The sequence below is a fragment of the Thalassospira sp. SN3W genome (genome assembly GCF_038070535.1).
In the GTDB taxonomy this organism is placed as follows: domain Bacteria; phylum Pseudomonadota; class Alphaproteobacteria; order Rhodospirillales; family Thalassospiraceae; genus Thalassospira; species Thalassospira xiamenensis.
Window position 1 is genome coordinate 2,815,996 of sequence record NZ_CP121124.1, and the last position, 115,343, is coordinate 2,931,338.

At 55.4% G+C, this 115,343-nt stretch carries 105 protein-coding genes and 1 riboswitch (2 of these 106 only partly in view); of the genes, 47 read left to right on the forward strand and 58 right to left on the reverse strand.

From position 1 onward, the window contains the following. From phnE (P8T57_RS12665) to phnD, 4 genes are all read right to left on the reverse strand, one after another. Positions 1–77: the 5' portion of a phosphonate ABC transporter, permease protein PhnE gene (phnE, locus tag P8T57_RS12665; protein ID WP_097051097.1), read on the reverse strand. 748 nt of this gene lie to the left of the window's left edge; 77 of the gene's 825 nt are visible here — the first part of the coding sequence; it begins with the start codon at positions 75–77; the stop codon falls past the left edge of the window. Next, positions 71–883 (reverse strand): phosphonate ABC transporter, permease protein PhnE, encoded by an 813-nt coding sequence (gene phnE / locus P8T57_RS12670; RefSeq protein ID WP_063093293.1) that lies wholly within the window; start codon positions 881–883, stop codon positions 71–73. Before phnE (P8T57_RS12670) ends, phnE (P8T57_RS12665) begins: the two co-directional genes overlap by 7 nt. After that, the gene (gene phnC, locus P8T57_RS12675) at positions 880–1,677 is read right to left on the reverse strand and encodes a phosphonate ABC transporter ATP-binding protein (RefSeq protein ID WP_341363299.1); all 798 of its coding nucleotides are present in this window, start codon (positions 1,675–1,677) and stop codon (positions 880–882) included. The genes phnE (P8T57_RS12670) and phnC overlap by 4 nt, the downstream gene beginning before the upstream one ends. Positions 1,678–1,746: 69 nt before the next feature. Further along, positions 1,747–2,727, reverse strand: coding sequence for a phosphate/phosphite/phosphonate ABC transporter substrate-binding protein (gene phnD / locus P8T57_RS12680; protein WP_231886882.1), 981 nt, complete (start codon positions 2,725–2,727; stop codon positions 1,747–1,749). A 226-nt stretch (positions 2,728–2,953) separates the two neighbouring features. Between phnD and P8T57_RS12685 the strand changes: the two genes are divergently transcribed. Continuing rightward, complete coding sequence (locus P8T57_RS12685) at positions 2,954–3,766, forward strand: DeoR/GlpR family DNA-binding transcription regulator (RefSeq protein WP_341363300.1); 813 nt, start codon at positions 2,954–2,956, stop codon at positions 3,764–3,766. Between the two features lie 151 nt (positions 3,767–3,917). Continuing rightward, entirely contained in the window at positions 3,918–5,309 is a 1,392-nt protein-coding gene (gene fumC, locus P8T57_RS12690; protein WP_341363301.1) for a class II fumarate hydratase, read from the forward strand. A gap of 48 nt (positions 5,310–5,357) precedes the next feature. Here fumC and P8T57_RS12695 read toward each other — a convergent pair whose 3' ends face one another. Further along, positions 5,358–5,831, reverse strand: coding sequence for a DUF2867 domain-containing protein (locus P8T57_RS12695; RefSeq protein ID WP_341363302.1), 474 nt, complete (start codon positions 5,829–5,831; stop codon positions 5,358–5,360). A gap of 120 nt (positions 5,832–5,951) precedes the next feature. Between P8T57_RS12695 and P8T57_RS12700 the strand changes: the two genes are divergently transcribed. From P8T57_RS12700 to P8T57_RS12720, 5 genes are all read left to right on the forward strand, one after another. Next, complete coding sequence (locus P8T57_RS12700) at positions 5,952–6,425, forward strand: DUF2946 family protein (RefSeq protein ID WP_341363303.1); 474 nt, start codon at positions 5,952–5,954, stop codon at positions 6,423–6,425. Between the two features lie 76 nt (positions 6,426–6,501). Continuing rightward, the gene (locus P8T57_RS12705; protein WP_341363304.1) at positions 6,502–7,008 is read left to right on the forward strand and encodes a copper chaperone PCu(A)C; all 507 of its coding nucleotides are present in this window, start codon (positions 6,502–6,504) and stop codon (positions 7,006–7,008) included. Positions 7,009–7,143: 135 nt separating this feature from the next. Next, positions 7,144–8,115, forward strand: a complete 972-nt coding sequence (locus P8T57_RS12710; protein WP_341363305.1) for a hypothetical protein — start codon at positions 7,144–7,146, stop codon at positions 8,113–8,115. Between the two features lie 16 nt (positions 8,116–8,131). Next, the gene (locus P8T57_RS12715; protein ID WP_297206210.1) at positions 8,132–8,629 is read left to right on the forward strand and encodes a cupin domain-containing protein; all 498 of its coding nucleotides are present in this window, start codon (positions 8,132–8,134) and stop codon (positions 8,627–8,629) included. Between the two features lie 49 nt (positions 8,630–8,678). Next, a complete protein-coding gene (locus P8T57_RS12720; RefSeq protein ID WP_114095558.1) occupies positions 8,679–9,326 on the forward strand; it encodes a LysE family translocator in 648 nt (215 codons plus the stop codon). A gap of 34 nt (positions 9,327–9,360) precedes the next feature. Here P8T57_RS12720 and P8T57_RS12725 read toward each other — a convergent pair whose 3' ends face one another. Continuing rightward, positions 9,361–9,906, reverse strand: coding sequence for a TetR/AcrR family transcriptional regulator (locus tag P8T57_RS12725; protein WP_007091190.1), 546 nt, complete (start codon positions 9,904–9,906; stop codon positions 9,361–9,363). Positions 9,907–9,980: 74 nt separating this feature from the next. On the opposite strand from P8T57_RS12725, the gene P8T57_RS12730 reads away from it, so the two are divergent. Together P8T57_RS12730 and P8T57_RS12735 are read left to right on the forward strand one after the other, a co-directional pair. Continuing rightward, on the forward strand, positions 9,981–11,015 hold the full coding sequence (locus P8T57_RS12730; protein WP_341363306.1) for an NADP-dependent oxidoreductase: 1,035 nt from the start codon (positions 9,981–9,983) through the stop codon (positions 11,013–11,015). A gap of 1 nt (position 11,016) precedes the next feature. Beyond that, positions 11,017–11,316: a putative quinol monooxygenase gene (locus P8T57_RS12735; protein ID WP_037991123.1), complete on the forward strand. Its 300-nt coding sequence runs from the start codon at positions 11,017–11,019 to the stop codon at positions 11,314–11,316. Positions 11,317–11,457: 141 nt separating this feature from the next. Here the strand turns inward: P8T57_RS12735 and P8T57_RS12740 are convergent, their stop codons facing one another. The 11 genes from P8T57_RS12740 to tldD form a co-directional block, all read right to left on the reverse strand. Next, complete coding sequence (locus tag P8T57_RS12740) at positions 11,458–12,450, reverse strand: peptide ABC transporter ATP-binding protein (RefSeq protein ID WP_063093300.1); 993 nt, start codon at positions 12,448–12,450, stop codon at positions 11,458–11,460. Beyond that, entirely contained in the window at positions 12,450–13,463 is a 1,014-nt protein-coding gene (dppD, locus tag P8T57_RS12745; RefSeq protein ID WP_114095559.1) for a dipeptide ABC transporter ATP-binding protein, read from the reverse strand. The genes P8T57_RS12740 and dppD overlap by 1 nt, the downstream gene beginning before the upstream one ends. 3 nt (positions 13,464–13,466) lie before the next feature. Then, positions 13,467–14,408 carry an ABC transporter permease subunit gene (locus tag P8T57_RS12750; protein ID WP_007091185.1) on the reverse strand — a complete coding sequence of 314 codons (942 nt, stop codon included), beginning with the start codon at positions 14,406–14,408 and terminating at the stop codon, positions 13,467–13,469. Positions 14,409–14,420: 12 nt separating this feature from the next. Then, complete coding sequence (locus tag P8T57_RS12755) at positions 14,421–15,431, reverse strand: ABC transporter permease subunit (protein ID WP_341363307.1); 1,011 nt, start codon at positions 15,429–15,431, stop codon at positions 14,421–14,423. 116 nt (positions 15,432–15,547) lie between these two features. Continuing rightward, positions 15,548–17,155 (reverse strand): ABC transporter substrate-binding protein, encoded by a 1,608-nt coding sequence (locus P8T57_RS12760; protein ID WP_063093303.1) that lies wholly within the window; start codon positions 17,153–17,155, stop codon positions 15,548–15,550. 400 nt (positions 17,156–17,555) lie between these two features. Then, the gene (locus P8T57_RS12765) at positions 17,556–18,581 is read right to left on the reverse strand and encodes a beta-eliminating lyase-related protein (RefSeq protein ID WP_341363308.1); all 1,026 of its coding nucleotides are present in this window, start codon (positions 18,579–18,581) and stop codon (positions 17,556–17,558) included. Between the two features lie 103 nt (positions 18,582–18,684). Continuing rightward, positions 18,685–19,698, reverse strand: a complete 1,014-nt coding sequence (locus P8T57_RS12770) for a beta-eliminating lyase-related protein (protein ID WP_341363309.1) — start codon at positions 19,696–19,698, stop codon at positions 18,685–18,687. Positions 19,699–19,788: 90 nt separating this feature from the next. After that, positions 19,789–22,104, reverse strand: coding sequence for an adenylate/guanylate cyclase domain-containing protein (locus P8T57_RS12775; protein WP_341363310.1), 2,316 nt, complete (start codon positions 22,102–22,104; stop codon positions 19,789–19,791). Between the two features lie 22 nt (positions 22,105–22,126). After that, positions 22,127–23,563: a FecR domain-containing protein gene (locus P8T57_RS12780; protein WP_341363311.1), complete on the reverse strand. Its 1,437-nt coding sequence runs from the start codon at positions 23,561–23,563 to the stop codon at positions 22,127–22,129. Positions 23,564–23,565: 2 nt separating this feature from the next. After that, a complete protein-coding gene (locus P8T57_RS12785) occupies positions 23,566–25,035 on the reverse strand; it encodes a tetratricopeptide repeat protein (protein ID WP_341363312.1) in 1,470 nt (489 codons plus the stop codon). Positions 25,036–25,271: 236 nt separating this feature from the next. Next, positions 25,272–26,705 carry a metalloprotease TldD gene (gene tldD, locus P8T57_RS12790; RefSeq protein WP_007091177.1) on the reverse strand — a complete coding sequence of 478 codons (1,434 nt, stop codon included), beginning with the start codon at positions 26,703–26,705 and terminating at the stop codon, positions 25,272–25,274. A gap of 215 nt (positions 26,706–26,920) precedes the next feature. Between tldD and P8T57_RS12795 the strand changes: the two genes are divergently transcribed. The 4 genes from P8T57_RS12795 (at position 26,921) to P8T57_RS12810 (ending at position 32,333) form a co-directional block, all read left to right on the forward strand. Beyond that, positions 26,921–28,189 (forward strand): DUF3422 domain-containing protein, encoded by a 1,269-nt coding sequence (locus tag P8T57_RS12795; RefSeq protein WP_341365375.1) that lies wholly within the window; start codon positions 26,921–26,923, stop codon positions 28,187–28,189. A gap of 509 nt (positions 28,190–28,698) precedes the next feature. Next, positions 28,699–29,649 carry a WYL domain-containing protein gene (locus P8T57_RS12800; RefSeq protein ID WP_341363313.1) on the forward strand — a complete coding sequence of 317 codons (951 nt, stop codon included), beginning with the start codon at positions 28,699–28,701 and terminating at the stop codon, positions 29,647–29,649. Then, positions 29,650–30,624 carry a hypothetical protein gene (locus tag P8T57_RS12805; protein WP_341363314.1) on the forward strand — a complete coding sequence of 325 codons (975 nt, stop codon included), beginning with the start codon at positions 29,650–29,652 and terminating at the stop codon, positions 30,622–30,624. 62 nt (positions 30,625–30,686) lie between these two features. Further along, positions 30,687–32,333: a hypothetical protein gene (locus P8T57_RS12810; protein WP_341363315.1), complete on the forward strand. Its 1,647-nt coding sequence runs from the start codon at positions 30,687–30,689 to the stop codon at positions 32,331–32,333. A gap of 101 nt (positions 32,334–32,434) precedes the next feature. Here P8T57_RS12810 and P8T57_RS12815 read toward each other — a convergent pair whose 3' ends face one another. Then, positions 32,435–33,433, reverse strand: coding sequence for a COX15/CtaA family protein (locus tag P8T57_RS12815; RefSeq protein WP_341363316.1), 999 nt, complete (start codon positions 33,431–33,433; stop codon positions 32,435–32,437). 332 nt (positions 33,434–33,765) lie between these two features. Between P8T57_RS12815 and P8T57_RS12820 the strand changes: the two genes are divergently transcribed. Both P8T57_RS12820 and P8T57_RS12825 read left to right on the forward strand, forming a co-directional pair. Next, a complete protein-coding gene (locus P8T57_RS12820) occupies positions 33,766–34,326 on the forward strand; it encodes an NAD(P)-dependent oxidoreductase (protein ID WP_341363317.1) in 561 nt (186 codons plus the stop codon). Next, on the forward strand, positions 34,323–35,066 hold the full coding sequence (locus tag P8T57_RS12825; RefSeq protein WP_341363318.1) for a phosphoadenylyl-sulfate reductase: 744 nt from the start codon (positions 34,323–34,325) through the stop codon (positions 35,064–35,066). The genes P8T57_RS12820 and P8T57_RS12825 overlap by 4 nt, the downstream gene beginning before the upstream one ends. Before the next feature lie 1,239 nt (positions 35,067–36,305). Here the strand turns inward: P8T57_RS12825 and P8T57_RS12830 are convergent. Then, entirely contained in the window at positions 36,306–37,745 is a 1,440-nt protein-coding gene (locus P8T57_RS12830; protein WP_341363319.1) for a deoxyguanosinetriphosphate triphosphohydrolase, read from the reverse strand. A gap of 110 nt (positions 37,746–37,855) precedes the next feature. After that, a complete protein-coding gene (locus P8T57_RS12835) occupies positions 37,856–38,275 on the reverse strand; it encodes a hypothetical protein (RefSeq protein WP_341363320.1) in 420 nt (139 codons plus the stop codon). 241 nt (positions 38,276–38,516) lie between these two features. On the opposite strand from P8T57_RS12835, the gene gor reads away from it, so the two are divergent. The 3 genes from gor to pbpC all read left to right on the forward strand — a co-directional run bounded on the left by gor (position 38,517) and on the right by pbpC (position 47,242). Then, on the forward strand, positions 38,517–39,878 hold the full coding sequence (gor, locus tag P8T57_RS12840) for a glutathione-disulfide reductase (RefSeq protein WP_341363321.1): 1,362 nt from the start codon (positions 38,517–38,519) through the stop codon (positions 39,876–39,878). Between the two features lie 200 nt (positions 39,879–40,078). Continuing rightward, a complete protein-coding gene (locus P8T57_RS12845; protein ID WP_341363322.1) occupies positions 40,079–45,112 on the forward strand; it encodes an MG2 domain-containing protein in 5,034 nt (1,677 codons plus the stop codon). 18 nt (positions 45,113–45,130) lie between these two features. Further along, on the forward strand, positions 45,131–47,242 hold the full coding sequence (gene pbpC, locus P8T57_RS12850) for a penicillin-binding protein 1C (protein ID WP_341363323.1): 2,112 nt from the start codon (positions 45,131–45,133) through the stop codon (positions 47,240–47,242). Between the two features lie 21 nt (positions 47,243–47,263). On the opposite strand, the gene P8T57_RS12855 is transcribed toward pbpC, so the two are convergent. Further along, on the reverse strand, positions 47,264–47,752 hold the full coding sequence (locus tag P8T57_RS12855; RefSeq protein WP_341363324.1) for an Lrp/AsnC ligand binding domain-containing protein: 489 nt from the start codon (positions 47,750–47,752) through the stop codon (positions 47,264–47,266). A gap of 179 nt (positions 47,753–47,931) precedes the next feature. On the opposite strand from P8T57_RS12855, the gene P8T57_RS12860 reads away from it, so the two are divergent. After that, positions 47,932–48,948 carry a 1-aminocyclopropane-1-carboxylate deaminase gene (locus P8T57_RS12860; protein WP_114095410.1) on the forward strand — a complete coding sequence of 339 codons (1,017 nt, stop codon included), beginning with the start codon at positions 47,932–47,934 and terminating at the stop codon, positions 48,946–48,948. Between the two features lie 164 nt (positions 48,949–49,112). Here P8T57_RS12860 and P8T57_RS12865 read toward each other — a convergent pair whose 3' ends face one another. From P8T57_RS12865 to P8T57_RS12880, 4 genes are all read right to left on the reverse strand, one after another. Further along, positions 49,113–50,420, reverse strand: a complete 1,308-nt coding sequence (locus P8T57_RS12865; RefSeq protein WP_341363325.1) for a TRAP transporter large permease subunit — start codon at positions 50,418–50,420, stop codon at positions 49,113–49,115. Positions 50,421–50,493: 73 nt separating this feature from the next. Further along, positions 50,494–51,117 (reverse strand): TRAP transporter small permease subunit, encoded by a 624-nt coding sequence (locus tag P8T57_RS12870; protein WP_341363326.1) that lies wholly within the window; start codon positions 51,115–51,117, stop codon positions 50,494–50,496. Between the two features lie 156 nt (positions 51,118–51,273). Next, positions 51,274–52,302 (reverse strand): TRAP transporter substrate-binding protein, encoded by a 1,029-nt coding sequence (locus P8T57_RS12875; protein WP_007091272.1) that lies wholly within the window; start codon positions 52,300–52,302, stop codon positions 51,274–51,276. Continuing rightward, the gene (locus tag P8T57_RS12880; protein ID WP_341363327.1) at positions 52,299–52,910 is read right to left on the reverse strand and encodes a gluconokinase; all 612 of its coding nucleotides are present in this window, start codon (positions 52,908–52,910) and stop codon (positions 52,299–52,301) included. Before P8T57_RS12880 ends, P8T57_RS12875 begins: the two co-directional genes overlap by 4 nt. A gap of 141 nt (positions 52,911–53,051) precedes the next feature. On the opposite strand from P8T57_RS12880, the gene P8T57_RS12885 reads away from it, so the two are divergent. Further along, complete coding sequence (locus P8T57_RS12885) at positions 53,052–54,077, forward strand: LacI family DNA-binding transcriptional regulator (protein WP_341363328.1); 1,026 nt, start codon at positions 53,052–53,054, stop codon at positions 54,075–54,077. Between the two features lie 9 nt (positions 54,078–54,086). On the opposite strand, the gene P8T57_RS12890 is transcribed toward P8T57_RS12885, so the two are convergent. The 3 genes from P8T57_RS12890 to P8T57_RS12900 all read right to left on the reverse strand — a co-directional run bounded on the left by P8T57_RS12890 (position 54,087) and on the right by P8T57_RS12900 (position 56,372). After that, complete coding sequence (locus tag P8T57_RS12890) at positions 54,087–54,656, reverse strand: YigZ family protein (protein WP_341363329.1); 570 nt, start codon at positions 54,654–54,656, stop codon at positions 54,087–54,089. Between the two features lie 48 nt (positions 54,657–54,704). After that, positions 54,705–55,454, reverse strand: a complete 750-nt coding sequence (locus P8T57_RS12895) for a sulfite exporter TauE/SafE family protein (RefSeq protein WP_341363330.1) — start codon at positions 55,452–55,454, stop codon at positions 54,705–54,707. 120 nt (positions 55,455–55,574) lie between these two features. Continuing rightward, the gene (locus tag P8T57_RS12900) at positions 55,575–56,372 is read right to left on the reverse strand and encodes a hypothetical protein (RefSeq protein ID WP_341363331.1); all 798 of its coding nucleotides are present in this window, start codon (positions 56,370–56,372) and stop codon (positions 55,575–55,577) included. A 46-nt stretch (positions 56,373–56,418) separates the two neighbouring features. Between P8T57_RS12900 and P8T57_RS12905 the strand changes: the two genes are divergently transcribed. From P8T57_RS12905 to P8T57_RS12915, 3 genes are all read left to right on the forward strand, one after another. Further along, positions 56,419–56,775, forward strand: coding sequence for a hypothetical protein (locus P8T57_RS12905; protein WP_341363332.1), 357 nt, complete (start codon positions 56,419–56,421; stop codon positions 56,773–56,775). Between the two features lie 309 nt (positions 56,776–57,084). Then, on the forward strand, positions 57,085–58,470 hold the full coding sequence (locus P8T57_RS12910) for a 3-deoxy-7-phosphoheptulonate synthase class II (protein ID WP_007091279.1): 1,386 nt from the start codon (positions 57,085–57,087) through the stop codon (positions 58,468–58,470). Between the two features lie 246 nt (positions 58,471–58,716). Beyond that, complete coding sequence (locus tag P8T57_RS12915; protein ID WP_007091280.1) at positions 58,717–59,202, forward strand: hypothetical protein; 486 nt, start codon at positions 58,717–58,719, stop codon at positions 59,200–59,202. A gap of 65 nt (positions 59,203–59,267) precedes the next feature. Here the strand turns inward: P8T57_RS12915 and P8T57_RS12920 are convergent, their stop codons facing one another. From P8T57_RS12920 to P8T57_RS12930, 3 genes are read right to left on the reverse strand one after another with little or no spacing between them, the layout of a single operon-like run. After that, a complete protein-coding gene (locus P8T57_RS12920; RefSeq protein WP_062952953.1) occupies positions 59,268–59,843 on the reverse strand; it encodes a hypothetical protein in 576 nt (191 codons plus the stop codon). Further along, complete coding sequence (locus P8T57_RS12925; RefSeq protein ID WP_341363333.1) at positions 59,843–61,192, reverse strand: M48 family metalloprotease; 1,350 nt, start codon at positions 61,190–61,192, stop codon at positions 59,843–59,845. Before P8T57_RS12925 ends, P8T57_RS12920 begins: the two co-directional genes overlap by 1 nt. Before the next feature lie 18 nt (positions 61,193–61,210). Beyond that, positions 61,211–61,555 carry a YbjQ family protein gene (locus P8T57_RS12930; protein ID WP_007091283.1) on the reverse strand — a complete coding sequence of 115 codons (345 nt, stop codon included), beginning with the start codon at positions 61,553–61,555 and terminating at the stop codon, positions 61,211–61,213. 208 nt (positions 61,556–61,763) lie between these two features. Here P8T57_RS12930 and P8T57_RS12935 point away from each other — a divergent pair, with 208 nt between their 5' ends. The 3 genes from P8T57_RS12935 to cysS all read left to right on the forward strand — a co-directional run bounded on the left by P8T57_RS12935 (position 61,764) and on the right by cysS (position 66,252). Continuing rightward, positions 61,764–63,440 carry an NAD+ synthase gene (locus P8T57_RS12935; protein ID WP_341363334.1) on the forward strand — a complete coding sequence of 559 codons (1,677 nt, stop codon included), beginning with the start codon at positions 61,764–61,766 and terminating at the stop codon, positions 63,438–63,440. A 12-nt stretch (positions 63,441–63,452) separates the two neighbouring features. Then, the gene (locus P8T57_RS12940; protein WP_114095404.1) at positions 63,453–64,805 is read left to right on the forward strand and encodes a glutamate--tRNA ligase; all 1,353 of its coding nucleotides are present in this window, start codon (positions 63,453–63,455) and stop codon (positions 64,803–64,805) included. 67 nt (positions 64,806–64,872) lie between these two features. Continuing rightward, entirely contained in the window at positions 64,873–66,252 is a 1,380-nt protein-coding gene (gene cysS, locus P8T57_RS12945) for a cysteine--tRNA ligase (protein WP_341363335.1), read from the forward strand. Between the two features lie 57 nt (positions 66,253–66,309). On the opposite strand, the gene P8T57_RS12950 is transcribed toward cysS, so the two are convergent. Both P8T57_RS12950 and P8T57_RS12955 read right to left on the reverse strand, forming a co-directional pair. After that, on the reverse strand, positions 66,310–66,705 hold the full coding sequence (locus tag P8T57_RS12950; protein ID WP_114095403.1) for a carboxymuconolactone decarboxylase family protein: 396 nt from the start codon (positions 66,703–66,705) through the stop codon (positions 66,310–66,312). A gap of 29 nt (positions 66,706–66,734) precedes the next feature. Then, positions 66,735–67,100 (reverse strand): MerR family transcriptional regulator, encoded by a 366-nt coding sequence (locus tag P8T57_RS12955; protein WP_114095402.1) that lies wholly within the window; start codon positions 67,098–67,100, stop codon positions 66,735–66,737. Positions 67,101–67,247: 147 nt separating this feature from the next. Here P8T57_RS12955 and P8T57_RS12960 point away from each other — a divergent pair, with 147 nt between their 5' ends. Beyond that, complete coding sequence (locus tag P8T57_RS12960; RefSeq protein ID WP_258548514.1) at positions 67,248–68,210, forward strand: aldo/keto reductase; 963 nt, start codon at positions 67,248–67,250, stop codon at positions 68,208–68,210. Further along, positions 68,210–68,917, forward strand: a complete 708-nt coding sequence (locus P8T57_RS12965; RefSeq protein WP_114095401.1) for a DUF6064 family protein — start codon at positions 68,210–68,212, stop codon at positions 68,915–68,917. Before P8T57_RS12960 ends, P8T57_RS12965 begins: the two co-directional genes overlap by 1 nt. Here P8T57_RS12965 and P8T57_RS12970 read toward each other — a convergent pair. The 3 genes from P8T57_RS12970 to P8T57_RS12980 form a co-directional block, all read right to left on the reverse strand. Continuing rightward, the gene (locus tag P8T57_RS12970; protein WP_114095400.1) at positions 68,914–69,567 is read right to left on the reverse strand and encodes a LysE family transporter; all 654 of its coding nucleotides are present in this window, start codon (positions 69,565–69,567) and stop codon (positions 68,914–68,916) included. The two genes, P8T57_RS12965 and P8T57_RS12970, sit on opposite strands and share 4 nt — an antisense overlap. A gap of 143 nt (positions 69,568–69,710) precedes the next feature. Beyond that, positions 69,711–70,397 carry a DsbA family oxidoreductase gene (locus tag P8T57_RS12975; RefSeq protein ID WP_341363336.1) on the reverse strand — a complete coding sequence of 229 codons (687 nt, stop codon included), beginning with the start codon at positions 70,395–70,397 and terminating at the stop codon, positions 69,711–69,713. 228 nt (positions 70,398–70,625) lie between these two features. Then, a complete protein-coding gene (locus P8T57_RS12980; protein ID WP_037989561.1) occupies positions 70,626–70,886 on the reverse strand; it encodes a hypothetical protein in 261 nt (86 codons plus the stop codon). A 282-nt stretch (positions 70,887–71,168) separates the two neighbouring features. On the opposite strand from P8T57_RS12980, the gene cimA reads away from it, so the two are divergent. Then, positions 71,169–72,782, forward strand: coding sequence for a citramalate synthase (gene cimA, locus P8T57_RS12985; RefSeq protein ID WP_341363337.1), 1,614 nt, complete (start codon positions 71,169–71,171; stop codon positions 72,780–72,782). 58 nt (positions 72,783–72,840) lie between these two features. Here cimA and P8T57_RS12990 read toward each other — a convergent pair whose 3' ends face one another. The 5 genes from P8T57_RS12990 to P8T57_RS13010 form a co-directional block, all read right to left on the reverse strand. After that, positions 72,841–73,347, reverse strand: a complete 507-nt coding sequence (locus P8T57_RS12990; RefSeq protein WP_114095398.1) for a hypothetical protein — start codon at positions 73,345–73,347, stop codon at positions 72,841–72,843. 4 nt (positions 73,348–73,351) lie between these two features. After that, positions 73,352–74,590 (reverse strand): agmatinase family protein, encoded by a 1,239-nt coding sequence (locus P8T57_RS12995; RefSeq protein WP_037989485.1) that lies wholly within the window; start codon positions 74,588–74,590, stop codon positions 73,352–73,354. A gap of 55 nt (positions 74,591–74,645) precedes the next feature. Then, positions 74,646–75,464: an ABC transporter ATP-binding protein gene (locus P8T57_RS13000; RefSeq protein ID WP_341363338.1), complete on the reverse strand. Its 819-nt coding sequence runs from the start codon at positions 75,462–75,464 to the stop codon at positions 74,646–74,648. Further along, a complete protein-coding gene (locus P8T57_RS13005) occupies positions 75,464–76,285 on the reverse strand; it encodes an ABC transporter permease (protein WP_063095986.1) in 822 nt (273 codons plus the stop codon). The genes P8T57_RS13000 and P8T57_RS13005 overlap by 1 nt, the downstream gene beginning before the upstream one ends. A 165-nt stretch (positions 76,286–76,450) precedes the next feature. Then, positions 76,451–77,521 carry a putative urea ABC transporter substrate-binding protein gene (locus tag P8T57_RS13010; RefSeq protein ID WP_341363339.1) on the reverse strand — a complete coding sequence of 357 codons (1,071 nt, stop codon included), beginning with the start codon at positions 77,519–77,521 and terminating at the stop codon, positions 76,451–76,453. Positions 77,522–77,627: 106 nt separating this feature from the next. Further along, a riboswitch (guanidine-I (ykkC/yxkD leader) is annotated at positions 77,628–77,735 on the reverse strand. A gap of 298 nt (positions 77,736–78,033) precedes the next feature. Here P8T57_RS13010 and P8T57_RS13015 point away from each other — a divergent pair. From P8T57_RS13015 to P8T57_RS13030, 4 genes are all read left to right on the forward strand, one after another. After that, a complete protein-coding gene (locus P8T57_RS13015; protein ID WP_341363340.1) occupies positions 78,034–78,825 on the forward strand; it encodes an RNA methyltransferase in 792 nt (263 codons plus the stop codon). A gap of 314 nt (positions 78,826–79,139) precedes the next feature. After that, positions 79,140–81,239 carry a methyl-accepting chemotaxis protein gene (locus tag P8T57_RS13020; RefSeq protein ID WP_341363341.1) on the forward strand — a complete coding sequence of 700 codons (2,100 nt, stop codon included), beginning with the start codon at positions 79,140–79,142 and terminating at the stop codon, positions 81,237–81,239. 216 nt (positions 81,240–81,455) lie between these two features. Continuing rightward, on the forward strand, positions 81,456–82,073 hold the full coding sequence (gene rpsD, locus P8T57_RS13025; protein ID WP_007091302.1) for a 30S ribosomal protein S4: 618 nt from the start codon (positions 81,456–81,458) through the stop codon (positions 82,071–82,073). Positions 82,074–82,273: 200 nt separating this feature from the next. After that, complete coding sequence (locus P8T57_RS13030) at positions 82,274–82,684, forward strand: YbhB/YbcL family Raf kinase inhibitor-like protein (protein WP_202965957.1); 411 nt, start codon at positions 82,274–82,276, stop codon at positions 82,682–82,684. An 84-nt stretch (positions 82,685–82,768) separates the two neighbouring features. Here the strand turns inward: P8T57_RS13030 and P8T57_RS13035 are convergent, their stop codons facing one another. The 4 genes from P8T57_RS13035 to P8T57_RS13050 all read right to left on the reverse strand — a co-directional run bounded on the left by P8T57_RS13035 (position 82,769) and on the right by P8T57_RS13050 (position 86,994). Then, the gene (locus tag P8T57_RS13035; protein ID WP_341363342.1) at positions 82,769–84,973 is read right to left on the reverse strand and encodes a mechanosensitive ion channel domain-containing protein; all 2,205 of its coding nucleotides are present in this window, start codon (positions 84,971–84,973) and stop codon (positions 82,769–82,771) included. A gap of 206 nt (positions 84,974–85,179) precedes the next feature. Then, positions 85,180–85,515, reverse strand: coding sequence for a Grx4 family monothiol glutaredoxin (gene grxD, locus P8T57_RS13040; protein WP_007091305.1), 336 nt, complete (start codon positions 85,513–85,515; stop codon positions 85,180–85,182). 97 nt (positions 85,516–85,612) lie between these two features. After that, entirely contained in the window at positions 85,613–86,521 is a 909-nt protein-coding gene (gene rarD, locus P8T57_RS13045) for an EamA family transporter RarD (RefSeq protein ID WP_341363343.1), read from the reverse strand. A gap of 239 nt (positions 86,522–86,760) precedes the next feature. Then, positions 86,761–86,994 (reverse strand): BolA family transcriptional regulator, encoded by a 234-nt coding sequence (locus P8T57_RS13050; RefSeq protein WP_007091307.1) that lies wholly within the window; start codon positions 86,992–86,994, stop codon positions 86,761–86,763. 329 nt (positions 86,995–87,323) lie between these two features. On the opposite strand from P8T57_RS13050, the gene P8T57_RS13055 reads away from it, so the two are divergent. Continuing rightward, positions 87,324–87,839 (forward strand): glyoxalase superfamily protein, encoded by a 516-nt coding sequence (locus P8T57_RS13055; RefSeq protein WP_341363344.1) that lies wholly within the window; start codon positions 87,324–87,326, stop codon positions 87,837–87,839. Positions 87,840–87,916: 77 nt separating this feature from the next. Next, entirely contained in the window at positions 87,917–88,306 is a 390-nt protein-coding gene (locus tag P8T57_RS13060; protein WP_223304997.1) for a GIY-YIG nuclease family protein, read from the forward strand. Here P8T57_RS13060 and P8T57_RS13065 read toward each other — a convergent pair. The 4 genes from P8T57_RS13065 to P8T57_RS13080 form a co-directional block, all read right to left on the reverse strand. Then, positions 88,303–89,439 (reverse strand): FAD-dependent monooxygenase, encoded by a 1,137-nt coding sequence (locus P8T57_RS13065; RefSeq protein ID WP_341363345.1) that lies wholly within the window; start codon positions 89,437–89,439, stop codon positions 88,303–88,305. The two genes, P8T57_RS13060 and P8T57_RS13065, sit on opposite strands and share 4 nt — an antisense overlap. A 35-nt stretch (positions 89,440–89,474) precedes the next feature. Next, positions 89,475–90,473: a GTP 3',8-cyclase MoaA gene (gene moaA, locus P8T57_RS13070; RefSeq protein ID WP_341363346.1), complete on the reverse strand. Its 999-nt coding sequence runs from the start codon at positions 90,471–90,473 to the stop codon at positions 89,475–89,477. Positions 90,474–90,673: 200 nt separating this feature from the next. Continuing rightward, complete coding sequence (locus tag P8T57_RS13075) at positions 90,674–91,507, reverse strand: hypothetical protein (protein ID WP_071241104.1); 834 nt, start codon at positions 91,505–91,507, stop codon at positions 90,674–90,676. 160 nt (positions 91,508–91,667) lie between these two features. After that, positions 91,668–91,853, reverse strand: coding sequence for a DUF3553 domain-containing protein (locus P8T57_RS13080; protein ID WP_007091313.1), 186 nt, complete (start codon positions 91,851–91,853; stop codon positions 91,668–91,670). Positions 91,854–92,169: 316 nt separating this feature from the next. On the opposite strand from P8T57_RS13080, the gene P8T57_RS13085 reads away from it, so the two are divergent. From P8T57_RS13085 to P8T57_RS13110, 6 genes are all read left to right on the forward strand, one after another. Continuing rightward, positions 92,170–92,784 (forward strand): histidine phosphotransferase family protein, encoded by a 615-nt coding sequence (locus P8T57_RS13085; RefSeq protein WP_110252634.1) that lies wholly within the window; start codon positions 92,170–92,172, stop codon positions 92,782–92,784. A 143-nt stretch (positions 92,785–92,927) separates the two neighbouring features. Next, positions 92,928–95,624, forward strand: a complete 2,697-nt coding sequence (locus tag P8T57_RS13090; RefSeq protein ID WP_341363347.1) for a chemotaxis protein CheW — start codon at positions 92,928–92,930, stop codon at positions 95,622–95,624. A 16-nt stretch (positions 95,625–95,640) separates the two neighbouring features. After that, positions 95,641–96,147, forward strand: coding sequence for a chemotaxis protein CheW (locus tag P8T57_RS13095; protein WP_007091316.1), 507 nt, complete (start codon positions 95,641–95,643; stop codon positions 96,145–96,147). 84 nt (positions 96,148–96,231) lie between these two features. Continuing rightward, positions 96,232–96,597: a response regulator gene (locus P8T57_RS13100; protein ID WP_062952925.1), complete on the forward strand. Its 366-nt coding sequence runs from the start codon at positions 96,232–96,234 to the stop codon at positions 96,595–96,597. A 70-nt stretch (positions 96,598–96,667) separates the two neighbouring features. Next, entirely contained in the window at positions 96,668–98,389 is a 1,722-nt protein-coding gene (locus P8T57_RS13105; protein WP_341363348.1) for a chemotaxis protein CheB, read from the forward strand. 6 nt (positions 98,390–98,395) lie between these two features. Then, entirely contained in the window at positions 98,396–99,721 is a 1,326-nt protein-coding gene (locus P8T57_RS13110; RefSeq protein WP_341363349.1) for a protein-glutamate O-methyltransferase CheR, read from the forward strand. A 112-nt stretch (positions 99,722–99,833) separates the two neighbouring features. Here P8T57_RS13110 and P8T57_RS13115 read toward each other — a convergent pair whose 3' ends face one another. Beyond that, a complete protein-coding gene (locus tag P8T57_RS13115; RefSeq protein WP_007091320.1) occupies positions 99,834–100,532 on the reverse strand; it encodes a response regulator transcription factor in 699 nt (232 codons plus the stop codon). Between the two features lie 401 nt (positions 100,533–100,933). On the opposite strand from P8T57_RS13115, the gene fliI reads away from it, so the two are divergent. Beyond that, complete coding sequence (gene fliI / locus P8T57_RS13120) at positions 100,934–102,433, forward strand: flagellar protein export ATPase FliI (protein WP_341363350.1); 1,500 nt, start codon at positions 100,934–100,936, stop codon at positions 102,431–102,433. A gap of 52 nt (positions 102,434–102,485) precedes the next feature. Beyond that, complete coding sequence (locus P8T57_RS13125; protein ID WP_037989518.1) at positions 102,486–102,914, forward strand: flagellar FliJ family protein; 429 nt, start codon at positions 102,486–102,488, stop codon at positions 102,912–102,914. A 6-nt stretch (positions 102,915–102,920) separates the two neighbouring features. Here P8T57_RS13125 and P8T57_RS13130 read toward each other — a convergent pair whose 3' ends face one another. Both P8T57_RS13130 and P8T57_RS13135 read right to left on the reverse strand, forming a co-directional pair. Then, positions 102,921–103,400: a YbaK/EbsC family protein gene (locus tag P8T57_RS13130; protein ID WP_037989520.1), complete on the reverse strand. Its 480-nt coding sequence runs from the start codon at positions 103,398–103,400 to the stop codon at positions 102,921–102,923. Further along, positions 103,397–104,134, reverse strand: coding sequence for a TerC family protein (locus tag P8T57_RS13135; protein ID WP_037989522.1), 738 nt, complete (start codon positions 104,132–104,134; stop codon positions 103,397–103,399). Before P8T57_RS13135 ends, P8T57_RS13130 begins: the two co-directional genes overlap by 4 nt. A 205-nt stretch (positions 104,135–104,339) precedes the next feature. Here P8T57_RS13135 and P8T57_RS13140 point away from each other — a divergent pair, with 205 nt between their 5' ends. The 4 genes from P8T57_RS13140 (at position 104,340) to P8T57_RS13155 (ending at position 108,654) form a co-directional block, all read left to right on the forward strand. Then, entirely contained in the window at positions 104,340–105,569 is a 1,230-nt protein-coding gene (locus P8T57_RS13140; protein ID WP_341363351.1) for an ABC transporter substrate-binding protein, read from the forward strand. A gap of 6 nt (positions 105,570–105,575) precedes the next feature. Continuing rightward, a complete protein-coding gene (locus tag P8T57_RS13145; RefSeq protein ID WP_341363352.1) occupies positions 105,576–107,261 on the forward strand; it encodes an ABC transporter permease subunit in 1,686 nt (561 codons plus the stop codon). Positions 107,262–107,268: 7 nt separating this feature from the next. Continuing rightward, positions 107,269–107,964, forward strand: coding sequence for an ATP-binding cassette domain-containing protein (locus P8T57_RS13150; RefSeq protein WP_063095176.1), 696 nt, complete (start codon positions 107,269–107,271; stop codon positions 107,962–107,964). 135 nt (positions 107,965–108,099) lie between these two features. Beyond that, positions 108,100–108,654 (forward strand): 2OG-Fe(II) oxygenase, encoded by a 555-nt coding sequence (locus P8T57_RS13155; protein WP_063095174.1) that lies wholly within the window; start codon positions 108,100–108,102, stop codon positions 108,652–108,654. On the opposite strand, the gene P8T57_RS13160 is transcribed toward P8T57_RS13155, so the two are convergent. From P8T57_RS13160 to P8T57_RS13185, 6 genes are all read right to left on the reverse strand, one after another. Next, positions 108,655–109,056 (reverse strand): hypothetical protein, encoded by a 402-nt coding sequence (locus P8T57_RS13160; protein ID WP_007091331.1) that lies wholly within the window; start codon positions 109,054–109,056, stop codon positions 108,655–108,657. It lies immediately after the preceding gene. Between the two features lie 98 nt (positions 109,057–109,154). Next, positions 109,155–110,765 (reverse strand): hypothetical protein, encoded by a 1,611-nt coding sequence (locus tag P8T57_RS13165; protein ID WP_341363353.1) that lies wholly within the window; start codon positions 110,763–110,765, stop codon positions 109,155–109,157. Positions 110,766–110,769: 4 nt separating this feature from the next. After that, positions 110,770–111,558: a MinD/ParA family protein gene (locus P8T57_RS13170; RefSeq protein WP_037989531.1), complete on the reverse strand. Its 789-nt coding sequence runs from the start codon at positions 111,556–111,558 to the stop codon at positions 110,770–110,772. Then, positions 111,555–112,541 (reverse strand): GTP-binding protein, encoded by a 987-nt coding sequence (locus P8T57_RS13175; protein ID WP_341363354.1) that lies wholly within the window; start codon positions 112,539–112,541, stop codon positions 111,555–111,557. The genes P8T57_RS13170 and P8T57_RS13175 overlap by 4 nt, the downstream gene beginning before the upstream one ends. A 24-nt stretch (positions 112,542–112,565) precedes the next feature. Continuing rightward, positions 112,566–114,722, reverse strand: coding sequence for a flagellar biosynthesis protein FlhA (flhA, locus tag P8T57_RS13180; RefSeq protein WP_007091335.1), 2,157 nt, complete (start codon positions 114,720–114,722; stop codon positions 112,566–112,568). Between the two features lie 85 nt (positions 114,723–114,807). Further along, positions 114,808–115,343: the 3' portion of a sigma-54 dependent transcriptional regulator gene (locus tag P8T57_RS13185; RefSeq protein ID WP_341363355.1), read on the reverse strand. It continues 1,042 nt past the right edge of the window; only the last 536 of its 1,578 coding nucleotides appear in the window; the start codon falls outside the window, past its right edge — the gene reads right to left on this strand; the stop codon is at positions 114,808–114,810.

The window sequence follows — 115,343 nt, forward strand, 5'->3', positions numbered from 1 at the left end:
CGTTGTTTGGGGGTATAGCGTGACCATTCGCGTTCGGCGATGGCGTCCGGTCCGGTATTTTGTGTTGTCGTTACCATATGTTCCTCCGGATCCGGCCGCTTATGGCTTCGCTGATCAGGATGACGCCGATAATGCAAAGCGTGATCGCAAGCGCGAAGTCATAGTCATAGCGCCGAAACGCATTCATCAGGGTCGATCCGATCCCGCCCGCACCCACAATCCCGACCACGGCGGATGCACGCAGGTTACTGTCAAGCTGATAGATCGAAAGACCGATCTGGCGGGGCATGATTTGCGGGATCACGGCATAAAGCATGGTGATGAATGTCCCGCCCCCGGCCGCCCGGATGGCTTCGACCTGGCCCCAGTCGATTTCCTCGATCCGTTCGGCCAGCATTTTGGCAACGAAACCGATGGAATAGATCGTCAGGGTCAAAATCCCCGCCAGCGGACCAAAACCGACCGCCTTGACGAACAGGATGGCAACGATCACCGGATGGAAACTGCGCGCGATAATGATCGTGGCACGCCCGATGTTATAAAGCCATTTGGGCGCAATATTGGATGCGGCGGCAAAGGCAATCGGCACGCTGAGCATCACACCGGCAAGGGTTGCAACGATGGCGATCTTGATGCTTTCAAGAAAACCCTGCAACACCAGTTCGCCTCGGATCATGTCCGGCGGAAAGGCGCCCTTGAAAATACGGATGGCGCGCGGAATGCCTTCCTGAATACGTTCCCAGTTAAACGGCAGGCTGGTGACCGCCCAAACGACATAGGCCAATACGCCAAGAATAATCGCCCAGCGTATCGCCGGATTGGCGATAAAGGGCGGCTTTTTCCAAGTGCGATGGCCCGTTGTTTTTTCAACGGAGCTGGTCATTGCGATACCACCTCGCGCAGGGATTCCACATCACCGGTTTCGCCGCGTTCTTCTGCGGGCACCCCGGCATAGATTTCATCCATGGCATCCTGGGTAAGGTCGGTCGGAACGCTGTCAAAGATGATGCGACCAAACCGCATGCCGACGATGCGCTGGGTATATTCCTTGGCCTCGGTGACATTGTGGATATTGATCAGAACCGGCAGGTGCAGCTCGGATGCAAGCGCACGCAGCAATTCCATGATCTGTCGGGATGTTTTGGGGTCTAGCGACGCGGTCGGTTCATCGGCCAGCAGGATTTCAGGTTCCTGCATCAAGGCACGAACGACGCCGACGCGCTGGCGTTCGCCACCCGATAATTCATCGGCGCGTTTGTTGGCATAATGGGCAATGCCGACACGTTCCATCAATTGAAACGCACGATCAATGTCGCTTTGGGGGAAATTGCGCGTCATGGCGCGCCAGGTCGGGACATATCCCAACCGTCCCGACAGAACATTTTCCATCACCGTCAAACGGTTGATCAGGTTAAAACCCTGAAAAATCATGCCGATACGACGACGCGCCAGACGCAACTCGCCACCCGACAAAGTCGTAAGTTCGGTGCCGTTAAGGTCAATCGAGCCCGATGTCGGTTCGACCAGGCGGTTAATACAGCGCAAAAGCGTGCTTTTACCCGCACCCGATGCCCCAATGATGGCAACGACGCTTTCGCCGGGAACCTCAAGGTTCAGGTCCTTCAGAACAGCCTCATCCTTGCCATAGCGTTTGACCAGATCTTTGATACGCAGCATCACGATACCTTGAAAAAAGACTACCGGGATCGAAAACCGATCCCGGCAGAAGCAGTTTGAAAGAAGGGATTACTTCAGGTTGTCCGGGGTGTATTTCACGCCGTTGGCAGCCTGGATTTCACGAATAACGTCCCAGTCTTTCTGGTAGGTGACAGGAACGAATTTCGATACGCCTTTGAATTCTTCGCCAAGGGCGGTGCCCTTCATGTCGAAGGTAAAGAAGGCTTCCTTGATCTTTTCGATCAGTTCCGGCTTCAGGTTATAGGCATAGTTGAACGAAGTGGTCGGGAAAGGCTTGCTTTCATAGATGATTTTGACTTCGTTCGGATCGTAAAGGTCGCGCTGGACCATGCGTTCGACGACTTCGGATGCAACCGGGGCTGCGTCATAGTCACCGGCAACAACGCCAAGGATCGACTGATCGTGCGAACCGGAATAGACGACTTCGTAATCCTGTTCCGGAACGATGCCCTGACCCGGAAGCAGTGCGCGCGGTGCAAGGTTGCCCGAGTTCGAGGTCGGCGAGGTGTGCGCAACGCGCTTGCCCTTCAGGTCCTCGATCTTGTCGATGCCGCTGTCAACGCGGGTATAAAGCTGCAGCGTGTAACCGAAACGGCCATCATCGCCACCCATCAATGCGAACGGAACCGCACCGGCAAGGTTGACCGCAAACGGGGTCGGACCGGTCGAGAAACCGGCAACATGCAGACGGCCGCTACGCATGGCTTCGACTTCGGCGGAGTTCGACTGAACCGCAAAGAAGTGAACGTCCTTGCCGGTCACTTTTTCAAGATGTTCAAGGAACGGCTCCCAGATATCGGCATAAACCGCCGGGTCTTCGACCGGGGTATAGGCAAACACGAGGGTGTCCGGGTCAACCTGCTGGTCGGCGGGCGGTGCATCGGCAACCAGATCGCCATCCATGTCGCAATACATCTGATCAAGATCGCCACGTGCGATGCAATCATCGGCCTGTGCAAATGCCGTGCTGCTGCCAAAGCTCATCATGCCGATGGCGGCAAGCAGCGTAGAAACTTTCAAAATGTCCATTTTTTTCGCATGTGAAAACATGAGACAGAACCTTTCTTCCCTGTAAACGCGGGCTTAATGCCGGTTTTAAATGTGGTTTTGTTGTTTTTGTTGTTGCTTTTATCAACATTATAAAGTGGCAAAAAGTTTGAAAAGCAACATAAAACTGTAACAATCGGTTACAAAAATAACTGCTAACCTTATCCAAAAGTGGTGCGGGCTAGGCTATTCAGGGGAGAGAGGCTCTTTGCGTATCGGAAAAAAGGAACGGCAGCAGCGCATTCTTCAGGAACTGCAAATTCATCCGCATGTGAGAGTTGCCACATTGGCGGAACGATTCGATGTGGCAACTGAAACAATTCGCCGTGATCTCGACGCTCTAAGCGACGATGGCCTGATCAAGCGCGAATTTGGCGGTGCATCCGCGCAGCCAATGGGCCATCAGCCCGATCTGGCCCAGCGCCAGATGACCGCGGTTGCCGGGTTCGAACGGATCGGTATCATGGCGGGCAACATGATCCGGCCGGGCGATGTGATCATGATCGATGCCGGGTCCACGGTCAGCCAGCTTGCCCCCTATATGGCCCAGAACCCCGGCGCATTGCGGCGCACGGTTCTGACCAATTGCTATGCGGTGGTGCACGGCATGGGCGAACAGGCGGTTATTGACGATGTCATCATGTGTCCGGGGCAGTTCGATCCGCGTGAAAATGCGGTCTACGGCAATGATACTGTCGAATTCCTGCGTCGTTTCCACGCCAACAAGGCCTTTATCGGTGCATCGGGCGTTGCTTGGCAGGGGTTCAGTGACGTTAACCGTCGTGCGGTCGCGGTCAAACGCGCGATGATGGAACGGTCCGATGAAACCTGGCTGATGGTCGATCACACCAAATTTGATCAGCGTTACCTTGAAAACATCGCACCGCTTGAAGCCCTGACCGGGGTGATCACGGATCGTTTGCCGCCTGAAAAACTGCTGTCCCATCTGGATCGCATCGGCGTTCAGATTGTCGCATGGCAGGACAATGTTTCCGCAGATCAGGGGGCAATCGCCGGCTGATATTTTATCGCTGACGATAAAACTGCATTTTTTCAACACAGTGACTTTGCGCGAACGATCATTTGCGCCCATATTCGGGAACGGCAAAAGATAATTGCCAGCCGGGTTCCCGCCCCGGTCAGTATGTTTTCTGACACGGAGGATTTCTATCGTGACCAATCCAGTGACCACCCGCACCGAACAGGACACCATGGGCAGCATCGATGTGCCCGCGGACCGGTATTGGGGGGCGCAGACCCAGCGATCAAAACAGAATTTCCGCATTGGGGGCGAACGGATGCCCGATGCGCTGATCCGGGCATTCGGTATCCAGAAACTTGCGGCTGCACGCGCCAATGTTGCCCTTGGCAATCTGGATGCAGACCTTTCCAAAGCCATCGAGGCCGCCGCGCGCGAAGTCGCCGATGGCAAGCTGCTTGATCACTTCCCGCTTGTCGTCTGGCAGACCGGCAGTGGTACCCAGACCAACATGAATGCCAACGAGGTCATCGCCAACCGTGCGTGTGAAATCCTTGGCAAGCCGATGGGCAAACGCGATCCGGTTCATCCCAACGACCATGTCAATCGCGGGCAGTCGTCCAATGACAGTTTCCCGGCGGCCATGCATATCGCCGCCGTGGTCGAGATCGAAGAAAACCTGAAACCGGCCCTTGCCCACCTTCGAAGCGCGCTGGATGCCAAGGTCGAAGCCTTTGCCGATATCGTTAAAATTGGCCGCACCCATATGCAGGATGCCGTGCCGCTGACCCTGGGGCAGGAATTTTCGGGTTATGCCGCCCAGATCGCCCTTGGCCTTGATCGCATTGATGATGCGCTGGTGCGGCTTCGCAAACTGGCACAGGGTGGTACTGCCCTTGGCACCGGCCTTAACGCGCCAAAGGGCTTTGACGTCGAATTTGCCAAACAGGTATCCGATATCACCGGCCTGAAATTCGAAACGGCGGCCAACAAGTTCGAAGCCCTTGCCGCCCATGATGCCTGTGTCGAGATGTCGGGTGTGCTGAACGTGCTGGCGACGTCGCTGATGAAGATCGGCAATGATATCCGCCTGCTGGGTTCCGGTCCGCGTTGCGGGCTTGGTGAACTGGTGCTGCCCGCGAACGAGCCGGGATCATCGATCATGCCGGGCAAGGTCAACCCGACCCAGGCCGAAGCCCTGACCATGGTCTGTGCCCAGGTCATCGGCAACCATGTTGCGGTGACGGTCGGCGGTTCAAACGGTCATCTTGATCTGAACGTGTTCAAGCCGGTGATCATTTATAACCTGCTGCAATCGATCCGTCTGATTGCCGATGCCTCGGTCAGCTTTGCCGATAACTGCGTTGTCGGTCTTGAAGCCGATCAGGAAAAAATCGATCACTATGTCGAACAAAGCCTGATGCTGGTGACGGCCCTGGCACCGCATATCGGTTACGACAATGCCGCCGCCGTCGCCAAAAAGGCGCATAAGGATCGCAGCAGCCTTAAGGAAGCAACCATCGCCCTTGGCTTCCTTGACGGGGCAAAGTTCGATGAACTGGTCCGCGCACGCGATATGATCTGATTTGATGGGATGATGCGGGCCGGTTTTGACCGGCCCGTTTTTTTGCCTTTACGGTGATGCAAACGCGCCGTTCAGCATCGCGGGCACGATTGCCTTGTGAAACGGCATGATGGTGCCAAGATACATCCGCCCCAGCATGTTGTGCCGCCGGATCAGGGTGGTTGACCGGATCACCGTCTGCCCGCACTGGAATTTTTCGACCTCGACCGTCAAACGAAAATCCAGATGCCTGTCATCCATACCCAGCACGATGAAACCGTCACCGCGTTCGATCACCGGGAAAAGCCCAATCACATCGGCGTCTGATTCCGGCCCGGTTTTAAGCCCCAGTGGCCCGACCATCACATTGCGCAGTGCTAACAGATAGCCCATCCAGACCGGCCTGCCATCCATGATCTTTTGCGCGGCCTGTTCGGGCATGATGTCGGGATCGTCAGTCGTGATGGCAAAACTGTCCGCCCAATCGGCGTCGATCATCGCGGGATGGGGCAGGGATATCGGAACAGCCATTGCATGCGGCAAAAACGTATCCTTTCGATCAGCTTGCGCCAGCTTTTTCGGCGGTGATCGTGCCCCAATTGTCACCCCGCGGCAATGATATATCTCATTGTCGCGGGGGGTAAATTCAGGCATACCCAATCCATGCGTATTCGTACCAAACCGATGCTGTCACATATGAATATCCGGGCTGCGGGCAAACTCCTGCGTGTCTGGATGCTGGCATTCGTCATCCTGATGACCGGGGTGACGCAGTCGGGTTTCGTAAGCGCGATGTATGGCGGTGCCAATGGCGTTGGGGTAACCGCCATTACCGGGGCCAATGCCGCCCCCGGTGGCGATCTGATTTTCATCTGCACGGCGGATGGGGTGCGTGCGGTATCGTTTGGCGACGTCGGCCCCGATGCCGCGTCACAAAATTCCGGCGGGCATTCTGCCGGTCATGGTTTCTGTTCGCTATGCGCGTCCCATCATGGGGCGATGGCAAGTCTGGACGTGCCGTTTGGCGCGCCGGTTTCAATCATCCATGATGCCGAATATGCGCAAGCCCGCCTGCTTGCCGCCACGATCACCGTGCCGCGCACGCGCTATTCCCGCGCACCCCCGCATTCCATCTGATTTCCCGATACACCCGAAATCAAATCACCGGTGTGATGCAACCAATCCGCACCGGACAAGGATGGAAACAAAGATCATGAAAAAACTGTTTGCTGTTATTGCGACCCTGGCCGGACTGTTTGCCGCGACCCAGGCGTTTGCCGCCGATATCGAAATCAGGGATGCCTGGGCCAAGGCATCGCTTGGCAAGGTGCCAAATGGCGCGGCCTTCCTGACGGTCGAAAATGCCGGCATGGCGGATCGCATTGTCGGGGTGAAATCCGATCTGGCCGATAAAACCGAACTGCACACGCATATCATGGAAAACAACGTCATGAAGATGCGCCCGGTCGAAGGCGGGATCGATGTGCCGATGCATGGCGAAGTACTGTTCAAACCGGGCAGCTATCACGTCATGCTGATCGGCCTGCACAAGCCGCTGGTCGAAGGTGAAAAAATCGACGTGACCCTGACCTTTGAAAAGGCGGGCGACGTGCCGGTGACCATTGATGTGATGGATACCATGTCCAAAGGCCCGCATGGTGATGCCGGGATGGATCACGGCAACATGAAAATGGGCGATCAGGAACACAAGGGCCACTAGGCCGCGATTTCACTGATCGATCAATCCACCGATACAGAAAATACCAGGGGGACGGTTTGCACCGTTCCCCTTTTTTCTCTGGTGGTGTGTTCTCGAGCCATATATCCTTTAAATTGCATTTAAGGGGAGATGGCTATGGGGTGGAAAGGTACGTTGCGATCAGTCGCTGCTGCTTCAAGAAGAGCGCAGAGAGAAGGTGAACGTAGGCAGAAACTGGCTGCCAAATTACAGCAGCTTGAGGATGCCAAGAATGATGTAGACAATTATGAAACGTATATCCGCGAGATAACGAGTTTGCATAAGCGTGTATGTGTAAAGCCTATCGACTGGTCTGGCCTCAAAAAGCAAAGCAAACCGATACCTCCTGTGCGTACATCAGAAAATGAAGAAAAAGCGCGCCTCAAATTGGAGAGTTTTCGACCAAATCTATTTCACAGATTATTTGGTTTAGAGAAAAAGCGCCGAGAGAACCTCGAAAAAAATATTCAAACTGGGCGTCAGATGGATCAGGATAACCTTCTGGCAGATCAGAAAGATTTTGAGAAGGCGCTCGCTAAATACGAAAAAGACTTAGATCATGCAAAAAAGCTGGAAGTTGGCGATGCCAAGACTATGGCTAGCATCATCAAAAACTACGGAAAATTTAGTGATATTGAACATATAGGAACAAACCTTTCATTCAGATTCGAGGATGGCGGAAAAGTCTTCGTTGACTTGAATGTGCATGGAGACGAGATAGTCCCTGACGAAAAATATTCGCTGCGCCAATCAGGTGCCCTTTCCGAGAGAAAAATGCCGAAAGGCGAATTTAATCTTTTATATCAGGACTATGTTTGCTCTGCGATGATTAGGGTCGCTCGAGAAGTTCTAAATTTAATCCCTGTTACTGGGGTAGTAGTGAATGCCACAGATCAGCTTTTGAACCCAGCAACGGGACACCTTGAGAAACAGAATATTGCCAGTGTGTATTTTGTCGGTGCAACCTTAACAAAATTGAACTTGCAGTCGATTGATCCGTCTGATGCGATGACTAACTTCTTGCATAAGATGTCTTTCAAAAAGACCACTGGGTTCCAACCGGTAGAAGAGGTCATCGTCCCGCACTGAATGGAAAGGTTGTAAAATGGGAATCGATATCGAAAGCCTGATCGAAAAACTCGGCCTGCAACCTCATCCCGAAGGCGGCTTTTACGCCGAAACATTCCGCGCGCTGGAAACCTGCAATCCAGGCAACCGGTATCTTGGCGTGCGATCAACGGGGACCGCGATCTATTACCTGCTGACCCCCGATACCTTCTCAGGCATGCATATCCTGACCAGTGACGAGATTTTCCATCATTACCTTGGCGATCCGGTCGAACAGCTGCAACTTTATGCCGATGGCAGTCATCGGCTGGTTGAAATCGGCAATGACCTGCTGGCAGGGCAGAAACCGCAAATGATCGTGCCGAAAAATGTCTGGCAGGGCGCGCGCCTGAAACAAGGTGGCAAATTTGCCCTTCTGGGCTGTACGGTGGCACCCGGTTTTGACTTTGCCGATTTCGCCATGGGCAAACGGGCGGACCTGTCGTCGAAATGGCCGGCTGCGGCAACGATGATTGCCGCCTTGACGCGCGACTGAATTTCGGGCGCAATCAGCCGGTCACCCATTTTTCACAGGACTTCCCGAAATGCAGCTCGATACATGGTTGCTGTTTTCCGGCGCGGCCTTGGCGCTTTCGATGGCCCCCGGACCGAATAATCTTCTCGCGATGTTCAATGGCGCGCGTCACGGCGTTGCGTCAGCCGCCATTGGCGGCGCGGGCCGCCTGCTGGCTTTTGCTCTGATGATTGTGGTAACCGCGATGGGATTGGGCGTGGTGCTTGCCGCCAGCGAAACCGCCTTCATGATCATCAAATGGGGTGGGGCGATCTATCTGGTTTATCTTGGCCTCAAAAGCTGGCGAACCAAAGTTGCCGAACCCGAGGTTCCCGGTGATAGCGTCGGCTTTATCGCCCATCCCGGTGCGATGTCACTGGCCCGGACGGAATTCCTGACCGCAATCGGCAATCCCAAGGCGATCCTGATCTTTACCGCCTTCTTTCCGCAATTCCTTGATCAGGCCGGTTCATATGGCCCGCAATTTGCGATCATGGGGGTGACCTTCATCGCGATGGAGGCCTGTGTCCTTCTCGGATACGGGCTTGTCGGCGGGCAGGTAAAGGGGCTGATCCGTTCCGCCCGCCACATGCGCTGGCTCAACCGCATCAGCGGCAGCCTTTTGATCGCCGCAGGGGTGCTGCTGGCCCTGACGGACCGCACGCGTAGTAGCGCCTGATCCGCTTTGCTTTGGGATGTGATGGTCCCGGCCATCACTTTTTCAGGATGGCGCTGGTGATGACATTGAACAGATGATCCGCACGTGGTGCCGATGATGGCTGATCGCCAAGCCAGGCAAGTGCGCCCACCATCGCAAACAGGTCTCCGCCATCAATATCGGTGCGTGCGACGCCTTTTTCCTGTGCCCGGACAAGAAGCCTTGTCCCTGCGGCTTTCATGGTAACGCACGACGCATGAAGTGCGGACTCTTCATCCTCAATGGCGGCCACCATCGCGGCAATGACGCCGCGATAGTCGTTCGCGCACGCAACAAGATCACGTAACCACGATACCAGCGCATCATCCGGCGAACTTGCGGTTTCGCGTTCGCGCGCTGATTCTTTCAGCCCGTCAAAGCTCTCGCGAAGCAGTGTTTCAAGCAGTGCCTCGCGCGTTGGAAAATGTCGGTACAACGTACCAAGTCCCACCCCGGCTTTGCGGGCGATGTCGCGCAAAGATGCTTCCGCACCCTGGTCTTTGACAACCTCCCGCGCGATGGCAAGCAGATGTTCGTAGTTCTTCTTTGCGTCGGCTCGCATATGTTCCTCTTGACAAACGGAGCACTGCTCCATAAATGCGGATCAGTGCTCCGATTATGGATAGCATATATGCGATGAAAGAAGAAGCAGTGATGCCAAAGATGATGAAGGCGGTCCGTCAGCACGCGTTCGGCGGGCCCGAGGTCATGCGCTACGAGGACGCGCCGATACCTGATCCGGGACCGGGTGAAATAAGGGTCCGGGTGCACGCGGTCGGGATTAATCCCCCCGACTGGTATCTGCGTGATGGCTACAGGATGCTTCCGCCGGAATGGCAACCGCAAATATCCTTCCCGGTCATACTTGGAACCGACATATCAGGTGTCGTCGACGCCGTTGCTGATGATGTTATCGGCTTTGCGCCAGAAGACGACGTTTACGCCATGGTTCGTTTCCCGTCGGGTCTTGCCGGGGGAAGCAGGGCCTATGCGCAATATGTCACGGTCCCTGCATCGGAAGCAGCACCCAAGCCGGACGGGATTGATCATGTGCATGCGGCGGGGGTACCAATGTCGCTTCTGACCGCTTGGCAGTTCCTGGTTGATCTGGGACATGACGAACCAAATCCGCTTCAGTCCTATCAGCATAAGCCGGTTGAACTTTCGGGGAAAACCGTTCTGGTGAATGGCGCTGCCGGTGGTGTTGGGCATTTTGCCGTGCAGGTCGCAAAACTCAAAGGTGCCAGGGTCATCGCGGTTGCGTCTGGCAAACACGAGGCGCTTCTGCGCGACTTGGGGGCTGACGAATTTATCGATTATACGAAAACCCCACCCGAAGACGTCGTGCGGGATCTTGATCTTGTGATTGATGCCCTTGGCGGACCGACCGCCGGGCGTTTCCTGCCCACGATCAAACGGGGTGGTGCCCTTTTCCCGGTGTTCCCGCTGGGCTTTTCCAGTCACGAAGAAGCCGAAAAGCTTGGCATTACGGTATCGGCAACGCAGGTTCGCTCGAACGGCGATCAATTGGCGGAGCTTGCCGGTCTGCTGAGTGACGGCACACTTCGCGTCGTGCTCGACAGCACATACCCGCTTGCTGATGCCCGCAAGGCTCATGAACGTGCAGCCAAAGGGCACATTCAGGGCAAGATCGTGCTTGTGGTGGAATGACATGATCATCCTGATGGGGCACATTCATGTTGATCCACATGAAATTGATCAGTTCATCGCCGACGTTCAGGTGATCGCGCGCAATGCAACACCCGAAAAAGGCTGTCTTTTTTATGCGGTTAATCCTGATGCGGCGTGCCCGGGGCGTCTCGTGATTGCCGAACGTTGGCGCGATCAATCGTCATTGAAAGCCCATCTTGAAACACCAGAGGTTTTAGACTTCGTGCATAACTGGCAAGGCAGGATGAGAAGCGGGATACAGCAATATCAGGCCACGCACGAAGAAACATTCTTGGGCTGAGTTTTGTTCTCAGGGTTCGCATACAGCAAGCAAAGCCTTTGCGGGCTTTCTTGTGACCCTGAAAGGCTCAGGGGCGCAGCTTTATAAAAGCGCGCCCCCTTGCTCCCTTGTCTACCCGGATATCCGGGTGATCGCCTGTTGTCAGGCGATTTCTTCGACCCGATGGCACGCCACCTCGCGGCCTTCATACATGCGCAATTCAGGACGAACCTGTGCGCAATGGTCGGTCGCAAACGGGCAGCGTTTATGAAACGCACAGCCCGACGGCGGATTGATCGGTGAAGGCAGTTCACCGGTAAGCGGTTCTGCCTTGACGCGATGCGCCGGATCGATCTTTGGTGCCGATGCCAGAAGCGCCCTTGTATAGGGATGCAGCGGCTTGGCAAAGATTTCTTCGGTCGGTCCCTTTTCAGCGACGCGCCCCAAATACATCACCATGACGTCATCTGCAATATGGCGAACGACAGAAAGATCGTGCGAGATGAACACATAGGCGACATTCATCTCTTCCTGCAGGTCCATCATCAGGTTCAGAACCTGTGCCTGCACCGACACGTCAAGGGCGGAAACCGGTTCATCGGCGACGATGACTTTCGGTTCAAGGATCAGCGCACGCGCAATCGCGATACGCTGACGCTGCCCGCCGGAAAACATATGCGGATAGCGCCCGTAAAATTCGGGGCGCAGGCCAACCTTGGCCATGGTTTCGCGCACACGTTCCTCGCGCTCCTTGCGGCCCAGATCCATGTTAAGCAACACCGGCTCGCCAAGGATCTGACCGACTTTCTTGCGCGGGTTCAGCGACCCGTAAGGGTTCTGGAAGATCATCTGAACCGTGCGACGGAACAGTTTTGCTTCCTTGTCACTCAGATCACCAACCGCTTCGCCATTGATTTTAAGCTGTCCGGCACTGGGCTTTTCAATCAGGGTCAACTGACGGCCAAGTGTGGACTTGCCACAACCGGACTCGCCAACAACCGCCAGCGTCTTTTTGGCTTCCAGCGTAAAGGAAACACCATCAAGCGCCTTGACCATCGCACTGGGTTTGCCAAGGCCGCGGCTGACTTCATAGTGACGGACAAGATCATCGGATTCCAGCAGCGGAACACCGGGTTTTGCATCAAGAAAACTCATTACACGGTCTCCCCGGTGTTTTGGCCGGTGTTTTGGCCGGTTGGCTGGCCGCGGTCGTCAAGCGGATAGAAACAACGCACATCGCGCCCGTTATAGGCACCAACATCGGGACGTTCGACAACGCAACGATCATTGGCATAACGGCAACGCGGCGCCAGAAGACAGCCCGCCGGGCGGTCATACTGGCCGGGAACCACACCGGGGATGGTGCGCAGGCGGTCATGGCCTTCGGAGCGTTCCGGCAATGCCTCAAGCAACGCCTGGGTATAGGGATGGCGCGGGGCGGCAAAGATGCTGTCCGCCGGGCCACTTTCAAACAGCTGACCGGCATACATCACCTGAATGCGATCCGCGGCTTCGGAAACCAGTGCCAGATCGTGCGTGATCAGGATCAGGGCCATGTCGCTATCGTCCTGCAATTTCAGCAGCAGGTCGATGATCTGGGCCTGAATGGTCACGTCAAGGGCGGTGGTCGGTTCATCGGCAATCAGCAGGCGCGGATTGCACGCAATCGCCATCGCAATCACGATACGCTGGCTCATCCCGCCCGAAAGCTGATGGGGATAGGCGGTCATGCGTGATTTCGGATCGGGAATGCCAACCTGGTTCAGAAGGTCAAGCGTACGTTCACGCCGTTCTTTCTTCGAACCACCCTCATGGACTTTCAGGGCTTCCATGATCTGGGCCTCGACCGTGAAACACGGGTTAAGGGCCGACATCGGATCCTGAAAGATCATGCCGATATCCTTGCCCGTAATCGCACGGCGTTTGCCAGGCGACATCGTCAGCAGGTCCTGACCGTCAAAGGTCAGGCTGTCGGCGGTGACACGACCGGGGTAGTCAATCAGGCCCATGACGGCAAGCGAGGATACGGATTTACCCGACCCCGACTCCCCGACGATGCCAAGGACTTCGCCGCGATCAACGGAATAGCTTACATTATCAACAGCACGGAACGGCCGGTCTTCGGAGCCGAACTCGACTGTCAGGTTTTTAACTTCGAGAAGAGCCATGACTTACCGCTTCATCTTGGGATCAAGGGCATCGCGCAGACCATCACCCATCAGGTTGAAGGCAAGCACGGTGACGAGGATGCAAAGGCCGGGGAAGGTGATCACCCACCATGCCGATCCCACGAATTCGCGGGCTTCGGCCAGCATGGTACCCCATTCCGGCAGCGGCGGCTGTGCGCCAAGGCCAAGGAAGCCAAGGGCGGCAGCATCAAGGATGGCACTGGAAATACCCAATGTGCCCTGAACGATCAGGGGCGCCATGCAGTTCGGCAGGATATTGACGAACATCTGGCGCATATGACCGGCACCGGCAATCTGCGATGCGATGACATATTCCTTGTTCAGTTCGGATACCACCGAGGCACGCGACAGGCGCACATAATGCGGCAACTGGACAATCGCAATCGCCAGCATGGCGTTTTCAAGTCCCGGGCCGAGGATCGCGACAATCGCCATCGCCATGATCAGGCTGGGCAGGGCCAGCATGGTATCCATCAAGCGCATGATGCCGACTTCGATCCAGCCGCGGAAATATCCGGCAACCAGTCCAAGAACGATACCGGCAACCATCGAAATGATCACGACGAATACGCCGATGGTCACCGAAAGCTGCGCACCGTGGATCAGGCGCGACAGGATATCGCGGCCAACCGCATCCGTGCCAAGGATATAGCGCGGATCAGCACCTTCCATCCAGATCGGCGGTTTCAGGAACGCGGTGCGGTCCTGTGCAATCGGATCAAACGGCGCAACCCATTGGGCGAATGCCGCCATGAACAGGATAAAGCAGATGATGATCAGGCCAACATAAGCACCACGGTTCTTGCGGAAATAATTCCACGTTTCCATGAACGGACTTGGCGGGTTGATCTTCTGGTCTTCCACTGCCGCCGCTTCGGCTGCTGCCGTTTCGGGGGTGGTTGATTGGGTATTCTGGTTTGTCATTTCCCGTGCCCCCTAACGCTTGTGCCGGATGCGGGGATTGATCACCCCATACATCAGATCGACGAACAGATTGACCGCCATAACCACGAAGGCAATCATCAGGATGCCGCCCTGGATGGTCGGGTAATCGCGGCGGTTCAGTGCCTCGACAATCCATTTGCCAATACCGGGCCACGAGAAAATGGTTTCAGTCAGGATCGCACCGGCAAACAGCACACCGACCTGAAGGCCGATCACCGTAATCACCGGGATCAGGGCATTGCGCAGCGCATGGACCATGATCACCCGCATCGGGGCAAGGCCCTTGGCGCGTGCCACCCGGATATATTCCTCGCCCAGAACTTCAAGCATCGAGGACCGCGTCATACGCGCAATCACGGCCATCGGAATGGTGCCAAGCGCAATCGTCGGCAGGATCAGATGACGGAGCGCACTGAGAAACGCGCCTTTTTCATCGCTAAGCAACGTATCGATCAGCATGAAACCGGTGGTCGGCTCGATGTAATACATGATCGACAGGCGACCGGAAACCGGTGTCCAGCCAAGCGTTGTCGAAAAGAACATGATCAACAGCAGCGCCCACCAGAAAATCGGCATCGAATATCCGGTCAGCGATAAACTCATGGTCAGGTGGTCAAGCCACTTTCCCCTGTTGATCGCGGCAATGACCCCCAATGGCAAACCGATAATGATCGCAAACAGAATCCCCGCGACGGACAGTTCGATCGTAGCCGGGAACAGGGTCGCGAATTCTTCGATCACCGGACGTTTGGTGACAAAGGACTCACCAAGATCACCCTGCAACACACCGCCCAGATAATCGAAATACTGAACAACAAGCGGCCTGTCGAAACCATATTCCTTTTGCAGTTCGGCGTATCGTTCGGGGTCGATACTGCGTTCACCTGCGCGCATCTGGATCGGGTCGCTCGGGATCAGGTGAATCATCAGAAACACCAGAATGGTAACGCCAAAGAAAGTCGGTATGACGTCACCCAAACGGCGTAAAAGGAAACCTAACATGCCATTGGGCCTTTTTTGGCATCCGCGCGCGGGCCTGCGGGCGGACGTCTCTCTCTATTGCGGAATTGCAAAGAGGCCCGGAAAACCGGGCCTCCTCGGCAAGGTGTAGGGGCGTGTTATTCTTTGATATCGACGCCGTAGAAGATGTGACCGCCAAACGGATCGATCTTGTAGTCGACAACTTCGTTACGGATCGGTTCGAAAACGATCGAGTGCGCGATGGTTGCCCACGGTGCTTCACGTTTGAAGACGGCCTGGGCTTCTTCGTACAGACGGGTACGCTCAAGAACATCAGCAGTGGTTTTCGCCTGCTGGATCAAGCTGTCGAATTCCTCGTTGCACCACTGTGCACGGTTCGCACTGCCAACGGCATCGCAACCCAGCAGAACAGCAAGGAAGTTGTCGGGGTCGCCGTTATCGCCGGTCCAACCGAGCATGAAGCTGCCCTGTTCACCTTTTTTGGTGCGATCAAGATATTCGCCCCACTCGTAGGAAACGATTTCGGCATTCACGCCAATCGCAGCCCAGTCAGCCTGAACGAGTTCAGCCATACGGCGTGCGTTCGGGTTGTAAGGACGCTGTACCGGCATGGCCCAGATATCGGTGGTGAAACCATCCGGATAACCGGCTTCTGCCAGCAACTTCTTGGCGGCTTCCGGATCATACGGATCGTCAACGGTATCGTTGTTGTACGACCAGATGGTCGGCGGAATCGGGTTTTTGGCGGCAACGCCTGCACCCTGATAAACACCTTCGATGATCGCAGCCTTGTTGATCGCCATGTTCAGGGCCTTACGGACCTTGACATTGGTGAACGGCTCTTTCTGGGTGTTATAACCAAGATAACCGACGTTCAGACCTTCCTGGCTCATCAGGTTGATGTCGCCATCGGCTTCCATCGCGGTCAGGTCAGCCGGGTTCGGGTACGGCATGACATGGCATTCACCGGCTTTCAGCTTCTGGTAACGAACCGTGCTGTCCGGGGTGATGGCAAAGATCAGGTTATCGATCGGTGCCTTGCCTTCCCAATATTCCGGGAACGCCTTGTAACGGATGACCGCATCTTTCTGATACTGGACAACCTGGAACGGGCCGGTACCGACCGGGTTCAGGTCGATCTGTTCCGGCGTACCGGCAGCCATCAGCTGATCGGCATATTCGCCCGACAGGATGGATGCGAAATCCATCGCCATGTTGGCAATGAACGGTGCTTCCGGACGGTTCAGAACGAATTTGACGGTGTAATCGTCAACTTTGACGATGTCCTTGATCAGTTCGCCCATGGACATCGAGTTGAAATACTCGTAACCGCCACCCGAAACCGGATGGTACGGATGTTCTTTGTCCCACTGGCGACGGAACGAGAAGATCACGTCGTCTGCGTTGAAATCGCGGGTCGGGGTGAAGGCATCGGTGGTCTGGAATTTAACGCCTTTACGCAGGTTAAAGGTGTATTCCGTGCCATCGGCCGATACGTCCCAGCTGGTTGCAAGGCCCGGAACGATGGTGGTCGTGCCGCGCTTGAACTGTACCAGACGGTTGAAGACCTGACGCGAGGTGGCGTCAAAGGTGGTACCCGCGGTGTAAAGCTGCGGGTTGAAGCCTTCCGGGCTTCCTTCCGAGCAATAAACCAGGGTTTTTGCCGAAGCGGCAGTCGGAGCAGCAAGCGCAGTCGCTGCAAGCAGACCTGCACCGATCGCCGCTTTGACGAAATTCGCTTTCATATAAGATGCCTCCCTCAAGGCTGGCCCGAACAATCTGCACAGGTGGCTGCTGGCCTTGAACGGCTCATGCATTGCAATTTGCGCAAATAGACGGGCGGGTTTACCCGATCCAACATTTATGTTGGCAATCGACGAGGGAAAATAATCAGGGTTTCTGGGTATCGTCAACGTTTCCTGCGGGGTTTTACGTAGGACGATCTGATCGAATGAATGATGAATTTATGTCAAGTGTTTGTTATTTTTATGAAATTGTCCCCCACAATCGGGTATGGGAGCCGTGCATTTTTTTCGTGTCTATACATGACCGAACGGAAAAACACATAAAGCTAACGTGCTTTTCCATCCGATCTATCTTCTTGAAATTTCTAGATTCGTTTGATCACGGAACCCCTTGCGCCGATCAATTGCGCGCAATGCGATCATTAAGCTCACTGATTTGCGCGATTTCCGTGTTCCACGCCGTCACAAATCGATAAACATCCGCCCCCAATGACGGCCATGGATAAAACAGCGCCCCGGCATCGCGCATTTTCTGCGCCAGTTCGGCGGGGATATTTGCAAAAATCTCGTTGCCATCAGCGGCATGCGCCAATGTTGCCCCATGCGAAACCAGCATGTCACAAAGGGTTTTGGCCGCCCCGTTGGCGTGGCGCGCATTGCGCAGCCAAAGATCGTCCTTCACATAGGCCAGAAGTTGTGAGCTCAGATAACGATGCTTGGAATACAGATGCCCGCTGCGCTTTCGGGCCTGCTCGACCTTGCCGCGCAGTGACGTATCAAACAGGACAATCGCATCAACCGCCTGCGCACCGTTCTTGGTCGCCCCGAAGCTGATCGCATCGACACCGGCCTTCCATGTGATATCCGCCGGGTGGCAGCCCAGATGGGCAACCGCATTGGCAAACCGTGCCCCATCCATGAAAAGCCGAAGGTCACGCTTTTTGCAAATCGCGCCAATGGCGGCAACTTCATCGGCGGAATAAACGGTGCCCAATTCGGTCGCCTGCGTGATCGCCACGCATTCCGGGGCCACCGAATGAACCCCGCGATCAACCCGGCTTGCCAGAAAGGCATCAAGTTTGTCGGTTTCAAGCTTTGCCGCCGGGCCATCAACCGGCATCAGCTTCGCCCCGCCGGTAAAGAACGCAACGCCCGTACTTTCATCTTCGTTGATATGGGCCTCGTGATGGCAAACGATCCCGCCAAACGGCGATACCAGTGCCGACAGGCTGATGCAGTTTGCCGCGGTGCCGGTGGCGACCGGAACAACGGCCACTTCCCTGTCAAACAGCTCGGCAAAGGCCGCGTCAAGCTGCTGGCTGGTGTCATCACTGCCATAGGCAGGCGCATTGCCGTGGGCTTCGTGCTCGAGGGCGGCCAGGATTTCCGGGCACAGGGGCGATACATTGTCAGAGGCAAAATTCATCGAACGGGTCCGTGTCTTGTGGTGGCGTTAATACGGGGCCGGGCGTCATTCCGCCAACCGGCCACCCTTTATCACATGCGATCCGTTTGAATGGCAATGATGCCTATAGTGTTTCGGGCAACGCGCGGATTGCCTCAATCGGGCTGTTCCAGCCGCTAACAAAGCGAAACGCATCCGGCCCGACCGCGGGCCATGGCCGAAAGACCAGCCCGGCCTTGCGCAACCGTTCGGCCAGATCATCATCCATATGCACAAACAGCTCGTTACCCTGCGGGGTGAAGGCTGCCCGCGCGCCAAGGGTTTCAAGCGACTGGCAAAGGGCGCTTGCGGCCTGATTGGCATGGCGCGCATTACGCAGCCAAAGATCATCCTTCACATAGGCCAGAAGCTGTGCCGCGAGATAACGATGCTTGGAAAACAGATGCCCGCCCCGTTTGCGCGCCTTTTCGACCCTTGCGCGCAATGACGGGTCAAACAGGATGATCGCATCCACCGCCATCGCCCCGTTCTTGGTCGCGCCAAAACTTAAAACATCAAGCCCCGCCTTCCAGGTGATGTCCGCCGGATGGCAGCCAAGGGCTGCTATCGCATTGGCAAATCGCGCCCCATCCATGAAAAACTTCATGCCATGCGCCCTGGCAACCCTGCCAATCGCCTGAACTTCATCAACGTCATAGATCGTGCCGAATTCGGTCGCCTGCGTGATCGCCACACATTCCGGATCAACCGAATGCATGCCATGGGTGTTTTCGCGGGTTAAAAACGCATCAAGCGTCTCGGGCAAAAGCTTTGCCGATGGCCCGTCCATGGTCATCAATTTTGCCCCATTGCCATAAAATGCCACCCCGGTCGATTCCGTTCGGTTTATATGCGCCTGATGATGGCAGGCCACCCCGCCAAACGGCGATACCAGTGCCGACAACCCGACAAGATTGGCCGCCGTCCCCGTGGCTACCGGCACCACCGCGACCTCCGTGCCAAACAGGTCCGAAAAGGCGTGATCAAGCTGCTGGCTTGCCGCATCCGCGCCATAGGGCAGGGCGGGATCGCTGGCCTCGCCAATCGCGGCAAGGATTTCCGGGCAGATCGGTGACACATTATCAGACGAAAAATTCATCGGGGCCTCGGTTCTTTAAGGTGGGGCAGGGGCTTTAGGTGACGGGATACTCAGCTTCGGTTGATCGCATTTGAAATGCAAGGGAACGGCTTATTTGCTGGTCGCGACAAAAACACCGTCCCAGTCCGGCGGTGGCGGGTTTGCACGGAATGTCGCAATGCGATCACGATAAAGCCCGTAAAGCCCGGCAAGGTCAAATTGCCCGATCATGTCGGTCGCAAGGGCGATGCATTCATCAATCAGCCGTTCCGTACCATCCCAATCCTGCAATCGATAGCTCTGGATCATCTGCATATGGCGGTCACGCAGGTCGGCAAATTCCGCGCTATGGGCAATCGTACTGTCGCCCAGCAGGGTAAAGATGCGCACCGCCTCGCTTTTGCCCTTCACGGCAATCAGATCAAGCTCAAGGATGGCGAAACCATCCGCCGCCTGTCTTGCCGTTTCCTCGCCAATGACAATGCCGACACCGTAATTTTTTGACTGCCCCTCAAGCCTTGAAGCCAGATTGACCGCATCGCCCAGCACCGAATAATCAAACCGCTGATCGGATCCCATATTGCCGACAAGGCAATTGCCGCTATTGATCCCGATCCCGATATTGAGCGGCAGATAGTCCTGGCGTTCCTCGGTCGCTTCTTCTGCACGGCGCGCATTAAGGTGTTCAAGCGCATCAAACATCGCAAGCGCACTTTCGCAGGCCCGGCGGGCATGTGCGGGCACATCAAGCGGCGCGTTCCAGAACGCCATGATGCAGTCGCCCATATATTTGTCGATGGTGCCTTCGCGGTCCAGAATCGCCTTGCTAAGCGGGGTGAGCAACCGGTTGATCAGGCGGGTCAGTCCCTGCGGGTTGGATTTGAACCCCTCCGAGATGGACGTAAACCCGCGCACATCGCAAAACAGCAATGTCATGTCGCGGGTTTCCCCGCCCAGTTTCAAACGTTCCGGGTGGCGGGCAAGCTGTTCAACCAGTGCCGGTGACAGATAGTTGGCAAAGGCCGCGCGCACCTGTTTGCGTTCGCCTTCGGTGCGCATGAAGCCGATTGAACTGGCAATCAGATAAACCGCCACCAGCGACACCGCGCCGTATACCGGATCAATCAGGATTTGCTGGCTGCTATAGGCCCACCATGAAAACCCGCCTGCTGCCACGGTCATGGTGCCCCCAATGATTGCCGGCCAGACCGCACCAAGCTTCGGGATCGCCAGCACGAAAAACAGCCCCACCAGCAACAGGACTAGCGTCTCGATCTCGGCCGCCCAGTAAGGCCGCGTCAGGAACTGGCCCAGAAGCATCTGTTCTAACATCTCGGCATGGATTTCAACACCGGGCAGAACCGGATCAAGCGGCGTGGATCGCAAATCAAGCAACCCCGCCGCACTGGTGCCAATCAGAACAACCGTGTTTTCAAGGGCCCGTTCGGGAAGGTTGCCTTTGATCACGTCGGCGGCGGAAATATATCGTTCGGCGCGGTGCCCGGCGAAATGGACCCACATATGGCCCGATTGATCGGTGGGGATGGTGACCTTGCCAACCCGGATGGCTTCAACGCCTTCGGCGGTGGTCCATCGCGTTGCACCACTTGCCCCCGACAGCCGCACATTCATGGTGCGCGGGGCATCCTGAAGAATACGGAAAACTTCCATCGAAAGCGTCGGGTAAACCGGCTTGCCGATCAGCGGTTCCTCGTGATCAAGCGCTAGCATCAGTGGAACCCGGCGCACAACCCCGTCCTGCTCGGGCGATACATTAATGATCGCATTGCCGGCGGCGGCTTCCTCAATCACCGAAAGGTTCGCGGTCGCCCCCGAAAGAACCGGAATGAAATCCGCCAGATGCCGACCGGCTTCGCCGCCAACGCTGAAATTGCCGACCTGCCGGGGCAGGGTGCTGAACGGCTGTGATGTCAGTTGGGCGGCAGTAACCACCTGTCCGACACCATTGATAAACTCGGCAAACAGCAAATCATGATCAGGCAGGGTTTCGGCAAGTTTTGCCAAGGCGTCGCTGTTATCATTTTTGGGCCAGTCATGCACGACCCGCGCGGGCGATGTGCGGTCCGGCTCGGCAAACACGATATCGAAACCGACAACCTGTGCGCCTGCCAGCCGCAAACGGTAAATCAGTTCCGCAAGCCTCGTGCGCGGCCACGGCCATTGCCCCATTTCGTCAAGGCTGCGCTCGTCAATATCAATGATCCTGACACCCGCATCCTCGAACGCACGCGGCGCGATCCGCTGATAGTTATCAAACACCGACATCCGCAACTGCCCGACCAGCGGCACATCCTGCCAGCGCAGAACCACACAAACCAGAAGCACGGCCAGCGGCACCAGATAATGCAGCCACAGGGTCACGCGTGCGCGTGAAAGGCGTCCGGGTGTGTTTGGTTGATCACTCACTTAACATGTCTGATAAAAGGGGTTACGGGGTAAGAGTTGCTGATCCGCCTGCGCCGGAGGAATTTGCCGTTGTCGTCAAATTAAAATCAACATTGGTAGCATCGCTAAAGTCGGTGGACGCACTACAGCCACCTGCGGTGCACTCGCCGTCATAAATGAAATTTGAGCTACCAAAACTCGCTGCACCATTGCTGGACGTGAAATCGTATGTCCCGGTTGTGGCCGCCCCTTTGAAAGTCGCGAATGCTGCACTTCCGTCGTCGACATTATCAAAATCAATTTTGATCGTGCGAGAGCTGAAGTCTACTTGAGCGGTGTAGGTGTAGCTCAAAGAGCCAGAGCTTACGTTCTGGGTTGCGCTATAACTACCGGACGAGATCTGGCGCATGCCATCGAAGGTGAATTCGCTGCTGCCGCCATCTCCACCGCTACCGCCACCATTATTCTGCGTGGTTTTTTCAATCTGATTCAAGGCCGTGGCGGCATCCGTGACACTGCCCCCGGCGCTTGTGCTGCTTACCTGTGCCATTGCAACGTCAAGTGTCGAGGCCATGGTTGATCCGGTTTGCGTCGTTGCCTGACGGGTCTGCTGTGTCGTCAGGCTGTTGCCACCCGATGCAGACGCGGAGGATGCTGTGCTGCCGCCCTCGTTCTGGCTGTTCGATGCCGTGCGCACCAATGCGCGCGAAAAGTCGAATGTTGCAAGGCTTTCCGGGAAGCGGATCGGTTCGGTGACCTTGTTGTTGGCAACAAACACACCGAAATTCTCGCCGGTCACGTTTTCACTATTGCCGTTCTGGTCAAACACGGCAAAGGCACCGGGGCGCGATGTGGTGTCATTGCGCGAAAGGCCCGGCCCCTGATTGACCGCCATGAAAATCTGCGGGCCTTCGCCGCTATTGCTCTCATCGCTTGAAAAATCAAAACTGCCCGGCACGATCTGGTTGGCTTCATCGGCTGAAACCGACCGGATCAGGCCGATGGTGCCGCGAATGCCAATCGATCCGACCGGCAGATTGACATCCATGCTCGATGGATTTTTAAGCGGGATTTTACCGGTGACAAACCGCACAACGCCGCGCGCCATATCGGCAACGATCCTGCCATCGCCGGTCACCGGGTCATAAACGAATTCATCAATCGCAAGGTCGCTGTTCGGGCCGATGGTAAACACCGTTTCATCCAGCAACAGGATCTGCATGCCTGAATGGGCCGATGTGGTGATGCGGTCGCCAAGGTAAACCGGCATGCCGCTTTCAACCAGAACACCAACCTCGCCAACCGACTGCGCCAGAAGCACCTCGCCCCTGACCGCAGCAGAAACCCCCGCCATTTCACCGCTGCGTTCGGCCTGTGCCATGGTAACGCTTGCCAGAAGTACCGCCCCTGAAAGGGCTGCAAGCTGCATATGTCTTGCCCGCTTCGCGTAACGGAGGGCCAAAGCTTTAAATACCGACATCCCTAAAACTCCCAACGGCGCGTCAGGAAAAACTGCGCGCGCGCGTTATGATATTCGTAATTGGGAATGTTTGATTCTGTGTTCAGATATTCACCGGTGACCGACCAGTTGATCGGTGCCAGAAAGGCATATATCTGTCCTGCCGTTTTGCTATCCCCAAACAAGTCATCTGGCAGCATTTGCGAAAGCGGCGCGCCATAGGTCAGTCGCAATCTTGTCGTCCGGTCCTGTCGGTGTTGCGGCGAATTGCCGGTCACCAGAAAGTCCGGATCGCGATATTGATCAAGACCATAGCGAACACTTCCGCTGATATAACTTCCCCCGCCAAACAGATAAGCATGGATCAGTTCCGCACTCAAGCTGTCATAACTGTTGAAATTGCGTGCGGCTTCTTTTTTACCCGCATTAAGATCAATCGTCGTGCGGTTTGACGGGCTCCAGGCGTAATTCACCCCGGTTCGTGCGCCATATCGCTGCCCGGAATGCAGCCGAAGCGCGCTTGATTCCGTCGTATTCTGATACCGTTCATCGGCATAGCTGACTTCGCCATAAAGATTGGTATCAGGCCGGATGTTCCAGTCCGCACGCAGGCGACCGCTTCGCGATGTCAGGTATTTTTCCCGCGAAAGCGACTGCACCGTCTGGTTTATCACCGGTGTCAGGCTGAAATATCCGCCGCGGATACGTGCGCCAAGGTCAACCGAAAACGACCCCAGATCAAGGCTGTCGATCTGTACCTGATCGCTGCCATAGCCGCTCAGGGCGGCAAAAACCTCGTGCCCTTCCTGATAGCCAAGGTCATAGCTGATGTCATAACGCATCGCCCCGATATGGGCGATATCGTTGCGCGGTTTGTCCTCGGATGCCGTGATGTTGGTCAGGGTTCCGGTAACAAGCTGCTGCTTGTCGGATGGGGCGGCATTGCGGTTGCTGTCAATCTGGCTGCCAAAGGTCACGGTCAGATACTGATGAAGCCGCTTGCGCCGTGTCTCGATCGCCGAAAGGTATCGGTCGATATCGGCCGCAACATCGGGCGATACATTCATCGCCCGCAGGCGTTCAAACTGCGCACGCGCCTCGTCAAGGCTATCAAGCCGATAAAGCACAATCGCGTAATAAAGCCGGACTGCGGCAAGATCGGGATCAAGCACAAGGATGCGTTCCAGTGTCGCCGACGCGCCGCGGACATCCCCGCGCGCAATCTGCGCCTTGGCCCAGCGGAAATTCAGGACAACATCATCGGGACTGGCCAGTACATCGGCAAAACTGATATCGCTGCCATCATCGGTCTGAAGCAAAAGGCGTGATCGTTCCGCCGCATCCACGATCTGCGTAAAATCGCCAATGAAATTCCGGGCTTCATCTGTACGGACATCGACACTTTGCTGTGCGCTTGTTGTTGTCGCGCCTGTTACCAGCATGCCGCACAGGACAATCAAACCCGTGCCGCACCGCCATCTGAGCGATTTCAATATTTTTCCCCAAGGTCGCAACCCGGCTTTGCTTTTTTCAGTCTACCCACCCCAATGCGATACCTGAACAAAACCGGTCTGATTTTATCGTTATAGATTATTGATTATACGGTCTGTGGGAAAGTCATGCGTTTGAATGATACCAAGTCTATGCAATGGTCTTTATACTTATTCGTAAGTACAAAGGCCCGGCAATTTGCCGGGCCTTTTGCTTCAAAACAAGTTCTAAATTCAACCTAAACGGCCGTGCCGCCAACAGTCAAACCATCAATGCGAAGTGTTGGCTGACCAACACCAACCGGAACACCCTGGCCATCCTTGCCACACGTGCCGATCCCGTCATCAAGCTTCATGTCATTGCCGATCATGGAAACCTTGGTCAGGCTGTCGGGGCCATTACCAATCAGGGTCGCACCCTTGACCGGTGCGCCAAGCTTGCCGTTTTCGATCAGATAGGCCTCGGATGCGGAAAACACGAACTTGCCCGATGTGATATCGACCTGTCCGCCGCCGAAATTGACCGCATAAATGCCTTTCTTGACCGACGCCAGGATTTCGCCCGGGTCCTTGTCACCGCCCAGCATATAGGTATTGGTCATGCGCGGCATCGGCGCATGGGCATAGGATTGACGTCGTCCATTGCCGGTGGATTTCACCCCGGTCAGGCGCGCATTCAACCGGTCCTGCATGAAACCTTTCAGGATGCCATCCTCGATCAGGACCGTGCGCTGGGTCGGGGTGCCTTCATCATCAATCGAAAGCGACCCGCGGCGATCATGGATCGTACCATCATCAACAACCGTAACCCCCGGCGATGCAATCCGCTGACCCAGCAAACCGGCAAAGGCCGATGTGCCCTTGCGGTTAAAGTCGCCCTCAAGCCCGTGACCGATGGCTTCATGCAGCAGAATCCCCGGCCAGCCCGGACCAAGCACCACGGTCATCTCGCCCGCAGGGGCCGCAACCGATTCAAGGTTCAGCGTCGCCTGACGCAGGGCTTCGTCAACTGCCGATTTCCAGCTTTTTTCTTCAAAGAACCCGTCATAGCCAATGCGTCCACCCTGACCATGCGATCCGGTTTCCATGCGGTCGCCCTGCTTGACGACGACCGATACGTTAAACCGCACCAGCGGGCGAATATCGCCAATCCGCTGCCCGCCGCTGCGCCAGATCTGTACTGCCTGCCAGTTACCTGAAATCGATGCGGAAACCTGCACCACGCGCGGGTCTTTAGCGCGCGCATAGGCATCAATCTTGCCCAGCAGATCAACCTTCGCCTCAAACGTGGCTTCACCCAGCGGATTGACATCGGAATAAAGCGACACATTGGTGCCGATCGATCCCAGATCGACCTTGCCCGACCGGCCATTGCCAACCGCCTTGACGGTCTCGGCCGCACGGCCAACCGCGTCATTGGAAAGCTCGTTGGAATGCGAAAACGCGGTGGCTTCATCGGCAACCGCACGCAGGCCAAAACCCTGTGCGGTGTCGAAATTGGCACTGCGCAGGCGGCCATCATCCCATGTCAGGCTTTCGGACTGCCGGTATTCAAGGAAAAGTTCCCCGTCTTCCGCCGCACCCAATGCATCATTAACCTGCTTTTCAAGCCGGTCGCGATCAAGGTCGCCATTGGCGAAAAACAGGCTGTCGGTTTTGCTCAGATCGGTCATGAAACCTCCTTGCGGGCGTGCCGGATGGCAACAGATGGGCGACTTTGGCCAAATGGGCGATTTTCGCCTTTCGGTTAAATCACCTGTGACAGTATTTTCCCTTACGTTTTCAGGGCTATCTGCCACCTTGGACTTTCGTCTATACAGAACGTGTCAGGGCGTTAGGGTTCTGACCCTATATAGACCGCAATGGCCAATTATGAAAGCCCGTGGCAATGTTTGTTGAACATCCCCAGCGTGTCGCCCTTCATAACGAAATCCATGCCCGCCCGTTTGGCGGGGTACAAAGCCCGGCGCGCTGCACCTGCATCGCCTTTCACGCAGGCGAGGAACTCGATACCGATGTCCGCACCCATTTTCAGGGCTTCTGCCAGCGATACAGCCTGACACCCCCGGCACCCGATCAGAAATATTACGAAGCCCAGTGCGACGGCTTTTCCGTCATCTGGGAACGCCATGCCGAATTCACCGTCTATGTCTTCAAACGCCAGGCCGCCTTTGACCACCCGTTTGATGATCCGGTCATCAACCTGATCCCGCAGGACTGGCTTGAAGCCACCCCGGGGCAGCTTCTGGTTGGCTTGCATATCGCGATGGATCGTGATGAACGCACACCTGACGAAGTATCGCGCCTGTTTGATCATAACGGCCTGACCGGCAGCCGCGTTCTGGGCGGTACGGCGATGGTCTGGACCGATTTTCGCCTGCATGGCGATGGCTTTGGCCGCATCCTGATCCGTGATCAGGGCCTTGAGGTCCTGCAGGCCGGGCGTCTGATCCAGCGGCTCAAGGAAATCGAAGTTTATCGCATGATGGCCTTGCTGGCCTTTCCGCTGGCCCATTGCGCAACGCCCAAGGTCTCGGAAATCGATACCCGCCTGTCCTCGATCACCGCCGAAATGGCCAGCAAATCGCACACCGACGACGAAGGCACCCTGCAAAAACTGACCGACCTTGCCGCCCAGACCGAAGAAATGGCCGCCTCGCTGAACTACCGTTTCAGTGCGGCGCGCGCCTATTACCGCATCCTGCAGGCCCGCCTTGTCGAACTGCGCGAGGAACGCGTCGAAGGCCTGCAAACCATGACCGAGTTCATGGAACGCCGTCTGGCACCGGCCATGCGCACCTGCCAGAATATCGGGGATCGCCTCGAAGTCCTCTCAAAACGGGTGGCCCGCGCCAACAACCTGCTCCGCACCCGTGTCGATATCCTGCTCGAAGCCCAAAACCGCGACCTGCTCGCCAGCATGGATCGCCGTGTGAAACTGCAACTGCGCCTGCAACAAACCGTCGAAGGCCTGTCCGTGGCGGCGATCACCTATTACGCCGTCGGTCTTCTGGGATATCTGTTCAAGGCGCTAAAGGATACCGGCCTTCCGATCAACGACCGCCTCGCCACCGGCATCGCCGTGCCCGTCGTCCTTGCCGCCATCTGGATATCCATGCGCCGGATCAGAAAGGCGCTGCATCGGGACGAGGGGTGAGGGTGCCTGAAAATCCCTTTTTATGGCATTTGCGATTGAATTACGACGGATGAGCTTGTTTTTCGGCAAAATACGACGCCTGAGAATGTTTTGCGACATATGCAATTCGTTCCGGTTACGCCTCTCACATTTCAAGATGGGCTTGTCCCTGAGGGAACAACGCTTGTCGGCCTGTCTAAGCTAATTCCCTGTCCTTAAGTGTAGAAGACGTTTGTCTTGTCATACTGCTAATGTAAAAAGCGGGTAGATTTATTCTTCCATAAGCTATCTGCCGACTAAGAAAACGTTTGGGCACGATATATAACTTCCAAATCGCCAGAATATGGAAGGATTGCCCTGTATTTTTAGCAAAGGCGGATTCTTTCAAATTGAAAAAAAACGCTAAAAAGATATAAAATTTAAAGTTGCATTCTTGTTTTATAGTATTCTTTTGGTTGAATCTAGCGCTTGAACAGGAATAAATATCAACTTTGAAAAGTGTGAAATTACAGATCTGAGCGAGACGGCCCTTGCCCCGAAAACTTAATAAAGATGCGCTGCCGAGCGACAAATTGCTCAATCTGTATCAGCGATTGACTCTCAGCGATGCTAGACACTTTCAAACTGATATGGCCCGTGATCTGGGGTGCTCTCCTCAGACTGTAAGCAGATTAATCGAGAGGATAGAGCCCCATCTTGGAAAGTCTGTGTGCGTCGAAAGAGGGATGGAAGGGCGCAGACGCTATTATCGACTGGTTTCTGAAAGTCGAAAGAATGCGATGGGTTTTACGTTTGAAGAACTGAATTTCCTTGCCATTTGCCGTGATTTGGCCGCGCCGTTTTTACCCGATCCTGTTGTCCGAAGAATTGACGATTCCATTTCCAGTCTTGCATTGATGCTTGGGGAAAAAAACGAAGGCAATTTGAAAACAGGATTTCGCAGCAAAGGATATATTGACTACTCAGATCACCTTTCAACGATCATCTGTTTACGCAAAGCGATTGCCAAGAAGCAGATATGTCAGGTGCAATACACTGCAAAAGGCAGAAAAGAACCGTCGTACTACCGCTATGCTCCAGGTCGTTTGGTGACATTGAATGCGGCACTTTATGTGCAGGGCTATCGAATAGATCAAGGTTCGCTGCTTCCAGAGAAACCAACGACCTTCTTACTGCATCGGATTTCCGATATCAGGTTTACCGGCGAGTACTATCGTTTCAACGCTGCCGACGAAGCAAGCCACTACTTTGGCCTTGACTGGCACAAGCCCAAACGAATGCAAATTAAAATTGCACCAGAAGCTGCCGATTATGTACGCGACCGTATCTGGAGTGAAGATCAGGTTATCGAAGATCATCTGGATGGCAGTTTGACGTTAACATTAACGACAACAAGCGAAAAAGAACTCACAGCCTGGGTGCTGAGCTTTGCCGGTCAAGCAGCGATTATTTCAGAAACATTCGAACAGGGGAGAAGTTGAATGTCCTTCGAGGAAAAATTACTGACGATTTCTTTCGATGATCAGGAGGCTATTCGTCTTGCGATCACAAATCATGAGACCTTCGAGATTGGAGGATGTCAGGGCCGCATGAGCGAGGCAGTGCTGTTTGCCGAACGAGCTATAGGAGCTTTGGGCATGACATCCCGTGTTTATACGAAAGGCCGTCTCGGAATGGCTATTCCTGTCGCAGGCCTTGCAATTATTGCGGCTCATAATCTGGCTACTCTTAATCCACACTATGAAATTGTTAAACGTCCAATTGATGGTTTTGTTCGGTTGGTTTACGTAAAGGATTTGCCGGATTTTTCCGATCACATTTCTGATGTCTATCAGAAAGCCACAGTAACAACTTCGCAAGTATTCGAAGCCGTTGGGCAAACGTGGGACCAACACGTCCCGAACAGGGATATAATCGTTAATATTGTTAGAAATAGTATTCCGCGAGTCACTTTATTCAGGAAATTCACGACAAGAACGGTTGATGGCGGGACAGAGAGCTCCGTTACTATCATCGAACAGGGCGCAGAAAACAGCGACCTGCCCAATGCGGCGGCGAGAATTCTCGAACTTGAGCAGCATCTTGAGAATGCAGCAAATATATATGCAGAGCACAACAAATCCATTGAGTTTGTTATGTGCCTGTTTGCGGTTGGTGCCGCTATTGCCGCGTGCGATGGTCATTTCGATGATGAGGAAAAAGACAGCCTCACAGAATTCGTTCTTGGCGCGTCAGCCATAACAGCCCCCGGTCGACTTCAATCGGGTCTTGAGAAGTTGATCCAAAACCCTCCGTCATTCGCAGATGCAATGATCTTTGTCGGCAAACTGGACAAAGCAGTCTGGCCGATCATTGACGATATTATCACCGTCGTGAGCGAGGCTGATGGACAGATTTCGGAAGAAGAGAAAATCTTTATCGAGAAATGGCAAGCCTACAAATTCTGTCACGCCTGATTTTCATCACCAGAGATATTGGTCATTGATACACAAAGACCCGTCATCGTGAGGAGCATGTAATGAACGACACTGTAAAACGTTTCAAAAAACGCAAACATCTTGCAAAGAAAAATGGGCATACCACAGTCTTTCGCGATAATTCTGCGGAAGTGTCAGTCAGTGCCATGCTTTCCTCGGCGATGCTGGATATGACCGAAAACCTACCTGCGGCAACAATCGATGCAGATACTCTTGTTGCCAACATAAACGAACATCTGAGCTCGGAAAAAATCGACGCCCTGATCGCATCCTGTCAGCGTGAATGCTTGGAAGCCGTTGTTCGACCTTTGGGGATCGGAAAGGTTTTGTTTGACGATAAATTGGGTGGGAATGTCGACACTATCCATAATGTTCGTACAGGAGTGTATGCCACCAACCGCGAAAAATTGGCATATGAGAATCGTGGAGGATATGATGATAAAAGCAAGCCACCTAAAGAACGAACCAAAAACATTGTCCATCAAGATGCGCGGTATATCGAAGGAAACAGAGTCATATCTGAGAAGCGCAAAGATGGTGGGGTGAGTGATAGCTACGCGGGCGTCAAACGGACTCTGGAAGATAGAGTTGATCAGGACCATGTGATATCTGCGAAACAAACGCATGATGATCCCGGCAGAGTGTTAGCCGAGGAGAAAACGACCGATGCGGCCAATCTAAAAGAAAACCTTGCTCCAACAGATCGGAGTATAAACCGCTCAAAAGGAGCTAAAACCCCAGAAGAATTTGCCTCTTGGCTTGAGAATACAGCCCAAGATCGACGAAACCGCATAACCAATTTACGATCTCGAAGCAGTATATCAGATAAAGAACAAAAGGAACTGCACAAACTAGAGAAATTAGAGCAGACAAACCTAAGTATGGTTCGAAAAATTGGGGACACAGCACAAAAATCTCAAGATGAACGTTATAATAAAAAATACTATACAAGCACAAAATTTGTTGGAAGTTCTGTAAAATCAAGCATTAAAGAGGGCAGTAAAATGGCTCTTCAACAGGCGCTTGGCATTTTAATGGAAGAGTTTGTTCGCGCTACCTTTGCCGAAATTAGGGATGCCTGGAAAAACGGTTTCAAGGGGAAGGTCGATGACAGTTTTCTTGATGCGCTTAAGGAACGGCTGACGCGCGTGGCAAACCGTGTTCAGAGCAAATGGAAAGACGCAGCCTTTGCTTTGAAGGATGGTTTCATTAGCGGATTTTTGTCAAATTTAGTAACTGTTCTGATCAATACTTTTGCAACCACTGCGGCAAGACTTGTGCGTATGGTCCGCGAAGGAATCATGTCGCTTTATCGTGCCATGACTACTCTTCTTTTCCCAGAGGAGGGTGTATCAACGGCACAGGCAGCCGATGCAGCACTTAAAATTATCGCGGCCGCACTCGTTACTTCTGGTGGCATCGCGCTTGAAGGTGCAATGGACCCCTATGTAAAAGGATTTGGTCCTTTAGGCGATTATGCACTTTCTATTGTCGTCGGTTTGGCAACCGGCGTGGCAACGGCTTGTACAATCTATATGATTGAGGAACTCGATCTGTTCGGCGTGCATGCAAAGGCTCGGATTGAAGGTGTCTCGCAGCGCCTTAACGAGACAATTACATTGTCTTATGAAAAAGCAATTGGTGCATCCACTGTCTTTGGCGATCCTGAACTACCACACTTGGCATAGATTTTTTTGCTGGCCTCAGGATAGGATAACGACCTGTATCTTGAACAAAAGGGGACAGATTTATTTTTTAGCAGCGGCTTTGGGGTGCGGGTGTTCTGCCATCAAGCCCCGCCAGCACCCCGATCTCCCGACAACCTGTAAATCGCATAAGTCATCGCCCCGACAAGCACCACCGCGCCTGCCTGATGCGCCACACCCAGCGGCAACCACACAACACTCAGCAACGTTGAAATCCCCAATGTCACCTGCAAGCAAACCGCCGCCAGCACCAGATGCGTGGCAAGGCGTTGCTGCGCTGTCAGGTTCCATTTCCCCGCCCGCCACCAGAACAGGATCACCGCGATAAAGGTCAGTTTCGCCAGCCACCGGTGATCCCACTGTACCGTCATATGGTCCTCAAACGGGGCCAGCCATGCCGGGCTATAGACAAACAGCCCGTCGGGGATCAACTGGCCGTCCATCAGCGGGAAGGTGTTATAGGTATGTCCGGCATTGATCCCGGCCACAAAGCCGCCCGAAAGCGCGGTAAACACGATAAGCGCCAGAAGCTGCCAGCCGCGTCTGGAGGCATGGGTTGAAATGCCGCGCGGGGCATATTGGTTAAGCCCGACCCACATCAACGCGATGAAAATCACCAGCGCCAGACCGAAATGCGCGGTCAGGCGGTACTGGCTGACATCGGGGCGGTCGACAAGGCCGCTCATGACCATGTACCAGCCCATCGCCCCCTGCAGACCGCCAAGGATGAACAGCCCCCAAAGCTTCCATTTGGTGGCACCATCAATGGATTTTTTGGCAAGGAACCAGACGAAGGGCACAAAGAACACGACGCCAATCAACCGGCCCCAAAGCCGGTGAATGAATTCCAGCCAGAAGATCGATTTGAAATCCTCGACCGACATCCAGGCATTGATCTTCTGGAATTCCGGATACTGGCTGTATTGCTGATAAAGCGCCATCCAGTCCGCCTCGTTCATCGGCGGGATGATCCCGGTAAAGGGCCGCCATTCCACGATGGATAACCCGGACTCGGTCAACCGCGTCAGGCCACCAATCACCACCATGATGAACACCATGGCCGCCACAAAAAACAGCCACATCGCAACATTCCTGTGCGGGTGGGGGCTGTGGCGGCGGGGTGGGGCAGGGCGGATGAAACGCTGCTGGTATGCTCAATCGGGGACATCGGCGGGATCTCTTTGTCATGCGAAGCGCTTAATTTCGCGCCCAATATAGGGTGAAATTTTAAAAAGTGCAGGAAAAGCTTCACCGTAATGCTTTTACGGCCGTCATCGGGGCCGGATCACGAAATCTATTTGCGCAATAAATAGTGTTCTATAAATATAAAACACATAAAAAATGTATTGAATTATCCAATGCACACACCCATAGTCACATTTAACCAACAGAAACTTTCTTTTGAGGATCGACGATGTTTCCCATCAATCTGGACCTTGCGCGGCTGTCGGTCGCGCTGGTGGGCAACGGTCAGGCAACCCTGAACCGTTTGCGCCAGCTTGACGGTGATGGGGCGAGATACGTCACCGTTTATGCCGAAGACCCGATTGCCGAACTGGTCGACCAGGCCGGCGACCGGCTGCACCGCTATCTCCCGAATTCGGCCGATGTCAACGCGGCTGCAATCCTGTTTATTGTCGATTTGCCGCATGAAAAGGCCGCCGAGCTGGCCGCCATCGCCAAGGCCGTCGGCACGATTGCCAATGTCGAGGACGTCAAGGAATATTGTGATTTTTTCTCGCCGGCGCGGGTAACGCGCGGTGATCTGATGATTACGGTGTCGACCAACGGTCTAAGTCCAAGACTTGCAGGGCGTATACGTCGTGCTATAGAAAAGTGGCTTGAGCCTGGATGGTCGGAGCGCTTAAATGCACTTGCTGTCGAAAGGGCTAAGTGGAAGGCTGGCGGAGCAAGTATGCGGCAATTGCAGCAGAATACCGACGAGTTCATTGATAGCCGCGGGTGGTTTTCATGAACATTCTTCGTGAGGAAGACATAGTTACTGGTGGCTCAATGTCTCCTGAGGAGACAGAAAGCCGCGTTTCTGATCTTATGGGACGTTATGGCCATTTACAGGGAGTGGCCCTGATCGAACCGATGGTGCATGAAGAATTCCACGGCAAAATCACCATGACCTCGTCGTTTGGGACAGAGGCCGCGGCTCTGCTCGCCCTCGTGTCCGAGGTCGACCCGAACCTGCCGGTGATTTTCCTTGATACCCGCAAGCTGTTTGGCGAAACCCATCGCTATCGTGAACAGCTCGTTGATCAGCTTGGCCTGACCAATATCCAGATCATGCGACCGGATGAAACGCTTCTGGCGGCGGATGATCCCAACGGCATGCTGTTTGCCTCTGACACCGCCAAATGCTGCTATCTGCGCAAGGTGGAGCCATTGCAACGTGCGCTCAAGGGCTATGACGCATGGCTGACCGGTCGCAAACGCTTCCACGGTGGCGAACGCGGGCAACTGCCCGTGATCGAAACCGCCGGTACCCGGATCAAGATCAATCCGCTGGCCGGTTATAACCGGGCTGATATCGAAGATATCTTCGAAAACCGCGCCCTGCCACACCACCCGCTGGAGGCCGAAGGGTTCCTGTCGATTGGCTGCATGCCATGCACGGATCGGGTTGATCCCAATTCAACCGATGTCCGTGCCGGTCGCTGGGCCGGGCAGGACAAAACCGAATGCGGCATCCACTACATCATTTGAAAATCAAAGCCCGGTCCTTGTGCCGGGCTTTTCCGATTGCGGGCAAAGCCTTCCCGACCTGGTCGTCATTCCCAATCAGATCTCATTCCCGCGACGGCGGGAATCCAGTCTCTTCCAATCGGGCATGGATTCCGGGTCTGCGCTACGCTTCGCCCGGAATGACGGTTTGATCGATCACAAGCCAATCCCACCAACCAACCCCGGACCGATGACAAAGCACTCCCAACTTGATCGTCATTCCCGCGAAAGCGGGAATCCAGTCTCTTTCAGCGGGGCATGGATTCCGGGTCTGCGCTGCGCTTCGCCCGGAATGACGGTTTTGATCCATCGCCAGGCCAACCCCGCCAACCAACCCCAGACTGCTGACACAGCATACCCAATCAGACCGTCATTCCCGCGACGGCGGGAATCCAGTCTCTTTCAACGGGGCATGGATTCCGGGTCTGCGCTGCGCTTCGCCCGGAATGACGGTTTTGATCCATCGCCAAACCAGTCCCGCCAGCCAGCCAACCCCGGACCGCTGACACAGCATACCCAATCAGACCGTCATTCCCGCGACGGCGGGAATCCAGTCTCTTCCAATCGGGCATGGATTCCGGGTCTGCGCTACGCTTCGCCCGGAATGACGGTTTTGATCAATCGCCAGGCTAATCCAGCCACCCCGGCAACCCGGCAACCCGGCAACCCGGCCAGACGATCCCGTGCCGATCCAATCCGGGCGCAATTCGGGCCCGCTGATTCTCGACATTCTCACGCTTCACCGACCGGACTGGACTAAACGGACCGGACGAACTTCGCCTCGCCCCGGCTATCGCTGCCCCGAACCAACACCCTTGCCCCAAGGGCACATCTCTCCCGTCATGATAAACACCCGCTTTTCGCAAATATCCCGGGGCCTTACGGCCCGGACGCACCACCGTCGTAATGACTTTTCCATGCGCCAGTGATGCCCGTTTGGCGATATCGCACCCGCCATGTCATCGCGTCAGATCGCTGCCCTATCATCATCCAATTCCTGTTTTGCCACCCGAAACGCAAAAACCCGCAAAAGCGAATCACGCTTTGCGGGTTTTGTCTCCGAACCCATTTGTCCTGTTGACTTTATCTTTATGGCACAACGAAAAGAACAAATCAAGAACTTTTTCAAAAAAACCGGAAAAGTTCCCAATCAAAGCTCGGCACGGAAATAATGGTATATTTATCAATATCTTAGTCGGGCGAGCCTGCCGGGCTTTTGCGTTAAATCGTAATGCCCTGAAGCTTCCGGAAAAGCGTCACCGCATAACGGTCCGTCATGCCGGAAATATAATCCATCACCCGCATGATCCGGGCATAAAGCCCATCGGCTTCCGACAGCTTGCCCGACAGAAGTTTGTCGATCCGGTCGGCCTGCGGCGGCAGGCGTTTGCCATGCGTTTTATGTTCTTCGATATCAATCGCGGCCCGGACAAAGCTGTCAAGCAGGCCATTGATCACCTCGAACCCGGCCATCTCAATCGGCAGGACATGCGGCGCATTATAAATCCGCTCAACCGCCAGCATCTTGCACTGTCTGGCATCCTTGCCAAGCGGCGTATTGGCCAGCAAATCGCCTTCCAGCGTACCCGAAAGCAACGCGTCCTCATGCTCGATAAAGGCATCAACCGCGGCCTTCACCAGATTGCCAATCGCCTTGCCGCGCAAAAAGCCGATCCGGTCATCTTCGGATTTCTCGGCATACCATGGCTCGGCCCGCAAATCGGCCCAGCGTTTTTCGGCGTCACCGTCGTATTTTTCCGGATGGCGGGCAATCGGGGCAAGGGCGCGTTCGACCTGCTCGAAACTCACACAGTTAAGCTCCCAGCCATCTTCAAGATCGACCACCGAATAACAGATGTCATCAGCCGCCTCGACCAGATAGACCAGCGGATGGCGCCGCCACGCGCCGTCAAACCCCTCCAGCGGCGATAGCCCGCAAACATTGGCAATCGCATGGGCGATGTCGCGCTCTGCCTGATAATATCCGGGCTTTTTGAGGCCGGTATACTCGCGACGGCGCGCATCGGGGACCGATGTGCTGCGCGGATATTTGATGAAGCTGCCAAGCGTCCCGTAAGTCAGGTTCAGCCCACCATCAAACCGCTTCATTTCAAGCTGGCTGATGATGCGCAACCCCTGCGCATTCCCTTCGAAATGCCGTAAATCTTCAAGCTCCGGTCCGGTCAACCGCCCGGTCAGTTCTTCCTTGGCAAGGCGCGAGGTGGTGAACCATTCATTGATCGCATCCTCGCCCGAATGGCCAAAGGGCGGGTTGCCGATATCATGGGCCAGGCAGGCCGCCTGCACCATGTATCCGATATCGGCAATCGTGATCGGGCTTCCTTTCGGAAGGTGTTTGACGATATGCGCACCGGCCATCAGGCCAAGGGACTGCCCGACCGATCCGACCTCGATCGTGTGGGTCAGGCGGGTATGCACATGGTCGTTTTCCGAAAGCGGATGAACCTGTGTCTTGTTCTGAAGACGGCGGAACGAGGATGAAAAAATGATCCGGTCAACATCGATCTGGAACGGGCTTCTGCCATCCGGGCTTGGATGCGGATCGCCATCGGGCAGGCGAATCTTGCCATCCCGAAAATCAAGCCGGTGTGGTGAAAGCAGATTTTCCCAGCGCATTTTGGCCGGTTGCATCGAACCCATGGCGATGCGACTCCCTGTCCGTGTCGTGTGTGCGTCCGCAAACCCGACTTTAACGGGGGTGGGAGTCGGGCGCAATCGGGCAAAACCGATTGCGCCAAATCAGTGTGATCTTATCCGAAGAACCAGCTTTTCGGATTATCAATCGGGCTGCCGTTAAGGGCGCGCAAAACGCCAATCACGTTGCGTCCGATAAACCACGCGGTGGTATAAAGCGCCATCAGGCCGACAATCGCCCAGCCCAGAAGTGGCACCCATCCGATCACGAAGGTGAAAAAGCCCAGAATGATCGCATAAAGGATGCTGATCCAGAATGTGCGGATGATGAATGTGTAATGGCTGTTGGTCCAGTGATCATCATCCTCACGCGCGACATAGGCAACAATCAGCGCGATCAGACCGGTGGCAAAGGCGGTAAACAGGGTCGCGATCATCAGGCCGTAACAGACGACAGCCGTATTGCCGCCGCGCGTATCTGCATATTGCGGGGCATTGTCAAACGATGCGTCCTGACCTGTCATCCGGTCACTCATGGGCGTTGTTCCTGTGTTGTGGGGCCGTTCATCAAATCACCGGCTCTTTTCAGCATATAGCAAGAAAATTACCAAATGCTATCTTCGGCTGGTCAACCGGCATCACAGGGGCGGTTTTCAGCGCGATAACGCGAAATTCATCGCAAAGGGGCGGCTTTTGCCTCGACTCTTGTGATTTCCGCCCTACATTTGGCCCCATATCACGCAATGATCTCAATGATCGAGAAATAAGGATTTCCGCATGTCGGATTATGATTATGACCTGTTTGTCATCGGTGCCGGATCGGGCGGGGTGCGGGCTGCACGCGTTGCATCTGGCTATGGGGCGAAGGTCGCGATTGCCGAGGAAAGCCGCGTTGGCGGCACCTGTGTCATTCGTGGCTGTGTGCCCAAAAAGCTTCTGGTTTACGGCGCACATTTTGCCGAGGATTTCGAAGATGCGGCGGCCTATGGCTGGACCCTTCCGGGCGAACCCAGCTTTAGCTGGAAAAAGCTGATTGCCAACAAGGATGCGGAAATTGATCGCCTGAATGGCATCTATAAAAAGCTTCTGGCGGGATCGAATATCGAACTGTTCGAAAGCCGCGCGGTGCTTAAGGATGCACACACCATTGCCGTCGGCGATAAAACCGTAACGGCGGATCGTATCCTGATTGCGGTGGGCGGCACGCCATCACTGCCCGATATTCCCGGTGTTGAGCACGCGATTTCCTCCAACGAGGCCTTCCACCTTGACGATCTGCCCGAACGGATTGCCGTTGTTGGCGGCGGCTATATCGCGGTTGAATTTTCCGGGATTTTCGCAGGCCTTGGTGCGCAGGTGACGCAATTCTATCGCGGCGATCAGATTTTGCGCGGTTTTGATCATGATATTCGCGAACACCTGGCCCGGGAAATCGTCAAAAAAGGTATCGACCTTAAGCTGAACACCAATGTCACCGCGATCAGCAAAAATGACGACGGGACGCTTTCCCTGACTCTGACCGGCGGCGGACATCAGGTTGTCGATGCCATCATGTTTGCCACCGGCCGCAAACCGAAAACCCATGGCATGGGTCTTGAGGAGGTCGGGGTGGAGCTTAAGGATAATAGTGCCATCATCACCAATGCGGGTCTGCAAACCAGCGTGCCAAATATCTATGCGGTTGGCGATGTCCGCGATCATGTCCAACTGACCCCGGTCGCGATCAAGGAAGGCATGGCGTTCGCCGATACGGTATTTGGCGGCAAACCGTGGTCGATGTCCTATAACGCCATCCCGACCGCGGTGTTCAGCCAGCCACCGGTCGGCACGGTTGGCCTGAGCGAGGAAGAAGCCCGCGCGAAGGGGGGCGAAGTCGTCATTTACAAATCGACCTTCAAACCAATGCGCCATACGCTTTCGGGGCGCGATGAAAAAACGCTGATGAAACTCATCGTCGATAAAACCACCGACGTCGTTCTTGGTGCGCACATGGTCGGCCCGGACGCCGCCGAAATCATCCAGGGTATCGGCATTGCGGTCCGCATGGGCGCAACCAAGGCCCAGTTCGACCAGACCGTCGCGGTGCATCCGTCGGCGGCGGAAGAATTCGTCACCATGCGCTTCCCGGTTGGCGACTAAATTCCGGTTTCCGGTCAGTCTTCTGAAAACAGGTGGTTTCCCGTAAACCACCTGTTTTTTTGTGTGATGTTTATGCTGGACGACGGACCACAAAAAACCTTTATTGTGCAGAAGGATAAAAATCAGAATTCTGCCAATAAAATAAAAATACAGAGGTTCGGATGCGTTGCGTGAAATGGCTGACAGGCCTTTTTTTCTTGATGGTTACCTTGCCGGCTTTACCGGCTCTTGCTCAGGAAAAGGGGGCGTCACAGACGCCCGTGATCTATGCCGCAAGTTTCCCGTGCGAACGCGCATCAACGCTTGTTGAAAATGCGATCTGCCAGAACGAAGATCTGGCAAAACGTGACCTTGAAATGGCGCGACGTTATCAGTCGGTAATGTCCATGTCAGACCCGGATCAGCAAAACAGCATCGAAAGCGATCAGGTGGGCTGGCTTTGGGAACGCAACCGCGCCTGCAGTTTTGAAGCATCGGAAACCGCAAAAATCCATGACTGCCTTGCGGGCCAATATGATGCCCGGATTGCGGTTCTTGCCGGCATGCTGCGCGGGGATATTGTTCTTCAGAATGTGTCGGTGGCATCGGACAAAGCGGTAAGCGAAACCTGCTTTGTGTTTGATCACGAATTGCGTGCCGATCAGGATCTTGAATTGCGTGCCTATATCGAATTGTCGCCAAAACGGGACTATTCGGCGCGCATTTCCAACGGCGCACTATGTCTGTTTGGCCTTCCGCATTCGCAAATCACCAATGTTACCCTGCGCAAGGGCCTCAGAGGCCCCCACGATTTTACCCTGGCAGAGGATCTCAGCCACGATGTGAAGGTCGGGACGCGCCGTGCCACGATTTCACTGGGTACAAACAGCTATATCCTGCCAAAAAGTGATACACCGGTCTTGCCGGTTACAACGGTCAATCATGATCGTGTGGCGCTTAAATTCTATCGCGTTGTGGAACGAAACATCGTTACGACGCTGACCCGCAATCTTCTGGCGCGTGAACTTGATAATTGGGACATGCGCCAGATCGGCAATGATATCGGGGCGGAAATCTGGTCTGGAACGCTTGATATTCGCAATCGTCCGGATCAGGACGTCGTCACCCAGATTCCCCTGCGCGATATGGTTTCGGACTTCAAGCCGGGGCTCTATGTTCTGGTCGCAAGCGATCCGGATCAGGATGAAAGCTGGGCCAATCAGCCGACTCAATGGTTGGTGGTCACCGATCTTGGTCTTTCGGCCTATAGCGGCGAAAATGGTCTGTCGCTTCAGGTCCGGTCCCTTAAATCGGCCGAACCGGTCGGGCGGGCGACGGTGCGGCTTGTCGCCCGCAATAATGAAATACTCGGTGAAGCCGTCACCAGGGCGGATGGCTGGGCGGACCTTTCGGGGGCATTGTTAAACGGCACCGGCGGCAAACAGGCGGTTTATCTGACCGCAGAAACCAGAGACGGTGATTTTTCGTTTATTTCGCTGACCCAGCCAGCACTGGAGCTGTCGGACCATGGTGTCGCGGGCAAGGCGCCGCCCAAACCGCTGCAAACCTATCTGTACTCGGAACGTGGTATCTATCGACCGGGCGAGACGGTGAAGCTTGGTTATTTGCTGCGTGACGACAAGGCCAATGCGCGCGCCCAAATCCCCCTGACCATTGTTTTGTATCAACCCGATGGCAAGGAAGTTTTCAAAACCGTTCAGTCCCCGGATGATTTGGGCGGCGGGCGTGTCGATATCCCCATTTCAGGCGCTGCCGCGACCGGGAAATGGCGGATTGCTGCCTATAGCGATCCAAAGGCGGATGCCATCGGCAATCTTGAAATTCAGGTCGAGGAATTCGTTCCCGAACGTCTTGAAGTCAGCGCGCATGTATCGGCCCCCTATATGGCCTTTGGCGCATCCATGCCGGTTGATGTTCAAACCGATTATCTGTTTGGAGCCCCGGGAAGTGGCCTTCGGGCCAGCGGGGATGCCTTGCTTCAGGTTGATCACAAACCGTTTGAGACCTATGGCGATTATTATTTTGGCTTGGCATCGGAAACGGCGCAAATCCGCAATGCTTTCGACCCTGTAAAAAGCGATGACAGCGGTTACGCCGAACTGAAGGTTCCGGCCTTTGACGAGGTTGATGTTTCCTCGCCGCTGCGCGTCCGGCTAAACATCGAGGTTGCCGATATCGATGGCCGTCCCAGCCGGGCGACCGTCAATCTGCCGCTGCGCAATAGCGACACCTTTGTTGGTGTAAGAGCCCGCTTTGATGGCGATACCCTGTCTTATGGGCAAGCCGCGACATTTGATGCAATCGCTCTGAATGCCACGGGTGATCCAATCGCCAATCATGAATTGCAGATCGAATGGGTCCGCGAGGAACGCGATTACAACTGGTTCTATCAGGATGGTCGCTGGCAATCGAGTTACGAAAAATACGACATCCCCATTGATCGGGAAATCGTCACGACCGGCCCGGATGGCGTTGTTTCGTTCGATCGCGGATTTGATGACTGGGGATATTATCGCGCGGTCATTCGCGATACCCAGACCGGCAGTGCGGCCGATCATACCTTCCATGTCGGCTGGTGGTCGAACGGGCAATCCCCCGACCGCCCCGATCAGCTTGCCCTGACGGTTGAGGCCGACGACGTCAAACCGGGGGATACGATCAATGGTTTTGTCAAAGCACCGTTCGAAGGCAGACTTCAGGTAACGGTTGCCCACAAAAACATTCTGTGGCGTCAGGAATTTGATCTTTCGGCGGATGGCACGGAATTCAGTATCCCTGTCCGCGCGGAATGGGGCAGCGGCGCCTATGTTCTTGCTACGGCCTATCGTGCGGGTCTTGATACCGATCAGCACGGTCCGTTCCGTGCCGTCGGGGCCAAATGGATTTCGTTTGACAGTGAAAGCCACAGATTGAAAGTCGATTTTGATCTGCCCGACGAAGTCCTGCCATCGAGTCATCTTTCGGTGCCGGTCACGGTTTCGGGCGTGGTGGTTGGTGATGAAGACTTGCGCGTCAGTGTCTTTGCCGTTGATGAAGGCATCCTGCGTCTTACCGGTTTCAAGACACCGCGCCCTGATCTTGATCTGCTGGCACAACAATATCTGCAACTTGGCTATTATGATCTTTATGGTCATCTGATCGCCCCGCAATCCGGGGATGCCGGAACGATCCGGTCCGGGGGGGATGAAACGGATTCTGGGAATCTGGGGTCATTGCGTGCCCGCGTATTCAAATCGGTGGCACTGGCCAGTGATACCTTGAAACCCGATGAAAACGGTGTGGCGACCGCACAGTTTGATCTGCCTGATTTTAACGGCAAACTGCGTTTCTTTGCCGTGGCCTATAGCAAAACAGCCACCGGTGGTGGGGCGGCAAATATGCTGGTACGTGCCCCGATTGTCGCCGAACTTTTACCCGCCCGTTTTCAGGCACCGGGGGATGTCTCCAATGTGGCTCTGCGTCTGCAAAATCTAAGCGGTCCGGCTGGCGATTATCACGCCCGCTTGTCGTCCAGTGATGAATTTGCCATCGCCCAGCCCGACTGGGACGGTGTTTTGGCACGGGGCCAGCAAATTGAAACTGCATTTGACATTACCGCGCGAAAGATCGGTGTCGGGACGCTGACGCTTGATGTTTCCGGGCCGGATGGCTACCGCCAGCAGCGCCAGTGGGATATGGAAGTCCGTCCCGCCCAGCCTTGGGAAAACCACACCGCGCAGGCGGAATTGACCGCGGGTGATGTCCTTGATTTCAATGCTGACATCCTCGGTCAGTATTTGCCTGAAACGGTCAATATGAACCTGACCCTGTCCTCGGTTCCCGAAATCAGGGTTCAGGACCTGATCACGGCACTTGATCGCTATCCCTATGGTTGTCTGGAGCAAACCACCAGCCGGGCGTTCCCGTTGCTGTCGTTTGGGGACGCCCAGTCACGCTGGAATGACGTCCGTTTCGATGCGGCCGGTCTGGACGACAAAATCCGTGACGGCATCGTGCGCATTCTTGCCAAGCAGCGCGGCGATGGCAGTTTCGGTTTCTGGGATCGCCATAATGATCCCGAACCGTGGCTGACTGCGTACGCCACCGATTTCCTGACGGCCGCGCGTGCGCGCGGATATACGGTGCTGGATGATCGTTTTGATGATGCGCTGGATTGGATGCAGGATGTTGTGCGCTATGAACAATACCCGCCCGAAGCACGCGCCTATATGGTGCTGGTGCTGGCGCGCAATGATCGGTATTCCGTGTCGAACCTGAAATACGAAGCAGAAAAACTGCTCAATACCGGCATCGGGTCGCTGGCGCGCGCTCAGGTGAATGCCGCCCTGGTGACGGTTGGCGCGGACGCCGATCCGGTTTCAATGGATGACATCCTTCAAAATCTTGGCTCGACCGGGCGCTATTATCACAGCTTCGGCTCGTCCTTGCGCGATCTGTCGGCAATCCTGACCCTGCCAAAGGAAATCTTTGCCAGCGAAACGGAACGCCTGGCCCTTTTGCGGGCTGTCACCGAACAATCCGATCAGGAACGCTATACAAGTACCCAGGAAAAAGGCTGGCTGTTGCAGGCGGCGACCAGCATTACCAAAGATGCCAGCCAGCTGGTTTCCCTGCGTCTGAACGGACGAGACATGGAACCGGCGCGAAGTTATCGCCTGACATTGCCGCCCGAACTTGTGACACCGGGATACAAGGTGGAAAATATCGGGGATCACACGGTTTTTGCCCGCTGGTCCGTTACCGGCATTCCAGCCAGCCCACTGGCACCAGAGGCCCATAACCTGTCGATCAAGCGCCAATATTTTGATCTTGATGGCAAACCGGCCTCTTTGGAAAATGTCAAAACCGGTGACCGGTTGATTGTGGTTCTGTCGGGGAAAAGTACGGCCAAACTGTCGCACCGTGCCCTGGTGGTGGATTTGCTGCCTGCCGGGTTTGAAATTGAAAGCAACGCGCATTTCCCTGAACTGGATGGCAAGCTTTCTCTTGGCCCCGATGACGTCTCTTGGACCGATTTCCGCGCTGAACGTGATGACCGGTTCGTCGCCTCGATCAATATTGGCAGTGGCGGTTACGGGCGTTACGAGAAAGCCGATTTCCGTCTGTCTTACGTTGTTCGTGCGGTGACACCGGGGACCTATATCCTTCCGGCACCTTATATCGAAGATATGTACAAACCGGCCTTCTTCGCCCGTGGTGCGGTGTCCTCGCTTGTGGTCAAACCGATCAACTAACCGCGAAAGACACCCGCCGTGACATTGACATGGCCCAAACCCGGACGCGCTTCTATCATTGTCGGCAGTTTTCTGCTGGCAATGGCGTGTCTGTGGGGGCTTGATCGGGTTTTCCCGCCCAATCTTGCCCGGTTGGATGATCTTTCAACCGTGGTTGAAGGTGAAAATGGCCGCCCGTTGCGGGTTTTTGGCACCGCCGATGGATTGCTGCGGCTGGAAACGCGGATTGCGGAAATTGATCCGAAATATATCCGGTTTCTGAAATCCTATGAGGACCGCCGTTTTGACAGTCACTTTGGCGTTGATCCGCTGGCCCTTATCCGCGCCGTCGGGCAATGGGTGCGGGCAGGGCATGTCGTGTCGGGAGGATCAACACTGACGATGCAGGTTGCCCGCCTTCTGGAGCCGCGTGATCGCACGATCCTATCAAAAATCGTCGAAATGCTGCGCGCCATCCAACTCGAAGCCCATTATTCCAAAACGGAAATCCTTGATATGTATGTCACGCTGGCTCCGTTTGGCGGGCGTGTCGAAGGTATTCGAAGTGCCACCCATGTCTATTTCCGCAAAGAACCCGATCACCTGACAATTGCAGAGGCGGCCTTGCTTACCGTGCTGCCGCAATCGCCCGGCCGTCTGCGCCCGGATCGTTTTCCCGAAACGGCGCGTGCTGCCCGTGACAAGGTGCTGGATCGGCTATATTTAACGAATGCCATTTCCCGGGCCGATTATATCGAAGCTTTGGCGGAACCTTTGCCCGTTGCGCAATATCCGTTGCCGATGCTTGCCCCGCATCTTGCCGAACGGTTGGTCGCAGCCAATCGCGATCAGCCCCGTATCGTCACGACGATTGATCCGGCCCTTCAGGCTGACCTTCAAAAGCTTGTTGAATTTCACGGTGCGGATCAGGCCCCCGAACGTTCTGTGGCCATTATGGTTGTTGAAAACAGTACGTCAAAGGTCCGTGCCCATCTGGGGTCTCGCGATTATCTGGATCGGGTCAGTCACGGGTTCGTCGATATGACGCGTGCCATCCGTTCCCCCGGATCAACTTTAAAGCCGTTCATCTACGCCCTGTCATTTGATGATCACCAGACCCATCCCCAGACCATGATCTGGGATCGGGAAATTGCCGATGGCAGTTACCACCCGACCAATTTCGATCACGGCGAATATGGTCAGGTCAGTATTGCCGACGCCCTGCGATTTAGCCTCAACATCCCGGCCGTCAAGGTGCTTGAACGATATGGCCCGATCCGGTTTGCGCAAAGCTTGCGCCGAAATGGCCTTGAAATGCGGTTGCCCGGTGAAGCGCAAAGTCCCAATCTTGCCATGGCGCTTGGCGGGGTTGGCGTGCGCCTTGAAGACCTGATCGGGTTTTATCGGGCACTGGCTGCGGATCGTAAAAACTGTCCGTTGCAATATCTGCGTGATCGGGCGCCCGTTCCGTGCCTGTCCGACAGCGATATGTTTTCAGTTCGAACTCAAAACTGGATCACGGGTATTTTGCAAAATACGCCGCGTCCTGCGGGATATCGTTGGCAATCGTTGGACAATACCAATGCCCCGCCGATTGCCTTTAAAACCGGTACCTCATATGGCTATCGCGACGCTTGGGCATTTGGCTATGCCGGGGATTATACCGTTGGCGTTTGGGTGGGGAAGGCATCCGGGCAACCGATACCGGGCCAAACCGGCCTTGGCGCTGCCGCCCCCATTTTGTTTTCCGTGTTTGAAAAACTCCCTCGTCCGCCTTTGCCACCGGCCAGGAAAGCGGCCTTTAACCTTTGGAAAGCCCCGCCGCCCGACCTTCTTAAGGACTTTTCGCGTCAACAGAAGGGCACAACAAAACAGGCTGCCAACGGCCTTGATATCATTTCCCCTGCCGAGGATGCGGTTTTCCTGCTCGGCGATATTCAGCAGCGCGGCGTGCCGCTACGTGCCCGCAACGGCCTGCGCCCTCTGATCTGGATCATCAATGGCGTGCCGCTTGTTTCCGACCCTTGGAAACGCACCGTAAACTGGATGCCCGATGCACCGGGTTTTTACGATATCACCGTGCTTGATCGTCAGGGAGCAGCGCACCATCGCCGCATCACCATTCGTACAGCGTTGCCGTCCGACCGCTAACTCTGTTGATCTTGTTCTTGGTCAAAACGCCAGCGGTGCATTGTCGACGACCTCTTTCATCACAAAAAACGTTCGCGTTTGCCGGACACCGGGAAGCGCAATCAGCTGATCGCCATGCAGGTGATTGAAATCGGCCATGTCGCGGACCCGGATTTTCAGAAAGTAATCGAAATCCCCCGCCACCAGATGGCAATCAAGGATGAACGGAAGTTTCCGGCACGCGGTTTCGAATGCGGCGAAGCTGTCAGGGGTTGAGCGGTCCAGTACCACACCAACCATCACCAGCGCGGCGCGATCCACCTTGTCCGGGGCGATCTGGGCGCGGATGGAGGTGATATATCCTTCTTCAAACAGGCGTTGCATCCGGCGGTGGCAGGTGGCCGGGCTGACATTGACCCGTTTGGCAATATCGGCATTGCCCATCCGCCCGTCACTTTGCAGCAGGCGCAGAATCTTTTGATCAATGCGGTCTATCGGGGTGGCATTTGCGGGATTGGCATGCTGCGTCATGAAAGGACCTTCCGGAATTCTATAAATTTTCGAAATTCTAGGCACATTTTGATATGTGATGAAAGCTTCGTGTGAAAAATTGGCACGAAGTTCGAGAACACCTTTCACGCGGTTGGCGGTAGCATTTCCCCTTCATGAGGTTCGTTTCCCATGTCGTTCTGCAAATCAGGGAGTGCGCGATGCGCCTGGATAAATTTGAAAAATACAAACTGACCTTTGGCCCGACCCCGATCGAGGCCTTGCCGCGTCTTTCCGCCCATCTTGGCGGCGATGTCGAACTTTTTGCCAAGCGCGAGGATTGCAATTCCGGGCTGGCCTTTGGCGGCAACAAGGTCCGCAAGATGGAATATATCATCCCCGATGCGATCAAATCCGGGGCCGATACCCTTGTCACCATCGGCGGTGTGCAATCCAACCACACAAGGCAGGTTGCGGCCATCGCCGCCAAGATCGGCATGAAATGCCGTCTGGTGCAGGAAAGCTGGGTGCCGTTTAACGATGCGGTTTATGACCGGGTCGGCAACATTCTGATGAGCCGCGTCATGGGGGCGGAGATCGAGCTGGTCGATGAGGGCTTTGATATCGGTATCCGCGAAAGCTGGGAAGCCGCCCTTGAGGATGTGAAGGCCAAGGGCGGGGTGCCTTATCCGATCCCGGCCGGGGCATCGGTGCATAAATATGGCGGTCTTGGTTTTGTCGGCTTTGCCGAGGAAGTCCGCGCCCAGGAAGCCGAGCTTGGCTTTAAATTCGATTATATCGTGGTCTGCACCGTGACCGGTTCCACCCATGCCGGGATGGCTGTCGGTTTTGCCGCCGATGGCCGTGCGGATAAGGTGGTTGGCATTGATGCGTCGGGTACCCTCGAACAGACCCGCGCGCAGGTTCTGGCGATTGCGCAGAAAACTGCCAATTTGGTCGAACTTGAAGGCGGTATTTCGGATCGCGACATCACTCTGATCGAAGATTATGCCTATCCGGCTTATGGCGTGCCGTCCGATGAAACCAACGAGGCAATTCGCCTGTGTGGTCGTCTGGAAGGCATGATGACCGACCCGGTTTACGAGGGCAAATCGATGCAGGGCATGATCGATCTGGTCAAAAAGGGCTATTTCCCCAAGGGGTCCAAAGTCCTGTACGCCCATCTTGGCGGTGTGCCGGCGATCAATGCCTATAGTTACCTTTATCGTAACGGTTGACTGGCCGTTCACAACCCTTGCACCCTCGCCACCCTGTCATTCCCGTTCTGGCGGGAATTTGGTCTCCCACAGCTCTCCCTTGAGGATGGGGTGGTGCGAACGCAAAGGGGAAGCCGTTATGGCTTCCCCTTTGTCGTTTTGGGTTTCTATCGGTCCGGATGATCCTATCGCCCTGTAATTCCCGGGAAGATGATCAGAATGGCCACGGCCAGCACCTGCAGGCAGATGAATGGCACCAGTGCCTTGAAGATCGTGCCAAGCGTTATGTCCGGTGGTGCCACGGATTTCAGGTAAAACGCGGCAGGGCCAAACGGCGGGGACAGGAAGCTGACCTGCATGTTCATCGCAAACAGCACCCCGAACCATACTGGATCAAAGCCAAGCTGTTTGATGATCGGAACAAAGATCGGCATGGTCAGAAGGGCGATCCCGACCCAGTCAAGGAACATGCCCAGCACGAACAGGATCAGCATCATGAACAGGATGATGATCATCGGGTCATCGGAAATGCCGGTAATCAGGACGGATACAAACTTGATCCCGCCCATCAGGTTGAATACTCCGACCAGTGCCGATGCGCCAATCCCGATCCAGACAATCATGCCGCATGTCGACAGTGTCTGAAGCGATGCGGCCTTGAGCATGGAAAGCGAAAATTCGCGCCGAACGATGGTCGAGGCAACCACCCCGGCAACACCGACGGCCGAGGCTTCCGTGACCGACGCAATTCCGCCATAGATCGACCCCAGAACACAGATCACGACTAGGAACGGCAGGATCAGGCCCTTGAGCAGGCGAATCTTTTCTTCGTTCGGGATTTTTTCGGTGTGCGGCGGCGGGGCGATATTATCCCCCGTGTAGCTTCGAAACAGCACATAGGCGACATAGAACCCCGCCAGCATGAAGCCCGGCAGGAAGGACGCGGTAAACAGATCGCCGATCGACACGTTCGCCGTCAGGCCATAGATGATCAGAACGATGGATGGTGGCACCATAGTACCCAGCGACCCGCCAGCACAGACAACCCCGATGGCCAGGTTCTTGTCATATCCCTGACGCAGCATCTGTGGCAGTGCCAGCAAGCCCAGCAACACGATCTCGCCGCCGATGATGCCGCTCATGGCGGCCAGAATGACGGCGACAAAAATCGTCTGGACCGCAACCCCGCCCTTAAGCCGGCCGCCAAACAGGCGCATGGCTTCGAACAGGTCCTTGGCAATGCCGGATCGATCAAGGATTGCTGCCATCATCACGAACATCGGGACCGAGACAAAGACAAAGGATGACACAAACGAATAGACCCTGCTTGTGATTAGCGGTACCGCCATCGGTCCGAACCAGCCAAGGGTAAACAGCAGGGCAATCAGCAGGGTCACAAATGCCAGCGGCATGCCGGTCATCAAAAAACCAAGCAGCAGCACGAACATCGCAAGCGTGCCATATTCAATGCCAAGGGACTGCAAATCAAACATCGGGATTTATCCTGTTGCGCCGGATATAACGGTCTTCATGCTGTGCATGGGCGAGTTTGGGCAGGAGTTCTGGTCAGTCATTGTCTTTTGCCGCCCCGGAATTTGCGCGCATATCATAAGGTTTGGCGCGGACATAATTGATAGCCAGAACGACAAACTGGATCGTTAACGCGATCAGAACCAACAGCATGAAGATTTTCAGTAATCCCGGATAAGGCGCGTTAAAGGCGCTGCCGGTGGTTTCCAGATGGATGCTACCATCGGGTTTGAAGGCGGCACGCTGCACCATCAACCACCCCGCCCAGGCGAAAAAGCCCGACGAAATGGCACAGACGATTGATATGCCGATATCAAGTGCCCGACGCAATTTTGGCCCGGCAATGTCATAGATGATGACAACCCGGATATGTTTGTCGCGCGATGCACAGTAAAGCCCGGCAAAAACAAAGCCGATGGCCGATAAAAACGTTGTGGTTTCATGCGCCCAAAGGGTCGGGCTGTTAAAAACGTGACGCATGAAAATCTCGAAAATCAGGATACCCATCGCCAACAGGAAACCCAGCGCGAAAACCGTGCTGATCTTGTCGACAATCCGGCCAAAAATGCCGGAAACCTCTGGTACGGGGGTTAATGCGCCATCCGGTTCCAGGGCAGGGGGAATTTCGCTATGCGCCATTTTTTCTGCGCTCGGGGCCATTTTCAGCATTCCTTGTCACGACAAAGAATACAATCCGGCAACGGGGAGGACCGCATCACCCGATAGCGTCTCTTCTATCTGGCTTGGCCGGATTGTACCGGGTCGTTCCGGCGGGCCTTTGCGGGCACCGCCGGAAACGGATGTATCAAGGCAGGCTCAGATCATGCCCTGTTCGGTCAGGTATTTGACGAGTGTATCATAAACCTTCTGGGCATTTTCCGAACGTGCCGCGACTTTTTCCCACTGGCTGGTTGCGATTTTACGGAATTTGTTGCGTTCCTCGGCTGACCAGTTGTGGATGGTAACCCCACCTTCGGCACGGGCCTTGGCAACGGCTTCCATGTCTTTCATGGCCAGCTGTGCGTCCATGTCGCGCGCAAGATCACGGACCGAAACTTCCAGAATGGTCTGGAGGTCTTCGGGCATGGAATCCCATTTCGCCTTGTTGACCGAAACTTCAAGCATCGGCATGGAATGGAAGCCCGGATAGACCGGATGTTTGGCGACGTCATGCAGACCCATTGCCTGGTTGGTCGAGAACACGGTCGCATCCGCAGCATCAATCACCTTTTTATCAAGGGATGTGAAAACTTCGGACTGCGGAATGTTCACAGGCGACGCACCGGCCGCGGCAAAGACTTCCTGCACCATACCTTCTGGTGCGCGCATTTTCAGCCCCTTGAGATCAGCAACGCCATCAAGCGGTTTTGACGAAACGAATGCCTCAAGGCCCGGTGTCACCGCCCCGATGAAATGCAGGCCATAGGGTTGCAGCAGTTCATTCATCAGTTCCTTGCCGCCACCATATTCAACGAAACGCAGCATTTCGGACGGTGCCGACCATGCACCGACCGGATTGGCGATCAGGCCGAATGCCGGGTCTTTACCGGTGAAATAGCTCGTATCGGTGATGTGGCCGTCAATGATGCCAGCAGCAATTGCGTCCTGGGTTTCGGCATGTTCAACAACCGAGTTGACCGGCAGCATTTCAATCGCAATGCGTCCGCCCGACATTTTGCCGACACGCTCGGCCCATTCCTGCTCCAGTACAAAGTTCGGCACGCCAGCCGCATCGCTTGACTGGACTTTAAGGGTGAATTCCTGTGCATTTGCGATCAGCGGTGATGCCATCATCAGGCTGGCGGCAAGTGCGGTTCCGGCGAGTGTCTTGAACGATAGGGTCATCTGTCTTCTCCCTGGGTTACCGGTTTTCCGGCGGTGTTATGCGTTTTGGTGGATGGACTGTCGATTTCGCCGGCTGCAAGACGGGCAGCAGCGGTCGAAACCACGGCTTCAATCGGGGCGTCGATGGAAACAGTCACGCTTGTCTCGTCCGGCCCCAGCGGTTCGAGATCGGCCAACTGACTGTCAAGCAATCCGGGCGGCATGAAATGGCCGACCCGGCGATCCAGCCGGGACCGGATCACTTCGCGCGAACCGTCCAGAAAAACAAAAGTTACGGGTGCCATGTGATCGCGCAGGAAATCGCGATAGCGCCGTTTCAGTGCCGAACAGGCGATAAAGATTTTCGGCGATACATGGTTTGACTCAATTCCATGCGCGACTTCTTTGGCAGCCGCCCCAAGTGATGCCAGCCACGGCCAGCGCATCTCGTCATCAAGCGGGATGCCATTGCGCATTTTTTCGACATTTTGCGGGGGATGATAATCGTCCGCGTCAAGCCACACACCATTCATGATGCTGGCAAGGCCCTTTGCGACCGCGGTCTTGCCTGATCCGCTGACACCCATCACGATGACAAATTCGGCTTTGATGGCTAATCCTCCCGCCACTTTTATTTCGTCTTTTCTTGAGCGGGCCTTGCCCGCCTTGCTTTGTTAGCGCTAACATAATGATAGCGCTAACATCGAGTCAACAGATATTGTGCAACGCCGGGATCGCGGATATGAGGAACAGGGCATGAGAAGGAAGACATGAGAAAACGCAGAGGGGCCGGGCGGCCGACCATCGCTGATGTGGCTGATAAGGCCGGGGTCAGTACGATCACCGTTTCGCGGGCCTTGCGTGATCCGGCCAAGGTATCCGCCCCGTTGCGCGAACGCATCGATGCCGCCGTTCGCAAGCTTGATTATGTTCCCCATTCCCATGCCAGTGCGCTGGCATCATCGCGGTCCAACATTGTTGGCGTGATCGTGCCGTCGCTGACCAATAACGTGTTTGCCGATACGCTGCGCGCGATTTATGACGAGCTGGAACAGGGGCCGCTTCAGGTGCAGCTTGGCAATTCGCGCTATGTCGCGGCAGAAGAAGAACGCCTGATCCGCATTTTCCTTGGGCAGCGCCCTGCGGCCCTGATTGTTGCGGGTGGGGATCAGACCCCGGCGGCGCGGGCCTTGCTGGAAAGTGCCGATTGTCCGGTGGTGCAGGTCATGGAAGTCGATCCCGATCCAATTGATATGATGGTCGGATTCTCGCATTTCGAAGGCGGGCGCGCGGCCGGATATCACCTGTTGCAGCGTGGATATCGCAATATTGGTTTCATCGGTGCACGCATGGACCCGCGATCACGCCGCCGCATGGAAGGCTTTGCCGAAGCACTGCGATCAGCAGGCCGGTATGATTCGGAGCTGTTCATGACAACAACCCGGTCATCAAGCACATCACTGGGCGCAGAACTGATCGCAACGTTGCGTGCAAAGCGCCCGGATATAGAAGCGGTTTTCTGCAACAATGATGATATGGCGCTGGGCGTTCTGTTTGGCTGCCAGCATGCCGGTCTTAGCGTGCCCGAAGACCTTGGCATTATCGGTTTCAACGATCTTGAAATGATGGCAGCGGCCTGTCCGTCATTGACCAGTATCCGGACAAACCGCTACGGGATCGGTAAAACGGCGGTTGATATGATCCGGACAAGGCTGGATGGTGAAGAACCGGAAAACCGCGTTGTCGATCTTGGTTTCCAGTTGCAGGAACGTCAAAGTACCGCGCGACGGGGCTGATATACTGTTCTAATCGTGATGGATCGGGAAACGTCCGGCCAGTTCGGCAACCAGATCCTTTGGTCCTGAAATCCGGATATGCGTGCCCATGCTATCAAATTGCCGGTCCAGAACCGTGATCCCATCCTGTGCGCAGGCCTGTTCGAGCGTTCCGGCGTCGGAAAATCCGGCAAACAGTTCCGCCTCTCCCTCTGGGACATAATCGATGAAATCAGCGACGCTGCAAACCGCATTTGCCGCCCCGCTATAAGCGCGCACCAATCCGCCGGTGCCAAGCTTCACACCGCCAAAATAGCGCGTGACGATCACCGCAACATTGATCAGATCACGCCCCTGAAGCACCTTCAGGCACGGCACGCCAGATGTGCCCGATGGTTCGCCATCATCCTTGCCATGTTCGATCAACTGGTCTGCGTCATTCAAGTAACGATAGGCGGTAACATGATGATTGGCCTTGGGATGGGCGATGCGCAGTTCCGCCAGTCGTGCCGCAAGATGGTCATAGGGGACCAGCTCGGCCAGGAAGCGCGATTTCTTTTCTTCAGTTTCGGCGAATGCAGGGCGGATGATGGTTTTCATCACGACTGGATAGCAAAGGCAGGCGCAATGCACCAGCGTGCTCAAGCGTTAAGGGTGAAACAGTGCGAATTTGCCGATCAGGATCACCCCGAAGATCACCAGCATGATCAGGACCAGCCTGCGGAAACTTTCCGCATCCATGCGTGATCTGACAATGCCGCCAAGCTTGGTGCCCAGATAAACCGGTATTAACCCGGCAAGAGATATCCAGACAGTTTCAAGCGTCATCAGGCCAAGTTTTGACAGGCCAATGGCCATCACGATGCTCGACAGGCTGAAGGAAATATTGATCGCCTGTATGAAACGTTTCGGGTCCAGACGAAGGGCCAGCAGGAAAGGCAGAACCGGCATGACCTGTGATCCGGTAATGCCATTGACAAGCCCCGTTGCGAACCCCATCACCGGGGCCAATGGTTTTTGCAGTTTTTCCGGTACCGGCCGCCCCGGCCGCCATAATGTCACTGCGCCGTAAACCATCAAAACAACGCCAAGAACCGCCCCCGCCATCAGGCTGTTGACCAGATCAAGCACCACAAGCCCGACGACAAGCCCTGGCACGGTGGCAACGAACATAGGCCAGAACCGCTTGACGGTTTCGTGAAAATGCCCGGCCTGTGCCATGACGATGCTGTTGCTGACCAGTGATGGAATGATCACCAGCGGCATCGCGGCCTTTAATCCGATACCAAGGGCGAGAACCGGCAGGGCGGATGTTGAAAAGCCAAGCCCGGTTGCCCCTTTGACAAAAGCGGCAATGAAATAGGCGCAGGCAATGATCACTGCCGTTTCGATTGTCATAGGGGTTCCGTTGATCCTGCTTGGAATACCCTTGTCTAATAGATGATAAGTTTATCGATTAATACTGGTTTTCAGGATGTTCCGGGGTTAACGCCGGAATCTACAAGGCGGTTACGAGGACTAAGTATCCTCGTCTTGCATATCGACATCGTCGTCATTCTGATAAGGGGAGGGAGCGTTGTTGCAGTTTCCTTCCGGGGGAACGGTATAGGTTACGCCCTGATTGGTTGGCATTGCGTTTGCCTGCCGAATGTTTGCGCCGGGTAGTTGACGCACTTCTTGAGTAAAAGGCGCGTGGGCTGGATAAAGTGCATTGGATTTTGCCTGATTGCAGGCCAAACAGATCATGCAAAGATTATCGTGGTCGGCGCAGGCGACATCGACCAGAGAATGGGTGATCGGGTTCTGGAAGGCAGGCACATTGAACCTGAACTGTGTTTGCCCATTGACGCGTGTGGCGGTCAATATTTCTATTGGATCGTCTTCATCGTCATTGCGCCATGTTTCGTAGAATGTCTTGTCGGTCTCCCCGTAACCGAGGACGTAATATTGAACAAAACTGAAATCGGGGAGACTGATGGTCGTTTCCCCCAATGTGTTGCCCCAGGAGCCGTTGCCAGCCATAGGGTTATTATTGTGCTGCGCAGCCAGATTACTAATCTGTTGGTATCTGTTTTGATTTGCACCGGTAAACATGTCTTTTAATAGGCTGTCGGGAAAATTGTGATCTGCCTGTGCAAAGGCATTGGGAACTTTGCGTTGGCAGGCAGGGCAGGTAAACCATGCCTCGCATCCGGATCCAAAATCGAAGTCGCCGGACGTGCCGTCTGTTCCCGGGTACCAGTATGAATTGTAAGCTGTTGATGCTTCGGGTGTCGGGCGTAAGAGATTTCCATTTGTGTCCAGAAGAACAAACATGGCGTTACATCCCTATAAAATCTGGCTGACATAGAGGCGCCAATTCATGATCGGCGGATCAAACGGTCCCGGTGCCATGGATGGCAGGCTGGGCTTGTATTGCTTGCTGGCTTTTTCAAGCCGCCACTCAAACCGCATCTCGGATGTGGAGGTTGGCAGGGGTGGCGGAACCGGATTATCTGAGCTTTGGCAGGGGGCCACGCTGTCGGTCGGTTTCCATGGCCCCCAAACCGAACGCGGTATTGGAATTGCCGGGCCAGGCGGACCCATCAACGATTTGCGAAAGGCAAAACTATTGCTGTTGGTTGTGGGCATGGCCTTTATCTTTCCAAAGTTGCTGGCCTTTTGCCGACGGACGCGAGGTAAGTTTGTGATGGACAGATACGAAAACCGGAAGTGCTGATAGGGCGTTGATGGCATGAAGGGCAGCCGGATTCGCAAGATTTCCGGAGCCCCGACGGAAACGGGCACCCTCCCAAATCCATCTGGAATGGCGGCTTGGGGTGGAATTTTGCGTTTTGTTTGTGGGTATTGGTAAAAATTTGCGGGTTTTTCTTTGCGAATTGCACGGAAGGGGTGGAAATGCGGTTGCAAAACCCGTATCAAGTTTGGCCCGGTTGACAGCATCGGCGATATGGGCGGAAATCCGCTGTGACGCTGAGTATATGGTATAGTAACGGCATGATGGACATGCCGGATTGAGAGGAAGCAAATGAGCAAGAGCTGGAGCATTGATAGTTGGCGCAAACTGCCTGTGAAGCAGATGCCGACATATCCGGATGCACAGGCCGTCAAGGCCGTAGAGCAAGAGCTCGGCAGCTATCCTCCTTTGGTGTTTGCTGGCGAAGCGCGCGCGTTGAAAGAAAAGCTTGGTGAAGTTGCCGAAGGCAACGCATTCCTGCTGCAGGGCGGGGACTGTGCCGAGAGCTTTAAGGAATTTCACCCGAACAACATTCGCGACACCTTTAAGGTCATGTTGCAGATGGCGGTTGTCCTGACCTATGGCGCGGCATGCCCGGTGGTCAAGGTTGGCCGTATGGCGGGGCAGTTTGCCAAGCCGCGCTCGGCGGATACCGAAACCATTGATGGCGTCGAACTGCCAAGCTATCGCGGTGACAATATCAACGGCATCGAGTTTACATCCGAAGCCCGTGTTCCTGATCCGCAGCGCCAGATCCGTGCCTATAACCAGTCGGCATCGACGCTGAACCTTTTGCGTGCTTTCGCGCAGGGCGGGTTTGCCGACCTGAGTAAAATACACCGTTGGAACCTGTCATTTGTCGATAACAGCCCCGCGGGCGAACGATATCGCAAGATGACAACCCAGATTGACGAAGCTGTTGCCTTCATGCAGGCGTGCGGCATCACGGCCGAAACCGCCCCGCAGATGCGCGAGACGGATTTCTATACCTCGCACGAGGCGCTTTTGCTGGGTTACGAACAGGCCTTGACCCGTCAGGACAGCCTGACCGGTGACTGGTACGACTGTTCGGCGCATATGCTGTGGATCGGTGATCGTACCCGTCAGCTTGACGGGGCGCATGTTGAATTCATGCGTGGTGTGAACAATCCGATTGGCATGAAATGCGGACCGACCACCGAAGAAGACGATCTGATCCGTCTGATCGATGCGTTGAACCCGAAAAACGAAGCCGGTCGTCTGACTCTGATCGCACGCATGGGAGCGGGCAAGGTTGAAGATCACCTGCCCCGTCTGGTGCAGCGGGTCAAGGCAGAGGGCCGCAAGGTTGTCTGGTCCTGCGATCCGATGCATGGCAACACGATCAAGGCGGCGAACGGTTATAAAACCCGTCCGTTCGATGCGATCCTGTCGGAAGTCAAATCGTTCTTTGATGTGCACAAGGCCGAAGGCACCCATGCCGGTGGCGTTCATTTTGAAATGACCGGTACGGATGTGACCGAATGCATTGGCGGTGCACGTGAAGTGACGGTCGACAGCCTGTCGGATCGTTACCACACCCATTGCGATCCGCGTTTGAATGGCGGGCAGGCCCTTGAACTTGCCTTCCTGATCGCCGAAATGATCAAAAAAGAACGCGACAGCGTTCGTGCGGAGCAGCTTGCAGCGTCGGCATAATTGAACATCGAACAATTGATGCGAAAAGGCGTTCGGGAAACCGGACGCCTTTTTTATAGGTGGCATGTCTTTTTGAGAGTTGAGTTCGTGGTTTTTTCTATTTAAGGGATGCGTGGCTGGAGGATGTTTCGTTAATTCTGACAGTGAGTATGCATTTTGCCTCTACACTGATTGGCACAACATCCTTAAGTATAGACAATCGCGGCACGATATCGCGGGGATTTTGGGGAAGGGGTCGCACGAAACATGGTGGATGAGGCGGATTTCGCCGCATGGCAGAAAAAAGTGGAGGGAACCAACATTTCCTCGACCACGCTGCTTGCGACCGATTACCTGAACCATTTCAATGAAATCGTGATGCTTCTGGAAATGGTTCCTGACATGCCCGACATGATTGAGGACTGCAAGGAATGGGCGCCGAAAAGCTATCAGGACCATTTCCGTGACAGTGCCTTTTCCGACAAGGAATTGGCGATTGAGGCCTATGATCATGTGCCGGCTCGTTTCCGACGCCCGTTCGAGGAAACCATCGAGCATATGAATGCCATCGTGTTTCGCGCCAACGAACAGCTTGATGCGCTGATTGCCGAGGGTAATGAAGACCTTTTACGCGAAACTGCCAGTACGGTGACATTGTCCCTGCAGCGTTTCATGGATGTCGCAAGTGGCATCATCCATGGGTCGGCCAAAACCATGAGCCAGGATGAAATTGACGCTGCACTGGCGCTGTAAAAATCCCGCATAAAAAAGGCCGGGTGTTTTATGTTTCCCGGCCTTCGCATTGTCGGATCGATCGATCAATCCATCATATCGGCCAGTTCTGCATCAAGCGTTTCGATTTCGCCACGCAGTTTTGGCAGGATATCGGTGCGTGCAGCCGCGACCTGCTGTTTCATGTTTTCAATGGCGCGACGGGAATAGCCGTTGGCCGACTGTTGCTGGAACAGACTGGTCATCTGGGCTTCGATACCGGTATAGAAACGACGCACGCCAGTAATGATTTCCGGATGGACCTCGAACGTACGCGGTGAATAACGCATCGTCGACCAGACCATATCGTCAAGCCGATGCGTCGCTTCTGGCGTCAGTTCGCGGGCGTGCCATTTCATCGGGGCTTCGGGATATTCCGCGATCCATTGTTCTACACGCTCGATATTGTCGACAAACTCGGCCTCAAGCGATTTTTCCAGATAGCTGACATCCGACAGACTTTGATAGCGGTCGAAATCAACCGCAATCCGGAAGCCGGCAAAGCTTGCCAGATACACACCAAGAACCGTTGATGCCAGAATGATGCACTGGGTGAACCAGAATTCGATATTGGGTTTGCCGCTGACGCTAAGAAAGCGGAACGGGGATAAAAAGAGACGCATTATTCTGATCCTTCCGGAGCTTCGTATTCGTCGTAGATTGTTGATTGCCCTTCGAGGGCATCGACATATCGTTCGAAAGCTGTCTGTAGCGGTATCGGTTCACCAAGCGGCAGATTGCGGTCCGCAACCATTTTATTAAGGCGTCGCACGCGATCCATTGGATGAGGGTGCGTGCCGAGATAATCAAGCATGCTCTCATCCTCCTGCATCATTGCAAGCTTGGCAAAGGTGGTTGCGACATCGGTGGCATGGCCATATTTCGCCATGACGATATCGAGTCCCCATTTATCGGCATCAAGTTCCTGGGATCGGGAATAATCCAGATCGGCCAGCATTTTCGGCCAACCGGCGATCCAGGTGGTCAGAACCGCATCGGCCTGGAACATCATCGCCGACAGGGCAACGCCAACCGCCTGCCGCCCTAGCCCTTCAAGATGATCACGGCCATTATAATGGCCGATTTCATGACCAAGGATGGATAATAGTTCGTTTTCGGTATCGACCAGTTCAAGCATGCCGGTATGCACAAGGATCAGCCCACCGGGCAGGGCGGCGGCATTTGGCGTGTCATCGGGGATAATGACAACTTCGAAATCATAGGCCGCAGCCGGGCCAAGGGCTGATTTCGGGATCGAGTTGATCAGATCAAGGATATAGCGTTCCGGCAGGCTGCGTTGATCATCGCTGCGGCGTTCGGTGATGTAGTCGCCTTCAAGCTCGGACCAGATGGCGATTTCATCCTTGATCGAAATCTGGCGGGTTGCCCATTCGACAGCAAAACCGCTGGCAGCGTAAATGCCCCAGCAGATAAACAGAAACGCCGCACTTGCCGATGTAAATTCAACCAGCAGGTTTTTATGGCTGATATTGATGCCATCATCAGGCAGGGCAGACGGAAAGCCGCCGCTGGGGCGTTTGTCGGTATAAAGGGCCGTGCCCGAAACCATCATTTCAACCATGCCGCGGCCAAGCTGGGCGGTGGTCATGCGGATGCCGGTAATGTGGGATGCACCCTTGGCGTCGGTCCGCATGCGCAGCATGGCTTCGCGTTTGGCACGCGTGATGGTGGCTTCGTGTGCCCCCAGTCGGCCGCCAACGAAAATGCGCAGACGCGCAAGCAGATTGCGGAACCGGTCTTCGCCGATCACAACCTTGCCGGTGACCATTCTGCTATAACGCAGAACGATGTCTTCGGGGGCATGGTCCTCGGTGCTCAGGTGCTGATTTGGCAAAAGTTGCTCGTCACGGCGCAGGGCGCGTTCGTGGGCGGCTTCAGCCAGACGGCCTGTCACAAAGGCGATCCCGATCAGGATCATTAGCATGATCCCCGGAACAAATAGTTCCTGCATTGGAAAAGACTCCGGGGATTATTTCAGGCGAACAGCCGTGCCATAGGCAAAGATTTCAGCCGCCTTGTATGCGACCTGCGATGTGGAAAAATGCACATCAACAACCGCATCGGCATCCATCACACCGGCCTGTTTGACCAGGCGTTCGAGGGCCTCGGTCTGGGCCTGTTCTAGAAGACGGGTATAAGAACGCACTTCGCCGCCAAACAGGTTTTTGAAAAAGGCAAAAATATCAAACAGGAAGCTTCGGCTGCGAACCGAACTGCCAAATACGATGCCCAGATTTTCGCTGATTTCACGGCCCGGAATATGGGATATTGTCACGACCGGCAATTCTGCCGCCGTGTTTTGGTTTTTCGTCATTGGTTTGCTCGTCTCAAATTATTGTTTTTGGTGCCGATTTTTCGGCTGGCGCAATAAAGCCACTTTGCGAACGTATTGCAAGCGATTATCAAGTGACGGTGAATGAAGTTGCGATGACAGTGCAAAAATACGGCATTGTTGCCGATGCAGTGCTGCTATCGAGCATTCGGCAATTGACACCAAACCGGACGCCTCCTATTCCAACATCATGACAAATATGCTTGCCATCGCGATTGCCCAGCTTAACCCCATTGTCGGCGACGTTGCCGGGAATGCCGAGAAAGTTGTGGCTGCCTGGGAAACTGCGGCCGATCAGGGCGCGGATATTGTCCTTTATTCCGAACTGGTTCTGTCGGGCTATCCGCCCGAGGATCTGGTGATGAAGCCTGCCTTCATGCGCCATCTGCGTCATGCGGTCGAAGATATCTGCGAACGCACCAGGTCGCGCAAAAACGGCCCGGCCTTGTTGTTAACGGCACCGTGGGATATTGACGGGGAACGCTTTAACGCGGTTCTTCTGATCGATCAGGGCAAGATCGAAACGGTGCGGGCAAAAAACGACCTGCCGAATTATGGCGTGTTTGATGAAAAACGCGTGTTCAGCGCCGGACCGATGCCCGACGTCGTGTCATTCCGGGGGGTAACACTTGGTGTGCCAATCTGCGAGGATGTCTGGACGCCAAAGGTTGTTGCCCATCTGCGAGATCGCGGGGCGGAAATTTTCCTGGTGCCGAACGGATCACCGTTTGAGGCCGACAAGGGCGATCTGCGCCGTAACCTGATTGCGGATCGGGTCCGTGAAACCGGCGTCCCGATGATTTACTGCAACGAAGTCGGTGGTCAGGACGAACTGGTGTTTGATGGCGGCTCGTTCGGTCTTAACGGTGATGGATCATTGGCCGTGGCCCTGCCGGGCTTTGCCGAGGATGTCGTGACCAATACGTGGTCGCGTGGTGACGATGGCACCTGGCGGTGTGATAAGACTGCACCAAAGGCCGACTATCCAAGCGGGCTTGATGCAATATACCAGACATTGGTTCTGGGGCTTCGGGATTATGTGAACAAAAACCGGTTCCCCGGTGTTGTGATCGGCATGTCGGGCGGGATTGATAGCGCGCTTTCAGCCGCCATTGCCGTTGATGCGCTGGGATCAGATCGGGTGCGGCTGGTGATGATGCCGTCACCCTATACATCGCGTGAAAGCCTTGAGGATGCCGAACAATGCGCTGGGATGCTGAAAACCGGGATTGAAAACATCAATATCGGGCCTGCCATGGAAGCATTCGAACAGATGCTTGCCCCGGCATTCGAAGGCCGCGACCCGGATATTACCGAAGAAAACATTCAGGCCCGTTCGCGCGGGATCATCCTGATGGGGCTTTCAAACAAGTTCGGCCATATGGTTCTGGCGACGGGCAACAAGTCGGAAATGTCGGTCGGCTATGCCACGCTGTATGGTGACATGTGCGGTGGCTATTCGGTTTTGAAAGATCTTTATAAAACAACGGTTTTTGCGCTTTGCCATTGGCGCAATGCCCATCATCCGATAGGCGCACTGGGCCCGGACGGCATTGTGATCCCGGAACGGATCATTACCAAGCCGCCATCGGCCGAATTGCGCCCGGATCAGAAAGACGAAGATAGCCTGCCGCCTTATGACGTTCTTGATGATATCCTGCATCAGATGATTGAAGGCGAACGGTCTGTTTCCGAGATTGTGCAAAGCGGCCATGACGAGGCCACGGTACGCCGGGTCTGGCGATTGCTTGACCGGGCGGAATATAAACGCCGACAGGCACCGCCCGGGGTGAAGATCACGCCGCGTGCCTTTGGCCGCGACCGCCGCTATCCGATTACCAACGGTTTCACGAATTTAGTGACCTGAAAAAAGTTTGAAATGACAAAACCTGTCCTGCGATTTGCACCCAGCCCGACCGGGCTTCTTCACGTCGGTAATGCCCGCGTTGCCATGATGAACTGGCTTTATGCCCGTAAACATGGTGGAGAGTTCATTCTGCGCTTTGACGATACCGATCCGGTCCGTTCCAAAGACGAATATGTTGATGCGATCCGCGAAGACCTGAAATGGCTTGGCATCGACTGGGACCGCGAAGAACGTCAAAGCCTGCGTCAGGATAAATATGACGCGGCGATTGATGACCTGAAATCGCGCAACATGCTTTATCCGTGCTACGAGACCGAAGGCGAACTTAACTGGAAACGCAAGGCCGCCCGCCAGCGTCACCAGCCGTTTATCTATGACCGCAAGGCATTGACGCTTTCGGATGATGAAATTGCCCATCTTGAGGCCGAGGGCCGCAAGCCGCACTGGCGCTTCCTTCTGACGGATGGGGTGGTTGAATGGGATGACCTGACGCGCGGGATTTGCACGTTTGACACCGAACATGTGTCCGACCCGGTTCTGATCCGCGAAGACGGATCGCTGCTTTATATGCTGGGGTCGGTCGTCGATGATCTTGAAATGGGTGTTACCCATATCATTCGCGGCGAAGACCATGTGACCAACACGGTGTCGCAGATCCTGCTTTATATGGCGATGGGCGGTAAGCCCGGCGCGCTTGAATTTGCCCATATGCCGCTTCTGGCGGGGCCGGGTGGTTCGCAGCTATCCAAACGTCTGGGCAGCCTTTCGCTTCGCGAATTGCGCAATGACGGGTTCGAGGTCGCATCACTTGTCGGTCTTCTGACCGGACTTGGCGCATCGGACAAGATCGAACCGGCAACACTTACCGAAGTGCTTGGGAAGTTCGATCTTTCGCATTATGGCCGTTCGACCCCGAAATTCGATCCGGCGGAACTTGCCAGCCTGAACGAAAAAGTCGTTCATGACATGTCGTTTGAAACGGCAAAGCCAAAGCTTGAGGCCCTTGGTTTGGGAGACGCGCCGGAAGAATTCTGGAACGCGGTGCGCGGCAATTGCTGGCGCGTGGCAGAAGCAGTTGAATGGTGGGATGTGATCACCAAGCAGGTCATCCCGCAGATCGACGATGCCGATGTGGAATTTTTAAAGCAGGCCGCCGATATGCTGCCCGAAGGTAACCTTGATGCGACCAGCTGGAAAGCATGGACCGGTGCGATCAAGGATGCGACGGGCCGCAAGGGCAAGGAGCTTTTCATGCCGCTTCGCAAGGCACTGACGGGGCGTGAACATGGCCCGGAAATGTCGGCGATGCTGGTTCTGATCGGACGTGAAAAGGCGTGTGAGCGGCTTTGTGGAAAGGCGGTCTAAGGCAAACAGCTTTGACCGCCGGAAATATCCTGCAAATCCGAAAACACAAGCCATATGGACCGAAAACATGACCAAGACCACATTGCGTATCTATGACACCTTAAGCCGCGAAAAGCAGGTGTTCGAGCCGATCGATGCAAGCCATGTCCGGCTTTATGTCTGCGGCCCGACGGTTTATGACTATGCCCATGTCGGCAATGCACGGCCTGTTGTGGTGTTTGATACGCTGGTGCGTGTGTTGCGTCATATCTATCCAAACGTGACCTATGTGCGCAACGTCACCGACGTTGATGACAAGATCAACGAACGCGCCCGCCAAAGCGGCGAGCCGATTTCGGAAATCACCAAACGCACCCATCAGGCCTATCTGGAGGATATGGGCGCGCTTAATGCTGCCAAGCCCGATATCGAACCGCGCGCGACCGAACATATCGCCGAAATGATCGAGATGTGCGAAAGCCTGATCGAACAGGACTTTGCCTATGCCGCCGAAGGGCACGTGCTGTTTTCGGTCGGCCAGTATGAAGAATACGGCAAACTGTCGCGTCGCGACCGCAAGGAAATGATCGCCGGTGCCCGGGTTGAAGTCGCCCCCTATAAAAAGGATCCGGCGGACTTCGTTCTGTGGAAACCGTCCGATGACGAGACGCCGGGCTGGGAAAGCCCATGGGGTCGCGGACGTCCGGGTTGGCATATTGAATGCTCTGCCATGTCGACGCGCTATCTGGGCGAGAATTTCGACATTCATGGCGGCGGATCGGATCTGGTTTTCCCGCATCATGAAAACGAAATCGCGCAAAGCTGCTGCGCGAACAAGGGTTCTAGTTACGCCAAATACTGGATGCATAACGGCCATCTGATGGTCGAAGGTGAAAAGATGTCCAAGTCGCTTGGCAACTTTGTCACCGTGCACGAGCTTTTGGAAAACTGGCCGGGCGAGGCGATCCGGCTTGCGATGCTGGGAACCCACTATCACCAGCCGATCAACTGGACCGAAGAAAACCTGCGTCAGGCCAAAGAGGCGCTGGATCGGTTCTATACCGCCCTTCGTCAGACCACTGATATCGAACCGGAAAACACTCCGGTGCCGGAATCGGTCCTGAATGCGCTGTGTGATGATCTTAATACGCCGCTGGCGATTGCGGAATTCCATGAACTGGTGACCGAACTGAACAAGGCGACCAAGAAATACGACAAGGCCGAGGCCAAGGGCCGTGTTCTGGCGGCGGCAACGTTGCTGGGTATTCTTGAAAATGACCCGGAAGCCTGGTTCACCGGTTCTGCCGATGAAGACGAGGCCGCCGAGATTGACAGCCTGATCCAGCAGCGTGCAGAAGCGAAGAAAAACCGCGATTTCGCAACGGCCGATCAGATCAGAAACGATCTTTTGGCGCGCGGTATCCTGCTTGAAGACTTCAAGGAAGGTACAAGCTGGAAACGCGTTTGATCCGTCGGATTTGAATTGGAAAAGGCACCGCCGGGAGACCTGCGGTGCCTTTTTACTTTAAGCGGCCATGGCGTCCAGTTCGTCAAACAGTTCCTGTGCGGCGTTAAGGCCGTTGATCGCGGCTGGAAGACCGCCATAAACCGCCATCTGCCAGATCGCTTCGATGATTTCTTCGCGCGTTGCCCCGACGGCAAGAGAGTGTTTGATATTGACCTTAAGCTGCGGTGCGGTTTGCCCGCCCAGAACCGTCAGGGCGGAAATCGTGCAAAGCTGACGGGTTTTCAGATCAAGGTTGGACCGCGCGTAATGACGGCCATAAGCCCATTCAACGAGGCTTTCGGCAAATCCGGGCACCAGGGCATCGTATTTTTCGGCCAGCGTACCTTCAAGCAGCGGGTTCAGACGTGCGACAACATCGCGCCCGGCGTCGAGCGCGCTTTTCTGTTCAGCCATAAGGGGCTCCTGTAAGGTCTTTTTCGGGATCAGGCCGTTTTCTTGCGGCCGATTTCGTCGTAATTGGCGATCTTGTAATCAAGCACTTCGAGGGTTTCGGTCAGTTCGGCGATTTTTTGGGCCAACCCGGTGCGATAGATTTCGAGAAGTTCGCGCCGTTCGCCAACCGTTTGTTCGCCCTCGCTGCGCAGACGGGCAAACCGCACCCGGTCGCGGATCGGCATGCCAAGATCCTTGAGGCGTGAAATGAAAGTCAGCCAGTCAAGAATTTCCGGGTCATAGCACCGTCGGCCGCCCGCATCGCGTGACGGTTTGGGCACAAGACCGATTTTTTCGTAATAGCGCAGCGTGTGAATGGGTAAACCGCTTTTGGCCGAGACTTCACCAATCATCATGTCGGTCACCTGTCAGCTTGGGGAACTTTCAAAAGGCTAGCTGCTGGAGTGTACTTTAGGTCAAGCGCAAATTTTTTGCCAGTTTGTGCAACATCTTGCGGTTGCGCAGCCATGACATTCGGACCACCTTCTATCCTGTGACCGGTTATGAACGACAGGGTTGTGATTGCGATGTTTTTACTGGGTCGACGGAATTTCCTTCGTGGGGCGACGGCGATTGGCGCAATAGCGGGCCTTGGCGCGATCAAGCCGCTTTGGGCGCAAACGCTTGATAATCGCAAGATCCCCGATGTGATCAAAAAGCCGATCCCGTCCAGTGGTGAAATGATCCCGGCGGTCGGTCTGGGCAGCTGGATCACGTTTAATGTCGGGAATGATCCGGTTTTGCGCGATCAGTGCGCCAATGTCATGCAGGCGTTTTTTGACGGGGGCGGACGCATGATCGACAGCTCGCCGATGTATGGATCATCCCAGGAGGTGATCGGTTACGGGCTTGATAAACTGGGCGCGCGCGACCGGGTATTTTCCACCGACAAGGTTTGGACTTCGGATGATGGTGCCGAACAGATCGCGCAAACATCCGAGCACTGGAACATCGAAAAATTTGACCTGTTGCAGGTTCATAATCTGGTGGGTATCAACGACAACCTGCCGCTTCTGTTTGATATGAAGGATGCCGGACGGCTGCGTTATGTCGGCGTTACGACATCGCATGGCAGGCGAACCGATGATTTGATGGCGGTGATGAAAAACACGCCGATTGATTTCGTGCAGGTGACTTATAACCCGGTGGATCGCAAGGTTGAGGATTACCTTTTACCGCTGGCCGAGGAACGCGGCATTGCCGTGATCGTCAATCGACCGTTTCGCGGTGGCAGTCTGATTGACCGCTTAGAAGGTGAAAAGCTTCCCGATTTTGCCGCCGAGATCGAGGCAAAAAGCTGGGCGCAGCTGATCCTGAAATATCTGATATCTCACTCGGCGGTAACCTGCCCGATCCCGGCAACCACGCAACCGATGCACGCCATGGAAAACATGCAGGCCGCCACCGGCCCGATGCCCGATGACGACATGCGCCAACGTATTGCTGCCGTGATCGGGGGCCTGTGATGAGCGAATGGTGGAGCTACAGTCTGGCAGATTTTCTGCTGTTTTCGCCGCGCGTTTATTACCGGCTGTTTGAAACGCTGAATACTACGTGGTGGCTGGCGGTGAGTGCCGCACTGGTCGCGGGGATGATCACATTTGGTCTTTCCATCCGGCATGGCAATCGCGGCAACCGGGTGGCGCTTGTTCTGCTGGCGATGATCTGGGGCTGGGTGAGTGCGGGCTTCCTTTGGTATTATTACCAGCCGATCAACTGGATAATCCCGTATTTCATTCCGGCCTTTATTACCGAGGCATTGTTGATGGTGATGTTTGCCGCGCGCCGGATGCCTTTGCGATTTGGCTGGCGCGGTGATTTTTCCTGCATTGCCGGGGTAGTGATGATCGCGATTGCGATTTTCGTCTATCCCTTTGTCGGCTTGATCGAAGGACGCGACCTGATACAGGCGGAACTGTTTGGCAGTGCTGCCGATCCGACGGCCATCGGGACGCTTGGCTTTATCCTGCTGGCGCGCGGGTCGTGGCGCTGGATTTTATTGCCTGTGCCGATGGCGTGGTGTGTACTGGCGAGCGGCACATTGTGGGTGATGGATCAGGATATCGCGCTGCTGCCATTGATTGCGGTTTGGCTGACAGTGCTTGGTGGCTGGATGGATCAGAAGAACGGTGTCACCCGCCGGTCATTGCTTGATGCTGGCGCGGATGACTAGCGCCCGGCAAGCAGGCGAATGCCAACCGCGGCAAAGAACACGCCAAGCAAACCATTAATCCAGCGCGCCGCGCGGCGATAAAGCGAAATGGCTGGTGCGGTCGAAAAGGCGGTGGCATAGGCGAAATGCACAAGTGTTGAAATCGTGCCGCAGCCGATTACGATCACCCACCCCACCCAAATCGGTGTGCCATCGGCAAAGCCGATGGAGATGATGGCAATCCATGTCAGAATTGCCTTGGGATTGGTCAGGTGAAGACCGAGTCCCCGGCCGAAATACCCGACCGGCGAGATGGCTTTGTCGTCGCGCGCAATGGCATCACTGGCCGGTTGCACAGGGTGGAACGCAGAACGAAAGGCTTTGAAAGCCATCCACAAAAGATAAATCCCGCCGGCAATACGAATGACGGTCATGGCATCAGCCCAGCTTGCCAGAAGGGCAGAAAGGCCGGTCAGGGTCAGAATGCCAATGCAAAGCGATCCGGCCCCGATCCCGATGGCAAAGCAATGACCCGCACGGCGCCCGCGTTCAAGTGAGACCCCCATCAGACCCAGCAAGGCAGGGCCGGGGCTGATCAGGCCCATCAGAAGGGCCGCGTAGGCCAGAAATATTCCCGGCAGATAAGGGGCGATATCGGCAAAGTCGATCATGGGGCGGTCCTTTGAACAAGGTGGCAAACATGCCGTGGTGGCGGCATGTAAACTTTACGCCCCGGTTGTGCAACTGTCGAGAATGCAGAAGCCCCGGCGCGAGACGCAACCGGGGCTTTCATGGTCATATCCAATGATCGGTATCAGTCGTCGAGAATGACTTCATCGTCGGCAACTTCAACCTGACGGGCGATTTCGGACAATGCCTGTTCGAAAACCTCGGGCGGATGGCCGCCGGAAATGGCGTATTTACCGTTCACGACATAGGTTGGAACCGATGAAATACCGGCATTGCGGAATTCTTCTTCTTCGGCGCGGACTTCCTTGGCGAACATATCGCTGCCAAGAATTTCGTCTGCCTTTTCCGGTGAAAGGCCAACTTCCTCGGCGGCGCGTTTAAGAACACCGTGTTCGCCGGGGTTTTCGCCCTCCTGAAAATAGGCGCGGAACAGGGCCAGTTTCATTTCGGTCTGTTTGCCTTCTTTGCCCGCCCAATAGAGCATCCGGTGCGCATCAAAGGTATTGTAGATGCGGCTGTCGGAGCTAAAGCGGATGTCAAAGCCGACATTCTCGCCCATCATCGAAATACGGTCGCGGTTTTCCGCACTTTGATCCGGGGTCAGACCGTATTTTTCCTTGATATGTTCTGACAGGTTCTGCCCTTCCGGACCCATATCCGGATTCAGTTCAAACGGGTGCCAGCGCAGCTTGATGTCGACCTGACCGTCAAGGCGTTCCATCGCCTGTTCAAGGTTTTTATAGCCGATGATGCACCAGGGGCAGACAACGTCGGAGACGATATCGATCTGCATCGGGATGCCGTTGCTCATGAATTGTGCCTTGTCTTATGAATATCTGGATGGCCCAGACATAAGCGCTATGGAGCCAAACGCAAGGACAGATATGCAGGGTGGCAAAAGAAACGGCCTGTCCGGGGGAGACAGGCCGTCATATGTGCAACAACTCGGCGGGGGGAGGTCGATCAACGATCTAATCCGAGTTTCGGGGTGTGCACGTGGGACGCTTCTGATGGCAGCGCGGCCAACAGGGTGCGAATTTCAATCCATGCCTTCGATATTCTGGCGACGGGCGTTGTCGACCATATATTCGGCAAATGTTTCAAGAGTGGGACAGGACCAGTCAGCCGCCATTTTCTCGCCGTCGCGTTCCCATTGACCGTACCACCGGTCATCAGGTTCGAGAAAAATCGTATAGGCGGCGAAACGGTCAGACGCCGTCCAGCTGTTTTTGCCTGCACGGTGCCATGTCAGACCCGCAAGCAGCATAACGTCAAAATCTTCGGCGGCTTTTAGTGCCATTTTGGTGTCCCCATCCATGTGAAGCCCGAAGAAATGGGGGGGTGTATTCCCGGTCGCCTCACAATGTATGGTAGAGTTAATCACTACTACCATACCTTTACAACCATTCAGGGGGACAGGTTTGCTATCCTAAAGGTGGGTAATTACGCGATTTCGGGCAAAAAGCAGCGCATAATTGGCATGTCTTGTAATGCGGTTGCGTAAATGACGGTTTTGCGGCAATTTGCCAGACCGCCCGGCAAGCGCCGGAACAAGACAAGATCGATCAGTTTTGGAATGAATATGTCAGACAAGCGCGTCTATCTATACGACAGTACCTTGCGCGACGGGCAGCAGACCCAGGGCGTGGATTTTTCGGCAGCGGACAAAACCGCAATTGCCAAGGCACTGGACGAGCTGTCGATTGACTATATTGAAGGCGGCTGGCCCGGGGCAAACCCGACCGATGACGCATTCTTTGCCAATCCGCCGAAACTTAAAAATTCGAAACTGACCGCCTTTGGCATGACACGGCGCGCAGGGCGTTCGGCATCCAATGATCCGGGGCTGGCAACGTTGGCCCAAAGCGCGCCGATTGTTTGCATGGTTGGAAAAAGCTGGGATTTTCAGGTGACCGAGGCGCTCGGGATTGAGCTTTCGGAGAACCTTGCGATGATTTCGGAATCCATCGCACATCTGAAAAGCCAAGTTTCCGAGGTCATGTTCGATGCCGAGCATTTCTTTGACGGTTACAAGGCCAATCGCGATTATGCCCTTGCCGCGATCAAGGCGGCCTATGAGGCCGGTGCGCGCTGGGTTGTCCTTTGCGATACCAATGGCGGCACCCTGCCCGACGAGATTTTCGACATTGTCACCGATGTCTGCACCCATGTGCCGGGCGGAAATGTCGGTATTCACTGCCATAACGACACCGAGAATGCGGTGGCGAACTCGTTGGCGGCGGTCCGGGCCGGCGTGCGCCAGGTGCAGGGTACGCTGAATGGTCTGGGCGAGCGGTGCGGCAATGCCAACCTGATTTCGATTATCCCGACCCTGATGCTGAAGATGGGATATGACGTCGGCATTTCGCATGAACAACTGACCCATCTGCGCCGTATTTCGCACATTCTTGATGAACGCCTTAACCGCGAACCGACCCGTCAGGCGGCCTATGTCGGCGATAGTGCCTTTGCACACAAGGGCGGATTGCATGTTTCGGCCGTGGAAAAGAACCCGGCCTGTTACGAGCATATCGAGCCGGAGCTTGTCGGAAATCAGCGTCATATCCTTGTGTCGGATCAGGCGGGGCGTTCAAATATTCTGGCCCGGTTCCGTGAAATCGGGGTCGAGGTCGATCCAAAATCCGATGCGGTCGGCAAGCTTGTCGAGGCAGTCAAGCAGCGCGAATTTGACGGTTATGCCTATGACGGAGCCGAAGCCAGTTTCGAACTTCTGGCGCGCAAGGCATTGGGCGAGCTTGACCGTTATTTCCGTGTGACATCTTTCCGCGTGATTGACGAACGTCGCTGGGTGGACGAGCAGGACGAACAGGTCATCACCATGTCCGAGGCCACCGTCAAGGTTGTGGTCGGCGATGGACAGTTCATGTCGGTGGCAGAGGGCAATGGCCCGGTCAACGCGCTTGATGCCGCATTGCGCAAGGTGCTTCTGACCGTGCCGGAATATGTCGAAGCCGTGCAGCAGATCGAACTGATCGACTATAAGGTTCGCATCATAACGCGTGGCGACGGTACGCGTGCGGTCACCCGCGTCATGATCGAAAGCCGCGATGCGGATGGCAATAGTTGGTCAACGGTGGGGGTTTCCACCAACATTATCGAGGCGTCCTATAACGCGCTTCGGGATTCGATCACCTATAAACTGTTCAAATCCGGTGTGCGCAGCCAGCATGCGTGACGGTTGGTTCAGGCGATAAAATTGCAAAGGGCGCGGTTTGATTCGCGCCCTTTGACGTTTAGCTGTGATGGTGATGCGGGTGGTCATGACTGTGATCGTGATGATCGTGTCCATGTTTGTGCCCATGCCCAAAGCGTTCGGCCATGAAGCTTAGCAGATCGATATCGGCCCGTTCGGTCATCGACACATAGGTGAATGTCATGGTTTCGCGTTCCTCGATCATGCTGCCGGGGAACGGCAGATAGGCCAGTTCGCGGGTAGCAAAGGCCGGGCAGGCGGTGCCGATTTGCCAGTTGGTTGTGATTTTGGCATCGACCAGATGCATGGTCAGACCATCCTTGCCGATCTTTTGAAACGGGATATCGGCAAGGCGAAGGTAGCTTGCCTTGTCATCGGCTTTGCGGAAGCCTTCGACGAAGCTTGAGGACAGGACCTGTAATTCCTCGGCATGATCGGCGTCGCTTTGGCCGTGGACATGGGAATGCAGGTGATCGTGGTCCGGGGCGTGATTATGCCCCGGTCCGTGAGAATGGTTGTGGCCGTTATCGTGATGATCATGGGGCATCTGGTTACTCCACATCCGGGCCGGCGGGGATGGTGACCGGTTTGTCGATGATGCCGCGATGCGATCCCATTTTGCCATGTGACACCAGTGTACCCAGCACATCGACAATCACGCGCGTTGCCAGCAGGGCGGTAATGTCCGAGCAATCATAGGGCGGCGAAACTTCAACGACTTCAAGGCCGCAAATTCCCTCTGCCGCGACAAGCGATACAAGCTCCAATGCCTCGCGCGGCAGGAAACCGCCAGGTTCGGGCCAGCCGGTGCCCGGAACGAAACCGCAATCGACACTGTCGATATCAAACGAGATATAGACAGCATCCGCATCCTTCCATGCCAGTTCAAGCGCGCGCGCGGCGGTTTCGGCCAGTCCAAGTTCCTCGACATCGCGCATGGTGAAGATGTTGGTATTGCGATTGCGTGCAACTTCGACCCCTTCGCGCGGCACCTGCCAGCCGCCAATGCCGACCTGCACAAGGTTCACCGCTGGAACATTTACCAGATCGGTGGCATGGAACCACGGCGTGGTGTGCATGCGTTCATCAAGGTCTTTTTCCTGAATGTCGATATGGCGGTCGAAATGCACGATGCCGATACGTTTGGATGTGCATTGCGCAATGCCACGCACGCACGGGAAGCCGATGGAATGATCGCCGCCGATCATGATCGGAAGTGCGCCGCTGGATGCAACGTGGCTGACCGCGCGCGTAATCTGATCAAAGGTCTTTTCGATATTGGCCGGGATGGTGAAAACATCACCTACATCGCAAAGCGTCATCTGTTCGCGAAGATCGACCCCCATTTCATAGTTATAGGGCGTGTAAAGGGCGGATATCTTGCGAACCCCCTGCGGGCCGAAACGCGTGCCGGGGCGGTATGTCGTGCCTCCGTCAAACGGGATGCCGATAACCGCCGCGTCATAGGCACCGACCTTGGTGACGTCTTCGATATAGGGTGCCTTCAGAAACGTGTTGATCCCGGCATAATGGGGCAGTTCGCCCCGGGCAAAGGTCGGGATCGATTTATCGGTCAGGCAATCCGAGCCGGTCAAACCCATGCGAAGCGCCCACTGCTTTTCCTTTTCCCAAGCGGCAGATGGCAGCAGGGCTTCTTTTTCCGCCGATTTCCAACCACGCAATTGCAGCTTGTCGAAATTCGGGTGGTGGTGACGGGTTGCGGCGGGGGCGGGCAATGTTCCGGCCACGCGATGTCGGCGGACATTTTGGGGGGCAAAGAAATCGCGCATGGTTGTTTCCTTTGGGTTGCGTCAGTCTTTGTTGGGTTGGCTTTCGGGTTTGAAATCAGGGAACCGGCGCGGTCGCCATCAGAGCGGCCGAGAAATTCATGCCGTCGGTTTCATCGGTTTCGCCATTGGCACCGGGAAGCGGTGCGGCAGACAGGTCAATCGGCAGGTCGTATGTGATGGTCGCGCCATAGGCTTCTGGCGCGTGCGGATCATCGCGCAACTTGTCAAATACCAGCATCCGGGTGCCGAGTTTGAAGGCCTCGTGGATGTCGTGCGTGACCATGAAGAACGTCATGTCATGCGCCTTCCACAGGTCCAGCAGCAATTCATGCATGTCATTGCGAATACCGGGATCAAGCGCGCCAAATGGCTCGTCCAGCAACAGCACGCTGGGTTTCATTGTCAGGGCCTGAGCAATAGCAAGGCGTTGCTGCATGCCGCCCGAAAGCTGACTTGGATATTTGTTGGCCGCTGGTGACAGGCCGATGGTTTCAAGCAGTTCGGCAACATCATCGCGGGCCTTTTTGCGTGCGCGGCCAAACAGGCGGCCGGTCAATTTGCGTGCAGCAAATTCGGCCCCGATCATGAGGTTTTCGGCAACGGTCAGATGCGGAAAAACCGAATAGCGTTGAAAGACAATGCCGCGATCAGGGGTGGGTTGTTGCGGCAGTGGTGCGCCATCCATCAGTATATCGCCGCTGCTTGGCAGTTCCTGGGACAGCAGCATGCGTAAAAAGGTCGATTTGCCACAGCCCGATGCCCCGACCAGCGTGCAAAAGGCCCCGGCTTCGATATTCAGATTGATGCGTTCAAGCACCGGATATTCGCCGTAAGACTTGGTCAGGTTGCGGATCATGAATTTCGGGTCGCGCATCACAGGCTATCCCCCGAAAGGTGGTTCCAAGGGAAAGCCTTGCGCGATGCCATCAACAGCAACCGGTCAAGAATAAAGGCCAGAAGCGTGATCCAGGCGACATAAGGCAGGATCACATCCATTGCGAGGTAACGACGCACCAGAAAGATGCGATAGCCAAGGCCGCTGGTTGATGCGATGGCCTCGGCGGAAATCAGGAAAATCCATGCCGGGACAAGGCCAAGCCGGATGGCAGTGATCAGTTTTGGCATGACTTGCGGCAAAACCACACGCGTGATCATTTGCCAGGTCGAGGCGCCCAGCGTTTCGGCCTTGATGATCAGTTCGCGCGGGATATCCATCACCGCCTGTGCGATGGTCCTGATCATGACCGGGGCGGTGCCAATCGCGATCAGCATTACCTTGGAAGTCTCGCCCAATCCGAAAATGATGAACAGGATCGGCAGGATGGTGATTGGAGGGATCAGGGACAGGGTGGCGACAAAGGGTGCCAGACCGCGCCTGATATGCGGAATGAAGCCGATGGAAATGCCAAGCCCGATGGCAAGCAGGGTGGAAATGAAAATGCCGACCGCAAGGCGCGACAGGCTATCGATCGTATCAAGCCACAGAAGGTAATCGCCCGACCGTTTGTCGGCCTCGAACCCCATGCGCCAGATCGCATCCCCCATGCTGCCAAGCGACGGTAAAAGCTTGTCGGCCGGATTATCGATCCGGCGCAGATGGCTTGCGATGGCATAGGCCCCGATCAAAAGCGCAAACGGGATCGAGCCCAGCAATATGGCTGCGCGCCGGGAAAGGGTGCGATTGATGATACGCATGGCCGTCACCTTGCAATTGCAAAAACGGGGCAGTGGTCAAGACGGGCAAAAATCTGAAAGGTCGGCCATCCGAACCTGATGCAACTGGTGCAACGAATGTTACAAGGCCGGATGGCCGACAGAGTTAATCAGCGAAGCGCTTGGTGGCGTGACGAATACACGGTTTCAAAGCTCGCCGTTGGCGGCCATCTCCATATAGGTCGTATCAAATTTCAGCTTCACATTGGCGCTATCGCCATAGATGCTGCCATCCGGGAAGCTGACGCCAACGAATTCCGGGCTTGGTGCGCCTTCACCAAGGATGCCCTTGTCGAACAGGAATTCGGCGACGAATTTCATGGTTTCGGGAAGCTCGGCCGATTTGGTGAATTCAACCGCCTTGTCCGGGGTAAAGAACATCGCCGTGCTGGCAAGCTGGGCATCGTATCCGGCAAGATCGGTACCTGATGCTTCGGCCATTGCTGTGCGTGCGGCAATGCCTTCGTCGGTGTCGGATGCCATGATGCCCATCAATTCATACCATGCGCCAACCAATGCCTTGCCGAAAGCGGGATTGTCGGCAAGGGTTTCGGTGTTGACCATCATGATATCGATGATTTCGCCGGGGATACCCGCACTATCAAAGACGAGTGTCGCGTTATCGTTGGCGGCAATTTCCGACAGAAGCGGATTCCATGTCACGACCGATGTCACATCGTCAGTGGCATAGGTCGCGATCATGTCGGCGTCGGATGTATTCACGACCGTGACGTCCTGTTCGGACAGGCCGATCTTTTCAAGTGCACGCGCTAGCAGGTAATGGGAAACGGAAAGTTCAACCAGATTGATGTTCTGGCCCTTGATGGTGGCAAGGTCAGTTGCGTTTTTCAGGATGATGCCGTCATTGCCGTTGGAATAATCGCCAACAATCAGGGCGGTGGTATCAATCCCGCCACCGGCCGGGATCGAAAGCGCGTCCATATTGGTCATGGAGCAGCCGTCATATTCGCCAGCGGTGTATTGGTTGATCGATTCAACGTAATCGTTGATCTGCACGATATCGACCGAGATGTCGTATTTGTCGGCCCATTTTTTCATGATGCCGCTATCTTGCAGATACCCCCACGGCATCCAACCGACATAGATCGACCAGCAGACTTTGAAATCGGACTTTTGTTCGGCGTGGGCGGGTAGGGAAGCCAAAGAGGCAGAAAGGACGGCGGCAAACGAAAGTGTTTTGAAAAACGTCTTTAACATGTGTGCGCTCCTGCTTGTTTTGCGGATCACTTCCGATCAGTCAATTCAAGAAAGGCTCTTGCACACAAACCGGGAGAAGGCTTGTGCGCGACAAACCTGTGCAGTTGTCTCCCGGGATTTTGGCCCGCCGTGTCACCAGCCTGTGAAACTCTGGCTGGCTTGCGCCTCTTGGACCAGCATTCCTTTCGGAACCGGAACCCTAGGCGCGCTGCACACTCAAACAGAAGCAATGCATATGCCAGTCACCTGAAATACGTCTTTGGATGTTGGTAATGCTATCGAAATAAAGGATAATACTGATGTTAGTGACGCTGCCTGTTGCGCGAAATGCATATATGCAGCCCGCAATTTTTGATTAAAAAATAACCATAAAAATAAATATGATCAAAAATAATGCATCTTCCGTGCGTGTAATGTGTGCTGGCATCGTGCATTGGCTTTTGGTAAAGAAGCGCCAATATTGACGGGCATGCCCGCACTTTACCCCATGCAAAGACCGGAGAATTCAAGCGATGAGCGACGTCGCAGACGCGGCTATGCCGGATGGCGCAAGACCCGAAACCGGCGGTATCGCCAATCCGCCTGTCATCATCCTGATCGAACCGCAGCTTGGCGACAATATCGGCAAGGCGGCGCGCGCCATGCTCAATTGCGGTTTGGTTGACTTGCGCCTTGTGCGACCGCGTGATGGCTGGCCCAATGAACGGGCAACCGCGAATGCGTCGGGGGCTGATATTGTCATCGACAATACCAAGGTGTTCGAGCGCGAAGAAGACGCGCTCGCGGATATGAACCGGGTTTATGTGACGACCGCGCGGACGCGCGACGCGATCAAGCCGGTTTTTACCCCAAAGGGACTGGCACCTGAAATGCGCGCCAATGTCGCGCAGGGGGAAAAGGTCGGCGTGATGTTCGGTCCGGAACGCACCGGTGTGCGCAACGAACATATTTCGATGGCCGATGCGGTCGTGACAGTGCCGCTGAACCCGGGCTTCACATCGCTTAACCTTGCGCAGGCCGTGCTGCTGATCGGGTATGAATGGTGGCAGGCTGGTGTCGATGTGCCCGATTACCAGATGATGATGAACGATACCTTCCCGGCAACCCGGGACGAGTTGGATCGTTTGTTCGAACATCTCGAGGCGGAACTGGATAATTCCGGTTTCTTCCGGGTCGAGGCAAAACGCCCGAATATGGCACGCAATATCCGCAATATTTTCAACCGCGCCAACCTGACCCACCAGGAAGTTCAGACACTTCGCGGCATGATCGTCGCGATGCGGGGCGGTAAGCACAAGCCATAGCTGCATGTCTGCTTCTGTGCAGATTGGTACACAACACCCGCCGATTTTGGCGGGTGTTGTTGTTTGGGGTGCTTTCAGTATTCAGTCGACAGCTTGGTGCTACCCCGTGAGTCACGACCGACTTTTTATGAATTTTTTTATACAAATGTAATAATGTAAGGTGATTTGTAATTGTAGTTACAAAGTTATCCGTGACATCGCCTGTTTTCCCGACCTATCCTTGAGTCTGGGGTTCATAACACAATCTTATAAGAGATGGGCCACCCGGACGGGGGTTCAGAGGTTTCTCAAATGTTTGAGCATTGGGGTGGGGTATGAAGGGATTTCTAAATCTTTCGGTCAAGGTTCAGCTGCTGATTTCGATGGCGGCACTTGCGTTTTCTGCGGTTGCGGTGGTTTTGCTGGTTACGCAATCTTCGTCATTCGATGCCATTCACAAGGTATCGGTCGAACAGGCGCGCGAACAGGCTTATCGATATGCCAATTCGGTTTCTGAGGAATTGAATATTCCGGCGGAAGCCGTTCGTTCGACAGCCTCGGCGCTAAAAGGCATGGTTGCGGCAGGTAAGCCTGACCGCGAAGTTGCCGGTGAAATCATTTCCGAATTACTGCGTCAGCATCCCGGGATTGTCGGCAGTGGAACGGTGTGGGAACCGAACGCCTTTGACGGTGCCGATAGCAGCAGCGCCAATGTGGCAGGCAGCGATGATGCCGGTCGGTTTGTGCCCTATTTCTATCGTGATGCATCGGGCAAGATCGCGTTTGAGCCGCTGATCGGGTTTGAAACGCCGGGGGATGGCGATTGGTGGTTGGTTCCCCGTGACGAACGACGTGAAACCATTGTCGAACCTTATGTCTATCCCGTGAACAATGTCGACGTGTTAATGACAACCATCAGTGCGCCGGTATTTGAGGGGGAACCGGGCAGTAAGGTGATTGGCGGCGTAACCGTCGATCTGGCGCTTGAAACGCTGCAGGGCATTATCGACCAGATTGCCTTGCCCGAGAGTGGTATGGCTACCCTGATTTCAGAAGGGGGCTATGTTGTCGCACACAGTGCCAAGGATCGGGTTGGGCAGAATATCAGCGATATTGATCCTGCACTGGCACCGGTCCTGGAAAGTATTGGCAAAGGTGAGGCTTTTGGTCGTGAAATGAAGCTCGGTGCCGATAGTGCGTCTTACTATGTCACCTTTACACCAATATCGATTGGCAAAACGGGTACGAACTGGGCATTGGGTACGGCGATCCCGATGAAAGCTATTCTGGCAGAGGCAAATAACCAGCTTTATATCGCCCTCGTCGTGGCGGCTGTTGCGGTTCTTGCGGTTGCGATTATCGCTTTTTGGCTTGGCGGTGCGTTGGGGCGTCCGGTGTTGCGGATGACCGAACGGATGAATGCGCTGGCGCAGAATGATGTCGATGTCGAGATTCCCTATACCGACCGTTCGAACGAGTTTGGCCGCATGGCACAGGCCGTTGCGGTGTTTCGGGAAAATGCCGTGCGTGTTCGCAATGCCGAGGCCGAAAAACTTAAAGCCGATCATGTGGCCGAGGAAAGGCGCCGTACCCAGTTGAACCAGCTTGCAGACTCGTTTGAAAGTTCTGTTGGAGGAGTGGTCGGCTCGGTGAGCAATGCTGCGGATCGTCTGTCGTCGTCTTCCGGGGTCATGAACCAGATCGCTGTTGACACGCGATCACAGGCCGCAGCGGTGAATGCAGCCGCCGAAGAAGCATCCAATAATGTACAGACTGTGGCTTCCGCGACCGAAGAGCTGTCTGCGTCGATCCGTGAAATTTCGTCGCAGGTTGCGCAATCAAACGAGATTGCGGGCAATGCCGTAGAAGAAGCCAACAGAACAAACCAGTTGATCGGCGGTCTTGCCGATGCGGCGGAAAAGATCGGCGATGTTGTAACCTTGATTCAGGATATTGCGTCGCAGACAAATCTTCTGGCGCTGAATGCGACAATCGAGGCTGCGCGTGCCGGGGATGCCGGCAAGGGCTTTGCGGTTGTTGCAAATGAGGTCAAGAATCTTGCCAGTCAGACCGCGCGTGCAACAGACGATATTTCCGGTCAGATCGGTGGTATTCAGGGGGCAACCCGGGATGCGGTCGAGGCAATCGGCGGGATCACTGAAACCATCGGTCGCATCAGCGAAATCGCATCGACGATTGCGGCCGCTGTTGAACAGCAGGGGGCGGCGACCGAAGAAATCGCGCGCAACGTCGGGCAGGCGGCACAGGGCACGACCGAGGTTACGTCAACGATCGGACAAGTGACAGCATCGACCGGCAAAGTTGGCGAATCTGCAAGTGATGTTGCAAGTGCTGCTGAGGAACTGACCGGGCAGGCTGCAAGCTTGCGTCAGCAGGTCGAGCAATTCCTGCGAGATATTCGGGCAGGCGTCTGATTTTGCATTGAAAATCGGCTAAACGGTTATCAGGGGCACTCGGGTTGGGAAACCCGGGTGCCTTTTCGTTTGACTCTGCGGTCTTGATCTCTATATTGCGCCTCACTTCCGAGAAAGTGGGGCGAAACAGGTGTTTTCGTCCCCGTTCCTGTTTGGGTTAACCGAAACAGGAAACTATCGGGACAATAAAGTGATCTTAAAAAAGAGAGTTACAAAATGTCGAAACGTATTGCTGCAAAGCATAAGATTGACCGCCGCCTTGGCGTGAACCTTTGGGGCCGTGCAAAATCGCCGCTGAACAAGCGCGAATATGCACCGGGCATGCACGGCGCGACCCGCCGTAAAAAGCCGACAGATTACGGCACCCAGCTGTTCGCCAAACAGCAGCTTAAAGGCTATTACGGCTCCATCTCCGAGAAACAGTTCCTTCGTTACTACAAAGAAGCATCGCGTCGTCCGGGCGATACTTCCGAAACGCTGGTCGGTATTCTCGAGACCCGTCTTGATGCTGTTATCTACCGCATGAAATTCGTTCCGACCGTGTTCGCAGCGCGTCAGTTCGTTAACCACGGCCACATTCTTGTCAATGGCAAGAAAGTCACCATTCCTTCTTACCTCGTTAAAGAAGGCGACGTTGTTGAAGTCAAACCGGCTTCGCGCGAAATCCCGATGGTTATGGAAGCTGCCAACCTGAACGAACGCGACGTTCCGGAATATCTCGACGTTGACGCGAAGGCCTTCAAAGGCACCTTCGTTCGCGTTCCGAAATTCGCAGAAATCCCGTACCCGGTTCAGATGCAGCCGAACCTGGTCGTCGAATTCTACTCGCGTTAATCCTTATCGGATTTCGCGAAGACGAACACAAAACGCCCGCTGGAAACAGCGGGCGTTTTTGTTTTGCTGATGCGTTATCTGAGCAGGTGTTGGTTTACTTCAAGTTGCATTCTACTCTTGAGGGCGGGTTGACACCTTTGCCTGCTTCCTGAATGCTGATCTGTGCTCTTTATGTATATTTTCAGGTTGAGGATGAAGTCATGAAGATGTTGAAAATGGCAGCGATTGTTGGGCTGTCTGTGCTTGGGTTAACTGGCTGCCAAACAACAAAAGAGGCTGCAAATATGGTTGCTTTGGATGTGTCATTCGATTGGCATGGAACTTCCGCCTGCTCCACCAAGCCGCCTGCGTTTGTCATTTCAAACATTCCTGCTGATACAGCATCACTCCGCTTTAAAATGGTTGATCTGGACGTTCCAACCTACAATCACGGAGGAGGGACGATCGATTATTCTGGTTCCAGTAAAATTCCTGCAGGTGCCTTTTCCTATAAAGGACCGTGTCCCCCGAGCGGATCGCATGACTACCGCTTTACCGTCACGGCTTTGAATGCCGATGGCAGCATGATTTTGGGTAAAGGCGAAGAAACCCAGGCATTTCCACCCAAGTAAGCCAAATTGTCTTACTTTGGGCATCAAGCTCTGTAATCTCGAGCTTCCGAGCCATTCGGTTCGGAAGTTCGTTTTGGGAATGGATCAAGCATACGGCTTGTTAACCTGTTCGGATGCCTGCTGGGCAGCGGCGGCAATCGCTTCTTTCTTCTGTTCCGGTGTGGCGTCGTCCGGCACATCGACCTTCACATTGCGCGATGCCATGTGGATGCCGTTTTCCTTGAACATAGCCAGAACGCTTTGATAGACGGTTTTGCGGATGGTGAATTGTTCGCCGGGTTTGGCGGTATATTTAAGCCCGATCACCATGTTGAATTCTTCCATCCGGCGCACGCCCTGAGATTTCAGTGGCTCGATAAAGCTGTCACCGATCAGCGGGTCTTCAAGCAGTTCGGCAGACAGCCTTTTGACCAGCTTCTTGATCTTGTTGACGTCGGTTTCAAACGGCACACGGAATTCAAGTTTGACGATCACCCAGTCGCGGCTGTGATTGATGATCGATTTGATTGCGCCAAAGGGCACGGTTTGCAGGGGGCCACGATGATGGCGCAACTGCATCGACCGGATCGAGATATTTTCAACCCGTCCGCGCAGATTATCGACTTCAATATATTCGCCAAGCCGGAAGGCATCATCCAGCAGGAAGAAAACCCCCGCGACAACGTCGCGTACGAGTGCCTGACTGCCAAAGCCGATGGCAAGGCCAACAACGCCAGCACCGGCAATCAGCGGGCCGATATCAACCCCAAGGGCGGACAATGTCACCATCACCACCATGATGACGATGACGGTCAGCGCGAAGTTTTTCAAAAGCGGTAACAGGGTTTCAATCCGCGATAATCCGGTGCCGCCCCCTTCGCCGTCGCCATGTCCGCCGCCCGCGCCGCTTTGGCTCATGCGCTCGTCAAGGAACGCCTTGATCAGGGACCAGACCAGATCGGCGATCAGCAGGATCATGATGATCTCGGTCGAGGCATCAAGCGCACGCGCGATGATCCCGGCATCTTCGGCAAGCGCAAGTCGATCAAATCCCCAGATACGCCAGAAACTGGCAAGAACAAAGACGATGGCAAGTAACCGCACACCGCGTTTCAGAACCGGGGTAAAGACCGGAAGGTCCGGCTGAACAGGTTTGAATTCTTCCCCGGCTTCAATTGTCGCTGCTTCGGCGCGGGCATTGATGGCATCTGCTTTGGTCTCGGCCATTCTGGATTTTTTGCGATGCTGGCTTTCGATGATGCTGCGTAAAATCACATCAAACAGGCAGGCAATGCCAATCGCCAGCAGGCACTTCATGAAACGGTCTGCCGCCAGAATGGTCGTCGCGCCGAGTGCCACCAGATAGGCACAGACAATGACGGGCCATAAACGGGCAAGCGATACGGGCAGGGCAATCTTTTCAACTGTGCCCGTGAGTCGGTGAGTGGCGAAATAACGCGCCAGCGAAACCGTCGCGATGCAAAACGCCAGAACACTGATCACGACCGCGATATCAAAAAGAATGATGTCGCCATGGACCATTGCCGGTGACTGCCGGAAAACCCCGGCCAGTGCAAAGGCAAATAATGACACGCCACTTGCGATGGTGATGGTACGTGTCAGTGTCGCTGCGGTCTGCGGATCGACATCGATCATCCGAAGGCCTTCAGCCTGTGGCGCAAACAGGAATTGCAGCACGATCATGACAAGACGCAGAACAAAGAACGCGGCGAGCATCGACAGAAGCGCTCCCTTCATCAGGGGCGGCCAGTCAAAAATCATGAAGGCACCGATTGAGCCGATGGCAAAGACGGTCAAAGACAGCAGCGACAGGACGGATAAAAGCGCCATTTGACGCAGCCGGTCAAAAAACCGGGTGGGGTGCTGTGCTTCAAGATAACTACAGAGCGGGGCAGCAGCCCGGCGATACAGAAATTCGACGATCAATCCTGTACCAACAAAAATCACGGTGAACAGGGCAAGGCGCATCAGCCCTCTACGGCCGATATCTGATGACAGAAAATCGCCGGTTTGTGCCATTTCATCGGGAAAGGTTTCAAGGCCGGTAATCGTATCTGCAATCTGTTCGCGGGTGCGCGCCACCCCGGCATCAAGGAAGTCGTAATAGCTGAAGGTCGTTTCAGCCGTATCGGACAAGGCATCATCGGACGGATCGGTTGTTTCCGTGGTCTGTTCTTCGTTTTGAGTGGCCATTGTAGCCAAGGCAGGCTGTGCATGTGCCCAGTCTGGCATGCCCGCCACAAGCAGCCAGAGGCCGAAACACATCAGGATCTTTGTTGTGATTTTCATAATGTCCCGCCCAACGCCCTGTTCGTAAAAACGAATTCCTTTTTGCAAGCATGGTACAGCCAAACAGGGGTGTTAAGGAATGGTTTTACAGCATCGACCCATATGCACGTAGGGCTTGAGGCAATAAAAAACGCGCCGGGCATCTGCGCGGCGCGTTTCAGATCATCGGGTGTCAGACCGGTTCGGGTTTGCGTCATCCGCCTTGATCAGGCAGCGACAGCAACGCCCTTGTCTTTGAGGTGCTGGGCCAGTTCGCCCGAGGCATACATTTCACGAACGATGTCGCAACCGCCAACGAATTCGCCTTTGACGTAAAGCTGCGGAATGGTCGGCCAGTTCGAGAAGTCCTTGATGCCCTGACGGATTGCCGGGTCGACCAGAACGTTGATGTCCTTGAACGGCGCGCCGAGTTCGGCAAGGACCTGAACGACGGCGGCCGAGAAACCGCATTGCGGGAACATCGAGGTGCCCTTCATGAACAGAACGACGTCGTTATCGTTGATGTCTTTCTGGATGCGATCAAAAACCGGATTGTCGGTCATGTTGGTTGTCCTTGGCTGCAAAGGCGGCGATCTCTCTGCCGCGATATTTCGGGTTATGGTTTTATGGCCGAAGATATGGCTGGAAGGGGCGGTTCTGTCAACTCTTGCGGCGTAATTGCCGTGCAGTCCGCAGATTATCCCAGGTGAAAATGCCAAGTCCCAGCCAGACCAGCGCGTAAGTTATCATATGCGCCTGGGTAAAAGTTTCGCCGAGCAACAGAACCGCGACAAAGAACTGGATCGTCGGATTCAGATACTGCATCAGGCCAAGCGCGGAAAATTTCATGTTCCGGGCGGCAAAGGCAAACAGCACCAACGGAATGGTTGTGACAGCACCCAGCGACACCAGCAGGGCATCATGGCCGATTCCCAGATTGGTGAAGGCCATGGTGCCCGATGCATTCAGCCAGACCAGATAGCCAAATGCCATCGGCGACAGGAGCAGACATTCGACAAACAGACCGGCAATCGGATCGGCCGGAACAAATTTGCGGATGACGCCATAAAAGCCGAACAGCAACGACAGACTAAGCGCAATCCACGGCAGTGATCCGAAAAACACCAGAAGGTTCAGAACCCCGGCAAAGCAGATCAGTACCGAGACGATCTGAATGCGATTAAGCTTCTCGCCAAAGAAGATGCGACCAAGGATCAGCATGATCAGCGGCATGATGTAATAGCCAAGGCTGGCTTCAAGCGCATGTCCGATATGGACCGACCAGATATAGATCACCCAGTTCCCGGCGATCAGCAGGCTGCTTATGAATAACAGTCCCATGGTGCGTCTGGACGACAGCAGGTCCCACAATCGCGCACGACGTTTCAGGACAAAAACCAGTGTCAATGTCAGGATCGCCGACCATAGGATGCGATGGGCGAGAATTTCAAACGGGCTCGCGAAATCGATGATTTTGAAATAGAAGCCCAGAAAGCCCCAGATGACAAAGGCACCAAGCCCCGCCAGCGGTCCGGCACCGATCAAAGCCGGTTTTTGGGATGAGGACATCGTTATTGAACCATGGTCATTTTGTGGGACCAAACGGCAGGTGCCCGATGGGCGGAACGATATTCAAGCCTGAACTCGAGCGGAAACCTGGATATTGATCCGGGTTCGAATACGGGTAGTCATTCTGGTCTAGGTCGGGAATTATCAAGGGCACCGAAGCTGATCGGTGCCCGTAATTTTCTGGCGGCCTTGCAAGGATGGTGGCAAACGCAAGGCGGCCCCGTGCGTGCGGCCGGAACTTATTCCGGTGCGGAAGTCTGAAGCGCAAGGGCGTGCAGGTCACCGCCCATTTTGCCTTTGAGGGCCGAATAGATCATCTGGTGCTGCATCACGCGGGTTTTACCGCGGAAGGACTCGGACACAACGATTGCCGCATAATGATCGCCATCACCGCGAAGGTCCTCGATGCGGACCTGTGCATCGGGAAGGGCTTCCTTGATCATCGTTTCGATTTCGTGGGCTTCCATGGCCATGGCGCTAATTCCTTATAATTGGTCGAATACCCTTGCGCCCTGTTTGGCGCATTCATCCGGGTGCCCGGCGATATTTGTTAATTCTGGTATATGTTGTCCCTGTAGGGGCTGTCAATTTCTGCAAGCGGTAATGCGCTTCGCGCGGTCAAAGATATGGTGGTGCTTGTGTTTTGCGGCACATTGCGCTACGAAATGCGCGGTTGCACACACCGGCCGTTCGCGGGGCTTTGGCTCATGGTAAAGTGATGCAGACGATTTTATCGGTTCCCCGTCTTCTTGTGACGTCGGGCCGGCAATGCGGACACCCGGCCTCCTGTCAGGAGACGAAAATGACCCAACCCGTTCATAACCCGCCCGAAAAGTCTGAACATACACCGGTCGAGCTTGCCGATTTTGCGAAAATCGCATCGGGCGATCCGGCGGAAATGCTTAAGCAGCAGGCAAAACGCCTGCGCAAGGCACTGGCCAGCCGTAAGATGACGGTTTCCCACACCGGAAGCCTGGAGCTTCTGGCGCAAAGCCATGGATTTCGTGACTGGAACACCGCGATTGCCATGACGCGCAAACGCGAACCGGTCCGGATCGCCGATCTTGGTATCGGCAAACGCTTTGCCGGGTCCTATCTCGGCCATGCGGTGTGCGGCCAAATCCGCGGTGTCACCAGAACCCCGGTTGGCGGTGTTTACCGGATCGAGGTTCATCTGGATCAGCCTGTTGATGTCGTGACGTCGGAACGTTTCAGTGCCTTGCGACAGCGCATCGCGTCACGGATCAACGAGGATTGTGAACCCGTGCTTGCCAATGGCACGCGCGGCCCCGGTCTTTCGGTTGATCTGCTGCTGTGACTTTGACGCGGCTTGTTGCTGACATAAATGATGAAACCCTCCGGCTGCTTCCCAAAGTTGCCGGAGCCTACATTCTCGTGATTGATCTTTCTGCTGATCTGGTTTTACGGAACAAACGCTTCGCCGGGGCCATCCTGCGCCGGGGCACTTATCTTTATTGCGGTTCTGCCAACGGATCGGGTGGCATTGCGGCCCGTGTCAAACGTCATTGCCGGACGGAGAAAAAACAGCATTGGCATGTCGATGAACTGACCAACGGCACCGGGCACGTGGTTGCGATGCTTGTCATGCCCGATGGGTGTGAATGCGATTTGCGTGCTGCTTTGGGTATGGTACCGGGCATTTCCATTCCGATTGCCGGGTTTGGCAGTTCGGATTGCGCGCGTTGCCCTGCACATCTGCTGGCGGCGGAAAGCCATGCCGTTGCGATGACGGCAATCGAGCAGGTCCGAAAGGCTTTCACCTAGTCCTTGCGGTTGCCTGCCATACCGTCAATCAGCGGACGGAAGCCCGATGCAACAATCTTCGGGCCGATCCTGCGCATAAGGGTATTGCGCAACCAGACACCGGTCTTGCCGCGGATTTTGGCGAAACCCATGCGTTGCAGGGATTGTTGCTGGACCCAATGTGCTTCGGGCAGGCGGGCGGCCTGCCAGTCGGCAAGCGCGGTTGTGATGTCGGGTTGTTTGCGAAGGGCATCGGCCAGTGCCAAGCCATCCTTGATCGATTGCGTCGCCCCCTGTGCCATGGTCGGAAGGGTGCCATGTGCCGCATCCCCGATCAGGGCAACGCGCCCCGTAACCCATTCGGGCATGACCATTTGCTGAAGACGGCCTTCGTGAATGATGGTGTCCGTTCCGATTGTGCCGAGCATATCGCGCACCGATCCATCAAACCGGGCAAAATGAGCGGCAAGCTCGCTTGTCGGCAAGTCGTGTATTCTTTCGCCCGGATCATAGGTGCTGGCATAGATATAAAACCGGCTATCACCCACCGGCATCACCAGAATAACCTGCCCGTGACCGATGATGAATTTGGGCGCTGTCAGGCCGAAGGGATAATCCGTGATCCAGCGCCAACAGATATAACCGGTCGGCTGCGGGACATGTTCCGGGCCAAAAACCAGGCGTCGAACGGCTGAATTGATCCCGTCCGCACCGATCACAAGATCAAAGCTGCCGGTCGTGCCGTCGGTAAAACGAACCTGTGCCTGATCGGGTGCGTTACTGATGTCGGATACGGAAAGACCAAACCGGATGGTCGGTGTTGTCAGTCTGGCGCACAGGATTTCGTGAAAGTCGCTGCGGGTCAGGGCCTGAAATGTCGGCCAGCCGAGCTGTTCGGTTTCAAGTGCAAACAGTTTCCGGTCACGATGATCGAAATAATCCAGTCGTGGAAAGGCACAGGATTTGTCGGCAACATCCTGATCAATGCCAAGGTCCCGAAGGGCCGTCACCGCATTGCCGGGCAGGTGCAACCCCGCCCCGGCCGGTTTCCAGCCATCAAGGGTTTCGGCAATCGTAATGTCATGTCCGTCGCCTTGCAGGGCAATGGCCGCAGACAAACCGGCGATGCCGCCGCCGACAATCAGAATGTTCATTTTATGCCTGTAACTGGAATGGAGTGATGTTCGGATCAGCCGCCCGTCATGCTCATATGGCGGCCGACTGCGGGTTTCTGGCCCTTGCGGTCGATGACGAAATCATGGCCCTTGGGTTTCAGCAGCATGGCTTCGTCAAGTAGACGGTCAAGGGCTTCGGGCGCGCCCGAGCGGAGGGCCGCGCGCAGATCAACGTGGTCTTCCTGCCCAAGGCACATGTAAAGCGTACCGGTACAGGTCACGCGCACGCGGTTGCAGCCCTCACAGAAATTATGGGTAAGCGGTGTTATGAAACCAAGACGCCCGCCGGTTTCGGCAACCGTGACATAGCGTGCCGGGCCGGGGGTGACATATTCGGACGGGATCAGAGTATATTCCTGTTCCAGCCGTTCACGAACGGCGGTCAGCGGCAGATATTGATCTGTGCGATCCCCGTCAATATCGCCAAGCGGCATGGTTTCAATCAGGCAAAGATCAAAGCCTTCCTTGCCGCACCAGGCGACAAGACGGGAAATTTCGTCTTCGTTGAAATTGCGAAGGGCGACCGTGTTGATCTTGATCTTGAGTCCTGCCTGTTTGGCAGCCTCAAGCCCGCTTAGCACCTGTTCAAGGCGGCCACGGCGGGTGATTTCGGCGAATTTCTGATGATCAAGACTATCAAGCGAGATGTTGAGCCGTTTGACGCCAAGACGTGCCAGATCATCGGCGTAGGTCGCAAGCTGGCTGCCATTGGTCGTCATGGTCAGTTCGTCAAGCCCACCGGATCTAAGATGACGCGACAAATCCCTGATCAGGTCCATGATGCCACGGCGCACCAGTGGCTCGCCCCCGGTCAAGCGCAGTTTGCGTACACCGCGCGCAATGAAGGCCGAACAGAGCTGATCGAGTTCTTCAAGTGTCAGGACTTCGGATTTTGGCAGAAAGATCATGCTTTCGGCCATGCAATAGGTGCAGCGGAAGTCACAGCGATCCGTCACCGATACCCGAAGGTACGATACATGGCGGCCATATTTGTCAATCAGCGGTCTGGTCATGGCGGCGGCGCTTGTTTCTGTTTATTGGTCTGGAAACGCTATGTAGTGCGCAAGTTCGACTTTCGCACAGGGGGGATTGATTTGGCCACCCCGATTTGTGATGAAATCATCACCTTTCCGTCAGATGACATCAGAAAAACCGCGGGAAATATCCGCCGCGGTGTTTCTATCTGTCAGGAAATTCAGGAATTATCGAATGCCTATTCCCAGTTTTCGGCTTCGCGGATGTGGAGGGTCGCGACGTCGCGATCAAGCGATGCCATGACATTGCGTAGCGTCTCGACATTCTCGCTGCCAAGCTTGGCAACCAGTTCGGCCGAACGTTCCGGCTTGGACAGGGCGGAACGTACATCGCGGAACAGGGCGCGCAGCAATCGTACACAATGTTCCTCGGTAAAGGTCCATGCATGATCGCCATGTGGCATGTTGTCATTGACCAACTGGATCATCCAGTTTTTACGCCGCTCGTAATCCTTGAAATGCAGGGCCATGCGTGAGAAGACCAGATTAAGCCGGTTGGCGACCTGTGGCTCTTCGGCAAGGTGATCCCAGTAATCTGTCGGATCACGCAATTCATCTTCTTCGTCGGCATGCTGTTCAATGATGGTCTGTATTTCGCCATCAATTTCCTGCAGCATATCCATGCCAACCATCATGCGGATGACCTTGAAGAAGGGTTGCAGGATTTCGCGCGACAGTGCCCCATGTTCCAGATCGCCCGCTTCGCGGCCTTCAAGCTGATGGGCAAAACGGCTGACCAGAAGGCGGCCCAGCGGATCGTGGCGGACAGCGGCATTCTGGCGGGTCTTGACGGTATCAAGATCGGCTTCAAGCGTCATCCATGCCGCGTCAAACAGCTTATTCTGCCCGCGCAATGTTTCCAGCGCGCTTGAAATCTGTTCGGCGCTGAGGGTGCCGCCATGCGCCTTGGCCTGTTCGATGAGGCCGGCGGCAAATTGTTCGAGTACGGCGAATGCGGCGGAGTGGTGACGCTGTTTGAAGCTGTCCCGCGGTGGTTTGACGATTGCAATCATTTACCCGTTCCGACCTTGTTATCATTTAAATCAGATCACCGGATTGATTCGCCCGGTAGCCGATGGATGCGATCTTGCGTATCAAATTCCGTCAAGACGCCGAATTATTCAATCTTTTCATTTCAGCAAGTTCCGTGCCATCGCAGGCGGTTACGTGCTGTTATTCATAGCCGACGGCAGCCTCGACAATTTCAAGCACGACATGGCGTGGGCGGATGATCTGGCGTCCGGCTTCTTCGAAATTGACGGCGATCCTGTCGCCGTCTACCGCCTGAATGCGACCAAGGCCCCAGTCGGGCTGGCCAGGATGGCGGACAATGGTGCCAGGTGTGAGCAGAAAATCCATGATCAAGCTCTTTTGTCTGATGTTGGTCTTTTTAATATAGTCAGGCAATAGGCCCGGAACAAATAATGCACAATGATGATAGTCACATCTTTTGAGGCCCGTCGATGATGGGCAAAATTTGCCGGTCTGCAAATGCGGCAAAAATCCGCAGGTTAAAGAAGGTTTTAACACATCAGGCTGCAATCTGGGCGCGGTTTACACCGACCGTGATCCGATCATGTCCCAAATATCGACCGGGCGACCAGATGTGAGCCACGTATTGTTTTGGGGAAGCAGTGCGGACCTGTTGAACAGAATTCTTGGAGATACCCGTTACATGGAACAGGACAGAGCAGTGGAACTGATCCTGATCGAGCTGATCAGCTCGCGCATTTGCCACGACCTTGTCGGGCCTGTGGGGGCTGTGAATGCCGGTGCCGAACTGATGGGTGAGGCCGGTGTTGCCGATGACGAGGCACTTGCGCTGATGCGCAAAAGCGGGCTTGAGGCCGCGCGCCGGTTGCAATTGTTCCGTCTGGCATTCGGGCGCGCAGGCAACAGCGTTGACACAAAATCGATGCGCGATGCGGTTGCCCAGAGTTTCGAGGCCGAAGGCAAGGTGACCCTTCTGTGGGATCAAACTGGAATTGGAATTGATCCAGCTCATGGAAGGCTTGTGCTCAATATGGTGATGTTGGCCCGTGAAGCTTTGCCGTTTGGTGGGGATATTGTTGTTACATGCGAATCCGGGGGGCGGATTTCGGTCAATGCAACCGGAAAACGTGCCGCGTTTCGCCCCGATGTGGAAAATGTCATGAAAAATGAAGTGGCCCCGGAACAGCTTGATCCCCGGACCGTACATGGCTTTTTCCTGCGAAATCTTGCGCATCGGACTGGTGGTGCGCTTTCAGTCTTGCAAGAGGACGGAAATGTTGCATTGATCTATGATTAAAAAAAACACATGCGGGTCTGGTAATACGGTGTGCTAGGTTCTACGTAAGTAACGGATTGAACGTGTGTTTCGCGCACTGGTCGTGGGGATGGGCGTTCCGGTTCCGGCAAACAGTATGATTGTCGGAGATGTGGAGGGGGTTTATGGACGATCTTTTAAGTGAATTTCTGACAGAGACTTCGGAGAGCCTTTCGACGCTTGACGTCGAGCTGGTCAAACTGGAGCAGAATCCGAACGATCCGGATATTCTGTCGAATATTTTCCGCCTGGTGCATACCATCAAGGGGACATGCGGATTTCTTGGGTTGCCGCGACTGGAAGCAGTTGCGCATGCCGGTGAAAACGTGCTTGGCAAGATCCGTGATGGCGAACTGGTTGTAACACCGGATGCGGTGACGCTTGTTCTTGAATCCATTGATACGATCAAATATCTGCTGAGCGAGCTTGAGCAGAATGAAACCGAACCGGATGGCAACGATGCAGATCTGATCGCGCGTCTTAACCATTTTGCCGATACCGGTACGATTATGGGCGGAAGCGCCGCACCGGCAGCCGCCGCCCCGGTCGAGGAAGAAGTCGCCGAAGAAGTGCCGATGACCGATGATGAGCGGTTGCAGGCAATTTTCGATGCAACCGAAGTCGACCCGGATATTCAGGAGCCGGAACCTGCTCCTGCGCCCAAGAAACCCGCACCGGCAGCCGCCCCGCCCGCAGCAGCAAAGTCGCAGGCAGTTGCCCCGGCCAAGGCCGCTGCGTCCGAGGGGCCAAAGGCCGAAGCGCAGCGTGGCGAGGCCAAGGAAAGTTCTGTCGCGGCTCAGACGATCCGTGTGAACGTCGAGCTGCTTGAAAACCTTATGACCTTGGTTTCCGAGCTTGTTCTGACCCGTAACCAGCTGTTGCAGATGGTTCGCGGCAAGGATGACAGCGAATTTACCGTTCCCTTGCAGCGCCTGTCGCACATCACTACCGACCTTCAGGAAGGTGTGATGAAAACGCGTATGCAGCCGATTGGCAACGCTTGGGCGAAACTGCCGCGTATTGTTCGCGACCTTGCGCTTGAGATGAACAAGAAAATCGATCTGCAGATGATCGGTGCCGATACGGAACTTGACCGTCAGGTGCTTGAACTCATCAAGGATCCGCTGACCCACATGGTCCGTAACTCTGCCGACCATGGTCTTGAAGATATTCCGGGGCGTCGTGAAGCTGGCAAGCCGGAAACCGGTACGGTTACGCTGAATGCCTATCACGAAGGCGGCCACATCATCATCGAGATTTCCGACGATGGCCGCGGTCTCAATATTGAACGGATCAAGGCCAAGGCGATTGCCAATGGTCTTGCAACCGAAAGCGATCTTGACGGCATGGCGGATTCGCAAATCCACCAGTTCATCTTCAAGGCCGGTTTCTCGACCGCCGAAAAGGTGACCTCGGTTTCGGGGCGTGGTGTCGGCATGGACGTGGTCCGTACCAACATCGAAAAAATCGGTGGTACGGTTGAACTGAAATCGGTCGAAGGCCGTGGTTCGACCTTTATCATCAAAATCCCGCTCACCCTTGCCATCGTTTCGGCACTGATCGTTGAAAGTGGCGGCGAACGTTTCGCCATTCCGCAGATCAGCGTTCTGGAATTGGTCCGGGCTTCAAGCAATTCCGATCATTCGATCGAACGCATCCACGATACGCCTGTCCTGCGTCTGCGCAACCGTCTGCTGCCGCTTGTCACGCTCAAGAAAATTCTTGGTCTTGATGACGGCGAAACAACGGTCGATGACGTGGATGAAGAAGCCTTCATCGTCGTCACCCAGGTTGGGACCTATTCCTTCGGTATCATCGTTGACCGCGTGTTCGACACCGAGGAAATCGTGGTTAAACCGGTCGCACCGATCCTGCGTGACCTGTCTCTGTTCTCGGGGAACACCATCCTTGGTGACGGTAGCGTGATCATGATCCTGGATCCGAACGGCATTGCGACCCGCACCGGCGAAATCACCGTTGGTGGTTCGCAGGGTGTCGAAAGCAAGGCGCGCTCCGATACCGGTGATCGCGAAACGACGTCCATGCTGGTCTTCCGGGCTGGCGGTGCAGAAGTTCGTGCCGTACCGCTGGCACTGGTTGCCCGCCTCGAAGAAATCGATGTCGAAAACATCGAATATTCGAACGGTCGTCCGCTGGTTCAGTATCGTGGTAAGCTGATGCCGCTGGTCTTCATTGATGGTTCCTATCAGATGAAAGCCGAAGGCCGTCAGCCGACCCTGGTCTTCCAGGATCGCGAACGGACCATGGGCCTTGTGGTTGACGAAATTGTCGATATCGTCGATGACGTCCTTAATGTCGAACTGACAGCCGATCAGGATGGTCTGGTCGGGTCTGCGGTGATCGACGGCAAGGCAACCGATCTGATTGATGCTGGCTACTATCTTGAACTGGCGTTCTCGGACTGGTTTGGTCATGAGGATACCGGCGGCGAGAAAAAACGTGTGCTTCTGGTCGATGACAGCCCGTTCTTCCGTAACCTTCTCACACCGATGCTGTCGGTGTCCGGTTTCCGTGTCATTGCGGTCGAGAATGCCGAGCAGGCGCTTGATCTTAAAAATCGCGGTGAAATGTTCGACGCGATCATCAGTGATATCGAAATGCCGGGCATGAACGGCTTCGAATTTGCCGAAAGCCTGCAGAATGATGAACATTGGGGGGATACCCCGATCATCGCGCTGTCCTCGCACACCAGCGAGGAAGACTTCGAACGGGGTCGTCAGGTTGGCTTTAGCGACTATGTCGCGAAATTCGATCGAGATGCGCTGGTATCAACGCTGATCCAGACGCTGAGCGCAGTGTAAATCGGGGAAAAGTCCAATGAGCGATAAAAAGGCACTCGTCCCGAGCAAAGAACAGAGCACGGCCCTTGACCTTGGCGGGGCGACGAAGGATTTCGTTACCGCCTATATCGGCAAGCAGTTGTTCGGTATTCCGGTTCTGACGGTTCAGGATGTTCTTGGTCCGCAGCGCATCACGCGCATTCCGCTGGCTCCGCCCGAAGTGGCAGGGTCGCTGAACCTGCGTGGGCGCATTGTCACGGCGATTGATGTTCGCAAACGTCTGGGTCTTCGTGAACGCGAAGACGACGTGCCGGGCATGAGCATAGTGGTCGATCAGGGTGGTGAACTATACAGCCTGATGGTCGATCAGGTCGGAGAAGTTCTGAGCGTTCCGCAAAAAGCGTTCGAGCAGAACCCTGCGACGCTCGATCCGCGCTGGCGCGAATTTTCCGATGGCATTTTCCGGCTCGACAAGAAGCTTCTTGTCATTCTGGATGTGACCCGTCTGCTTGATTTCACGGTTTCTGTGAAACAGGCCGGCTAACGATGTTAGTCTGTACCGGGTGCAAAATGCATCCGGTACAATGCCGGTTTTGGCTTAACGATCTAATTTGCGAGAAGGAAGTCGATGAAGAGTTGTCTCGTCGTCGATGATTCGAAAGTCATCAGAATGGTGGCACGCCGTATCCTGGAAGAAATGGGATTTGCGGTCATTGAGGCTGTGGATGGACAGGAGGCAATTGATCGATGCCTTGAAGCCATGCCAGACGCGGTGTTGCTTGATTGGAACATGCCGGTGAAAAGCGGGATTGATTTCCTGCGGGAACTGCGCGCAGCCCCTGGTGGTGATGAGCCCGTCGTCGTGTTCTGCACTACAGAAAACGATCTCGAGCATATCCAGGAGGCCATCACGGCCGGTGCGAACGAGTACATCATGAAACCGTTCGACAGCGAGATCATCCAGGCAAAATTTGAGCAGGTGGGTCTGATTTAAGGTTCCTGTCAGCGTCGCTGTGCATTTGCCTTGGTTTTTGGTCCGGTTGCTCTAACGGGAACGTCGGTACGTGGAAGACACGCCAATTCATCCACCCTATAAAGTCCTGATTGTCGACGATTCCGCAATCGTGCGTGGTCTGGTAACCCGCATGTTGCAGGAAGACGACGATATCGAGGTCGTCGGTTCTGTTGCCAATGGCGAAGACGCGCTTGGCGTCATGCGTCAGGAGATCGGTATCGAAGCGATCGTTCTCGACATTGAAATGCCGGTCATGGATGGTCTGACGGCATTGCCCAAGCTGCTTGAAATCGATCCGACGGTTCGCGTGATCATGGCATCGACCCTGACCAAGCGAAACGCCGATATCAGTTTTCAGGCCATGACGCTGGGTGCTGTGGACTACATTCCCAAACCGTCCTCGGCCAAGGACCTTAATGTTGGCGAAGGCTTCCGGGCCGAGTTGCTCGACAAGGTCAAGGCCTGGGCTGAACAGCGTCGCAAGATGCTGGGGGCGGATCAGGCACGGCTTGAAGAAATCCATGAAGAACAGGTCGTCGTTGACGATGTGGATACCGCCGAACGGCATGAAGAGTTGCCGGAATCTGCTGCACCGGAAGATGACGCCTCCGCAACAGAAAAGCCCGCTGGCGATGCTCCGGCACCGTTCCGGGCCGAACTGTCGGCGGAGCATCAGATATTGCAAAAGCCCGGCCGGGTTCAGCGCAAACGGTTCACCGCTGAACTGCGCCCGCGTCCGACGCACCAGCCCGGCCGTCTTGGCCCGATGTCGACCCGCCCGATGCCTCAGCCCCAACATCCTCAGCACGTGCAGCCGGTATCCCCGGCACAGGGGCAGGGCAAAGAAGGCGGGGCCACGACCATTAACCGTGATGCGGCTACACAAACAACCAACATGCCTGCGCGCGATCCGGGTCGTCTGATCCGCGAGGCGGCAATTGCAGCCGGTGATGCCAAGGCGACAGGCGCGAATGTCAAACCGTCAACCCGCCAGACATCGGGCGGTGCTGTCGGTGGTGGGGCAGTGGCGCGAAATGCGCCGGTCAAACAGGCACCACAACGTGCCGCCCCGGCCGCACGCAGCCCAGCCGCCGCGGCGGCAGCGCGCGCCAAGGCGCCGACCGGTGCCGCTGCACCGGCGCCGGCAAAACGGGTGATCACGGGCGGACAGATCAGTCTGCTTCCCGAAAAACGGCTTAATGTCGAAGCGATTGCCATCGGAAGTTCGACCGGTGGTCCACAGGCCCTGTTCGAGGTTCTGCGTGGTCTTGCCGGTGTGCGTCAGCCGATTTTCATTACCCAGCATATGCCTGCGACTTTTACCACGATCCTTGCCGAACACATCACCCGCCTGACCGGGCTTAAATGTCAGGAAGGCCAGACCGGCATGCAAATTCAGGGCGGACAGGTTTACCTTGCCCCCGGTGATTACCACATGGTGATAGAGGGCCGTGGCAACAGCAGGAAAATTGTTCTGAACCAGAACCCGCCAGAAAACTTCTGTCGTCCGTCGGTTGATCCGATGCTCCGCAGCCTTGTGGAAAGCTACGGTGGTAATATACTCACGGCTATCCTTACAGGTATGGGACAGGATGGTATGCTGGGCGGGCGTGCTGTCGTGGGTGCCGGGGGGATGGTTGTTGCACAGGACGAGCAGACAAGCGTTGTATGGGGAATGCCCGGTGCCGCGGCACATGCGGGTATTTGTTCGGCGGTTCTCCCCGTGGGTGGCATCGCGGCCTATATCAAAAAATTTGCAGGGGGTCGTTAAGCCGAGATGATGAGGCCGGAAGACTTCGATTTCGTCAGCAGACTTATAAAGTCAAAATCCGGGCTCGTTCTGAGCCAGGACAAGACATATCTGCTCGAAAGCCGGCTGATGCCGATTGCACGCAAGCGCGGGCTTAAGGACCTGACCGAGCTGATCGCGGCATTGCGCGGCGGTGACCGCGTGCTTGTCGAGGAAGTCGTCGATGCGATGACAACCAATGAAAGTTTCTTCTTCCGCGATACCAAGCCCTTTGATCAGTTCCGGCATGTCGTTCTGCCGCACATGATCAAGGAGCGCGCGTCAAAGCGCCATCTGCGCATCTGGTGTGCGGCGGCGTCTTCGGGGCAGGAACCCTATTCGCTGGCGATGATCCTTGAAGATTTCAAATCCCAGCTTTCCGGCTGGCGGGTTGAAATTATCGGAACCGACATTTCGCGCGAAATCCTGACCAAGGCGCGTGCTGGTTTGTATTCCCAGTTTGAAGTTCAAAGGGGACTTCCGATCCAGCTTCTGGTCAAATATTTCCAGAAGAAAGAAGACCAGTGGCAAATCTCGCAGGAAATCCGCTCCAAGGTTCAATACAAGGAATTCAACCTGCTTGAGGATTTCCGGCCGCTGGGTCAGTTCGATATCGTCTATTGCCGCAACGTTCTGATTTATTTTGATCAGCCAACCAAGACAGATGTGCTGGCGCGTATATCGGCATTGATGCCCGATGATGGCTTCCTGTTCCTTGGCGGGGCGGAAACGGTTCTTGGGATTTCCGACAAGTTCAAACCGCTTGCGCGTCAACGCGGCATCTATCAGTTGAACCGTCCGGGAGCGCCGGATGTCGATGTTTCAGCACTTGAGAAAATTCAGGCGGGTGCCAGTGCGGCGGCTGGGGCGGCGAGTGGTACCGCGACAGGCGGTTTCGCGTTTCCCAAGCCGAAACATATGCAAACTGCCACCGGTGGTACGACCGCCAGTGCAGGTGCCGGAGCCACAACCCCGCCGCGTCCCGGGCTTTCGACCGGAACCACGGCACGCCCCACGACCCCAACGGGCACCGGCACAGCAGCCCGTCCGTCAACAACGGGAACAACCGGGACTACCGGCAGCACATATTCACGTCCTTCAACCGGCACTACCGGGACGGCGGGATCAACTGGGACGGCTGGATCGACATATCGCCGTCCCCTGGGCACAACAGGCACCGCTGGTTCAAGCGGCACGGGCAGCACTCCGCCCGCAAGGCCGTCAACCGGAACCGGCAGCACGGGCAGCGGAACAACCCGCCCGTCCACGACCTTTGATCGGTCGCGCTTTGGCAAGCCGGAAGACAAGAAATAGAAATCAGGATGGTTGCCGTGTAACGCGCACCCGCCAAAAGCAAAACGCCCCGACGATCCATCGGGGCGTTTTTGACTTCGTGCGCAGCGGAACGCGATAAAGTTCGTTGCGTTCAGGCGGCAGCACTACTGTTTACATCCGGATCGCGCAGGACATAGCCCCGGCCCCAGACTGTATGGATGTAGTTGTCACCCTTGGTGGCTGACTGGATTTTCTTGCGCAGCTTGCACACGAAAACGTCAATGATCTTGAGCTCCGGCTCGTCCATACCACCATAGAGATGGTTCAGGAACATTTCCTTGGTCAATGTCGTGCCCTTGCGCAGCGACAGCAATTCAAGGATGCCATATTCCTTGCCGGTCAGATGCAGCGGCGATCCATCAACATCAACCGTGCGTGCATCAAGGTTCACATTCAGTCTGCCGGTGGCAATCATCGATTGTGCGTGGCCGCGCGACCGGCGAACGATCGCCTGAATGCGTGCCAGCAGTTCAACCTTGTCAAACGGCTTGGTCAGATAGTCATCCGCGCCAAAACCAAGGCCTTTGACCTTGTCTTCGGTTTCGGTCAACCCCGACAGGATAAGCACCGGGGTTTCAACGCGTGCGTCGCGCAAACGTCTGAGAACTTCATAGCCGTCGATGTCCGGCAGCATGAGATCCAGAAGAATAATATCGTAGTCATACAATTTACCGATCTCGAGGCCATCTTCCCCAAGATCCGTAGTGTCGACAACCATGCCCTCCGATTTCAGCATCAACTCGATGCTGTCAGCAGTGGCGTTGTCATCTTCGACAAGCAGCACCCGCATGTTCCGCTCCGTTACCGTGTTCCGCAAAAAATCCGTGTTAATCCGGCTAATTTCGACAAGCGCCCCAACGATTGCCGTGTGGAATTTTATTCCATTCCGTTAACGATACGTTGCTTTGCGACTCGTGGCAAGCAGGCGAGTCGCATGTTGTTAACTTTTTTTCATCGATAAAGGCAGATGGTGCGGGGAATGTGAAGTTTCCCAACGGTTTGCGCCGTTAACGACCATGACTGCCGATACCGGATTTTTAATGGCAATTCCGCATATACGGGTTTTTAATACCGTTTATGCCACTTATATCTGGTGCGACGCGGTCGAATTTGCCACCCTTTGACATGGGACTGCGATAAAATTCCTGATCGCATCACATATCGGAACCCATCAAACAGAAAAGCGCAAACGTGTTCCAGATTGGCCGAAATATTGTCGCCGAACTTCGCCGCATTCCGGATTACCGGACTGTCGGGCGGGTAACCGCTGTTCTTGGCCTGCTGGTTGAAATTGGCGGGGTCGAAGGGGCGCTTTCGGTGGGGGATCGTTGCAAGGTCAAACGCCGTGATGGTGTGGCCGTAATTTGCGAAGTTGTTGGTTTCCGGAATGAACGAGCACTTTTGATGCCGTTCGGGATGCTTGATGGCATCGGGATTGGCTGTGAAGTCGAACTGGCCGACACCCAACCACAGGTCTATCCCGATGAAAGCTGGCTGGGGCGTGTGGTCAATGCGTTCGGCCAGCCGGTCGATGGCAAGGGTCCGCTGACCGAAGGACCGACACCATACCCGATCCGCAATGCACCGCCATCGGCCCATTCGCGCCAGCGTGTGGCGGGGAAGATTGATCTGGGTGTGCGGGCGATGAATACCTTTCTCACCTGCTGCCGGGGGCAGCGTATGGGCATATTTGCCGGGTCCGGGGTTGGTAAATCCAGTTTGCTGTCGATGATGACCCGCCATACGACATCCGATGTTTCGGTTGTCGGCCTGATCGGTGAACGTGGCCGCGAAGCCCGCGAATTCATCGAAGACGATCTGGGCGAAGAAGGCCTTCGCAGGTCTGTTGTCGTGGTTGCCACGTCGGACGAGCCGCCATTGATGCGACGTCAGGCTGCCTATATGACCATGGCGCTGTCGGAATTCTTCCGCGATACCGGGCGTGACGTGCTGTGTATGATGGATTCTGTGACCCGTTTTGCCATGGCGCAACGCGAAATCAGCCTTTCGGTCGGCGAACCACCCGCGTCAAAGGGCTATACCCCGACGGTGTTTGCCGAATTGCCGCGCCTTCTGGAACGTGCCGGGCCGGGCGGGCCGGGGCAGGGATCGGTGACCGGCCTGTTTACCGTTCTGGTCGACGGGGATGATCATAACGAACCGATTTCCGATGCGGTGCGTGGTATTCTTGATGGCCACGTCGTGCTGGACCGCGCAATCGCCGAACAGGGTCGGTATCCGGCGATCAATATCCTGCGCAGTGTTTCGCGTACCATGCCCGGATGTAATAGCGAGTATGAAAACCAGATCGTTTCGCGCGCCCGTCAGCTGCTGGCAACCTATGAAGACATGGCGGAACTGATCCGTCTGGGGGCCTATCGTCTGGGAACGGATCCCAAGGTGGACGAAGCCATTCATTACTTCCCGCTGATCGAGGAATTCCTCAAACAGCGTAAAACCGAATGTACCCGGCTGGCCGATGGTTATGCCGAATTGGCACGTCGTCTTGATCTGGCACCCGCCCAACAGGAAGTCCCGGATGCAGGTGGCCAACCGGCAGCCAACCCGCAGGGCGCAACCGTTATGGAACGCAACCGGCTTCGCCCGCAGGTCAATAGCCGTTCAACCGCGACGAATCCGGGTAATGATCTGAATGCGGCCAAACGTGCGCTTCGCCGCGATCAGCAGTAATCACATGATCATGCTGATGCCGCGTCCGCCATATTTCAGGTAACTGACCACGATGGCCAAGGATTTCAAAACACTGATCCGTATGCGCAAATGGGCGCTGGATGATAAACGCCGCGAACTTGGCGAAATGCAGGGCATACTGACCAATCTTCTGGCGGAAAAGGATGCGCTGGAAAAGGCCGTGATAGCCGAGCAGAAGGTTGCCGCCGAAAACCCCGAACTGGCCGGTTTTGCCTATGGCCCCTTTGCCAGTGCCGTCGTGTTCGAGCGCGAAGCACTGGTAAAGCGGATCGCAGAACAGGAAGCCAAAATCGACGCGTTCCGCGATGAGGTCGCGGATGCGTTCAAGGCCGTCAAGACCGCGGAAATCGCTGAACGCAACCGTGTCGAAGCAGAACGCGCCGAAGAAGATCGCAAGGAGCAGGCCGAACTTGATGAAATCGGCGCACGTTCGGCAACACGTGATGACGGTCTGATCTAAGCCTGATCAGGCCGAAATATCCACACCCGTGTCAACACCCGTCACCGCGCGAAGTTCATCTGGCATCAGGGAAAACACGGTTTTGGGTGTGCCCGCGGCCAGCCAGATTATCTTTTTCGCAAGCAGCTTTTCATCAATCAGGGTCTCGACCGGGCCGACATGTCCAAAGGGCGGAACACCGCCAATGGCGTAACCGGTATGGGTGCGGACTTCGTTGGCATCTGCCTTGCGGATATCAAGGCCAAGCAGATGGGCAACCTTGGTTTCATCTACCCGGTCGGCACCGTTCATGATGATCAGTACCGGTTTGTTGCCTTCGGTCATGAAAACCAGTGATTTGCCGATATCACTGACATCGCAACCAATGGCCGCCGCGGCATCCGCGGCCGACCGTGTGCCATCAGGGAATTCGAGAACCTTGACATGGCCAAGGTGGTGATTGTTGAAGGCGTTCTGCAGGCACGAGGGCGGTGAAACCTGTTTCATTTGGTTGCTCCCAGCTCTTTGGCTTTGCGTTTACGTTTCTGATTGATCAGATTAAGCGTCTCGACACCCAGGCTGAATGCCATGGCGAAGTAAATGTAACCTTTTGGAACATGGATTTCGACACCGTCAAGCAGCAGGACAAACCCGACCAGAATCAGGAAGGCCAGCGCCAGCATTTTGACCGACGGGTGCTTTTCGACAAAATCGCTGATGGTGCCGGCTGCTGCCAGCATGACGAGAACCGACAGGACAACCGCGATCATCATGATCGAAAGATGATCAACCAGTCCAACCGCCGTAATCACGCTGTCGAGCGAGAATATCATATCAAGCAGCATGATCTGGGTGATGGTCATCGCAAAACTCGACATGATCTTGCCGGGGCCGTGTTCTTCGGGTTCGTCAATTGTATGGTGAATTTCCTTGGACGCCTTGGCGATCAGGAACAGACCACCGATAATCAGAATAAGGTCACGTCCGCTGACTTCCTGCCCGAAGGCGGCAAACAGCGGGGCGGTCAATTCCATCACCCAGGCGATACAGGCCAGAAGCACAAGCCGCATGCCCATCGCCCCGATAAGGCCGATGCGGCGAGCCGATTTCTGTTGATTTTTCGGGAGTTTGGAAACAATCACCGACAGGAAAACGATGTTATCGATGCCCAGTACGATCTCAAGCGCGGTCAAAGTCGCAAGCCCCATCCACATATGCGGATCTGTGACCCATTCAAACATGATCTTTTCGTTCCTATGTCACGGGTGCCAAAATCATCGGCAGCGATTAAGCCCAGACACCTGCCATCTAACGCAAGCGTGAATTGATTTTAGACTGCCAAGATTGGAAAAATGATGGCAACAAAACAGACAGGTATCGCCGATGGTGCCAGATTGCTTCAATCAGGTAGTGTTGACCGGCCCTTCAGCAACAAGGATTTCCAGTATGCGCGCTTTTTTCGCCGGTCTGAGCATCGTCACAGGCCTTGTAATGGCCATGGTATCGATGCCCGCAAAAGCCGACCCGGCCCCCGATATCGGCAATTGGCAGTCGGTTCTTGATCAGGCGCGCGGCCAGACCGTGTATTTTCATGCCTGGGGTGGGGAGCCGCGCATCAATGATTATATCGCGTGGGCGGGTGCCCAGGTGCAGGAGCGATACGGTGTGAATGTCGTACAGGTGAAACTTTCCGACACGGCCGATGCAGTGGCAAAGGTGTTGTCGGAAAAGACGGCTGGCGTCGATGATGGCGGGGCGGTCGATATGATCTGGCTGAATGGTGAAAACTTTGCCGCCATGAAACGCAATGACCTTCTGTTTGGGCCGTGGGCCGAACAGACGCCGAATTTTGCCTATGTCGATGTCGAAGGCAAGCCAACCGTAATCAACGATTTCACGGTTCCGACCATGGGCTTTGAAGCGCCGTGGGGTATGGCGCAGGTCAGCTTCTATTATGACACCGCACGCCTTGATAGCGTACCGAAGTCAGCCCAAGCCTTGCTTGAATGGCTGGTCAAACATCCGGGGCGCTTCACCTATCCCCAGCCGCCGAATTATATGGGCTCGACCTTTCTGAAACAAATCCTGACCGAGCTGGTTGAGGATCCGAAAGTTCTGCAACAGCCCGCCAATGAAACGGACGCCAAAAAGGTTCTGGCACCTCTTTGGGGATATCTCGAAGACTTGCAACCGCTATTGTGGCGCAACGGGCAGGCCTATCCGCAAAATGGTGCCTCGCTACGTACGATGATGGCCGATAACCAGATCGATATCGCGTTTTCGTTTAGCTCGGGCGAAGTCTCATCGGCAATCGAGGCGATGGAACTGCCCGATACAGTGCGATCCTATGTGTTTGACAAGGGTACGCTTGGCAACACCAACTTCGTTGCCATCCCCTATAACGCATCGGCCAAGGCCGGGGCGGTCGTGCTGGCCGATTTCCTGATGTCACCCGAAGCCCAACTGCGCAAACAGGACCCGCAATACTGGGGAGCCGATACGGTACTGGCGATGGATAAATTGCCAGAAGACATGCAAAAGGCCTTTGCCGATCTGGATCTTGGCATTGCGTCTCTGTCGCCTTCCGAACGTGGCACGGTTCTGCCGGAACCGCATCCAAGCTGGATGGAACTGGTTGAAACAGAATGGCAGAAGCGCTACGGCGTGGTGCAATAAGCCCAAATGCTCCGGCTTTTCCCGGCTTTTACCCTTATCCTGATGATCGGCCCGGTCTGTGCCGGGCTGATCGGGACGATATTACCGGCATTCGGGTATCTTCCGGCGCTTGGCGGCGATGTAATATCGATTGATCCTTGGCGGGATTTGATCAATCAGCCGGGGCTTGGCATTTCGATCCGGTTGTCATTGATCAATGGTTTGATCGCAACACTGATCTCGTTTCTGGTTGTCATACTATTTTGCGCCGCATGGCAGGGAACGCGGATTTTTGGTGTGATGCAGCGATTGCTGTCCCCGATCCTCTCAGTGCCACATGCAGCCGCGGCCTTTGGGCTGGCTTTTCTGATTGCACCAACCGGCTGGATCGTTCGGGCGGTCGCGCCGCTTGCCGGATGGGAACGTCCACCCGATATTGTGACCTTGCAGGATCCGTTGGGGATTGCCCTGATTGCCGGGCTGGTTGCCAAGGAAATTCCGTTTTTATTGTTGATGACGCTGGCGGCCCTGCCGCAGGCAGATGCCGACCGGACGCGGCAGGTGGCCTTGACACTTGGATATGGTCGCGTGGTTGGCTGGCTTAAAGCCGTTCTGCCACGGGTCTATCCGCAAATCCGTTTGCCGATATTGGCGGTGCTGGCCTATTCGACCTCGGTCGTTGATGTCGCGATGATCCTTGGCCCAACAACACCCGCACCGCTGGCGGTGCGCATTCTTGGTTGGCTATCCGATCCGGACCTGTCGCGTCGTTTTCTGGCCTCTGCCGGGGCCATGTTGCAATTTGTTCTTGTAATGATCGCGATGGCGATCTGGTGGGGTGGGGAAAAGCTTGTGGCGTGGTGGGGGCATGTCTGGGCCGAAGGCGGCATGCGCGGGCGACGCGATGATACCGTTCGAAGCTTTGCCGCCGTGACGGCAATCCTCTCGTCGGCTGCGGTGTTTCTGGGCCTGGCAAGTCTTCTGGTCTGGAGCTTTGCCGGGTACTGGTCCTTTCCGGAGTTTCTGCCGCGCAGTTTCAGTCTGCGTCTTTGGATGCGCGAATATGACATGCTAGGTGCAACACTTTGGACCACACTGATGATTGCGGTTCTCTCGGTCGGGGGGGCGATTACCCTGGTTCTGGGATGTCTTGAAAACGAAACCCGCCGGTTTCAAGATCCGGGGCAGGGGGCGATGTTATTGATTTATCTGCCGCTTTTGATGCCGCAAATCAGCTTCATGTTCGGGCTTCAGGTGTTTTTTACCGGCATCGGGCTGGAACGAACGTTGATTTCCGTCGTGATCGTTCATTTGATCTTTGTGCTGCCCTATATCTTTCTCTCACTTGCCGATCCGTTTCGCGCCCTTGACCCTCGATATTTGCAAACTGCCTTATGCCTTGGGGCATCACCGGCGCGGGTGTTCTGGTTGGTGCGCCTACCATTATTGACCCGCGCGGTTCTGACCGCCTTTGCGGTCGGCATTGCGGTCAGTGTCGGGCAGTATCTGCCAACCCTTTTGATCGGGGCGGGGCGATTTGCGACGGTAACGACCGAGGCGGTAGCACTGGCATCAGGCGGAGACCGGCGAATGATCGGGATTTACGGGCTTTTGCAAATGATCCTGCCGTTTGCCGGTTTTGCCCTGGCCCTTCTGATCCCGGCGGTTTTATTCCGCCACCGGCGCGGCATGGGAAACCGAAACAGGATATGATCAGCCGATGAGCAGCACACAAACCAATAACAGCACCCTCGCCCTCGCCCCCGCCACTGCCAAAGGTCTTGAATTACGCCGGGTTTCCATTCGCCTCAATGGGCGTGTACTGGTTGATATCGATACCATCATCAAATCGGGCGAGATCGTGACGCTGATGGGGCCGAGCGGTTCGGGAAAATCAAGTCTGCTGACCTATATTTGCGGAACATTGCCGGTGGGCGGAACCGCCGGGTTTGAGGTCAGCGGGCAGGTTGTTCTGAATGGCCGGGGGCTGGATGGTCTGGCACCACAGGATCGCCATGTCGGTATCCTGTTTCAGGATGATCTTCTGTTTCCGCATTTATCGGTTGGCGGCAATCTGGCGTTTGCCCTGCCATCAAGTGTTCGGGGGCGGTTAGAACGCAGAACGCGTATCGAGGACGCGCTGGAAAGTGCGGGGCTTGGTGGTTTTGCCGACCGTGACCCGGCAACATTGTCCGGCGGGCAGCGTGCGCGTGTCGCCCTGATGCGGGTGTTGCTGTCCGAGCCCGGCGCACTTTTGCTCGATGAACCTTTTTCAAAGCTTGATACCGAGTTACGGGATCAGATCAGGACATTTGTTTTTGAACAGGCGCGGTTGCGTGGTTTGCCAACCCTGATGGTGACCCATGATCCCGATGACGGGGCGGCAGCCGGCGGCAGGATCATAAATCCGGTATAGCATGCACGCGCTTCTTGCATGATTTTCGCGCTGGTCAATCGGTGCGTTTGGTCCTAAGAGAAGCGCACCGCAAAGAATTGTCTTGGGCCCGAAACACGAAATCAAAGGCCCATGCGGCATTGGAGAATGTCGTGAATGTTTCCAGAAGAAATGTATGCGATCGTCCCGGATGCGCTTGATCGTGCAACCTGCAATCGACTGATTGACGGATTTTCGCAAAAACTTGACGATGGTGGCCTTGTTCAGGGCCAGTCGGCAAGCCATATCCGCCGGTCACAGATCACCTGGTTTAACGAGACACAGGAACCGGCCGTCATGCGCCGGATCGTTGACATGGTTGCGGATGTAAACCGCAATGTGTTTGATTTTTCTTTGTCGGAATTCGCCGAAGATGCACAGATTGCCTGCTATGCCGGGGATCAGCGCGGTCACTATGACTGGCACAGCGACGTTGGCGCATCCGATATTGCACGCCGTCGCAAACTGACCATGGTGATCCAGCTATCTGAACCCGACCAGTATGAAGGCGGTTTGTTGCAGCTAAACCCGGCGGGGCATGTTTTTGATGCGCCGATGGAACGTGGCACGGCGATCTTTTTCCCGAGCTTCGTTCTGCACCGCGTCGCCCCGACGACAGCGGGCCTGCGTTATTCGCTTACCCAATGGGTGCATGGAACGCCTTTCCGCTGATCAATACCGTTCCAACCGGTCCAGAAGGCGTGGGTTGTGCCATTTCGGCTGCCGGTCTTCGAGTGCGGCTTCGTGGTGCTGGACGCTGGCATTGTCGGCCTTTTGCTTGTCAAGGCGCAGATTGATCCAGCGCGGAATGATTTCGTTGTTGAAATCTTCCATGAGAAGCACGGCTGCGGTCTCGAAATTATCAAACGGGATACGCGCGATTTCGGCGAAATATTCCGCGAGGCAATCGGGTTTTATGATCAGGCGGTCCGGGACATAACGCAGGGTCATACGGGCCGGAAACACGGTTTCGCATCCGCTCAGTTCGCTTTGCAACGTCACGACATAATCAAGCTGTGCACCGGGATTATGTTCTGTCAGCAACAGGTTTCGACGTTCAAATATTTCCAGCATCAGGCCTACCTGCGTTTATTCGTTTGATAATCAAGATTACCCCCACCTTTCGGGAACGAAAAGGCTTCTTTTCCGGGGCAGGTGGGGCGAATGGCCGCTTATGCGTCAATCCCGCGATGCCGGTTGACAACTGCTTCGTTGACCGGCGGGGCAATTTCAACAAAGCGCGAGCCATCCTGAAAAATCAGGTGCCCCTTGTAGCCGGAGATTTGCAAAGCCTCGCGGAAGATGCCGCGAATATCGTCGCGATTATCAGATTGCAGTGGATTTTCAGTGCGCACGATCAAATCGAACTTGCTGTCTTCGCCTTTGACCAGACCGTCAAGCTGGGTGTGGCCGACTTCGCTGAAAGACAGGTCGAGCAGAAAGCGCGTGCCGGGTTCTTCCCTTTCGCCTTTCTCGTTTTCGTCGTCGCCATGTCGCCATGCCAGACGAACCTGTTCGATTCGTTCCCCCATCTGAAACGGCATCGGCATCACACGCCAGCCATCCGGGCGTTCGTCGGCGGCCATGCCCCGCAATCTGCTGAAATCGCCTTCGAGCTTTTTAAGAATATCGTCGCCGTTCCCGTCAATCGATGACAGGCTGTTGCTGGCGCGATCCCCCAACCAGCCGCGTGCTGTTCCCCCGGGGCCGGTCATGGCGGCAAAAAAGAACATCATCGTGGTGGTCAGTTTCGGTCCGGCCTGCGGAATATTGTTCAACAGAGCCGCTGCCGCGCCCGGATCGTGTTGTGCCAGTGCGGTCACCGCCTGCTGCAAACTGCCCCAGTCTCGTGACAGGGCTGCGTTCTGCCCGCGTGCAATCAATTCTGCCTCTGTCATCGGAGGGGCTTGAGTGCCGCGTCCGGCGGCGGTATTGGCATCGACACTAAACGACAGGGTCGCACCAACCGGGGCTGGAACCGGCAATTTGATGCCGACAACACCGGCAGATGTGCGAAGGGCGGTAAAGCCGTTCGGCAACGTCCGGGCTTCGGCGCTATCGGGTGGCAGAACCGTCCCGGTCAGCACCAGCGGGGTTGCTGTTCCGGCCGCACCTGTACCGCCTGCGACAACCTGACCTGAGATACCCGCACCCGATGGCGTTCCCAGCGCGCCGCCGGTTGTTATAGTGGGTGTCATGGTGCCAGTTGCATTCATGTTGGCAATCTGGGCGGCCTTGCCGGCACTGACGGCACCCTGACCGACAAAGATAACCTGTGTCTGGCTTCCGGCGGGTAACTGACTGCCATTAGGCAAGGTCAGGCTGCTTGTTGTGATGGCGTTAAAGGCCTGGCCGGGGATCAGAACGTTGCCATTGATCCCGGTGGTCGGCAATCCGCCGCCAGTTCCGGTTGTGCCCGGTGTCAGCGTTTGCGGCAGCACCTGAAGGCGAAGGGCGGCTGCGGGATCGCTGCCCTGCTGCGGCTGTCCCTGGGGCATGATCCGCACCCAAAGAAAGTCCCCCAGATTGGTTGGAAGGGGTGTTGGCAGTTTTATATTAACCTGCCCCAGACTGGTCAGAAGAGTCAGTTCATTACCCGAACGCGACTGAACAGACGCCTGAAGCAGGCTTTCGACCGGCAGTTTTGCAATGGCATTGGCGACCTGCTGGGCAGCACTGACCTTAGAAGGCGGCTGTGGACTACCCGATGCCCCGCCGGCCGTCGCACCGCCCTGACCGCCAACGGCAGTGCCTGGTGTTACGGCTTGTGGCGGGAGAGTCATGGCGTCAGCCCTCCAGCAGCTTTTGCGTGATCGCTTCCATATCGTGGGCGGCATCGCAATTGGGATGGCGCATCAGAAGCGGGGTCTGTGACCGAATGCATTCGGAAACACGCGGATCGGCACGTACAACACCCAGAAGTGGCGGGCTGATTTTCAGGAAACCTTCGCAGGCTTTAAGAAGCTTGTTGTAGATCGCCTCGCCTTCCTTGCGGTCCTTGGCCATATTCACCACCACCCGGATATCGGTTTTGGGTCGCGCCATATGTGTGACCTTGATAAAGGCATAGGCATCGGTCAGCGATGTCGGATCACCGTTGGTGATGACAATCACCGTATTGGCAAGGCTGGTCATCTGACGCACGCCCTGATCAACACCCGCGCCAAGGTCGATCAGGACCTTGTCGTAACTTTTACCGGTCTGGATCAAATCATCGGATAGGGCCTGAAGACGGGTCACGGGCAGATTGGCAAGACTGCCCGATCCGCTGCGCCCGGCAATGATGTCAAAGCCGCCATCGGGGAAGGGGGTTACGGCATCGCGCAAACCGATCCGTCCGGAAATCACCCCGCCCAGATCATGTTTGGGCATCAGGCCAAGCTGGATGTCGATGTTGGCAAGGCCAAGATCACCATCAAACAACAGGGCTTTTTTGCCTTCGCGCACCAGCGAATGGGTCAGGGTAATGGCAAACCAGGTCTTGCCCACGCCCCCCTTGCCAGATGCGATGGCAAGGACGTTGCGGCCTTTGGCGCGCGGAGCAGTTTTGGATACTTCATCAGACTTGGCAGTCATTTCACGACCTCGGAGAAACTCGGTTTCGCGTTCTCGGCGCGATGGGACGGTATCAGAAGTTTGGCCAGGGCGACGGGGCTTATTGCGGTTAGACCGTCTGCGACCTGGGCCGTCATACTGACATTGCAAAGGGAAAGATTTCCTGAATCTGCACCGTATAACGCGCCGCCAAGGCGCGATGCAACATCCAGTCGGGAAATCACCATGCGCGCAACGCCGCAATCGGCAAAGGCATTGGCGATATCGGCACATTCGTCGGCATCAATCCCGGCGGGATTGACCAGTACGGGTTCGCTTGGCACAACGGACATGAAATCGCCCAGTGCCTTGATGTCGGCATCGACATAGGGATTGCAGCTTGCCGTGTCGACCAGAACCATGTCGGCATCCCGCATACGGGCAAACTGGGCTTTGAATTCTTCGGGTGTTTTGACCAGTGACAGATTGATGTTCAGGATACGGGTGAATGCCTCAAGCTGGGCCACACCGCCTGCGCGTTTGTAATCGGTGGTCAGAACCGCGACTTTTCGCTTTTTCATCACCGCACGGGCAGCAGTTTTGGCAACCGCCAGCGTTTTGCCGCAACCGGGCGGGCCGACAAAGGCCAAGGCACGCGGCGTGTTTTTTTCCGGCAACGGCGAAAAATCAAAAATCTCGTCCAGTGCAGATGCCAGTAATTGCTGTGCGGTAGTGGCACCGCTTTCGCGGCCCATAAGATCACAAAGCCGCAAACGCAGCCGTTCGGGCAGATTATGACGGACAAGGGCTTCTTGTGCGTGATCAAACAGTTCCTGATGACCCGGAGGGCCTTGATCCGCGATATCGAAATCCAGATCCGGATCGCGATCAAGGGCCGCGGTCAGCCGCACGCCCGTGCCCGGGATATCCTGGGTCGATACGATAATGGCATCCGATCCCATATGCTCTTTGACCAGTGCCATCGCCTCGGTCATGGTCGGGGCGCTGAACGTCTTAAGGCGCATATGCTGTCCCCTCGCAACGGATCATCATATCTGCCCCATGGTTTTGAGTTGGGCCTTGGGATGGATTTCGTTTTGCGACATGACAACCGTGGTGGGCCGGAACCGTTCGACAATGGATCGGACATAGGGACGAATGCCGGGACTGGTCAAAAGAACCGGGCTTTCGCCCATCATGCCAAGTCGCTCGAACGTGGTGCGAACCTTGTTGATGAATTCCTGAAGCTGGCTTGGCGGGATCGAAAGTTGCTTTTCCTCGCCAGAGCCAACCAGACTTTCGGCAAATATCTGTTCCCACTGCGGTGACAGGGTCACCAGCGGGATCACGCCATCATGGTTGGTATTCACATCCGACAACTGTCGTGCCAGGCGGGATCGCACATGTTCGGTCATGAAGGTCGGATTACGCGTAAAGGCGGTGGATTCCGCAATTCCTTCAAGAATGGTCGGCAGATCGCGGATCGATATGCGTTCGGTCAGAAGGTTTTGCAGAACGCGCTGAACCCCGCCAACGGAAACCTGACCCGGTACGATGTCTTCGACCAGTTTTTTCTGGTCGTCGTCGAGCTCGTCCAGAAGCTTCTGGGTTTCGGCATAGGACAGAAGTTCGGGCATGTGGTCCTTGATCACCTCGGTAATATGGGTGGTGATCACGGTTTGCGGGTCAACAACGGTATAGCCACGGAACATGGCCTCTTCCTTCATGCCCTGTTCGATCCACATGGCCGGCAGGTTGAAGGTCGGTTCCATGGTTTTTTCACCGGCAAGGGTGATTTCCTCGCCGCGCGGGTCCATGACCAGCAGCATGTTGGGGCGAAGGTCGCCACGGCCTGCCTCGATTTCCTTGACGCGCAGAACATAGGTATTGGCGGGAAGCTGCATATTGTCCTGAATACGCACACTGGGCATGACAAAGCCCATATCGGTCGCCAACTGACGGCGTAGTGCCTTGATCTGATCGGTCAGCTTCTGGCCGCGTTCGGTGCTGATCAGCGACAGCAGGCCATATCCGAGTTCAAGCCGCACATAATCCATGCGAAGCGCATTGGCGATCGGTTCTTCGGGTGGCGGGCCTGCGGCATCCGCGGCGGTCTGGGCTTCTTCCATCTGGGCGTTGGCGGCGGCTTCTTTCTGTTTTCGGCCCAAATGCCACGCAAGGTAGCCCAGCACAATCGCCAGACCAAGGAACCAGACCATCGGAATGCCTGGCAAAAGCGACATGCCGGCCATCATCGCCGAGGCAACACCAAGAGCTGCGGGGTAATTGCTTACCTGTCCGAAAACGGCCTTTTCAGTTGCGCCGTCAAGGCCGCCCTTGGTGACCAGAAGGCCAGCGGCCGTCGAGACGATCAGGGCGGGAATCTGCGACACCAGACCATCGCCAACAGTCAGGATCGTGTAGGTTTCAGTGGCTTCGGCCAGTGATAGGCCCATCTGGGCGGTGCCGATAATAATGCCGCCGATCACGTTGATGAAGGTAATCAGGATACCTGCAACCGCATCACCGCGGACGAATTTGGATGCACCATCCATGGAACCGAAGAACGAGCTTTCATCTTCCAGTTCCTTGCGGCGTGCCTTGGCCTGCGCTTCGTTGATCAGACCCGATGACAGATCGGCGTCAATCGCCATCTGTTTACCGGGCATGGCATCAAGGGTGAAGCGTGCAGCGACTTCGGCGATACGACCGGAACCCTTGGTGATAACCACAAAGTTGATGATCACAAGGATGGCAAAAACAATAATCCCGATCACGAAATTGCCCGAGATCAGGAAACTGCCGAATGCTTCGATCACCGCACCGGCAGCATGGGTGCCTTCGTGTCCGTGGCCCAGAATCAGACGCGTGGTTGCAATGTTTAGCGCCAGTCGAAGCGACGTCGCGACCAGCAGGATCATCGGGAAAGAGTTGAATTCCAAAGGTTTCTGGATGAATAGCGACGTCATCAGGATCAGCACCGAGAAGCTGATCGACAGGGCGAGCAGGAAGTCGAGCAGCCAGGGCGGCATTGGGAACATCATGACCACAAGGATCAGGATGAAGCCAAGCGCCATGGCGATATCGCCACGTTTCATGGCCGACCGGACGCGTGACTGGATACCAGCCATATTCAGGCCGCCTGCGCTTTGGGGGCCTTGCGACCCGTCAGATCCTGCCGGTGTGATGTCTCGACCGTCGGCCATGTTGACTTCTGGTTACCCTATGTTGCGCGATCCCGGGAATGCATCCCTTGTTCTGATATGGGGTGCACCGGTCGTTTTGTAATAATCAGTCCTGACCATTGCCAGGTTGCGGCACGGCAAGGCCTTCGTCGGTATATTGACGAAGCTTGTTGCGCAGTGTGCGGATCGAAATGCCCAGAATGTTTGCCGCATGGGTGCGGTTGCCAAAGCAATGTTTCAGCGTATCGATGATCAGATCGCGTTCGACATCTGCAACCGTGCGACCGACCAGGGCTGCCGTGACCGATGAATCCGCGTTGGTTTGATCGGCGCCATCCGCATCATGGTCGACCGGTGCTGCCGGGCAGGGTGCTGCATAATCGTCGTGATGATCAGGCAGCGGGGCAGGTGCGTATGGTGCCTGCTGTGCCGGGGGAATCGGACGATAGGCCGCACCACCATAAGCCGCATTGGCATAGGCCGAACTTGCGCGGGACGGCGCACTGGGGGCTGGCTGCGAAGGAGCCGGGGCAGGTGCCGCTGTTTCGGGGGGCGGAGCAGACTGCCAGCCCGGTTCGCTGCTTCCGGCACCCGAAAGCATTATGGCTTCGGGGCCGATTTCCGTCGGACCGGCAATCAGGA

Bases quoted from the DNA above. Each gene is read 5' to 3' on its own strand.
- phnE (WP_063093293.1), bottom strand. From the start codon at position 883: ATGACCAGCTCCGTTGAAAAAACAACGGGCCATCGCACTTGGAAAAAG.
- phnC (WP_341363299.1), bottom strand. From the start codon at position 1,677: ATGCTGCGTATCAAAGATCTGGTCAAACGCTATGGCAAGGATGAGGCT.
- phnD (WP_231886882.1), bottom strand. From the start codon at position 2,727: ATGGACATTTTGAAAGTTTCTACGCTGCTTGCCGCCATCGGCATGATG.
- P8T57_RS12700 (WP_341363303.1), top strand. From the start codon at position 5,952: ATGCGTATTCGTACCAAACCGATGCTGTCACATATGAATATCCGGGCT.
- P8T57_RS12705 (WP_341363304.1), top strand. From the start codon at position 6,502: ATGAAAAAACTGTTTGCTGTTATTGCGACCCTGGCCGGACTGTTTGCC.
- P8T57_RS12710 (WP_341363305.1), top strand. From the start codon at position 7,144: ATGGGGTGGAAAGGTACGTTGCGATCAGTCGCTGCTGCTTCAAGAAGA.
- P8T57_RS12715 (WP_297206210.1), top strand. From the start codon at position 8,132: ATGGGAATCGATATCGAAAGCCTGATCGAAAAACTCGGCCTGCAACCT.
- P8T57_RS12720 (WP_114095558.1), top strand. From the start codon at position 8,679: ATGCAGCTCGATACATGGTTGCTGTTTTCCGGCGCGGCCTTGGCGCTT.
- P8T57_RS12725 (WP_007091190.1), bottom strand. From the start codon at position 9,906: ATGCGAGCCGACGCAAAGAAGAACTACGAACATCTGCTTGCCATCGCG.
- P8T57_RS12730 (WP_341363306.1), top strand. From the start codon at position 9,981: ATGAAAGAAGAAGCAGTGATGCCAAAGATGATGAAGGCGGTCCGTCAG.
- P8T57_RS12735 (WP_037991123.1), top strand. From the start codon at position 11,017: ATGATCATCCTGATGGGGCACATTCATGTTGATCCACATGAAATTGAT.
- P8T57_RS12740 (WP_063093300.1), bottom strand. From the start codon at position 12,450: ATGAGTTTTCTTGATGCAAAACCCGGTGTTCCGCTGCTGGAATCCGAT.
- dppD (WP_114095559.1), bottom strand. From the start codon at position 13,463: ATGGCTCTTCTCGAAGTTAAAAACCTGACAGTCGAGTTCGGCTCCGAA.
- P8T57_RS12750 (WP_007091185.1), bottom strand. From the start codon at position 14,408: ATGACAAACCAGAATACCCAATCAACCACCCCCGAAACGGCAGCAGCC.
- P8T57_RS12755 (WP_341363307.1), bottom strand. From the start codon at position 15,431: ATGTTAGGTTTCCTTTTACGCCGTTTGGGTGACGTCATACCGACTTTC.
- P8T57_RS12760 (WP_063093303.1), bottom strand. From the start codon at position 17,155: ATGAAAGCGAATTTCGTCAAAGCGGCGATCGGTGCAGGTCTGCTTGCA.
- P8T57_RS12765 (WP_341363308.1), bottom strand. From the start codon at position 18,581: ATGAATTTTGCCTCTGACAATGTATCGCCCCTGTGCCCGGAAATCCTG.
- P8T57_RS12770 (WP_341363309.1), bottom strand. From the start codon at position 19,698: ATGAATTTTTCGTCTGATAATGTGTCACCGATCTGCCCGGAAATCCTT.
- P8T57_RS12780 (WP_341363311.1), bottom strand. From the start codon at position 23,563: ATGTCGGTATTTAAAGCTTTGGCCCTCCGTTACGCGAAGCGGGCAAGA.
- tldD (WP_007091177.1), bottom strand. From the start codon at position 26,705: ATGACCGATCTGAGCAAAACCGACAGCCTGTTTTTCGCCAATGGCGAC.
- P8T57_RS12795 (WP_341365375.1), top strand. From the start codon at position 26,921: ATGTTTGTTGAACATCCCCAGCGTGTCGCCCTTCATAACGAAATCCAT.
- P8T57_RS12805 (WP_341363314.1), top strand. From the start codon at position 29,650: ATGTCCTTCGAGGAAAAATTACTGACGATTTCTTTCGATGATCAGGAG.
- P8T57_RS12810 (WP_341363315.1), top strand. From the start codon at position 30,687: ATGAACGACACTGTAAAACGTTTCAAAAAACGCAAACATCTTGCAAAG.
- P8T57_RS12815 (WP_341363316.1), bottom strand. From the start codon at position 33,433: ATGTGGCTGTTTTTTGTGGCGGCCATGGTGTTCATCATGGTGGTGATT.
- P8T57_RS12820 (WP_341363317.1), top strand. From the start codon at position 33,766: ATGTTTCCCATCAATCTGGACCTTGCGCGGCTGTCGGTCGCGCTGGTG.
- P8T57_RS12825 (WP_341363318.1), top strand. From the start codon at position 34,323: ATGAACATTCTTCGTGAGGAAGACATAGTTACTGGTGGCTCAATGTCT.
- P8T57_RS12830 (WP_341363319.1), bottom strand. From the start codon at position 37,745: ATGGGTTCGATGCAACCGGCCAAAATGCGCTGGGAAAATCTGCTTTCA.
- P8T57_RS12835 (WP_341363320.1), bottom strand. From the start codon at position 38,275: ATGAGTGACCGGATGACAGGTCAGGACGCATCGTTTGACAATGCCCCG.
- gor (WP_341363321.1), top strand. From the start codon at position 38,517: ATGTCGGATTATGATTATGACCTGTTTGTCATCGGTGCCGGATCGGGC.
- P8T57_RS12845 (WP_341363322.1), top strand. From the start codon at position 40,079: ATGGTTACCTTGCCGGCTTTACCGGCTCTTGCTCAGGAAAAGGGGGCG.
- P8T57_RS12855 (WP_341363324.1), bottom strand. From the start codon at position 47,752: ATGACGCAGCATGCCAATCCCGCAAATGCCACCCCGATAGACCGCATT.
- P8T57_RS12860 (WP_114095410.1), top strand. From the start codon at position 47,932: ATGCGCCTGGATAAATTTGAAAAATACAAACTGACCTTTGGCCCGACC.
- P8T57_RS12865 (WP_341363325.1), bottom strand. From the start codon at position 50,420: ATGTTTGATTTGCAGTCCCTTGGCATTGAATATGGCACGCTTGCGATG.
- P8T57_RS12870 (WP_341363326.1), bottom strand. From the start codon at position 51,117: ATGGCCCCGAGCGCAGAAAAAATGGCGCATAGCGAAATTCCCCCTGCC.
- P8T57_RS12875 (WP_007091272.1), bottom strand. From the start codon at position 52,302: ATGACCCTATCGTTCAAGACACTCGCCGGAACCGCACTTGCCGCCAGC.
- P8T57_RS12885 (WP_341363328.1), top strand. From the start codon at position 53,052: ATGAGAAAACGCAGAGGGGCCGGGCGGCCGACCATCGCTGATGTGGCT.
- P8T57_RS12890 (WP_341363329.1), bottom strand. From the start codon at position 54,656: ATGAAAACCATCATCCGCCCTGCATTCGCCGAAACTGAAGAAAAGAAA.
- P8T57_RS12895 (WP_341363330.1), bottom strand. From the start codon at position 55,454: ATGACAATCGAAACGGCAGTGATCATTGCCTGCGCCTATTTCATTGCC.
- P8T57_RS12900 (WP_341363331.1), bottom strand. From the start codon at position 56,372: ATGTTTGTTCTTCTGGACACAAATGGAAATCTCTTACGCCCGACACCC.
- P8T57_RS12905 (WP_341363332.1), top strand. From the start codon at position 56,419: ATGATCGGCGGATCAAACGGTCCCGGTGCCATGGATGGCAGGCTGGGC.
- P8T57_RS12910 (WP_007091279.1), top strand. From the start codon at position 57,085: ATGAGCAAGAGCTGGAGCATTGATAGTTGGCGCAAACTGCCTGTGAAG.
- P8T57_RS12915 (WP_007091280.1), top strand. From the start codon at position 58,717: ATGGTGGATGAGGCGGATTTCGCCGCATGGCAGAAAAAAGTGGAGGGA.
- P8T57_RS12920 (WP_062952953.1), bottom strand. From the start codon at position 59,843: ATGCGTCTCTTTTTATCCCCGTTCCGCTTTCTTAGCGTCAGCGGCAAA.
- P8T57_RS12925 (WP_341363333.1), bottom strand. From the start codon at position 61,192: ATGCAGGAACTATTTGTTCCGGGGATCATGCTAATGATCCTGATCGGG.
- P8T57_RS12930 (WP_007091283.1), bottom strand. From the start codon at position 61,555: ATGACGAAAAACCAAAACACGGCGGCAGAATTGCCGGTCGTGACAATA.
- P8T57_RS12935 (WP_341363334.1), top strand. From the start codon at position 61,764: ATGACAAATATGCTTGCCATCGCGATTGCCCAGCTTAACCCCATTGTC.
- P8T57_RS12940 (WP_114095404.1), top strand. From the start codon at position 63,453: ATGACAAAACCTGTCCTGCGATTTGCACCCAGCCCGACCGGGCTTCTT.
- cysS (WP_341363335.1), top strand. From the start codon at position 64,873: ATGACCAAGACCACATTGCGTATCTATGACACCTTAAGCCGCGAAAAG.
- P8T57_RS12950 (WP_114095403.1), bottom strand. From the start codon at position 66,705: ATGGCTGAACAGAAAAGCGCGCTCGACGCCGGGCGCGATGTTGTCGCA.
- P8T57_RS12955 (WP_114095402.1), bottom strand. From the start codon at position 67,100: ATGATGATTGGTGAAGTCTCGGCCAAAAGCGGTTTACCCATTCACACG.
- P8T57_RS12960 (WP_258548514.1), top strand. From the start codon at position 67,248: ATGAACGACAGGGTTGTGATTGCGATGTTTTTACTGGGTCGACGGAAT.
- P8T57_RS12965 (WP_114095401.1), top strand. From the start codon at position 68,210: ATGAGCGAATGGTGGAGCTACAGTCTGGCAGATTTTCTGCTGTTTTCG.
- P8T57_RS12970 (WP_114095400.1), bottom strand. From the start codon at position 69,567: ATGATCGACTTTGCCGATATCGCCCCTTATCTGCCGGGAATATTTCTG.
- P8T57_RS12975 (WP_341363336.1), bottom strand. From the start codon at position 70,397: ATGAGCAACGGCATCCCGATGCAGATCGATATCGTCTCCGACGTTGTC.
- P8T57_RS12980 (WP_037989561.1), bottom strand. From the start codon at position 70,886: ATGGCACTAAAAGCCGCCGAAGATTTTGACGTTATGCTGCTTGCGGGT.
- cimA (WP_341363337.1), top strand. From the start codon at position 71,169: ATGTCAGACAAGCGCGTCTATCTATACGACAGTACCTTGCGCGACGGG.
- P8T57_RS12990 (WP_114095398.1), bottom strand. From the start codon at position 73,347: ATGCCCCATGATCATCACGATAACGGCCACAACCATTCTCACGGACCG.
- P8T57_RS12995 (WP_037989485.1), bottom strand. From the start codon at position 74,590: ATGCGCGATTTCTTTGCCCCCCAAAATGTCCGCCGACATCGCGTGGCC.
- P8T57_RS13000 (WP_341363338.1), bottom strand. From the start codon at position 75,464: ATGCGCGACCCGAAATTCATGATCCGCAACCTGACCAAGTCTTACGGC.
- P8T57_RS13005 (WP_063095986.1), bottom strand. From the start codon at position 76,285: ATGCGTATCATCAATCGCACCCTTTCCCGGCGCGCAGCCATATTGCTG.
- P8T57_RS13010 (WP_341363339.1), bottom strand. From the start codon at position 77,521: ATGTTAAAGACGTTTTTCAAAACACTTTCGTTTGCCGCCGTCCTTTCT.
- P8T57_RS13015 (WP_341363340.1), top strand. From the start codon at position 78,034: ATGAGCGACGTCGCAGACGCGGCTATGCCGGATGGCGCAAGACCCGAA.
- P8T57_RS13020 (WP_341363341.1), top strand. From the start codon at position 79,140: ATGAAGGGATTTCTAAATCTTTCGGTCAAGGTTCAGCTGCTGATTTCG.
- rpsD (WP_007091302.1), top strand. From the start codon at position 81,456: ATGTCGAAACGTATTGCTGCAAAGCATAAGATTGACCGCCGCCTTGGC.
- P8T57_RS13030 (WP_202965957.1), top strand. From the start codon at position 82,274: ATGAAGATGTTGAAAATGGCAGCGATTGTTGGGCTGTCTGTGCTTGGG.
- P8T57_RS13035 (WP_341363342.1), bottom strand. From the start codon at position 84,973: ATGAAAATCACAACAAAGATCCTGATGTGTTTCGGCCTCTGGCTGCTT.
- grxD (WP_007091305.1), bottom strand. From the start codon at position 85,515: ATGACCGACAATCCGGTTTTTGATCGCATCCAGAAAGACATCAACGAT.
- rarD (WP_341363343.1), bottom strand. From the start codon at position 86,521: ATGTCCTCATCCCAAAAACCGGCTTTGATCGGTGCCGGACCGCTGGCG.
- P8T57_RS13050 (WP_007091307.1), bottom strand. From the start codon at position 86,994: ATGGCCATGGAAGCCCACGAAATCGAAACGATGATCAAGGAAGCCCTT.
- P8T57_RS13055 (WP_341363344.1), top strand. From the start codon at position 87,324: ATGACCCAACCCGTTCATAACCCGCCCGAAAAGTCTGAACATACACCG.
- P8T57_RS13065 (WP_341363345.1), bottom strand. From the start codon at position 89,439: ATGAACATTCTGATTGTCGGCGGCGGCATCGCCGGTTTGTCTGCGGCC.
- moaA (WP_341363346.1), bottom strand. From the start codon at position 90,473: ATGACCAGACCGCTGATTGACAAATATGGCCGCCATGTATCGTACCTT.
- P8T57_RS13075 (WP_071241104.1), bottom strand. From the start codon at position 91,507: ATGATTGCAATCGTCAAACCACCGCGGGACAGCTTCAAACAGCGTCAC.
- P8T57_RS13080 (WP_007091313.1), bottom strand. From the start codon at position 91,853: ATGGATTTTCTGCTCACACCTGGCACCATTGTCCGCCATCCTGGCCAG.
- P8T57_RS13085 (WP_110252634.1), top strand. From the start codon at position 92,170: ATGGAACAGGACAGAGCAGTGGAACTGATCCTGATCGAGCTGATCAGC.
- P8T57_RS13090 (WP_341363347.1), top strand. From the start codon at position 92,928: ATGGACGATCTTTTAAGTGAATTTCTGACAGAGACTTCGGAGAGCCTT.
- P8T57_RS13095 (WP_007091316.1), top strand. From the start codon at position 95,641: ATGAGCGATAAAAAGGCACTCGTCCCGAGCAAAGAACAGAGCACGGCC.
- P8T57_RS13100 (WP_062952925.1), top strand. From the start codon at position 96,232: ATGAAGAGTTGTCTCGTCGTCGATGATTCGAAAGTCATCAGAATGGTG.
- P8T57_RS13110 (WP_341363349.1), top strand. From the start codon at position 98,396: ATGATGAGGCCGGAAGACTTCGATTTCGTCAGCAGACTTATAAAGTCA.
- P8T57_RS13115 (WP_007091320.1), bottom strand. From the start codon at position 100,532: ATGCGGGTGCTGCTTGTCGAAGATGACAACGCCACTGCTGACAGCATC.
- P8T57_RS13125 (WP_037989518.1), top strand. From the start codon at position 102,486: ATGGCCAAGGATTTCAAAACACTGATCCGTATGCGCAAATGGGCGCTG.
- P8T57_RS13130 (WP_037989520.1), bottom strand. From the start codon at position 103,400: ATGAAACAGGTTTCACCGCCCTCGTGCCTGCAGAACGCCTTCAACAAT.
- P8T57_RS13135 (WP_037989522.1), bottom strand. From the start codon at position 104,134: ATGTTTGAATGGGTCACAGATCCGCATATGTGGATGGGGCTTGCGACT.
- P8T57_RS13140 (WP_341363351.1), top strand. From the start codon at position 104,340: ATGCGCGCTTTTTTCGCCGGTCTGAGCATCGTCACAGGCCTTGTAATG.
- P8T57_RS13145 (WP_341363352.1), top strand. From the start codon at position 105,576: ATGCTCCGGCTTTTCCCGGCTTTTACCCTTATCCTGATGATCGGCCCG.
- P8T57_RS13150 (WP_063095176.1), top strand. From the start codon at position 107,269: ATGAGCAGCACACAAACCAATAACAGCACCCTCGCCCTCGCCCCCGCC.
- P8T57_RS13155 (WP_063095174.1), top strand. From the start codon at position 108,100: ATGTTTCCAGAAGAAATGTATGCGATCGTCCCGGATGCGCTTGATCGT.
- P8T57_RS13160 (WP_007091331.1), bottom strand. From the start codon at position 109,056: ATGCTGGAAATATTTGAACGTCGAAACCTGTTGCTGACAGAACATAAT.
- P8T57_RS13165 (WP_341363353.1), bottom strand. From the start codon at position 110,765: ATGACTCTCCCGCCACAAGCCGTAACACCAGGCACTGCCGTTGGCGGT.
- P8T57_RS13170 (WP_037989531.1), bottom strand. From the start codon at position 111,558: ATGACTGCCAAGTCTGATGAAGTATCCAAAACTGCTCCGCGCGCCAAA.
- P8T57_RS13175 (WP_341363354.1), bottom strand. From the start codon at position 112,541: ATGCGCCTTAAGACGTTCAGCGCCCCGACCATGACCGAGGCGATGGCA.
- flhA (WP_007091335.1), bottom strand. From the start codon at position 114,722: ATGGCCGACGGTCGAGACATCACACCGGCAGGATCTGACGGGTCGCAA.